General features: G+C 67.8%; 123 protein-coding genes, 2 tRNA genes and 4 pseudogenes (2 of these 129 only partly in view). 62 read left to right on the forward strand and 67 right to left on the reverse strand.

Annotation, left to right across the window (positions count from 1 at the left end; all coding sequences use genetic code 11):
• A protein-coding gene (trpB, locus tag MKK50_RS15390) for a tryptophan synthase subunit beta (RefSeq protein ID WP_253368104.1) crosses the window boundary here: on the forward strand, positions 1 to 1202 show its 3' portion. It extends 40 nt beyond the left edge of the window; 1202 of the gene's 1242 nt are visible here — the last part of the coding sequence; its start codon lies off the left edge, out of view; the stop codon is at positions 1200 to 1202.
• 103 nt (positions 1203 to 1305) lie between these two features.
• Positions 1306 to 1382: transfer RNA gene (locus MKK50_RS15395), tRNA-Met, on the forward strand.
• Between the two features lie 182 nt (positions 1383 to 1564).
• Here the strand turns inward: MKK50_RS15395 and MKK50_RS15400 are convergent.
• On the reverse strand, positions 1565 to 1762 hold the full coding sequence (locus MKK50_RS15400; RefSeq protein WP_056097086.1) for a hypothetical protein: 198 nt from the start codon (positions 1760 to 1762) through the stop codon (positions 1565 to 1567).
• A 61-nt stretch (positions 1763 to 1823) separates the two neighbouring features.
• On the opposite strand from MKK50_RS15400, the gene MKK50_RS15405 reads away from it, so the two are divergent.
• Both MKK50_RS15405 and MKK50_RS15410 read left to right on the forward strand, forming a co-directional pair.
• Entirely contained in the window at positions 1824 to 2090 is a 267-nt protein-coding gene (locus MKK50_RS15405) for a hypothetical protein (RefSeq protein ID WP_056097081.1), read from the forward strand.
• A 322-nt stretch (positions 2091 to 2412) separates the two neighbouring features.
• Positions 2413 to 2976, forward strand: a complete 564-nt coding sequence (locus tag MKK50_RS15410) for a metallophosphoesterase family protein (protein ID WP_056097078.1) — start codon at positions 2413 to 2415, stop codon at positions 2974 to 2976.
• Here MKK50_RS15410 and MKK50_RS15415 read toward each other — a convergent pair.
• From MKK50_RS15415 to MKK50_RS15455, 9 genes are all read right to left on the reverse strand, one after another.
• Positions 2973 to 3515, reverse strand: a complete 543-nt coding sequence (locus MKK50_RS15415) for a hypothetical protein (RefSeq protein ID WP_056097074.1) — start codon at positions 3513 to 3515, stop codon at positions 2973 to 2975. The genes MKK50_RS15410 and MKK50_RS15415 overlap by 4 nt on opposite strands.
• A 229-nt stretch (positions 3516 to 3744) precedes the next feature.
• Complete coding sequence (locus tag MKK50_RS15420) at positions 3745 to 3924, reverse strand: hypothetical protein (RefSeq protein WP_156384043.1); 180 nt, start codon at positions 3922 to 3924, stop codon at positions 3745 to 3747.
• 10 nt (positions 3925 to 3934) lie between these two features.
• Positions 3935 to 4129: a hypothetical protein gene (locus MKK50_RS15425; RefSeq protein ID WP_056500594.1), complete on the reverse strand. Its 195-nt coding sequence runs from the start codon at positions 4127 to 4129 to the stop codon at positions 3935 to 3937.
• The gene (locus MKK50_RS15430) at positions 4116 to 4373 is read right to left on the reverse strand and encodes a hypothetical protein (RefSeq protein WP_056246687.1); all 258 of its coding nucleotides are present in this window, start codon (positions 4371 to 4373) and stop codon (positions 4116 to 4118) included. The genes MKK50_RS15425 and MKK50_RS15430 overlap by 14 nt, the downstream gene beginning before the upstream one ends.
• The gene (locus MKK50_RS15435; protein ID WP_056097065.1) at positions 4373 to 5653 is read right to left on the reverse strand and encodes a hypothetical protein; all 1281 of its coding nucleotides are present in this window, start codon (positions 5651 to 5653) and stop codon (positions 4373 to 4375) included. The genes MKK50_RS15430 and MKK50_RS15435 overlap by 1 nt, the downstream gene beginning before the upstream one ends.
• Before the next feature lie 77 nt (positions 5654 to 5730).
• Positions 5731 to 6072, reverse strand: coding sequence for a hypothetical protein (locus tag MKK50_RS15440; RefSeq protein ID WP_056097062.1), 342 nt, complete (start codon positions 6070 to 6072; stop codon positions 5731 to 5733).
• Between the two features lie 66 nt (positions 6073 to 6138).
• Positions 6139 to 6360, reverse strand: a complete 222-nt coding sequence (locus MKK50_RS15445) for a hypothetical protein (protein ID WP_056097059.1) — start codon at positions 6358 to 6360, stop codon at positions 6139 to 6141.
• Positions 6357 to 6647, reverse strand: coding sequence for a hypothetical protein (locus MKK50_RS15450; protein WP_056097056.1), 291 nt, complete (start codon positions 6645 to 6647; stop codon positions 6357 to 6359). The genes MKK50_RS15445 and MKK50_RS15450 overlap by 4 nt, the downstream gene beginning before the upstream one ends.
• Positions 6644 to 7048: a hypothetical protein gene (locus tag MKK50_RS15455; RefSeq protein ID WP_056097054.1), complete on the reverse strand. Its 405-nt coding sequence runs from the start codon at positions 7046 to 7048 to the stop codon at positions 6644 to 6646. The genes MKK50_RS15450 and MKK50_RS15455 overlap by 4 nt, the downstream gene beginning before the upstream one ends.
• A gap of 427 nt (positions 7049 to 7475) precedes the next feature.
• On the opposite strand from MKK50_RS15455, the gene MKK50_RS15460 reads away from it, so the two are divergent.
• From MKK50_RS15460 to MKK50_RS15470, 3 genes are all read left to right on the forward strand, one after another.
• Positions 7476 to 8408, forward strand: a complete 933-nt coding sequence (locus MKK50_RS15460; protein WP_056097050.1) for a hypothetical protein — start codon at positions 7476 to 7478, stop codon at positions 8406 to 8408.
• The gene (locus MKK50_RS15465; RefSeq protein WP_056097047.1) at positions 8408 to 9217 is read left to right on the forward strand and encodes a hypothetical protein; all 810 of its coding nucleotides are present in this window, start codon (positions 8408 to 8410) and stop codon (positions 9215 to 9217) included. Before MKK50_RS15460 ends, MKK50_RS15465 begins: the two co-directional genes overlap by 1 nt.
• An 89-nt stretch (positions 9218 to 9306) precedes the next feature.
• On the forward strand, positions 9307 to 9936 hold the full coding sequence (locus MKK50_RS15470; protein WP_056097044.1) for a hypothetical protein: 630 nt from the start codon (positions 9307 to 9309) through the stop codon (positions 9934 to 9936).
• A gap of 210 nt (positions 9937 to 10146) precedes the next feature.
• Here MKK50_RS15470 and MKK50_RS15475 read toward each other — a convergent pair whose 3' ends face one another.
• A complete protein-coding gene (locus MKK50_RS15475) occupies positions 10147 to 10461 on the reverse strand; it encodes a hypothetical protein (protein WP_056097041.1) in 315 nt (104 codons plus the stop codon).
• A 233-nt stretch (positions 10462 to 10694) separates the two neighbouring features.
• Complete coding sequence (locus MKK50_RS15480) at positions 10695 to 10826, reverse strand: hypothetical protein (protein ID WP_265223593.1); 132 nt, start codon at positions 10824 to 10826, stop codon at positions 10695 to 10697.
• On the opposite strand from MKK50_RS15480, the gene MKK50_RS15485 reads away from it, so the two are divergent.
• The 5 genes from MKK50_RS15485 to qatD all read left to right on the forward strand — a co-directional run bounded on the left by MKK50_RS15485 (position 10825) and on the right by qatD (position 16462).
• Positions 10825 to 11229 (forward strand): hypothetical protein, encoded by a 405-nt coding sequence (locus MKK50_RS15485; protein ID WP_157085675.1) that lies wholly within the window; start codon positions 10825 to 10827, stop codon positions 11227 to 11229. The two genes, MKK50_RS15480 and MKK50_RS15485, sit on opposite strands and share 2 nt — an antisense overlap.
• A 232-nt stretch (positions 11230 to 11461) precedes the next feature.
• On the forward strand, positions 11462 to 13438 hold the full coding sequence (qatA, locus tag MKK50_RS15490) for a Qat anti-phage system ATPase QatA (protein WP_056097040.1): 1977 nt from the start codon (positions 11462 to 11464) through the stop codon (positions 13436 to 13438).
• A 98-nt stretch (positions 13439 to 13536) separates the two neighbouring features.
• Positions 13537 to 14358, forward strand: coding sequence for a Qat anti-phage system associated protein QatB (qatB, locus tag MKK50_RS15495; RefSeq protein WP_354465852.1), 822 nt, complete (start codon positions 13537 to 13539; stop codon positions 14356 to 14358).
• Between the two features lie 116 nt (positions 14359 to 14474).
• Positions 14475 to 15710, forward strand: coding sequence for a Qat anti-phage system QueC-like protein QatC (gene qatC, locus MKK50_RS15500; RefSeq protein WP_499023624.1), 1236 nt, complete (start codon positions 14475 to 14477; stop codon positions 15708 to 15710).
• A gap of 14 nt (positions 15711 to 15724) precedes the next feature.
• Entirely contained in the window at positions 15725 to 16462 is a 738-nt protein-coding gene (gene qatD, locus MKK50_RS15505) for a Qat anti-phage system TatD family nuclease QatD (protein ID WP_056097030.1), read from the forward strand.
• Between the two features lie 5 nt (positions 16463 to 16467).
• On the opposite strand, the pseudogene MKK50_RS15510 reads toward qatD, so the two are convergent.
• A pseudogene (locus MKK50_RS15510) lies at positions 16468 to 16812 on the reverse strand (LysR substrate-binding domain-containing protein); the annotation flags it as partial.
• Between MKK50_RS15510 and MKK50_RS15515 the strand changes: the two are divergent.
• Positions 16784 to 17329 (forward strand): annotated as a pseudogene (locus tag MKK50_RS15515) (aldo/keto reductase). The pseudogenes MKK50_RS15510 and MKK50_RS15515 sit on opposite strands and share 29 nt — an antisense overlap.
• Positions 17330 to 17481: 152 nt before the next feature.
• Here MKK50_RS15515 and arsH read toward each other — a convergent pair.
• Positions 17482 to 18234: an arsenical resistance protein ArsH gene (gene arsH / locus MKK50_RS15520; RefSeq protein ID WP_056097026.1), complete on the reverse strand. Its 753-nt coding sequence runs from the start codon at positions 18232 to 18234 to the stop codon at positions 17482 to 17484.
• Positions 18235 to 18281: 47 nt separating this feature from the next.
• On the opposite strand from arsH, the gene MKK50_RS15525 reads away from it, so the two are divergent.
• From MKK50_RS15525 to MKK50_RS15605, 17 genes and pseudogenes are all read left to right on the forward strand, one after another.
• On the forward strand, positions 18282 to 18629 hold the full coding sequence (locus tag MKK50_RS15525) for an ArsR/SmtB family transcription factor (protein ID WP_056097023.1): 348 nt from the start codon (positions 18282 to 18284) through the stop codon (positions 18627 to 18629).
• Entirely contained in the window at positions 18629 to 19054 is a 426-nt protein-coding gene (gene arsC, locus MKK50_RS15530; protein WP_056097020.1) for an arsenate reductase (glutaredoxin), read from the forward strand. Before MKK50_RS15525 ends, arsC begins: the two co-directional genes overlap by 1 nt.
• Before the next feature lie 35 nt (positions 19055 to 19089).
• Positions 19090 to 20385, forward strand: coding sequence for an arsenic transporter (locus tag MKK50_RS15535; RefSeq protein ID WP_056097017.1), 1296 nt, complete (start codon positions 19090 to 19092; stop codon positions 20383 to 20385).
• 7 nt (positions 20386 to 20392) lie between these two features.
• Positions 20393 to 21598 carry an MFS transporter gene (locus tag MKK50_RS15540; RefSeq protein WP_056097014.1) on the forward strand — a complete coding sequence of 402 codons (1206 nt, stop codon included), beginning with the start codon at positions 20393 to 20395 and terminating at the stop codon, positions 21596 to 21598.
• A 79-nt stretch (positions 21599 to 21677) separates the two neighbouring features.
• Positions 21678 to 22064 (forward strand): ArsR/SmtB family transcription factor, encoded by a 387-nt coding sequence (locus MKK50_RS15545; RefSeq protein WP_056097011.1) that lies wholly within the window; start codon positions 21678 to 21680, stop codon positions 22062 to 22064.
• Positions 22061 to 23041, forward strand: coding sequence for an arsenic resistance protein (locus tag MKK50_RS15550; RefSeq protein ID WP_056097008.1), 981 nt, complete (start codon positions 22061 to 22063; stop codon positions 23039 to 23041). Before MKK50_RS15545 ends, MKK50_RS15550 begins: the two co-directional genes overlap by 4 nt.
• Before the next feature lie 10 nt (positions 23042 to 23051).
• A pseudogene (locus MKK50_RS15555) lies at positions 23052 to 23276 on the forward strand (MFS transporter); the annotation flags it as partial.
• Between the two features lie 53 nt (positions 23277 to 23329).
• Positions 23330 to 23725 (forward strand): hypothetical protein, encoded by a 396-nt coding sequence (locus MKK50_RS15560; RefSeq protein ID WP_056097130.1) that lies wholly within the window; start codon positions 23330 to 23332, stop codon positions 23723 to 23725.
• Positions 23726 to 23807: 82 nt separating this feature from the next.
• A complete protein-coding gene (locus MKK50_RS15565) occupies positions 23808 to 24203 on the forward strand; it encodes a FixH family protein (protein WP_056097005.1) in 396 nt (131 codons plus the stop codon).
• Entirely contained in the window at positions 24200 to 25702 is a 1503-nt protein-coding gene (locus MKK50_RS15570) for an efflux RND transporter periplasmic adaptor subunit (protein WP_499023628.1), read from the forward strand. Before MKK50_RS15565 ends, MKK50_RS15570 begins: the two co-directional genes overlap by 4 nt.
• The gene (locus MKK50_RS15575; protein WP_499023629.1) at positions 25699 to 28857 is read left to right on the forward strand and encodes an efflux RND transporter permease subunit; all 3159 of its coding nucleotides are present in this window, start codon (positions 25699 to 25701) and stop codon (positions 28855 to 28857) included. Before MKK50_RS15570 ends, MKK50_RS15575 begins: the two co-directional genes overlap by 4 nt.
• Before the next feature lie 284 nt (positions 28858 to 29141).
• Positions 29142 to 29780, forward strand: coding sequence for a 2,3-bisphosphoglycerate-dependent phosphoglycerate mutase (locus MKK50_RS15580; RefSeq protein ID WP_055958948.1), 639 nt, complete (start codon positions 29142 to 29144; stop codon positions 29778 to 29780).
• Between the two features lie 182 nt (positions 29781 to 29962).
• Entirely contained in the window at positions 29963 to 31024 is a 1062-nt protein-coding gene (locus tag MKK50_RS15585; protein ID WP_055958946.1) for a YeiH family protein, read from the forward strand.
• Between the two features lie 244 nt (positions 31025 to 31268).
• A complete protein-coding gene (locus MKK50_RS15590) occupies positions 31269 to 32492 on the forward strand; it encodes a molybdopterin-dependent oxidoreductase (protein WP_055958942.1) in 1224 nt (407 codons plus the stop codon).
• An 11-nt stretch (positions 32493 to 32503) separates the two neighbouring features.
• Positions 32504 to 32842: a c-type cytochrome gene (locus MKK50_RS15595; RefSeq protein ID WP_055958939.1), complete on the forward strand. Its 339-nt coding sequence runs from the start codon at positions 32504 to 32506 to the stop codon at positions 32840 to 32842.
• A 185-nt stretch (positions 32843 to 33027) separates the two neighbouring features.
• The gene (locus MKK50_RS15600) at positions 33028 to 34011 is read left to right on the forward strand and encodes a beta-propeller fold lactonase family protein (RefSeq protein ID WP_055958936.1); all 984 of its coding nucleotides are present in this window, start codon (positions 33028 to 33030) and stop codon (positions 34009 to 34011) included.
• Positions 34012 to 34089: 78 nt separating this feature from the next.
• The gene (locus MKK50_RS15605) at positions 34090 to 35175 is read left to right on the forward strand and encodes a molybdopterin-dependent oxidoreductase (protein ID WP_056096995.1); all 1086 of its coding nucleotides are present in this window, start codon (positions 34090 to 34092) and stop codon (positions 35173 to 35175) included.
• 3 nt (positions 35176 to 35178) lie between these two features.
• Here MKK50_RS15605 and MKK50_RS15610 read toward each other — a convergent pair whose 3' ends face one another.
• Genes MKK50_RS15610 through MKK50_RS15630 form a run of 5 tightly spaced genes read right to left on the reverse strand, consistent with a single transcriptional unit; the run spans position 35179 to position 38146 of the window.
• Complete coding sequence (locus MKK50_RS15610; RefSeq protein WP_055958930.1) at positions 35179 to 35550, reverse strand: YidH family protein; 372 nt, start codon at positions 35548 to 35550, stop codon at positions 35179 to 35181.
• Positions 35547 to 36437: a LysR family transcriptional regulator gene (locus MKK50_RS15615; RefSeq protein ID WP_055958927.1), complete on the reverse strand. Its 891-nt coding sequence runs from the start codon at positions 36435 to 36437 to the stop codon at positions 35547 to 35549. The genes MKK50_RS15610 and MKK50_RS15615 overlap by 4 nt, the downstream gene beginning before the upstream one ends.
• On the reverse strand, positions 36434 to 37243 hold the full coding sequence (locus tag MKK50_RS15620; protein ID WP_055958925.1) for an anti-sigma factor family protein: 810 nt from the start codon (positions 37241 to 37243) through the stop codon (positions 36434 to 36436). The genes MKK50_RS15615 and MKK50_RS15620 overlap by 4 nt, the downstream gene beginning before the upstream one ends.
• The gene (locus tag MKK50_RS15625; protein ID WP_055958922.1) at positions 37240 to 37749 is read right to left on the reverse strand and encodes an RNA polymerase sigma factor; all 510 of its coding nucleotides are present in this window, start codon (positions 37747 to 37749) and stop codon (positions 37240 to 37242) included. Before MKK50_RS15625 ends, MKK50_RS15620 begins: the two co-directional genes overlap by 4 nt.
• Positions 37750 to 37762: 13 nt before the next feature.
• A complete protein-coding gene (locus tag MKK50_RS15630) occupies positions 37763 to 38146 on the reverse strand; it encodes a COG4315 family predicted lipoprotein (protein WP_055958920.1) in 384 nt (127 codons plus the stop codon).
• Positions 38147 to 38328: 182 nt separating this feature from the next.
• Between MKK50_RS15630 and copM the strand changes: the two genes are divergently transcribed.
• Both copM and MKK50_RS15640 read left to right on the forward strand, forming a co-directional pair.
• Entirely contained in the window at positions 38329 to 38784 is a 456-nt protein-coding gene (gene copM / locus MKK50_RS15635; RefSeq protein WP_055958917.1) for a CopM family metallochaperone, read from the forward strand.
• Entirely contained in the window at positions 38781 to 40217 is a 1437-nt protein-coding gene (locus MKK50_RS15640) for a YncE family protein (RefSeq protein WP_055958914.1), read from the forward strand. The genes copM and MKK50_RS15640 overlap by 4 nt, the downstream gene beginning before the upstream one ends.
• A gap of 404 nt (positions 40218 to 40621) precedes the next feature.
• Here the strand turns inward: MKK50_RS15640 and MKK50_RS15645 are convergent, their stop codons facing one another.
• From MKK50_RS15645 to MKK50_RS15720, 16 genes are all read right to left on the reverse strand, one after another.
• Complete coding sequence (locus MKK50_RS15645; protein WP_056096991.1) at positions 40622 to 40882, reverse strand: hypothetical protein; 261 nt, start codon at positions 40880 to 40882, stop codon at positions 40622 to 40624.
• A 189-nt stretch (positions 40883 to 41071) separates the two neighbouring features.
• Positions 41072 to 42397 carry an MFS transporter gene (locus MKK50_RS15650; RefSeq protein ID WP_056096988.1) on the reverse strand — a complete coding sequence of 442 codons (1326 nt, stop codon included), beginning with the start codon at positions 42395 to 42397 and terminating at the stop codon, positions 41072 to 41074.
• 7 nt (positions 42398 to 42404) lie between these two features.
• Positions 42405 to 42671: a metal-sensing transcriptional repressor gene (locus MKK50_RS15655; RefSeq protein WP_056096985.1), complete on the reverse strand. Its 267-nt coding sequence runs from the start codon at positions 42669 to 42671 to the stop codon at positions 42405 to 42407.
• 61 nt (positions 42672 to 42732) lie between these two features.
• The gene (locus tag MKK50_RS15660; protein WP_156384037.1) at positions 42733 to 42903 is read right to left on the reverse strand and encodes a hypothetical protein; all 171 of its coding nucleotides are present in this window, start codon (positions 42901 to 42903) and stop codon (positions 42733 to 42735) included.
• 73 nt (positions 42904 to 42976) lie between these two features.
• Positions 42977 to 43468: a threonyl-trna synthetase gene (locus MKK50_RS15665; protein WP_238282120.1), complete on the reverse strand. Its 492-nt coding sequence runs from the start codon at positions 43466 to 43468 to the stop codon at positions 42977 to 42979.
• Between the two features lie 347 nt (positions 43469 to 43815).
• The gene (locus tag MKK50_RS15670) at positions 43816 to 47064 is read right to left on the reverse strand and encodes an efflux RND transporter permease subunit (RefSeq protein WP_499023635.1); all 3249 of its coding nucleotides are present in this window, start codon (positions 47062 to 47064) and stop codon (positions 43816 to 43818) included.
• Positions 47065 to 47075: 11 nt separating this feature from the next.
• A complete protein-coding gene (locus tag MKK50_RS15675; protein ID WP_056096976.1) occupies positions 47076 to 48482 on the reverse strand; it encodes an efflux RND transporter periplasmic adaptor subunit in 1407 nt (468 codons plus the stop codon).
• 143 nt (positions 48483 to 48625) lie between these two features.
• A complete protein-coding gene (locus MKK50_RS15680; protein ID WP_238280003.1) occupies positions 48626 to 48988 on the reverse strand; it encodes a hypothetical protein in 363 nt (120 codons plus the stop codon).
• 64 nt (positions 48989 to 49052) lie between these two features.
• Entirely contained in the window at positions 49053 to 49301 is a 249-nt protein-coding gene (locus MKK50_RS15685) for a hypothetical protein (RefSeq protein WP_056096972.1), read from the reverse strand.
• Between the two features lie 137 nt (positions 49302 to 49438).
• Positions 49439 to 49696: a hypothetical protein gene (locus tag MKK50_RS15690; RefSeq protein ID WP_082476696.1), complete on the reverse strand. Its 258-nt coding sequence runs from the start codon at positions 49694 to 49696 to the stop codon at positions 49439 to 49441.
• A gap of 435 nt (positions 49697 to 50131) precedes the next feature.
• On the reverse strand, positions 50132 to 50389 hold the full coding sequence (locus tag MKK50_RS15695; protein WP_056096966.1) for a hypothetical protein: 258 nt from the start codon (positions 50387 to 50389) through the stop codon (positions 50132 to 50134).
• Between the two features lie 99 nt (positions 50390 to 50488).
• Positions 50489 to 51817: an ATP-binding protein gene (locus MKK50_RS15700; RefSeq protein WP_056096963.1), complete on the reverse strand. Its 1329-nt coding sequence runs from the start codon at positions 51815 to 51817 to the stop codon at positions 50489 to 50491.
• Entirely contained in the window at positions 51814 to 52563 is a 750-nt protein-coding gene (locus MKK50_RS15705) for a response regulator transcription factor (protein WP_056096961.1), read from the reverse strand. Before MKK50_RS15705 ends, MKK50_RS15700 begins: the two co-directional genes overlap by 4 nt.
• Positions 52564 to 52577: 14 nt before the next feature.
• Positions 52578 to 53264 (reverse strand): ZIP family metal transporter, encoded by a 687-nt coding sequence (locus MKK50_RS15710; RefSeq protein ID WP_056096959.1) that lies wholly within the window; start codon positions 53262 to 53264, stop codon positions 52578 to 52580.
• A gap of 7 nt (positions 53265 to 53271) precedes the next feature.
• Entirely contained in the window at positions 53272 to 54231 is a 960-nt protein-coding gene (locus MKK50_RS15715) for a cation diffusion facilitator family transporter (protein ID WP_056096956.1), read from the reverse strand.
• Positions 54232 to 54313: 82 nt separating this feature from the next.
• Positions 54314 to 54736, reverse strand: a complete 423-nt coding sequence (locus tag MKK50_RS15720) for a MerR family transcriptional regulator (protein ID WP_056096954.1) — start codon at positions 54734 to 54736, stop codon at positions 54314 to 54316.
• 62 nt (positions 54737 to 54798) lie between these two features.
• Between MKK50_RS15720 and MKK50_RS15725 the strand changes: the two genes are divergently transcribed.
• Complete coding sequence (locus MKK50_RS15725) at positions 54799 to 56937, forward strand: heavy metal translocating P-type ATPase (protein ID WP_056096951.1); 2139 nt, start codon at positions 54799 to 54801, stop codon at positions 56935 to 56937.
• Positions 56938 to 57354: 417 nt separating this feature from the next.
• On the opposite strand, the gene MKK50_RS15730 is transcribed toward MKK50_RS15725, so the two are convergent.
• Positions 57355 to 57693: a hypothetical protein gene (locus MKK50_RS15730; RefSeq protein ID WP_156384035.1), complete on the reverse strand. Its 339-nt coding sequence runs from the start codon at positions 57691 to 57693 to the stop codon at positions 57355 to 57357.
• Between the two features lie 480 nt (positions 57694 to 58173).
• On the opposite strand from MKK50_RS15730, the gene MKK50_RS15735 reads away from it, so the two are divergent.
• The 6 genes from MKK50_RS15735 to MKK50_RS15760 all read left to right on the forward strand — a co-directional run bounded on the left by MKK50_RS15735 (position 58174) and on the right by MKK50_RS15760 (position 62396).
• Positions 58174 to 59955, forward strand: coding sequence for a hypothetical protein (locus MKK50_RS15735; RefSeq protein ID WP_157085674.1), 1782 nt, complete (start codon positions 58174 to 58176; stop codon positions 59953 to 59955).
• A gap of 1 nt (position 59956) precedes the next feature.
• Positions 59957 to 60496 carry a hypothetical protein gene (locus MKK50_RS15740; protein ID WP_056096942.1) on the forward strand — a complete coding sequence of 180 codons (540 nt, stop codon included), beginning with the start codon at positions 59957 to 59959 and terminating at the stop codon, positions 60494 to 60496.
• Between the two features lie 127 nt (positions 60497 to 60623).
• On the forward strand, positions 60624 to 61001 hold the full coding sequence (locus MKK50_RS15745) for a hypothetical protein (RefSeq protein WP_056246680.1): 378 nt from the start codon (positions 60624 to 60626) through the stop codon (positions 60999 to 61001).
• Positions 61001 to 61267 (forward strand): hypothetical protein, encoded by a 267-nt coding sequence (locus MKK50_RS15750; RefSeq protein ID WP_056096937.1) that lies wholly within the window; start codon positions 61001 to 61003, stop codon positions 61265 to 61267. Before MKK50_RS15745 ends, MKK50_RS15750 begins: the two co-directional genes overlap by 1 nt.
• Positions 61268 to 61269: 2 nt before the next feature.
• Positions 61270 to 61539 carry a hypothetical protein gene (locus tag MKK50_RS15755; RefSeq protein ID WP_056096935.1) on the forward strand — a complete coding sequence of 90 codons (270 nt, stop codon included), beginning with the start codon at positions 61270 to 61272 and terminating at the stop codon, positions 61537 to 61539.
• A 32-nt stretch (positions 61540 to 61571) separates the two neighbouring features.
• Entirely contained in the window at positions 61572 to 62396 is an 825-nt protein-coding gene (locus MKK50_RS15760; RefSeq protein WP_444543512.1) for a glycoside hydrolase family 108 protein, read from the forward strand.
• On the opposite strand, the pseudogene MKK50_RS15765 reads toward MKK50_RS15760, so the two are convergent.
• The 6 genes and pseudogenes from MKK50_RS15765 to MKK50_RS15790 all read right to left on the reverse strand — a co-directional run.
• A pseudogene (locus tag MKK50_RS15765) lies at positions 62316 to 62531 on the reverse strand (L5-gp82 domain-containing phage-derived protein); the annotation flags it as partial. The gene MKK50_RS15760 and the pseudogene MKK50_RS15765 sit on opposite strands and share 81 nt — an antisense overlap.
• Positions 62528 to 62860, reverse strand: coding sequence for a hypothetical protein (locus MKK50_RS15770; protein ID WP_156384033.1), 333 nt, complete (start codon positions 62858 to 62860; stop codon positions 62528 to 62530). The gene MKK50_RS15770 and the pseudogene MKK50_RS15765, both read right to left, overlap by 4 nt.
• Positions 62861 to 62873: 13 nt before the next feature.
• Positions 62874 to 64499 (reverse strand): AAA family ATPase, encoded by a 1626-nt coding sequence (locus MKK50_RS15775; protein WP_056096926.1) that lies wholly within the window; start codon positions 64497 to 64499, stop codon positions 62874 to 62876.
• Between the two features lie 73 nt (positions 64500 to 64572).
• Complete coding sequence (locus tag MKK50_RS15780) at positions 64573 to 65112, reverse strand: hypothetical protein (protein WP_056096924.1); 540 nt, start codon at positions 65110 to 65112, stop codon at positions 64573 to 64575.
• A gap of 71 nt (positions 65113 to 65183) precedes the next feature.
• Entirely contained in the window at positions 65184 to 65459 is a 276-nt protein-coding gene (locus MKK50_RS15785; RefSeq protein WP_056096921.1) for a hypothetical protein, read from the reverse strand.
• A gap of 105 nt (positions 65460 to 65564) precedes the next feature.
• Positions 65565 to 65909 carry a hypothetical protein gene (locus MKK50_RS15790; protein ID WP_056096918.1) on the reverse strand — a complete coding sequence of 115 codons (345 nt, stop codon included), beginning with the start codon at positions 65907 to 65909 and terminating at the stop codon, positions 65565 to 65567.
• 963 nt (positions 65910 to 66872) lie between these two features.
• Between MKK50_RS15790 and MKK50_RS15795 the strand changes: the two genes are divergently transcribed.
• Genes MKK50_RS15795 through MKK50_RS15825 form a run of 7 tightly spaced genes read left to right on the forward strand, consistent with a single transcriptional unit; the run spans position 66873 to position 69436 of the window.
• Positions 66873 to 67103 carry a hypothetical protein gene (locus MKK50_RS15795; RefSeq protein WP_056096912.1) on the forward strand — a complete coding sequence of 77 codons (231 nt, stop codon included), beginning with the start codon at positions 66873 to 66875 and terminating at the stop codon, positions 67101 to 67103.
• On the forward strand, positions 67096 to 67413 hold the full coding sequence (locus tag MKK50_RS15800; RefSeq protein ID WP_056096909.1) for a hypothetical protein: 318 nt from the start codon (positions 67096 to 67098) through the stop codon (positions 67411 to 67413). Before MKK50_RS15795 ends, MKK50_RS15800 begins: the two co-directional genes overlap by 8 nt.
• Positions 67410 to 68060: an ACT domain-containing protein gene (locus tag MKK50_RS15805; protein WP_056096907.1), complete on the forward strand. Its 651-nt coding sequence runs from the start codon at positions 67410 to 67412 to the stop codon at positions 68058 to 68060. The genes MKK50_RS15800 and MKK50_RS15805 overlap by 4 nt, the downstream gene beginning before the upstream one ends.
• A gap of 11 nt (positions 68061 to 68071) precedes the next feature.
• Positions 68072 to 68500: a hypothetical protein gene (locus MKK50_RS15810; RefSeq protein WP_056096904.1), complete on the forward strand. Its 429-nt coding sequence runs from the start codon at positions 68072 to 68074 to the stop codon at positions 68498 to 68500.
• Positions 68497 to 68769, forward strand: a complete 273-nt coding sequence (locus MKK50_RS15815; RefSeq protein ID WP_056096901.1) for a hypothetical protein — start codon at positions 68497 to 68499, stop codon at positions 68767 to 68769. The genes MKK50_RS15810 and MKK50_RS15815 overlap by 4 nt, the downstream gene beginning before the upstream one ends.
• Complete coding sequence (locus tag MKK50_RS15820) at positions 68766 to 69176, forward strand: hypothetical protein (RefSeq protein WP_056096899.1); 411 nt, start codon at positions 68766 to 68768, stop codon at positions 69174 to 69176. The genes MKK50_RS15815 and MKK50_RS15820 overlap by 4 nt, the downstream gene beginning before the upstream one ends.
• Entirely contained in the window at positions 69173 to 69436 is a 264-nt protein-coding gene (locus tag MKK50_RS15825) for a hypothetical protein (RefSeq protein ID WP_056096896.1), read from the forward strand. Before MKK50_RS15820 ends, MKK50_RS15825 begins: the two co-directional genes overlap by 4 nt.
• Here MKK50_RS15825 and MKK50_RS15830 read toward each other — a convergent pair.
• Together MKK50_RS15830 and MKK50_RS15835 are read right to left on the reverse strand one after the other, a co-directional pair.
• Positions 69431 to 69784: a hypothetical protein gene (locus MKK50_RS15830; protein WP_056096895.1), complete on the reverse strand. Its 354-nt coding sequence runs from the start codon at positions 69782 to 69784 to the stop codon at positions 69431 to 69433. The genes MKK50_RS15825 and MKK50_RS15830 overlap by 6 nt on opposite strands.
• An 81-nt stretch (positions 69785 to 69865) precedes the next feature.
• Positions 69866 to 71221 carry a site-specific integrase gene (locus MKK50_RS15835; protein ID WP_499024076.1) on the reverse strand — a complete coding sequence of 452 codons (1356 nt, stop codon included), beginning with the start codon at positions 71219 to 71221 and terminating at the stop codon, positions 69866 to 69868.
• Between the two features lie 283 nt (positions 71222 to 71504).
• Between MKK50_RS15835 and MKK50_RS15840 the strand changes: the two genes are divergently transcribed.
• Both MKK50_RS15840 and MKK50_RS15845 read left to right on the forward strand, forming a co-directional pair.
• Positions 71505 to 71600 (forward strand) — tRNA-Met (locus tag MKK50_RS15840).
• 241 nt (positions 71601 to 71841) lie between these two features.
• Positions 71842 to 72645, forward strand: a complete 804-nt coding sequence (locus tag MKK50_RS15845; RefSeq protein ID WP_499023647.1) for a hypothetical protein — start codon at positions 71842 to 71844, stop codon at positions 72643 to 72645.
• Positions 72646 to 72660: 15 nt separating this feature from the next.
• Here the strand turns inward: MKK50_RS15845 and MKK50_RS15850 are convergent, their stop codons facing one another.
• From MKK50_RS15850 to mdcA, 8 genes are read right to left on the reverse strand one after another with little or no spacing between them, the layout of a single operon-like run.
• Positions 72661 to 72882 carry a hypothetical protein gene (locus MKK50_RS15850; protein ID WP_499023649.1) on the reverse strand — a complete coding sequence of 74 codons (222 nt, stop codon included), beginning with the start codon at positions 72880 to 72882 and terminating at the stop codon, positions 72661 to 72663.
• A 27-nt stretch (positions 72883 to 72909) separates the two neighbouring features.
• Positions 72910 to 73833: an acyltransferase domain-containing protein gene (locus tag MKK50_RS15855; protein WP_499023651.1), complete on the reverse strand. Its 924-nt coding sequence runs from the start codon at positions 73831 to 73833 to the stop codon at positions 72910 to 72912.
• The gene (mdcB, locus tag MKK50_RS15860) at positions 73830 to 74690 is read right to left on the reverse strand and encodes a triphosphoribosyl-dephospho-CoA synthase MdcB (RefSeq protein WP_499023653.1); all 861 of its coding nucleotides are present in this window, start codon (positions 74688 to 74690) and stop codon (positions 73830 to 73832) included. Before mdcB ends, MKK50_RS15855 begins: the two co-directional genes overlap by 4 nt.
• The gene (mdcG, locus tag MKK50_RS15865) at positions 74687 to 75346 is read right to left on the reverse strand and encodes a malonate decarboxylase holo-[acyl-carrier-protein] synthase (RefSeq protein WP_499023654.1); all 660 of its coding nucleotides are present in this window, start codon (positions 75344 to 75346) and stop codon (positions 74687 to 74689) included. The genes mdcB and mdcG overlap by 4 nt, the downstream gene beginning before the upstream one ends.
• On the reverse strand, positions 75339 to 76055 hold the full coding sequence (mdcE, locus tag MKK50_RS15870) for a biotin-independent malonate decarboxylase subunit gamma (protein WP_499023656.1): 717 nt from the start codon (positions 76053 to 76055) through the stop codon (positions 75339 to 75341). Before mdcE ends, mdcG begins: the two co-directional genes overlap by 8 nt.
• Positions 76042 to 76974, reverse strand: coding sequence for a biotin-independent malonate decarboxylase subunit beta (locus tag MKK50_RS15875; RefSeq protein WP_499023658.1), 933 nt, complete (start codon positions 76972 to 76974; stop codon positions 76042 to 76044). The genes mdcE and MKK50_RS15875 overlap by 14 nt, the downstream gene beginning before the upstream one ends.
• Positions 76975 to 76976: 2 nt before the next feature.
• On the reverse strand, positions 76977 to 77285 hold the full coding sequence (gene mdcC, locus MKK50_RS15880; RefSeq protein WP_253368113.1) for a malonate decarboxylase acyl carrier protein: 309 nt from the start codon (positions 77283 to 77285) through the stop codon (positions 76977 to 76979).
• Positions 77286 to 77292: 7 nt separating this feature from the next.
• Positions 77293 to 78939 (reverse strand): malonate decarboxylase subunit alpha, encoded by a 1647-nt coding sequence (gene mdcA, locus MKK50_RS15885; RefSeq protein WP_499023661.1) that lies wholly within the window; start codon positions 78937 to 78939, stop codon positions 77293 to 77295.
• 268 nt (positions 78940 to 79207) lie between these two features.
• Here mdcA and madL point away from each other — a divergent pair, with 268 nt between their 5' ends.
• The 4 genes from madL to MKK50_RS15905 all read left to right on the forward strand — a co-directional run bounded on the left by madL (position 79208) and on the right by MKK50_RS15905 (position 82240).
• On the forward strand, positions 79208 to 79657 hold the full coding sequence (gene madL, locus MKK50_RS15890) for a malonate transporter subunit MadL (RefSeq protein ID WP_499024078.1): 450 nt from the start codon (positions 79208 to 79210) through the stop codon (positions 79655 to 79657).
• 4 nt (positions 79658 to 79661) lie between these two features.
• Positions 79662 to 80426, forward strand: coding sequence for a malonate transporter subunit MadM (gene madM, locus MKK50_RS15895; protein WP_499023663.1), 765 nt, complete (start codon positions 79662 to 79664; stop codon positions 80424 to 80426).
• A 5-nt stretch (positions 80427 to 80431) separates the two neighbouring features.
• Positions 80432 to 81118, forward strand: a complete 687-nt coding sequence (locus tag MKK50_RS15900) for a GntR family transcriptional regulator (RefSeq protein ID WP_499023665.1) — start codon at positions 80432 to 80434, stop codon at positions 81116 to 81118.
• Positions 81119 to 81241: 123 nt separating this feature from the next.
• Positions 81242 to 82240: an SDR family oxidoreductase gene (locus MKK50_RS15905; RefSeq protein WP_499023666.1), complete on the forward strand. Its 999-nt coding sequence runs from the start codon at positions 81242 to 81244 to the stop codon at positions 82238 to 82240.
• A 29-nt stretch (positions 82241 to 82269) separates the two neighbouring features.
• Here MKK50_RS15905 and MKK50_RS15910 read toward each other — a convergent pair whose 3' ends face one another.
• Positions 82270 to 83475 (reverse strand): DUF2252 family protein, encoded by a 1206-nt coding sequence (locus MKK50_RS15910; RefSeq protein WP_499023668.1) that lies wholly within the window; start codon positions 83473 to 83475, stop codon positions 82270 to 82272.
• A gap of 376 nt (positions 83476 to 83851) precedes the next feature.
• On the opposite strand from MKK50_RS15910, the gene MKK50_RS15915 reads away from it, so the two are divergent.
• The gene (locus tag MKK50_RS15915) at positions 83852 to 85378 is read left to right on the forward strand and encodes an ATPase domain-containing protein (RefSeq protein ID WP_499024080.1); all 1527 of its coding nucleotides are present in this window, start codon (positions 83852 to 83854) and stop codon (positions 85376 to 85378) included.
• Positions 85378 to 87423, forward strand: a complete 2046-nt coding sequence (locus MKK50_RS15920) for an ATP-binding protein (protein WP_499024082.1) — start codon at positions 85378 to 85380, stop codon at positions 87421 to 87423. The genes MKK50_RS15915 and MKK50_RS15920 overlap by 1 nt, the downstream gene beginning before the upstream one ends.
• 120 nt (positions 87424 to 87543) lie before the next feature.
• Here MKK50_RS15920 and MKK50_RS15925 read toward each other — a convergent pair whose 3' ends face one another.
• The 3 genes from MKK50_RS15925 to MKK50_RS15935 form a co-directional block, all read right to left on the reverse strand.
• Entirely contained in the window at positions 87544 to 87879 is a 336-nt protein-coding gene (locus MKK50_RS15925; protein ID WP_499023670.1) for a hypothetical protein, read from the reverse strand.
• 55 nt (positions 87880 to 87934) lie between these two features.
• Positions 87935 to 88507 (reverse strand): hypothetical protein, encoded by a 573-nt coding sequence (locus tag MKK50_RS15930; protein WP_499023672.1) that lies wholly within the window; start codon positions 88505 to 88507, stop codon positions 87935 to 87937.
• A gap of 378 nt (positions 88508 to 88885) precedes the next feature.
• Positions 88886 to 89446: a helix-turn-helix transcriptional regulator gene (locus MKK50_RS15935; RefSeq protein WP_499023674.1), complete on the reverse strand. Its 561-nt coding sequence runs from the start codon at positions 89444 to 89446 to the stop codon at positions 88886 to 88888.
• Between the two features lie 683 nt (positions 89447 to 90129).
• Between MKK50_RS15935 and MKK50_RS15940 the strand changes: the two genes are divergently transcribed.
• From MKK50_RS15940 to MKK50_RS15965, 6 genes are all read left to right on the forward strand, one after another.
• The gene (locus MKK50_RS15940) at positions 90130 to 91266 is read left to right on the forward strand and encodes a hypothetical protein (RefSeq protein ID WP_499023676.1); all 1137 of its coding nucleotides are present in this window, start codon (positions 90130 to 90132) and stop codon (positions 91264 to 91266) included.
• 285 nt (positions 91267 to 91551) lie between these two features.
• Entirely contained in the window at positions 91552 to 91881 is a 330-nt protein-coding gene (gene csgH, locus MKK50_RS15945; RefSeq protein WP_499023678.1) for a curli-like amyloid fiber formation chaperone CsgH, read from the forward strand.
• 474 nt (positions 91882 to 92355) lie between these two features.
• The gene (locus MKK50_RS15950) at positions 92356 to 92859 is read left to right on the forward strand and encodes a curlin repeat-containing protein (protein WP_499023680.1); all 504 of its coding nucleotides are present in this window, start codon (positions 92356 to 92358) and stop codon (positions 92857 to 92859) included.
• 38 nt (positions 92860 to 92897) lie between these two features.
• Positions 92898 to 93341 carry a curli assembly protein CsgF gene (locus MKK50_RS15955; protein ID WP_499023682.1) on the forward strand — a complete coding sequence of 148 codons (444 nt, stop codon included), beginning with the start codon at positions 92898 to 92900 and terminating at the stop codon, positions 93339 to 93341.
• 135 nt (positions 93342 to 93476) lie between these two features.
• Positions 93477 to 94400 (forward strand): CsgG/HfaB family protein, encoded by a 924-nt coding sequence (locus tag MKK50_RS15960; RefSeq protein WP_499023684.1) that lies wholly within the window; start codon positions 93477 to 93479, stop codon positions 94398 to 94400.
• Between the two features lie 4 nt (positions 94401 to 94404).
• Positions 94405 to 95280: a lytic transglycosylase domain-containing protein gene (locus MKK50_RS15965; protein WP_499023686.1), complete on the forward strand. Its 876-nt coding sequence runs from the start codon at positions 94405 to 94407 to the stop codon at positions 95278 to 95280.
• Positions 95281 to 95363: 83 nt separating this feature from the next.
• On the opposite strand, the gene MKK50_RS15970 is transcribed toward MKK50_RS15965, so the two are convergent.
• Positions 95364 to 95681: a hypothetical protein gene (locus MKK50_RS15970; protein WP_499023689.1), complete on the reverse strand. Its 318-nt coding sequence runs from the start codon at positions 95679 to 95681 to the stop codon at positions 95364 to 95366.
• 562 nt (positions 95682 to 96243) lie between these two features.
• On the opposite strand from MKK50_RS15970, the gene MKK50_RS15975 reads away from it, so the two are divergent.
• Positions 96244 to 97077, forward strand: a complete 834-nt coding sequence (locus MKK50_RS15975) for a hypothetical protein (protein ID WP_499023690.1) — start codon at positions 96244 to 96246, stop codon at positions 97075 to 97077.
• A 25-nt stretch (positions 97078 to 97102) separates the two neighbouring features.
• Here MKK50_RS15975 and MKK50_RS15980 read toward each other — a convergent pair whose 3' ends face one another.
• The 9 genes from MKK50_RS15980 to MKK50_RS16020 form a co-directional block, all read right to left on the reverse strand.
• On the reverse strand, positions 97103 to 97315 hold the full coding sequence (locus tag MKK50_RS15980; RefSeq protein ID WP_499023691.1) for a hypothetical protein: 213 nt from the start codon (positions 97313 to 97315) through the stop codon (positions 97103 to 97105).
• 185 nt (positions 97316 to 97500) lie between these two features.
• Positions 97501 to 98385 (reverse strand): SMP-30/gluconolactonase/LRE family protein, encoded by an 885-nt coding sequence (locus MKK50_RS15985; protein WP_499024084.1) that lies wholly within the window; start codon positions 98383 to 98385, stop codon positions 97501 to 97503.
• Positions 98386 to 98495: 110 nt separating this feature from the next.
• Positions 98496 to 99398, reverse strand: coding sequence for an NAD(P)/FAD-dependent oxidoreductase (locus tag MKK50_RS15990; RefSeq protein WP_499023692.1), 903 nt, complete (start codon positions 99396 to 99398; stop codon positions 98496 to 98498).
• A gap of 72 nt (positions 99399 to 99470) precedes the next feature.
• Positions 99471 to 99806 (reverse strand): Grx4 family monothiol glutaredoxin, encoded by a 336-nt coding sequence (grxD, locus tag MKK50_RS15995; RefSeq protein ID WP_253368145.1) that lies wholly within the window; start codon positions 99804 to 99806, stop codon positions 99471 to 99473.
• Between the two features lie 73 nt (positions 99807 to 99879).
• Entirely contained in the window at positions 99880 to 100116 is a 237-nt protein-coding gene (locus MKK50_RS16000) for a BolA family protein (protein ID WP_253368146.1), read from the reverse strand.
• A 27-nt stretch (positions 100117 to 100143) separates the two neighbouring features.
• Positions 100144 to 102369 (reverse strand): phosphoribosylformylglycinamidine synthase subunit PurL, encoded by a 2226-nt coding sequence (purL, locus tag MKK50_RS16005; protein ID WP_499023696.1) that lies wholly within the window; start codon positions 102367 to 102369, stop codon positions 100144 to 100146.
• Between the two features lie 190 nt (positions 102370 to 102559).
• Positions 102560 to 103735 (reverse strand): hydrolase, encoded by a 1176-nt coding sequence (locus MKK50_RS16010; RefSeq protein ID WP_499023698.1) that lies wholly within the window; start codon positions 103733 to 103735, stop codon positions 102560 to 102562.
• 152 nt (positions 103736 to 103887) lie between these two features.
• The gene (recD2, locus tag MKK50_RS16015) at positions 103888 to 106071 is read right to left on the reverse strand and encodes an SF1B family DNA helicase RecD2 (RefSeq protein WP_499023699.1); all 2184 of its coding nucleotides are present in this window, start codon (positions 106069 to 106071) and stop codon (positions 103888 to 103890) included.
• 107 nt (positions 106072 to 106178) lie between these two features.
• Positions 106179 to 106865 (reverse strand): hypothetical protein, encoded by a 687-nt coding sequence (locus tag MKK50_RS16020; protein WP_003598308.1) that lies wholly within the window; start codon positions 106863 to 106865, stop codon positions 106179 to 106181.
• A gap of 507 nt (positions 106866 to 107372) precedes the next feature.
• Here MKK50_RS16020 and MKK50_RS16025 point away from each other — a divergent pair.
• Positions 107373 to 107516 carry a hypothetical protein gene (locus tag MKK50_RS16025; RefSeq protein ID WP_499023700.1) on the forward strand — a complete coding sequence of 48 codons (144 nt, stop codon included), beginning with the start codon at positions 107373 to 107375 and terminating at the stop codon, positions 107514 to 107516.
• A 45-nt stretch (positions 107517 to 107561) separates the two neighbouring features.
• On the opposite strand, the gene recQ is transcribed toward MKK50_RS16025, so the two are convergent.
• Positions 107562 to 108602, reverse strand: the 3' portion of a protein-coding gene (gene recQ, locus MKK50_RS16030) for a DNA helicase RecQ (protein ID WP_499023702.1). It continues 807 nt past the right edge of the window; 1041 of the gene's 1848 nt are visible here — the last part of the coding sequence; its start codon lies off the right edge, out of view; its stop codon occupies positions 107562 to 107564.

The raw sequence follows: 108602 nt of genomic DNA on the forward strand, positions 1-108602 counted from the left end.
CGGACGAGCGCGGTCGCTTCGGCATCTTCGGCGGCCGCTTCGTGGCCGAGACGCTGATGCCGCTGATCCTCGACCTTGAGAAGGCTTACGCCGACGCCAAGGCCGACCCGTCGTTCAAGGCGGATATGGAATCCTACGGCACTCACTATATCGGCCGGCCGAGCCCGCTCTATTACGCCGAGCGCCTCACCGAGCACCTGCGAGCCAAGGCCCCGGCGGGGCAGGGGGCGAAGGTCTTCTTCAAGCGCGAAGAGCTGAACCACACTGGCTCGCACAAGGTGAACAACGTTCTCGGCCAGATCCTGCTCGCCCGCCGCATGGGCAAGCCGCGGATCATCGCCGAGACCGGCGCAGGCCAGCACGGCGTCGCGACGGCGACGCTCTGCGCCCGCTTCGGCCTAAAATGCGTCGTCTACATGGGCGCCGTCGATGTCGAGCGGCAGGCCCCGAACGTGTTCCGCATGAAGATGCTCGGCGCCGAGGTGATCCCGGTGCAGTCCGGCACCCGCACCCTCAAGGACGCGATGAACGAGGCCCTGCGCGACTGGGTCACCAACGTCTCCGACACCTTCTACTGCATCGGTACCGTGGCCGGCCCCCATCCCTATCCGGCGATGGTGCGCGATTTCCAATCGGTGATCGGCATAGAGACGAAACAGCAGATGCTGGAGATGGAAGGCCGCTTGCCGGACTCGCTCATCGCCTGCATCGGCGGCGGCTCGAACGCCATGGGCCTGTTCCACCCCTTCCTCGATGACCGCGAGGTCGAAATCTACGGCGTCGAGGCGGCCGGGCACGGCGTGCAGAGCGGCCTCCATGCCGCGTCGCTCACGGGCGGGCGCCCAGGGGTGCTGCACGGCAACCGGACCTACCTGCTGATGAACGAGGACGGCCAGATCGCCGACGCACACTCGATCTCGGCGGGTCTCGATTATCCCGGTATCGGCCCCGAGCACGCATGGCTGCACGAAATGGGCCGGGTCACCTACCTGTCGGCGACCGATGCGGAGACGCTGGAGGCGTTCAAGCTCTGTTCGATGCTGGAGGGCATCATCCCGGCACTGGAGCCCGCGCACGCGCTGTCGAAGGTGATGGAACTCGCGCCGACCAAGCCGGCGGAGCACCTCATGGTGCTGAATCTCTCCGGCCGCGGCGACAAGGATATCCCGCAGGTGGCGCAGATCTTCGGTCAAACGCTCTGAGGGGGAGAACCTGCGCGGGGACCGCAACAGACCGTTGACACCCTCGCGCCCTTCTCCCTATATCCCGCCCATCGGACGCCGCGTCAGCGACGTTCGTCACAGTGGCGGGGTAGCTCAGCTGGTTAGAGCAGAGGAATCATAATCCTCGTGTCGGGGGTTCGAGTCCCTCTCCCGCTACCAAAGAATTCAACGACTTAGACGCGAAGCCCTGGCCTGGACGCCGGGGCTTTTTCGTTCCGGGGCGGATTTGGGGCGGGACCTCGCGATCCGCCCCCGTTCCGTCCCGCCCCCGTCCGCCCCCGTCGCGACGCCTGTGGATGATCCCACCCGGTATCACCGGCAGCCGGTGATCCCACCCGGGATCAGGATGCCAGCCGCACGGGACGCGCCCGCCGCCGGTCCCGCCCCAGCGCCCTCGCTAGGTCCGCCGGCCGCTCGGCCTTCACCAGCCCGGGCCGCCGCGTCGACCTCACCTCCAGCATGTCCTCCGCCAGGGCCCGCAGGATCGCGTCGCGTTCCTCGCCGGCCACTGCATCCAGGATGTCCGCGTAATCAGGCATTGCCAACCCTCCGTCGCAGGAACAGATAGAGAACAAACGCGGCGGAGCAAGGACTGGGGCGGTGATCCTTCGGCTGGGCGACTTCCCCTACCGGCGGGTCCGGGTGGCCTGCCTGTGGTGCCCGCGCCGGCGGGGGGACTACTGCACCGAGAGGATGATCGCGCGCCTCGGGCCGAACGCCTCGCTCGACGCGGTGCTGCTGGCCGTGACGGTCACGTGCCGGTGGCCGAAGGCGTGGGGGAAGCGCGGCCCGAACCAGTACGTGCCCTGGTGCCGGGCCTACCTCGTGGACCTCGGCACGGACCGGCCGCCCGACCGACAAAGCTAACGGCGGACCGACGGATCTAAAGCTGCGGGGGGCTCCAACGACAAATCTAACGCTCGGGCAACATGGCCGACGTTGATGGTCTAACCCGCTTCCGAAGCTGTCGAATCATCCTGTTGGGGACAGTTTCGTTGATGCCCCCAGGCCAGGCCCCGTTAACCCGGCCCGTGCTACGACACCGATTCCACCGCCAACCCTTTCCGTTTTGGAAACGGTTCGCCGCTCCGGAGAGACCCGTGAAACCGATACGCCGCCGTCCCCTCGCCGAGATCCCTAATCCCGGGGCGTGACCGCGTGCGCGGCAGCCCCCTTTGAGGCTGCCAAAATGACGACCTTTTTCACCGCCGACACCCATTTTTTCCACGCCGGCGTCCTGCGTATGAGCGACAGGCCGTTCGTCGATATCGCCGAGCACAACGAGCTCCTCGTGCAATCGTGGAACGCGGTCGTCGGCCCACGCGACGAGGTCTGGCACCTCGGCGACTTCGGCATGGGTGGCACGCCGGAGCAGTACGCGGCGCTCTTCAAGCGCCTCCGGGGCCGCAAGTACCTCGTTCGCGGGAATCACGACCGCACGAAGACGACCAGCCTCGGATGGCACGAGCAGCACGAGCTCGTCTCGCGCCGGATCGAGGGCCAGCGCGTCATCCTCTGCCACTACCCGATGAGGGCCTGGGTCGGCGCGTGGAGGGGGAGCATCCAGCTTTTCGGGCATACCCATGGCCTGCTCCCGGACACCTCGCAGTCCTGCGACGTCGGGGTCGACCGGTGGAGCTATAGGCCGGTCACCCTCGGGGAGATCCGGGAGCGCCTGGCGGCGACCACGGACCAGCCCGAGGAGAAGGTCCGTGGCGCCGCGCTGGAGGCCGAGGACGACGGCGAGGGCTAGAAGTTCACCTCGACTGTACGGTCGCAGACCTCGACATCCGAATGCTCCATGAAGATGTCGTGGTAGTGCTGAACGGCGGCGAGTTCCGGATGCTCGGAGTAGTCGCCGTTCAAGCTGATGCGCTGGGCCATGCCGGCCGGAGTGAGCCACTGCGTCAGGCGGTCGAAGGCGGCCTTGTCCTTGTCGACAAGGCACTTGCGGACGAACACGTCGTCCTCACTGTCTCCGTACGCCAGGCGCCACGCCGTATGCGTCCACTCGTCCGCGATGTAGGCCATGAACCAATCCTGAGGGATCGAGTCCGACCGTCCCTGGCCCTTCACGTAGAACATGCGCAGGTCGTCCCGGCCTTCCTCCTTCACGAGGTTCACGAGGACGTAGGCCCGGTACAGCGTCAGCAGCATGTAGTCGGCCTGCTTGACGCGGTCGCCGGGCCACTTGGCGTGCATGATCCTGGCGGCGTCGCACGCCCGATCCAGGATGACGCTCTTGGCTTCGTCTTCGGTCGTCGGCTCGTCGAATCCACAGATGATTGTCATGGGATGTGCTCCTCCCGCAGAGGCCGGCGGCCTCGATGCGCGAAGGAATCCCCAAGTCCCGGGCGGAGTCTATCGACACCTGGGAGCTTGGTTAAGACGGTTTGGGTAGGTTAACCCGATGCCAGACCTTCGCAGGGTCGCGGATCGCCTGCAACCCCTGGGGCGAATAGTGGTTAACAGGTGGTTACCAAGCGCAGATCCGGTGATTCCCGTTTTGGGAATGGGGCGCTCAGTCCGGCCCGTGCGCGGCGTGCCAGGACAGCAGCAGCAGGGCGCGCTCCCACACCCGGCGGTGGGCGCCGTCGTCGTCGGGGATGGCGCCCACCGCCTCGGCCTGGGCCCGCCCGTCGCGGGCGAGGAGCCCGTCCACGAGCCTGTCGACCGCGTCCGTCTCGGCTCTCCACGTCAACAGGTCGATCCTACCCACGCCCGATCACCTTCGGCTTGGGCCGGTCGAGGACGCCCGTCACGGCGTCGACGAGCTTCAGTGCCGCGTTGATGCCGGCCTCGCCCGACGCTTGCACGATGACCATGCGGAACGCCGTCCTTCCGGTATCGGCGTCCCGGGCGCCTTCCGTCACCGAGACGCTGAGCCGTGGTTCACGCTTCGCCATGATCGGCCTCCTTCGGCTGGGGCTTGGCGACCGCGCCCTCGACGTCGATCCCGCACGCCGCCGCCAGGAAGCACAGCGTCAGGAAGGCCAGGACGAACGCGGAGCCCCACACCGCGGTGACGAACACCGCCCGCAGCAGGGCGTCCCCGCGCCCGTCGAGGATGAAGCCGCAGGTCACGATTCCCGCGGCGGAGACGGCGACCCTGCCCGGGCCGCCGGCGATGAGGGTGAGGAAGGACCGCATCAGGATGCCCCCCTCACCAGATTGGCGTCCGCCTTGGCGAAGCGACCCATGTCCTTCAGGAGGAACTGCATCAGCTCCTTCCGGACCTCGGGTGTGCCCTGCAGGTAGAAGGTGTCCTCGCCGAGTGAGATGGAGATCTCGGGCTCTCGCTCCGCCTTCACCGCCGCCTCACCCTTCTCGATCAGGTCGAGGATGCGCTCCACGGACGAGGCGTCCCCGGAGATGGTCGTGAACGGATCGTCCTCGCCGAAGCTGTGGTGTTCCGTCCGGCGGAGGCTCTCGTCCGGAAGGCGGGACACGATGCCTGTCAGCGTGCGGACCTCCTCGACGATCTGGTCGATCTCGAACGAGTAGCTGGGCCCGTGCAGGATGGTGACGATGTTTCGGAGGCCGTTTTCCCACCGCGCCTGGTAGCGTTTGAGATCGGCGTCGGCGGCCTCCTTGGGCTGCTCAGGCGTACGGCATTCGCGCACCAGGGCCTCGTAGGGCCCCACGATCAGCGTTGACGGCGCCGGCTCGTCGGGTGCCAGGAAGCGACGTTGGGTCATGCTGAAGGCGACCCAACGCTCGCGGTCTACCTTGCTGCCATACCCGTTCAACGCATGAAGCTTCGCCGCTTTGGTCACGGTAGCGACGTCGGCTCCGTCCTCAACGAGGATGGTGCTCGACGTGAACTCCGGCCAGCCGATCCGGACGGCGAACACCTGCTGAAGAGGCCCCACGTCATCGACCAGGTCGAGGGGCACGTACCGGATCTCGAACCCGGCCTTGGCGAGGGACTGGGTGATCTCGTGGGCTAGCTCCTCGGCTCGGTGGGGGGCGCAGCCTTGCACTGCCGCCTTGATGTCTCGGACAATCACCATCTCGGCGTCCAGGACGGCGTGATCCCGGTCGGTGAGACCGTGCGGCCGCTCCGATGCGACGAGGATCTCCATGCCACGTGGGACGGGAGCTTCTGCCGCGGCCTTGATGGCTCGCTCACCCTCCTCATCGAGGACGATGTCGAGCCCCTGCACGGGGGCCTCACGCCATGCCAGGAGATCCTTCTCCGAGACGGCGGTCCAGTTGCCGGTGCGGACAGCCTCCCGAACGGCCTCGGCGTTGCCGGTCGGCTTCGGCACGATGATGAGGTCGGCCTTGGCCAGAGCGGCCAGGATGCGGTCGGTCCGCTCTATCGCAGACGATAAGCCACCATGGTCGGCGCGCACCGCCGCGTGGATGACGGCCCTCGTGCCGGTGACGTGGAACTTGGTCTGGATGTCCATGGTCTCGCGCCGCATGGGGACGCTCCTTCATGTGTGGGGTTGCTGGGGGAATCGAGGAGCGCCCCTGCCGCCGGGCGCGCGACGGGGCAGCCTCAGGCGGCTGCGGGCTGCCGGTAGTAGGAGGCGACTTGCTCGGCGATCTTCGGACCGTCGAGGACCTCCCGGACGGCGAGGCAAGCGACCGTGAGGGCCGTGGGGTCCTCGATCCCGATCTGCTCGGCGAGGACCTTCACGTCAGCCTCGTCGGTGGGGAAATCGAAGATGCAGTCGAGCTTCTTGAGGGCCTCGACCGCCTCGGTCTGGCTGGCATCGACGACGAACAGCCCCTCGCGCGCCAAGCGCTTCATGATGCGCTCGGCGACCTCGTGGGCGGCGACGTTGCCAGATGCGACGATCTCGCCGGCGATGATCCTGCGTGTGTTCTCAATGCTCATGGTGGTCTCCCAAGGAGTTGCGCTGATCTCGGTGGCCACTGTCGCCTGGCTCGTCGGCGGGGCGGATCAGGCGGCGATGGTGAGCCCGAGGGCCGGGACCGCCTTGGCGTGCCAGCCGGTGTCGTCGGCGTAGACCTCGGCCGCCCGCCACCGCGGGGGCTCCGTCCGGAGGATCAGGAGGTCGCCCTCGACCGGGACGGTGCCTTGGGCGAACACGGTGACCCTGCGGCCCGGCTCGACCTCGACGAGGCAATCGACGGTGAAGGCGGACCCTACGCGATGGATCACGGCTGGCTCCTTCTGGGTGGGACGCGGGGGAGAGTGGACGGCTGCGGCGGCTCGCCGTGGCTCTCGGCGAGCCCGTTCGCGAGGCGCTCGATGCTGATGCGCGACGTCTCCATGAGGAGGCGGTCGACCGAGTCCGAGACATCCATCAGCGCGCACTTCAGGGCCGGGTCAGTGAGCTCGTCGATCCGGCGGTGGACAGCCGCGCGGACCGTGATGAGCCGGGCCTTCGTCGCCGCCTTGTCGAGGCGCTGCAGGCCGGTGACGAACTCGCTACGGACGGACGTCATGCTGCACTCCTCTGGCGCCGGACCTCGGCGGCGCGCCGGGCGGCGGTGACCCGGTCCACGCGGGGGATCGGCAGGCCGCGCTGGCGGAGCACGCGGCGCACGCTGTCCTGCGACAGCCCGGTCTCGACGGCCGCGGCCGGCACGCTAGCGAGGCGCTCGACGGCAGCGACAACGGCGTCAGCGAGGCCGGGGGTCTTGAGCGGCCTGCTCCCCCGCGCAGGGCGGGGGAGCCCGAGCGTCTGGCGACCCTCGGCCGCCAACTCCAGAAGGACGTTCACGGAGCACCAGTGCCAGCGCTCGCGAGCCGCAATCATCCCGTCCTCGCGGGACAACAGCAGCGCGACGGTCTCGGGTTTGGGGCGAATCCAAACGTCCGTGGCGAGGCTCTTGCCGCGGCTCACGACACCACCTCGTCGACCGGGACGTAGGTGATCTCGCGTCGCAGACCGAGGCGGCGGAGAAGCCTGTCCCCGGGGACCCGGTGCCCCCTCAGGACGTCGCTCACGTACTGAGGCGAGACCCCGTTCGCGGACGCCCATTTCGCCTGGGTACCGGCAGCCCGGCACTCGGCCAGGAGCATGCGGACGATTGCTTCGTCTCCGAGGACTACTGGTCGTTCGAGGCTATCGTCAGCCACCATCGGGCCCTCCTGTCGACGTGACAAGAGAGAATGTACCCGCGATCCGCTGATCCGCTAGATGTGTAACGGATGATCAGGGACTATTTTGGCATTTCGATTTATTCCACAATCCATAATAAATCATCGGCCCTTGTCGGCCTTGGAATTCATGGCAATCTACTCTGATCTGCGGATCATCGGAGGTCGCCATGCTCACCCTCATCTTGCTCCTTGTCGCCGTCGGGGCCGTCTGCGCCTCGGCCTACGGGGCGGCCCAGCGCCCGCTCCCGCCCCTGACCGAGGCCCTGCCCGTCGGTGCCCTCGGCCTGGCATGGCGCCGCGTCGGGGAGCGCCAGACCAAGGGCGGCCTCAAGACCCTGTGGCTCGCCGATGCCGGTGACGAGAGCTCCTACAGCCGGCTCTACCGGGCGGATCGCGACGGGATGCGCGAGCTGGGCTTCTCCTGGGGTGGCGACCGCCAGGGCGAGTACGACAAGCCGGTCTGCTGGGAGCCGCAGCCCGCGCCGTCGAACGACCGATTCGAGGCGGCCTTCGCCCGGGCCGACGGGATCGCGCGCGAGGAAGAAGGACGCCGCGCAGCCGAGGAGGCCGAACGCCGGGCCCGGGTGGCCGAGAACATGGCTCGCCTGTGGGCGCAGGAGGGTGAGGAGCGCCTCGCCGCCGTCTCCCTCCTGCGCGACCGGATGAAGGCGCTGCCGTGGGCGTGGACGCGGTCGCAGCGGGACAAGGCGACCGCGATCTTCGCCGAGGGCGATCAGCCGTCAGCGTCGGCCGCCAAGATGGCCCGGCGCCTGGTCGAGACCTGCGACGAGATGGTCGCCCGGGTCACGGATCGGGCGCAGACGGAGAGGAAGGAGAAGTGGTGGGCGCTGGCCGCTGACCCGGCGATCCAACTCCTCGTCCACTCGGCCACGAAGCACCTGTCCGCCATGGACGACGACTGGGCGACGGTTTCTAACGATGCGGGCTGGTCGAAGGCTCACACCGCGTTGGGGCACGTCCTCTCCGGCCTGCCGCGGCTCGGTCAGTGCGAGGCGTCCCAGGCCCTGTGGGCCGTCCACGTCCACCGGCGGCAGATCCCCGACAACATGCGCCGCGAGCTCTTCGGGGAGGCCGCGTGATGGCCCGGCGACCGCATCCGAATCAACTCGACCTGTTCGCCAGCGTCACAGAGCCAACCCCGGAGCCGGCGGAGACCGTCGTCCGGCAACCGGATCGCCGCGACGACGAGATCACGCCGTTCGTCGACGCCTCGATCATGGGGGTCGTTCCGGGTCGTACCCCGATGGACGCCGCCCTGATCGAGGCCGGCCTCGCGAACCTCTACTCCCTCTCGATGGGGTACGCGCTGCGAGACATGACGGTGCCCTTCGCACCACGGAGCATCGCCTTCCCGGTGACGCTCCGGCGCGACCGGGGCGGTCGCCCATACCTTTTCCTATCGACGCCGGCCTGCGCCGACCTGCCGTACGTGCGCAGGGTCGAGGAGGTCACGGGGCTGAAGGCCGTGTGGGCGCCTTCAAACTGCGACGGGGGCATGTGGCACCACGCCATCGATCTCGCGACCGATGCCGGCTGGGAACGCCTAGCCGGGAGCATGGAGCACACGAAGATCAGCCACGTGCTCCACGCCGTCGGCCTCAATGTGTTCTGGGGGGAACTGTCGGTCGGCAACGCACGCGCCCTTCTCGAAAGGATCGGCGAGCCGGAGCCCGCCGACGCACGCCCGGCAATCCTCGGCTCGTGGGCGAAGCCGTTCGGCGCGTCGGTAACCAACAACTACCTGCACGGCTGGGGCTCCGTCCGCGCCATCGAGCTCGGCTGGGCAACCCCCAAGCGCATGAAGGGCAAGCGCGAGATCGAGGCGGCCTTCACCGAGGCCGGGCTCGCCGCAATCGCCGAGGCACGGGCATCGAAGATCGCCGCCTGAAGAAAAATCCGCATTTTTGCGGATTTCCCCGCTGTGCCTTTCGAGCCGGCGCGGCACGATTCCCTCACCACCAACCAAGGAGACAACCCGTGGCCCGTCAGCTTCTCGCCTACATCCTCGCCGCCATCGCCGCCGTCGCCGAGATGGCCGTCACCGCAACCCGCCTCGTCTGGAAGGCGGGCCGCTGGGTCGTCGAATCGATCACCCCCGCTCCCCGCCGCGCCGCCCCCGCCGGTGGTGGTTCCGCCGACATGGCCGCCGCGCTGGCCGAGGCCGCGACCGCCCCGGTCGGATCGCCTGCCGCCCTGACCGCCGCGCCGGCCCCCAAGAAGGCAATCACCCCCGACGAGGCCGCCAGGGAGTGGGGCTCCCTCGCCCAGCGTTTCGCCCTGTCCCAGGGGACGCTCACGGACGAGGAGCCCGATCTCCGCGCCCTCGACGAGGCGGCGCAGGCTTGGCTCCGGGGCCTCCCCTGGATGGACCTGATGAACGTCGCCAACGGGGACGCCTTGATGATCGGGCGCCACATGCTCGGCATGAAGCCGCTGGCGTCCCTGCCGCCGTGCCCGACGCTTGAGGAGTGGGAGCAGGGCAAGCGCGAGATGGCCCAGATGACCGCGGAGAAGCGCGAGCGCATGGCCGAGGGCCGCAAGGCCATCAGCGACGCGATCCAGGACCTGATCGACAGCCCCTCGTACGTGCCCTGCCAGGGCGTCTGATCACCCCGCATCCCTGACGCAACGAAGCCCGCCTCGGTCACCCCGGGGCGGGCTTTTTCAGGTCTGGATGCCATCGAAGAAAAATGCGTCCCCGTGCATTTTAGGGGTTGCGACTTTCCCTGTGCGCACGTGTGCACACGTCGTCAGCACGCGAAAGCATTCCGTCAGCACGTGGAGCCCCGTACGTACGCGGCCCCGGTGCCGCGTACGTCACGCGCGGCGGGCGTTCGTACGGCGGGCGGCGACCGCGACGGCCCGGACCGCATCAGCCCGGCGGCTGGTGGCGAGCTCGCCCTTCAGGCGGGCGTTCTCGGCCCGGAGCGCAGCGAGCTCCCGGCGCTGCTCCAGGAGGACCCGGGCGACGGTCGCCAGGTTCTCCGAGGTCACCGCCTCCTCCTCGGCAGCCCGGGCCTCGGCGACCAACCGGTCACCCCGGGCGAGGCCGGCAGCATGGGCGGCAGCGAGGCCGGCCGCGAGACCGTAGGCGCCGTTCTCGAAGCTGGAAACGAAACGGTCTGCGTTCATAGGGGCCTCCCCTGGTGCGTGAGACCAGGAGATCGCTACTCGGATTCACTTGTCGAGAGTCGGTCGCTTGTAGTGGTTACTGATCTCCTGGCCGCCTGTGGAGAACCCGTTACGTGCGGGCCAACTTTGGATCGGCCTGCAGGGCTGGGTTCGTACGGTAACAGAGCGCCCCGTTACACCTATGCTGTGTAACGAGTGCTCCGACTTGCGTAACGGATTGTCGAAGGTCTCCATTACCAGTGCCAGATGATGTGAGCGAAGTCGCTCAAGTGCCAGACGGTATCCGTCGGGTGCACGACCACGTTCCAGAGTGTCGTCGAGTCCGCGCAGGCGAGCCAGACGAAGCACTTCGAGGACGACTGCATGAAGCTGGAGGCCAGGCTCCGAGCCAATGACGAGATGCGCGACGACGCCCTGGCGGAATGCGATTACCTACGAGAGGAGAATGTCCGTCTGGCGCGGGAGGCCGCCGAGGTGCTGAAGCTGCGGGCCGAGAACGAGCAGATGCGGCGGCGCCTGGACAGGATACGCGCGGAGGAGTTCTGGGACCGGGTCATGGCCGAGGTGGCGGAGATGATGCCGGTCGGCGGGACGCGGCCGCTGGACGAGATCTTGGCGGGCCTGAAGGACTCGATCCACCGCGGGGCTCGGCTGCACAAGGAGCCGCTCGACGAGGACACGCTGAAGAAGAAGATGATCGGCCGGTGGGAGCACGGGAAGTATTTCGAGAAGGCTCCGGACGGCACCCTCGTGCGCAAGGCCGGATAAGCGGGGTTCCCGATCCGGGGGGCAAGCGGAACAACGGCATTCTTACCGGGACAACCAGTCGTGTGATGGCGTCGGAGAGCGCCGGACACCACTGTCGTTCTACTCGGCATCAGTCTCTCCCCATGAAAACCGCGCTACCGTCCCTTGAAACGAGTCGAATGTGCTGATGTAGAGTTGCGGCCGTCGCGGTAGGATACCATCTAGGCAGTAAGGTCCTGGGTGGAGCATTGCGATGGCCAGCAACGGAGTGGCGGCAGCTGCGCTTGTCGTTGTCCCCGACCACGAGACAGCGGTCGATCTCCTCTATTTCGAGGCCATCGCGCAAACGGTCGTCAACCTGATCGATGCGACACCCAACAAGCCACTCACCGTCGGCATTCACGGTGATTGGGGGGCCGGCAAGTCGAGCGTGCTGCGAATGGCCGAGGCTCGGCTCAAGAAGCGGGAGGGCGTTCTGTGCCTCCACTTCGACGGGTGGCGTTTCCAGGGGTTCGACGATGCCAAGACGGCATTACTGGAAACCATCGTCGAGGAGTTGCGCGACTCCGAGACCTTCGGTGCCAAGACGAAGAAGGCGGCCAAGGGCCTGCTCAAGCGCGTCCGCTGGATGAAGCTGGCCAAGCGAGGCGGCCAGTTGGCCTGGAACTATGCGAGCGGCCTGCCGAGCCCGGATCAGGTCACCGAGATCCTAGGTAAGCTTTCCGGCATTCTCAACGCGCCGGGGGAAGCCGTCGACGGCGAAGCGCTCAAGAAGGTCGTGGAGGAGGCGAAGGAATACCTCGCCGAACCCGAGGCGGCCGAGTCCGCGGTCACGCACATACGTGCGTTCCAGAAGGAGTTCGAAACGCTCCTGAAGGAGGCGGGCATCAAGAAGCTCGTCGTCCTGATCGACGACCTCGACCGTTGCCTGCCCAAGACCGCAATCGAGACCCTGGAGGCGATCCGCCTCTTCCTTTTCACTCCGCAGACGGCCTTCATCATCGCGACGGACGAGGCGATGATCGAGTATGCTGTCCGGCAGCACTTCCCCGACCTGCCGGCTGCGGCGGGGCCGACCTCCTATGCGCGGAACTACCTGGAGAAGTTGATCCAGGTGCCGTTCCGCATCCCTGCGCTCGGGATGGAGGAGGCCAAGGTCTACGTCACCCTGCTCCTCGCGCAGGCGATCCTGGGAGAGGAGGCCCGGGGTTTCGTGACGCTGGTCGAGAAGGCCCGGGCCGTCATCAAGACGCCCTGGATTTCGAATGCCCTCACGTTGGAGGACATCATCGCTGCCGGGCCCGACAAGCGAACGGAGCTGACGGCCGCCTACCGGCTTGCGCAGCAGCTAGGGCCGACGGTCGCGGAAGGGCTTGAGGGCAACCCCCGACAGATCAAGCGCTTCCTGAACGCCGTCGCGTTGCGGAAAGCCGTCGCCGACGCGCGCGGTCTCTCAAGCGAGGTCGAGATCTCCGTCCTAGGGCGCGTGATGCTGATCGAGCGCTTCAAACCGGATTTCTTCACGCAGGTCGCCAAGCAGGCGATGACGGTCGCGGGTGGCATCGTCGTGGAGTTGAAGCTGCTTGAAAGCGACGAGGCGACACCTCCGAGACCGGGTGGACCGTCCGCTGGATCGCCCCAAGCGGACGGCTCCAGGACACTGCCTGAGGCCGTGGCCGATTGGGCGGGGGACGCTTGGCTGCGCAACTGGGCACGGCTGGACCCCGACAAGCTCCTCAGTACCGTCGACCTACGCCCGTACGTGTTCGCGACCCGCGACCGCAAGAGCGCGTTCGGTCGTGCCTCGTCCAACGCCCTGCTCGACCGTATCCTGTCGTCCGTGGGTTCGGGTGCGCTCGGGGCGACGCAAGTGGACGGCGACATCCGAGCACTGGACGAAACCGGTGCCAACCTGCTTTTCAACACGTTGAAGGACCAGATCCTGGCCGTCGATCAGCTCTCGGCCTCGCCTCCGCACTTTGCCGGCCTGTGTGCGCTTGTGCGCCACCACCCCAGGTTCCAGGGTCGGCTCCTGGACTTCCTCGGCGAACTGCCAGCCGACGAGCTCGGCAGTTGGGCCGCTGCCGGTTGGTCCCCGCAGGCCTTCCAGGATGGGCCGAAGACGCGGGCGCGGGACATGTTGCGGTCCTGGTCAACCAGGGGAAGCCGTCAACTCCAGATCACCGCCAAGGCCACGTTGAGAAGTCTGGACGGACCGGAGCGCCGCTGATGGGAACGTCCGCACTGCCACGCGGGCAACGTCCGACGACCCCTCTGGTCCCGGGTTGGCTGGGCGGTCCGGCACCGCCGCCGGTCCCGCCGCCCGGCATGCCTCCGCCCCCCGTCGTCCCCCCCGGACCCGTGCCTCCTGTCCCGGTCCCAGGCCCTCCGACCCCGCCTGGCGCAACTCCCGCACTTCCCTTGGTCCCGGCCCCTCCGCCAGCCCCTCCGCCCGAACCCAACCGCTTCGGCCCGAGCAGGTCCAACTTCACCAGGTTCTCCCGGAGCGGCGGAACCGATGACCGTGCCCTGGGCAGGGCCGTCAGGGGGTACGCCCGCAACGCCGCCGGTGGGGCACGCAACGCGACGCGCCGGATGGGAGCGGCCCGTCAGGCTGCGGCGGGCGTGCTCGGCCTGTTCCGCGACTTCGACACGGTCGGCGTCCGCGAGACCTTCGAGCGCCTTGGGCTCGATGCGCTCCTCGACGGAGGGGTTGCGGAGGCATTCGCGGGGCTCACGGACGTGATCTGCGCCGACGGTGGCCTCGTGGACGAAGCCATCGCTCGTGACGCATGGGCCGAGACCGTCGACCAGCTCGGCGCCCTTGGGATCGAAAGCCTCGACGCGTTCGAGGCCGCCCAGAAGCAAGGCTTTTTCGCCGCCTTCCTCTCCAACAGCATCGTGGGGCGCATTTTCCACGATATCGCGGTTCGCGGTTTCAAGGTCGCCCCGGTCATAGCCGACTTCCGTACCGTCGAGCGCGAGTTGCGGGACTACGTGTCCGCCGCCACGCGCGACGGCATCATCGGCCTAACCCCGCAATCGTTCGGCGACCTCACCGGCCCGAGCCTGGGACGCATCGTGGACGAGATCTACGAGGTGGCGTGGTCCCTGTTGGAAACCTACGGCGATGAAGGCGAATCCTCATGAGATGCCACATCGTCGTTCGTCTCGGACCCTCCGACCGCGCATCCATCGCCGCCCCCGCCGGAGAGCCGCAGCGTACCCTCGACGTCCGTCCCGACGTAGCGGGCCTGAGGTTCGGCATGGGCCAGATCCTCGGCGAGATGGCCACACGCGGGTTGCGTCCGACCGAGGTAGGCGTCGACCTGCTGGTTCTTGCCGTAGCCGTGCAGGCGGCCGACACGCGGATCTCCAGGGTCCGTAACGCGGAGGACTCCTTCACGCGGGAGATCGCGCTTTGGGTCCCGGTCTCGGATCCCACGCTATGGTCCGGCGTGGCGGACCTGATCGAGCGGATGCTGGGCTTCCTGTCGGGGGACATCTGGCGCGTGTTCTTTCGATCCAGGCCCGACGACGGTCCGCTCGCGCCGGCTCCTCTGGGTCTACCGCTTCTCCCGTTCGACCGGGTGGCCTTGTTCTCCGGCGGGGTCGACAGCTTCGTCGGCGCGACAGATCTCCTCGCCAGCGGAAGCAAGACGTTGTTCGTCAGCCACTACTGGGATGCCGGCACGTCGAGCCAGGCGGCATGCGTCCGAATGCTCGATCAGCAGTTCGGAGCCTTCGGCACGCGCCACGTTCGTGCACGGGTCGGCGTCACGGCCGGCGACATGGCCTCCCTTGGCAGCGAGGACACGCAGCGTGCCAGGTCGTTCCTATTCCTCGCCCTCGCCGCCGCCGGAACCAGCGCGATGCCCCGTGGGTCCCGGGTGGTGGACGTTCCCGAGAACGGCCTCATCTCCCTCAACGTCCCGCTCGATCCGCTCCGAGTGGGAGCATGGAGTACACGCACGACACATCCGTTCTACCTGGCTCGCTGGCAGGAGTTGCTGAGGCGGCTGGACCTCGCGGAGAACGTCGAGAACCGTTATCGATTCAGGACGAAGGGACAGATGCTGGACGAGGTGGTCCGACGCAGCTTCGTCGAAGCCGCCATGCCGAGCACGATATCCTGCTCCTCGGTATCGAAGGCCCGGTGGGAGGGAAGGCCGCCCGGTCATTGCGGATATTGCGTACCGTGCCTCATACGGCGCGCCGCCGAGGTCCATGCCTACGGCTACGAACCCACGACGTATCTTGACCTTCCCGTGTTGGGCGGCACGGTCGATCCGCGGGGCGCCAAGGGAGAACACGTCAGGAGTTTCGAGTTCATGGCCCAACGTCTGCGGCGAAAGCCGGAAACCGCGGTCGCGCTCGTGCGAAAACCTGGGCCGCTCACTGACTACGCCCCCGGGGAGATACGCGACTACACCAAGGTCTTCGCGGAGGGTATAGACGAGGTGGGACGAGCTATCGGAAACCTGCAGTCCTTCGCTCCCTGAAGCTCCCGACGGCGGTGGCCTTGCACGATTTCCATTGCCACCTCGACCTGATGGCCGATCCGAAGGCGGAGTACGAAACGCGCGGTGCCTATCGGGTGACCACCGTCGCCGTCACGACGACCCCGCGCGCCTGGCAACAGAACCTTGCATGGTCCAAGGGAAACCCTTGGACGCGACCGGCGCTGGGGCTTCACCCGGAATTGGTCGGGCAGGCACAGGACGAGGTCGGCCTGATGCTGGACCTCATGCCCCAGGCGAGGCTCATCGGGGAGATCGGCCTCGACGGCAGTCCGCACCTGGCGGATGCCTTCGAGGCGCAACGACGCGTGTTCAGGGAGGTCCTGCACCGGGCAGGCTCGCTGGGTGGCCGGGTGCTGAGCATCCACAGCCGTCGCGCCGCCGGACAGGTCCTCGACGAGATCCGTGCCTGCCCGTCGAGGGGAGGCTTCCTGCCCGTCCTGCATTGGTTTTCCGGTACGGCCTCCGAACTCGGTCGGGCCATCGCAGCGGGCTGCTGGTTCTCCGTCAACGGCAGCATGTTGAAGGGGGCACGGGCATCTTCCCTCATGGCTGCAGTTCCCCTCGATGCGCTGCTGATCGAGAGCGATGCCCCTTTCCGGGGTGGCAAGGGCGACCTGAGGGCTACGGTGAACCGCCTTGCGGAGATGCTGGGAAAGGACACGGCGGACTTGGAAGCCATCACCGACGGCAATGCATCCCGCTTGCTTGGAAACTTCGATATCCCAGCCTAGTCGTCTCAGCCTCGGTAGCGCAGCGCCTCGACCACCAGGGCGAAGGCCGGGGCGTGCTGGTGCCGGCTCGGGTAGTACAGGTGGTAGCCGGCGAACGGGGGGCACCATTCGGCCAGGACCCGCTTGAGTCGGCCCTCCTCGACGTAAGGCCGCACCCGGTCCTCCGGCAGGTAGGCGAGGCCCAGCCCGCCGAGGGCGGCCTTCAGGATCAGCCCGGTGTTGTTGAACGCCATCTGGCCCTCGACCCGGACGTTGAGCTCGCGGCCGGCCTTCTCGAACTCCCAGGCGTAGATGTTCCCACGCGTCGGCAGGCGTAGGTTGATGCAGCGGTGGTGCATCAGGTCCTGCGGCTTCCCCATCGAGGAGGTCGCCGGCGCGGTGAAGGAGTTGATCGCCCAGGGCAAGGTCAAGCATTTCGGCTTGTCCGAGCCTGGAGCGCAGACCGTTCGTCGGGCGCACGCGGTCCAGCCCGTGGCCGCCATCCAAAGCGAGTATTCGCTTTGGACCCGCGACCCGGAACCGGAGATTGAACCGCCCCGGGATTTTCGGAGGCTCCAACTCTTGAGAGACTGGAGCCATGACGAAGCATATCCCACCCTTCTCCCCTGAGGTCCGCGAGCGGCCAACCAGGCGCTGGTCGAGCTCCTGCAACGCTTCGCCGAGGCCAAGGAGGCGACGGCGGCGCAGATCGCGTTGGCTTGGTTGCTCTCGCGAAAGCCATTCATCGTGCCCATCCCCGGCACGCGCCGGCTCGACCGGGTCGTGCTCACGCCCCAGGACATGGCCGAGATTGAGGCGTCCGCCTCCGCCATTCCTATCGAGGGAGAACGTTTGCCCGCTGCCGTCCTGCAGTTCTCCTACCGCTGACCCCATCCAAGGGGCGTCGGGATTCACGACTCCTAAGGCAGCGCATAGCGGGACGCGCGTCCCGTTGCCCGCTTCCGGAGTCAACGGCCCGTAAACTATGACCGTCTGGCCCGGGATCGTGCGTCACGATCCGCCGCCGGTCCCCGGGACGGTTACGAGGGTCTCCTGACGAACCCGATGTCGGCGGCGACGGCCTTGAGCCGATCCGGTTCCCGCTCCTTTCGTTCCGAGTAGCGGTCCACGAGGTAGTCGGATCGCTCGCGGGTCAGGAGCGTGAACTTCATCAGCTCCTCGCAGACATCGACGACCCGGTCGTAGAGCGGCCCGGGTTTCATCCGGCCGGTTTCGTCGAACTCCTTGTAGGCCATCGGCACCGAGGACTGGTTCGGGATGGTGACCATCCGCATCCAGCGCCCGAGCACGCGCAGGCCGTTGACGGCGTTGAAGGACTGCGAGCCGCCGGAGACCTGCATCACGGCCAGCGTCCGCCCTTGGGTCGGGCGCACCGACCCCTCGGACAGGGGCAGCCAGTCGATCTGGCTCTTCATCACCCCGGACATGGCCCCGTGTCGCTCCGGGCTGACCCAGACGTGCCCTTCCGACCAGATCGAGAGGTTCCGGAGTTCCTGGACCTTTGGGTGATCGGCGGTGGCGTCGTCGGGCAGAGGGAGGCCGTGCGCGTCGTAGATGCGGACCTCGCCGCCCATCGCCTCAAGCAGGCGCGCCGCCTCGTAGGCGAGGAAGCGGCTGAACGAGCGCTCCCGGAGCGACCCGTAGAGGATCAGGAAGCGCGGGGCGTGGGCGAACGGCGTCGCCACCTGCAGGTCGGCGCTCGCCGGAACGATGAAGTGTCCCTCGCTCAGGTTCGGCAGGCCGTCGGCGAAGGGCTGTCGAGGCTTGTCCAAGGAACGTCTATCCTCTACGTTTCAATGATGGTTGAGATATTGACATCATGATGGACGAACGGCAAGCTGTCGCTGCCTTCGCGGCCCTCGGCCAGGAGCATCGGCTGCGCATCGTGCGCCAGCTCGTCACAGCGGGGCCTGACGGGATGGCGGCCGGCATGCTGGCCGAGGCGGTCGGCGTGTCCGGCACCAACCTGTCGTTCCACCTGAAGGAACTCAGCCATTCCGGCCTGGTCACCTCCCGGCGCGAGGGGCGGTCGATCATCTACAGCGCCGCCTACCCGGACCTGTCCGAGCTCATCCAGTTCCTGATGCGCGATTGCTGCCAGGGCCGCCCCGAGGTCTGCGCCCCGGCCGTAGCCGCCCTATCCGCCTGCTGCGAGGAAACCGCCTGATGGACGTCGTGATTTACCACAACCCGGATTGCGGCACGTCCCGCAACACCCTGGCACTCATCCGCAACGCCGGCATCGAGCCGCACGTGATCGAGTACCTGAAGACGCCGCCGAGCCGGGTGATGGTCCGTCAACTCGCGGAGCGTGCCGGCCTCACCGTGCGCGACCTCCTGCGGGAGAAGGGCACGCCCTACGCCGATCTCGGCCTTGGGGACCCGAGCCTTACGGATGACCGGCTTCTCGATGCCATCGAGGCTCACCCGATCCTGTTGAACCGCCCCCTGGTCGTCACCCCTCAGGGCGTCGCCCTCTGCCGACCGTCCGAGGCGGTCCTCGACCTCCTGCCTGCCCAGCAGGGCGAGTTCGTCAAGGAGGACGGCGAGCGCGTCGTCGACGAGCACGGCCGGCGCATCGCCACCGCCTGATCGCTCCACATAATCAAGAACAAGAAACGGTCCCGATGCTCGCGCTCGCCATCTTCGTCGTCACCCTCGTGTTCGTCATCTGGCAGCCGAAGGGGTTCGGGATCGGATGGAGCGCCCTGATCGGAGCCGCGGTCGCGCTCGCCACCGGGGTCATCCACCCGGGCGACATCCCGGTCGTCTGGCACATCGTCTGGGACGCCACGTTCACCTTCGTCGCGCTGATCATCATCTCGCTGCTGCTCGACGAGGCCGGCTTCTTCCACTGGGCGGCGCTCCACATCGCCCGGTGGGGCGGCGGACGGGGGCGCCTGCTGTTCCCGTTGGTGATCCTGCTCGGCGCCGCCATCGCCGCGGTGTTCGCCAACGACGGCGCGGCCCTGCTGCTCACCCCCATCGTGCTGGCCATCCTGCTGCGCCTCGACTTCAAGCCGGCCGCGGCGCTGGCCTTCATCGTCGCCTGCGGGTTCGTTGCGGACTCCACCAGCTTGCCGCTGGTGATCTCGAACCTCGTCAACATCGTCTCGGCGAACTTCTTCGACATCTCCTTCAGCCGCTACGCGGCCGTGATGGTGCCGGTGAACCTCGTCTCGCTCGCGGCGACCCTGGTGGTGCTGTGGCTGTTCTACCGGCGCGACCTTCCGGCCACGTACCCCGTGGCCGAGCTCGAAGCGCCGCGCCACGCGATCATGGACGCGCTGGTGTTCAAGGCAGCCTTCCCGCTCCTCGGGCTGCTGCTGGTCGCCTACTTCGTGACGGCGCCGTTCGGCGTGCCCGTCTCGGTGGTCACCTGCGCCGGCGCCGTGATCCTGCTGGCGCTGGCGAACCGGAGCCGCGTCATTCCGATCCGCAAGGTGCTAGCGGGGGCCCCCTGGCAGATCGTCCTGTTCAGCCTCGGCATGTACCTCGTCGTCTACGGGCTGAAGAATGCCGGCCTGACCGACTACCTGGCGCAAGGCCTCGTCTGGCTCTCGGGCCATGGGCCGTTCGTCGCCACCATAGGCACGGGGGTCGCAGCCGCGATCCTGTCCTCGGTGATGAACAACATGCCGAGCGTGCTGGTTGGCGCGCTGTCGATCCAGCAGGCCCCGGACCTGTCGCCGCTGATGCGCGAGCTCATGGTCTACGCCAACGTCATCGGCTGCGACCTCGGCCCGAAGTTCACGCCCATCGGGAGTCTGGCGACCCTGCTGTGGCTGCATGTGCTCGACACCAAGGGCCAGCGCATCACCTGGGGCCAGTACATGCGGGTCGGCCTCGTCATCACGCCGCCGGTGCTACTCGTCACCCTGGCGGCCCTGGCGTTGTGGCTACCCATGATCGGGGCCCGGTAGCACGGCGATGACCCCGCCGCACCGCTGGCCCGTGACCTCGGCCCTGGGCGTGATCCAAATCCTGACCTGGGGCTCATCGTTCTACCTCCTGTCGGTTCTGGCCACCCCGATGTCGAGGGATACGGGATGGCCCCTCGGCTGGGTCATCGGGGGCCTATCCCTCGGCCTCCTCGTCGCGGGCCTCGTCTCGCCGCGGGTGGGAGCCTTCATCGGGGAGCATGGCGGCCGGCCGATGCTGGCCTTCGCCGCCATCGCCCTGGCGCTGGGCCTCACGGGCCTTGCCCTGGCCCCGTACGTTACGGCTTACTTGGCGGCTTGGCTCCTCATCGGCCTCGGCATGGGCACCGGACTGTACGATCCCGCCTTCGCCACCCTCGGCCGGCTCTACGGTGCCGAGGCGAGGTCCGCCATCACGACGCTGACCCTGTGGGGCGGCTTCGCCAGCACGGTGTGCTGGCCGCTTTCCGCCTTCCTGCTCGAGCAGGTCGGCTGGCGCGGCACCTGCCTCGCCTATGCGGCGCTCCACCTTACGGTCACACTCCCCCTCGTGCTCGTCGTGATCCCGTCCCCTCCGCCGCCTACGGCTCGACGGCTTAAGGGATCAAACGCAAGCGCTCGGCTGGATGGGCGGGAGCGACGCGCCTTCCTCCTCATGGCCGGGGTGCTGACCCTCGGCGGCACGGTGATGGCCATGGTCTCGGTGCACCTCATCACCCTGCTACAGGCCCGTGGCGTGGCTCTCACCTCGGCCGTGGCCTACGGGGCGCTGATCGGACCCTCCCAGGTCGGCGCCCGCATCATCGAGATGGCCGGCAAGGGACGGCATCACCCCCTCTGGACCCTGACCGCCGCCATGGTCCTGGTGATCCTGGGGATCGCGATGCTGACGGCCGGCCTACCCTTGGTCGGGCTGGCGCTGGTCCTCTACGGGGCCGGGAACGGGATCTACTCGATTGCACGTGGTACGGTGCCCCTGGCCCTGTTCGGTCCCGAACGATACGCCGCGCTCGTCGGTCGCCTCGCCCGTCCGGGGCTGGTGGCGCAGGCGCTTGCACCCTCCGTCGGAGCCGTGGTCCTGACCCACGCGGGCGCGGACGCGACCTACGCCCTGCTCAGCGTGCTCGCCGTGGCGAACGTCGCGCTCGCCCTATCGCTCTGGCGCGTCCGGCCGCGAAGCCAGGGAGCCGGCGGCCGCCTTCGACGGTCGCCGTGATCCAGTCCCGATCCGATCTTGCCTCCGACCCGTCGCGAGCCTACTGACGCTTAAACGATTCCATAACGGTTTAAGTGTCGTGCAAGAGAAACAAGCGCTCGACGGCTTCGCGGCCATCGCGCAGGAGACCCGCCTGCGCATCATCCGCCTGCTGGTCACGGCCGGGGCGAAGGGCATGGCGGCTGGTGCCATCACCGAGGCCATCGCAGGTGCCTCGGCGCCGCGCATCTCGTTCCACCTTAGCCACCTGGAGAACGCCGGCCTCGTCGAGAGCCGCCGCGAAGGTCGCTCGATCATCTACAGTGCGATCTTCCCGGCCCTGTCCGACCTCGTCGCCTTCCTCATGCGCGATTGCTGCGAGGGTCACTGCGAGGTCTGCGACCGCGCCATCGACCTGTTCGCCAAATGCACGGGCCGGCCCCAGCGGGTCGAGCAAGCCCCCAAGATCGCCTGCGAGGAAGCATGACCACCTTGCGCGACATCCTCGAAGGCCGGCAGATCCCGATCTACTTCGCCGCCATCGGCCTGGCCGTCGTCGTTGCGCTGATGGTCCCCGGAACCACGGCCCTGGACGTCGGGATCAACCCGGCCCTGGCGTTGATGCTGTTCGTCACCTTCCTCCAGGTACCCCTGCCCGAGTTGGGGAAAGCCTTTACGCGGGTCCGTTTCCTGGCGGCGCTCCTCGCCACGAACTTCGTCGCGCTGCCGATCCTGGTGGCCTGCCTGATCCAGTTCCTGCCCGCCAATCCGATGCTGCGGCTGGGCGTGCTCATGGTCCTGCTCACGCCGTGCATCGACTACGTCGTCACCTTCGCCCACCTCGGCCGCGCGGACGCCAAGGTGCTGCTGGCCTCCACCCCGGCGCTGCTGATCGCGCAGATGCTGCTGCTGCCGGTCTACCTCAACGTCTTCCTCGGCGAGGACGCCGCCAGGTTCGTCCAGGTCGGTCCGTTCGTGCACGCCTTCGTCTGGCTCATCGCGGTTCCCCTCGGACTTGCTGCGGCCGTGCAGATCTGGGCCGGACACAGCCGCGCCGGCCACCGGATCGCCACCGGGCTCGGACTTCTGCCGGTGCCGTCGACGGCCCTCGTCCTGTTCGTGGTGATCGCGTCCGTCCTGCCCCAACTCGGGCCGGCCCTAGACGACGCCCTGCGGGTGGTCCCCGTCTACGTCGCCTTCGCCGTGGCTGCCCCGCTGCTGGGTTGGGCGGTCGGGCGCGCGTTCCGCCTGGATGCCCCCACCGTCCGCACGCTGGCCTTCAGCGCCGCCACCCGAAACTCTATGGTGGTCCTGCCGCTGGCCTTCGCCGTTCCAGGCGCCGTCCCGCTCCTGCCCGCCGTCATCGTCACACAGACGCTGATCGAGCTCCTGAGCGAACTCGTTTACGTCCGCCTCGTGCCCAGGCTCGGCCCAACGGCGGCGTCGCCGGTCCCGGCCGTCTAAGTCGCCCCCGATGAGACGGCAGAGCGTACCCGTGATCCCGCATCGCCACCGTCTCGTGGTGATCTCGGCCCTTGGCTCGATCCAAATCCTGACCGGGGGGGCCTCGTTCTACCTGCTGTGTGTGCTCGCCAACCTGATATCGGAGTATACGGGGTGGCCTCTGAGATGGGTCATCGGGGGCCTGTCCCTCGGCTTCCTCGTCGCGGGTTTGCTATCTCCGCGGGTGGGGCTTTCGTCAGGTAGTGCCTATCCCTTCCGCGCCGACACGCGATGTGGCATCGTCCGTTCGTGACCTTTTGGCTCGCCCTTCGCAGGCTGCTCCCGCTCCTGGCGGTGATCGGCCTCGCCCTTGCGCCGGTGACCGCATCCGCGGCCGCCGCAGGCATGCGCGCGCCGACGGCCGTTCAGGGGCACGCCATGGCGATGCCCGACGAAGCCATGGCCGACATGGCCGGGATGGCCATGGACGAGATGCCGTGCTGTCCCAAGGAGCGGCCGGATATGCCCGACTGCTCCAAGGGCTGCCCCCTGATGGCGCTTTGCCTGGCGAAGGTCGCCACCGGGCTGCCGGTCGCCGTCGGACTTCCGGGCCGCGTCGGCGGCGTCGAGGGGCCGACCTGGGGCGTCACCGCCTCCTTCGACAGCCTGTCGCAAGGGCCGCCCACCGAGCCTCCCCGAGCCTGAACCCGATGCCGCCGGCGCCTGCGCCGGCAGATCCCGCGCGCCTGAAGGCCCGGGTCCCATCGTTTTCAGGAGATCATCGACCGTGTCCAACACATCGTTTTCGCGCGCGCTCACGGCTGCGCTGCTCGGCCTCGCCCTGACCGCCGCGGCCCGGGCCGACACCAAGGACTACGAGTTCCAACTGGTGAAGGACGAGGCCAAGCAGGGCGAGGCCATCCTCGACGTCCGCCTCGTTGACAAGCGCACGTCCAAGCCTGTGCCGAACGCCGTCATCTTCGCCAAGCGCATCGACATGGCGCCTGACAGCATGGAGGAGATGACCTCCAAGATCGAGCAGCTGCCGTCGCCGGAGCCGGGTCTCTACCGGTTCAAGGTGAAGCTGACGATGGCTGGCAGCTGGCGCCTCTCGCTCGGGGCCAAGGTCCAAGGCGAGACCGGCACCGTCGAGAACAAGCTGGTGTTCAAGGCCACCAAGTGAGCCGGAGAGCATGGCTGGCCGGGACCCTCGCCGCGCTCGCGGCGGGGGTTTTGGGGTATGGCGCGGGGCATGAGGGCAGCCCCGTGCCGGCGCTCGTCCAGCAGGCGCGGACCGGGTTCGTCCACTGGCTGCCGGGTGCCGAGACAAGGTCCGCTGTGCCCGCTCGGGTCCCGACCAAGGCGACCGGTCCCGTGGTCTACTACCGGGACCCGGACGGGAAGCCGGACTACTCCGCCGAGCCCAAGCGCACAGCGGACGGTCGAGACTATCGCGCCGTCCACGCAAGCGAGGACGTGCGCTTCGACGAACCCGACGAGCCCGAGGCGATTCCCGACCCCGGGCACGGCGACATGGCCAAGGGTCAGACCACGATGCCTGCGAGCGCCCGCAAGGTGCGCTTCTACCGCAACCCGATGGGCCTGCCGGACACCTCGCCGATTCCGAAGAAGGACGCGATGGGGATGGACTACCTCCCCGTCTACGAGGGCGAGGACACCGACGACGGCACCGTGAGGATCTCGCCGGGCAAGCTCCAGCGCACCGGGGTCCGGACGGCGGTGGCCGAGCGACGGGTCCTGTCGATGCCGGTGCGCGCGCCCGGCGCCATCGAGGAGGACGAGCGCCGGATCTCGGTGATCGCGATGCGCACCGACGCCTTCATCGAGAAGGTCGAGGCCGTCACCACCGGCGACCACGTCCACAAGGGCCAACCTCTCCTGCGCCTGTTCTCGCCGGAGATGAATGCGGCCGCCGCGCAGTACCTCACCGGCATCGGCTACGAGGGCGCCCGCCGTCGCCTGGAGAACCTCGGCATCCCGCCCGAGGTCATCGACGAGATCGAGCGATCCCGAAAAGTGCCTTCCACCATCACGTGGTCGGCGCCTCGCGACGGCGTCGTGGTCGAGCGCAACGTCTCGGACGGCATGCGCGCCAAGTCCGGCGACACCCTCTTCAAGCTCGTCGATCATTCCAGGGTCTGGGTCCTGGCCGACGTGACCGAACGCGACCTGGCCGCTGTGGCCGAAGGCCAGACGGCGACGGTGCGCGCCCGGACGTTCCCGGATCGCCTCTTCACCGGCACGGTGACCCGGATCTACCCGCACCTCGCCGTGGCGACCCGGACCGCCCGCCTGCGGATCGAGTTGCCGAACCCGAACGGCGACCTGCGCCCGGGGATGTTCGCCGACGTGACGATCGCCACCGGCAGCGACAAGCCGGTGGTGGCGGTGCCCGACGACGCGGTCATCGACACCGGCACGAAACAGGTCGTCCTGCTCGACAGGGGCGTGGGCCGCTTCGAACCGCGGCCGGTCCGGCTCGGCACCCGCGGCGACGGCTACGTCGAGATCCGCGACGGCATCGCCGCGGGCGACCGCGTGGTCACGTCAGCGAACTTCCTGATCGATGCCGAGAGCAACCTGAAGGCGGCGCTGCAGGGGCTGTCCGAGCCCAAACCCGATCCCGGCCCACAGGCCGCGGCCGAAGGGAAGGCGCCATGATCGCCCGTCTCATCGCCTGGTCGGCGAGGAATCTGATGCTGGTCCTGATCGGGACCGTTTTCGCGGTGGGAGCGGGGCTCTACGCCCTGAAAACCTTGCCGCTCGACGCGATCCCGGACCTCTCGGACGTGCAGACCATCGTCTACACCGAGTACCCCGGGCAGGCGCCCCAGGTCATCGAGGACCAGGTCACATACCCCCTGACCACCGCCATGCTGACGGTGCCGCGGTCGAAGGTCGTGCGCGGCTTCTCGTTCTTCGGGGTGTCGTTCGTCTACGTCATCTTCGAGGACGGCACCGACCCGTACTGGGCGCGCAGCCGGGTGCTCGAATACCTGAACACCGTGGCCAAGCGCCTGCCGGCCGGCGTCACCCCGACGCTGGGACCGGACGCGACCGGGGTGGGCTGGGTCTACCAGTACGTCGTGGTCGCCAAGGAGCGGTCGCTGGCCGAACTCCGCTCGCTCCAGGACTGGGTCGTCCGCTTCGGGGCGTCGCGTGCCGAGGGCGTGGCCGAGGTCGCCGGCGTCGGCGGCTTCGTGAAGCAGTACAACGTCGTGGTCGATCCCAACCGGTTGCGGGCGCAGGGCATCACCCTGTCCAAGCTCCGGGAGGCCATCCGGGCCAGCAACGCCGACGTCGGCGGCCGCACCGTTGAACTGTCCGAGTTCGAGTTCGTCGTCCGCGGGCGGGGGTACCTCAAGAGCGTCGCCGACATCGAGAGCATCGTCCTGAAGACCGAGGCGGGCACGCCCCTGCGGGTGAAGGACGTGGCTCGGGTCGAGCTCGGCCCGGACGAGCGCCGCGGCATCACCGAGATGAACGGGGACGGCGAGGTCGCCGGCGGGATCATCCTGCAGCGCTTCGGTGCCAACGCCCTGAACGTGATCGAGAACGTGAAGGCCCGACTTTCCGAGGTCGCCGCCAGTCTGCCCAAGGGCACGGAGATCCTGCCGGTCTACGACCGCTCGCACCTGATCGAGGCGGCCATCGAGACCCTCAAGGGCACGCTGATCGAGGAGAGCGTCATCGTCGCCCTCGTCTGCGTCGTGTTCCTCCTCCACGTCCGCAGCGCGCTGGTCGCGATCCTGATGCTGCCGGTCGGCATCCTCATGGCGTTCGCGGGCATGAAGGCTTTGGGGCTCGGGGCCAACATCATGAGCCTGGGCGGCATCGCCATCGCGGTGGGTGCCATGATCGACGCCGCCATAGTGATGATCGAGAACGCCCACAAGCACCTGGAACGGGCGCCGCCGGACAAACCCAGGGTCGAGATCCTGATCGAGGCGGCAAGTGAGGTCGGTCCGTCGCTGTTTTTCTCGCTGCTCATCATCACGGTCAGCTTCCTGCCGATCTTCACCCTGGAGAGCCAGGAGGGCCGCCTGTTCGGTCCGCTGGCCTTCACCAAGACCTTCGCGATGGCCGCGGCGGCAGTCCTGTCCCTGACACTCGTCCCGGCGCTGATGGTCCTGTTCGTCCGCGGCCGGATCATCCCCGAGCACCGCAACCCGGTGAACAGGCTCCTGATCTGGATCTACCGCCCTCTCATCGCCGGCGTCCTGCGGGCGCGTGTGCTGACGATCCTGCTGGCCTTGGTCGTCCTGGCGGTGACGGCGTGGCCGGCGAGCCGGCTCGGCTCGGAGTTCATGCCCGACCTCGACGAGGGGACTTTGATGTACATGCCCACCACCCTGCCGGGCATTTCGGTGACCAAGGCCGGCGACCTGCTGGCGACCCAGGACAGGATCATCAAGTCGTTCCCCGAGGTCGCCTCGGTCTACGGCAAGGCCGGACGGGCCAACACCGCGACCGATCCGGCGCCGAGCGAGATGTTCGAGACCATCGTCAACCTGAAGCCGAAGGTGGATTGGCGTCCCGGGGTCACGACGGCGAGCCTGAAGGCCGAGATGGACGCCGCGCTCCAGTTCCCCGGGGTCTCGAACGCCTGGACCCAGCCGATCCGCGCCCGCATCGACATGCTCTCCACCGGCATCCGCACGCCGGTCGGGATCAAGGTGCTCGGGACGGACCTGACCGAGATGGAAAAGGTCGCCCGCCAGGTCGAGGCGGTGGTGAAGGTGGTGCCGGGCACGTCGAGCGCCTACGCCGAGCGCGTCCAGGGCGGCTACTTCCTCGACATCACCCCCAACCGCGAGGCGCTTGGCCGGTACGGGCTGACGGTCGGGGACGTGCAGGACGTGATCGGGATGGCGCTCGGCGGCGAGAGCGTCACCAACACCGTCGAGGGCAGGGAGCGCTACACCGTCAACGTGCGCTACCCCCGGGCCTTTCGGTCCGATCCGCACTCCATCGCCTCCGAGGTCCAGGTGCCGATCCCGGGCGGGGGGACCGTGCCGCTCGGCGAGGTCGCCAAGGTGCAGTTGAACCGCGGCCCGACGCAGATCCGGACGGAGAACGGGCAACTCGCGGTCTTCATTTACGTCGACGTCGCCGGTCGCGACCTCGGGGGCTACGTTGCTGAGGCTAGAGCGGCGGTGACCAACGAGGTCAGGCTTCCCCAGGGTACCCTCGTGCAGTGGAGCGGGCAGGTGGAGTACCTCGACCGGGCGACCGCCCGGCTCAAGATCGTGGTGCCCCTGACGCTGCTGATCGTGTTCCTGCTGCTCTACCTGAACTTCCGTAGGCTGACCGAGACGCTCATCGTCATGCTGTCGTTGCCCTTCGCCCTCGTCGGCGGGGTCTGGCTGATGTGGTGGATGGGCTTCAATCTGTCGGTGGCCGTGGCGGTGGGCTTCATCGCGCTGGCAGGCGTGGCCGCCGAGACCGGGGTGATCATGCTGGTTTACCTCGACCACGCGCTGGCCGAGATCCGGGCCGAGCGCGATAGGGCCGGGCTGACGTTCACCAGGGCCGACCTGCGGCGGGCGATCATGGTCGGCGCGGTCGAGCGGGTGCGCCCGAAGATGATGACGGTGGTGGCGATCATGGCCGGGCTCCTGCCGATCCTGTGGAGCACCGGCTCGGGCTCCGAGGTCATGCAACGGATCGCCGTGCCGATGATCGGCGGCATGGTCTCCTCGACCCTGCTGACCCTCCTGGTGATCCCGGCGGTCTACGGCTTCGTGAAAGGGTGGGGGCTGCCGCGGTCCGAACCGAATACCATCGACCCCGAGGCCCGACTTGTAACGTTATGAACAATCTGACGGATTGAAACCATGCCCTGGGCCGACTCCCGGCCCCTTGCCGACACTCCGAAGGTCCGCTCCCAGGCTGTCGAGGCAGAGGCCAACGACCGGGTTGGGTGGCAAGCAGCTTGGCTGCTTTCAGTCGCAAGACGTTCTAAAGCGGACCAAGGATGAATCACCGTCTCCGGACGGTCGGTCCAACTCATCTCAGGGTCGAATTTTGTTAAAGCCGGATGCCGACTTCATCAGAGGCGATGCCACCGGCGCGAAAGTGCTCTGCCTCGGGAGACAGCGTGATTCACGATTGCAAAGCCCCGGTCACGCGACGTCTCGTGCTGGTCCGGCATGGCCAGAGCGTAGCCAACCGATCCGGCCTGTTCACGGGATTGCTGGACTCGCCCTTGACCGAGCAGGGCCGGATGGAAGCCGAGGCAGCCGGCCGGCGTTTGGCCGAGCGCCGCTGGCGCTTTTCTGTTGCCTTCACCTCGACGCTGACGCGGGCCGTCGTGAGCGGCCGGCTTATCCTCGATGCGCTCGGGCAACCCGGATTAATCCCCCAACGCTTCGCCGCGCTCGACGAGCGAGACTACGGCGACCTCAGCGGGCTCGACAAGACCACCGCCGATGCGCGCTGGGGGGCGGTGCGGATTGAGACCTGGCGCCGCTCCTACGCTGATGCGCCGCCGAATGGTGAGAGCCTGCGCGACACTGTCGCGCGCATCGTGCCCTGCTACCTCCGATCCATCCTACCGGCGGTCATGGGCGGGGACGTGCTGGTCGTCGCCCACGGTAATTGCCTGCGGGCGCTTGTGATGGCGCTCGAAGACCTCAACCCGGCGGAGGTCGAGCACCTCGAACTCGCGACGGGCTCCGTCAGGATCTATGAGTTTGCCGCGGACACGACGATCAAGGCACGCTGGATTGACGGGTGAATGCGCTTGTCGGCCCCCCAGAATGGATCTCCGCAAGCCGCGAAGGGGCCCCTTTTCATCTATTCCGTTGATGGGAAACATCTGATCATTCCGTTGGAGTGAATGAAAGGGACATGGGATTCTCTGGCATCACATCGGAGCCATCCATGTCCATGCCCAGACTTTTCTCCCACCCTCGATCGATGGGCGCCTTGGCCGGCACGAAAGCCATCCTTCCGGGACTGGGCCTCTGCGTGGCGGTCACCGCCGCAGCGGTCGGCTTCGAGGCCGTCGAGGCGCATCTGTTCGGTCGCGCCTGGCTCGAAGCCCTGGTGCTGGCGATCCTGCTCGGCAGCGCGATCCGCACGGCCTGGACCCCGTCGCAACGTTTCTTTCCCGGCATCGCCTTCGGGGCCAAGACCGTACTGGAGATCGCGGTTGTTCTTCTCGGGGCCTCGCTCAGCCTCGCGACGATCTTGGCGGCCGGTCCGGGTCTGCTCTTCGGCATCGCGGGCGTCGTCACGGTGGCGATCCTGTCGAGTTACGGCATCGGTCGGGCGCTCGGGCTGCACCCGCGCATGGCGATCCTCGTCGCCTGCGGTAACTCGATCTGCGGCAACTCGGCCATCGCCGCCACGGCGCCGGTGATTGGTGCCGACGGCGAGGACGTCGCCGCCTCCATCGCCTTCACCGCGGTTCTAGGCGTGCTGGTGGTGCTCGGGCTGCCGCTACTGGTGCCCCTGCTCGGTCTCTCGCCGATGCAGTACGGGGTGCTCGCCGGCCTCACCGTCTACGCTGTTCCGCAGGTTCTCGCCGCCACCGCGCCGGTCGCGGCACTCAGCGTCCAGGTCGGAACCCTGGTGAAGCTCGTCCGGGTGCTGATGCTCGGCCCGGTCGTCCTGGTGCTCTCGCTCGGCGCGAGCCGGCTGGGCGAGAAGACCGACGAGGCCGCCCCCGGCGTCACAGCCGGCGACCGCCCGGCCCGCGCCAGCCTCGCGATCCACCGCCTGGTGCCGTGGTTCATCCTCGCATTCCTCGCGCTCGCGGGACTTCGCTCGGCCGGGCTGATCCCGCAGGTCGCGCTCGCGCCGATGTCGGAGACCGCCAACGTGCTGACCGTGGTCTCGATGGCGGCGCTCGGCCTCGGGGTCGACGTGCGCAGCGTCGCCAAGGCCGGGGCGCGGGTGACGCTGGCGGTAGTCGCCTCGCTCCTCGCGCTCGGCGCCGTCAGCCTCGGCCTGATCCACGTGCTGGGCCTTGTCTGATCCGGGTGTGGATCCGGCTCCACCACCGATCCAGGTTTTTATCCGGCGCGATGCCCCGAAGAAATCCGGATTAAGCGGGAGATTGAAAATTCTCGAATCATCGCACCGGGAGATCGTTCGCATCGCGAAAGACCGTTGGAGGGAATAAATCGCTTTCCGTAGCATCTCCCTTGTCGCGAGGAATCGCCACGAGGCCCGATGCGCTCGAACGCATCGACGCCGACATTCTTCAAGGGGAGAGACCATGCACGGATTGGACAGACCGACGAACCGCCGCCTCGTCCTGGGTGGACTCGGGCTCGGCAGCCTCGGCGCCGCGTTGCCGGCCTGGGCCGCGGGCTCGGTGAAGCTGCCGCTGCCCGGCGGCCCGGACGAGCGGGCGCTGACCACCGCCTTTCCGGGCAAGGGCGAGATGATCCTCCAGCGCACCCATCCGCCGCTGCTGGAGACGCCGTTCTCGGTGTTCGACGCGGGCGTGTTCACCCCCAACGACCGCTTCTACGTGCGCTGGCACTGGGCCTCGATCCCGACCGAGGTCGATGCCGGCACCTTCCGGCTCAAGGTCCACGGCCATGTGGAGAAGGAACTCTCGCTCTCCCTCGATGCCATCGCCGGCCTGCCGCGCTTCGAGATCGCCGCGGTCAACCAGTGCTCGGGCAATTCACGCGGGCTGTTCGAGCCGCGGGTGCCCGGCGCGCAATGGGCCAACGGCTCAATGGGCAACGCCCGCTGGACCGGGGTGCGCCTCAAGGACGTGCTCGAAAAGGCCGGGGTGAAGGCCGGTGCCGTGCAGGTGCGCTTCAACGGCCTCGACGAGCCCGTGGTCGACGACGCGCCGGACTTCAAGAAGTCCCTCGATCTCGACCACGCCAACAATGGTGAGGTGATGATCGCCTACGCGATGAACGGCGAGCAGCTCCCGCTGCTCAACGGTTTCCCGCTCCGGCTCGTGGTGCCGGGCTGGTACTCAACCTACTGGGTCAAGATGCTGTCCGACATCGAGGTGCTGGACAAGCCCGACGAACAATATTGGATGAAGACCGCCTACCGTATTCCCGACGTGCCGGGTGCTAACATCAAGCCCGGGCAGACAGGGTTCAAGACAGTGCCGATTAACAGGATGGTGCCGCGCTCGTTCGTCACCAACCTGACCGACGGCGCCAAGGTGGCGGCCGGAACGCCGGTGGCCATCCGCGGCATCGCGTTCGGCGGCGATTGTGGGGTGAAGGCGGTCGAGTTCTCCGGCGACGGCGGGGCGACGTGGTTCCCGGCGCAACTCGGTGCCGACGAGGGCCCCTACAGCTTCCGCCGCTTCGACGGCAGCCTGCCGGCGCTGGCCGCCGGGACCCACACGGTCAGGGTCCGCTGCACCAATACCAAGGGCGTCGCGCAAGGCATGGACCGGGTCTGGAACGCCAACGGCTTCATGCAGAACGGCATCGAGACCGTGTCCTTCCAGGCCGCTTGAGGAGAACAGCCATGAACACAATTCGCCCTGCGGCCCTCATCGCCGCGCTCATCCTGTCTCCCCTGGTGGCGCTCGCGGCGCCTGCTCCCGAGCCGATGCGCTTCAGTTCGCAATCGATCGAATTTCCGACGTCCGACCGGATCTTTCCGGACGGGCCGGGAGCCGAGGCGGTCAATAACAATTGCCTCGCCTGCCACTCGGCCGGGATGGTGCTGACCCAGCCCAAGCTCACGAAGGCGCAGTGGACCGAGACCGTGAACAAGATGGTCCACGTCTACAAAGCGCCGGTCGATCAGGCCGATGTGCAGACCATCGTCGATTACCTCACGGCGTTGAAGCCCACGCCCTGAACCCTCGAATCCCGAGGCCGCCGTGCTTTTTTCGCCGGCCTCGGGGAATAGACCGCCCTCGCTGGCATCTCCCTAAGGCGATGCACGGCCTGACCGGTCCCGCACGACGCAATCCGATTTCGAACTCGCCCGCACGGCCGGCCCCAGGCCGTCGAACGAGGGCGCATGCCCGAGAGACACGCTTCATGACCCACGTCCGTACCAGCCTCCGCGCCCTCCTCGCCGGAGCTGCCTTGCTCCTCACCCAGAACCAACCTGGATTCGCCGCCGGCTTCGACGGCGCAATCAAGAACAACGCGCTCGCCCTGAACGCCGCCGGCACGGTCGCCGCGGTGTCGAACAGCGAGGAGAGCGCCGTCATCGTCTACGACGTCGCCAAGGGCACGGTGCTCCGCCGCCTCGACGGCTTCGTCACGCCGCGCAACATCGTGTTCGCGCCGGACGGCGCCCGCTTCTACGTCTCCGACAGCGGCACGGGCCGGATCACGGTCTACGAGACCGGCACCGGCAAAGAAGCCGGCGTTCTTGCCGCGGGCCCCGGTGCGTTCGGCACGGTGCTCTCGGCCGACGGGACAAAGCTCTACGTCAACAACGAGGCCGCGAGCACGCTGACCGTGTTCGACACCAAGACCATGCTCGCAGTCGCCGTGATCCCCGGCTTTGCGCAGCCGCGCCAAGGCGTGAAGCTGTCGCCGGACGGCAAGACCGTGTTCGTGACGAACTTCCTCGGCGACAAGATCACGTTGGTCGACACCGCCACCAACAAGATCACCAGCGAGATCGCCGGGTTCGACAAGCTGCGCGCCATCTCGATCACCAAGGACGGCAAGACGCTGTTTGCCGCCAACAGCGGCCGCAACACCGTCAGTGTGGTCGATGTCGCCGCCCGCAAGGTCACGTCAGAAGTCGCGGTGGGCAAGGACCCCTACGGTGCCGCGCTGACCCCGGACGGGCGCTTCGTCTATTCGGGCAACCTCAAGGACAACTCGCTCTCGGTGATCGACACCGACACGCTCAAGGTCGTCGCCACGGTGACCGGGCTGAACGAGCCGCGCCAGGCGATCGCATTCTCCAGTGACAACGCCCACGCGTACGTCCTCAACCGCGACCTCAGCGTGGCCGTGGTCGACCGCGCGAAGAACGCGGTGGTTTCGACGATGAAGCCGTGAAGCGTCGCGCGCCGGGTGCCTTTCGGCGCCCGGCGCGTTCTCGATCTCGACACGTCGCGAACGCAGGACAAAGACCCCATGCTCGGCCTGTTCCAGCGCAAGGACCGCCTCATCGTCCACGGAAAGACGCCCTACAACGCCGAGCCGCCGCTCGATCGCCTGCGGGCCGCCTTCCTGACTGATCAAGCCGACTTCTACGTCCGCAGCCACGGCGACATCCCGGACCTCGACGCCGACGGCTACCGCCTGACCGTCGACGGGATGGTCGCGACGCCCCTCGACCTCTCCCTCGCCGATCTCAAAGAACGCTTCGCGCCCGTCACCGTGACGGCGGTGATGCAATGCGCCGGCAACCGCCGGGCCGACATGCTGGCGGTGGCCCCGGTCTCCGGCGACCCGTGGGCGCCCGGCGCCATCGGTAATGCGGAATGGACCGGCGTGCGGCTCGCCGACGTGCTGCGCGCGGCCGGCATCAAAGCGGATGATGAGCGCCACGTCGCCTTCGAGAGCCACGACCGGATCGCGGACACGGACACGCGCTTCGGCGCCTCGATCCCGCTCGCCAAGGCGCTGGCGCCCGAGACGCTGCTTGCCTTCGCGATGAACGGCGAGCCTCTCGCCCCCGAGCACGGCCATCCGTTACGCGTGGTGGTGCCGGGCTTTGCCGGCATCCGCAGCCCGAAATGGCTCGCCCGGATCACGGTGCAGGACCGGCCCTCCGACAACCCGATGCAGGCCGACGACTACAAGCTGTTTCCGCCCGACGTGACGGCCGAGACCGCCGACCCGGCCCACGGCATCACCATCGAGGCGATGCCGTTGAACAGCGCGATCTGCGAGCCCGCCCGCGGCGCTGCGTTGAAGGCCGGCCGGCACGCGATCCGCGGCTACGCCATCGCCAGCGACCGCGCGGTCGCCCGCGTCGACGTCTCGACGGATGGCGGCCGCAGCTGGGCGCAAGCCCGGATCGAGCGCGATGCCGACGCGCCCTACGCCTGGACGTTCTGGGAGATCGAGCGCGAACTGACCGCGGGCGAGCACGAGCTCGCGGTGCGGGCCTGGGATTCCGCCGGCCAGACCCAGCCGGCCGCCCCCGACGACACCTGGAACTACAAGGGTTACCTCAGCGCCGCCTGGCACCGGGTGCGAGTGACGGTGGCCTGACCCTCACGCCCAGAGCAGGGCGGTGGCCGCGAGGCCGGAGATCGCGATGAGCAGGGCCGCAATCCCGACGGTGAGGAGGCGCGGCATCATCGGGATCTCGGAATGGGCGAGCCGTGCCCGGATCGCCCGGTCCCGCCACACGGCGCCGGCGAATGAGGCGAGCGCGCAGCCGATCAGCGTCAGCGACAATACCTTCAGCGGCCAGACCGCGAGCACCTCCCGCAGGAAGCGCTGCGCGGCGAGGCCGACGCCTAGGAACGCGAGCCCGGTGCGAAGCCACGCCACGAAGGTGCGTTCGGCCGCTAGAACCGTCCGATCCTCGGCGAGTCTCACCCGGGGATCGTCGGGGGGCACGGGTTTCGCGAGCTCGCTCATCCGGCATTCGCTGTCGCGATCAGGTCGAGAAGCGCGTCGGCGGCCCGGCTGCGGTAGCGCTCCTTGTGGCGCAGCACCCGGAACGGCCGGCTCGGTAAGTCGAACGCCGCCCGGACCAGGGTCCCGGCCCGAAGCGCGGCGGCGACCACGGTCTCGGACAGGACGGCGGCCCCGCCCCCGGCCTCGACGGCGGCGCGGACCGCCTCGTTAGAGGGCAGTTCGAGCGTGACCCGAAGCTGGGCGGCTGCGAGGCCGGCCGCACCCAGGGCCGCCTCGAAGGCCGAGCGGGTTCCCGATCCCGCCTCGCGCAGCACCCAATCGACCCCGGCGAGGTTTTCGGGTTCGAGGTGGGTCGCCTCGGCGAAGGCATGGCCAGGGGCGACCACGAGGACCAGTTGGTCCTGCGCGATGGTCGTGCTCGCGAGCGTCGGGTCGTCCAGCGCCCCCTCGACAAAGCCGAGTTCGGCCTGCCCCGCGCGCACCGCGTCGGCGGCGTCGGTGGTGTTGCCCACCGCCAACCGGATGGCGATCTCAGGGTAGGCCCGGCGGAAGGCGACGAGGTGGCGCGGCAGCCAGTCGCTGGCGATGGTCTGGCTGGCATAGAGGGCCAGCGTCCCGCGTCGCATGCCACTGAGGTCGGCGAGCACCAGTTCGGCGGCCTCGGCCCGGGCGAGTACGGCGCGGGCCTCGACGAGGAACACGCGTCCCGCCTCGGTCAGCTCGATCCCGCGGCCGACCCGGTGAAACAGCTTGGTGGCGTGCCGCCCCTCGATGTTGGCGATCGCCGTGCTGACTGCCGACTGGACGAGGTTCAGCGCCTCTGCAGCCCGGGTCACGTGCTGCCGCTCCGCCACGGCCACGAAGATGCGGAGTTGGTCGAGGGTCATGGTTGCCGCGGCGGAACCGGCAATCCACGGACCTGCGCGTCAACCGCCTGCGCGACGGTCAACAGCCGCGCCTCGTCGGTGCGACCCGTCACGACGTAGGACATGCCGCCATCGACCCAGGAGAAGGCAGCGACATCGCCCTCGCGGGCGAAGCGGAACACCGTGCGGCCATCCGCATCGCCCACGCGGCTGTAGAGCGTCAGCCGGGTGCCGTGATCGTCATCGTACATCAGCATCGCGGCGGATTCGGAACCCGCCGGCAGCAGCCGGCCGCCCATCAGGCGGAAGCCGTAGGCCGTGAGGTCGGGGGTGGTCACCGCCCGGCCGAGGCGCTTCGAGAGCCACGTCACGAGGTGCGGCTTCTCGTCGGCGCGCACCTCCACCGGATGCACCGCCTCGACCACGTAGGTGCGGAAGGCCGCCACTGCGTCGTCGGTCGCCGGCTCGGTTCGCGCGAGCGTGACCGTGGGTACCTGCCGCACGGCATGGCCGAACCAGCCGGCGGCACCGCCGACCGCGAGGCAGAGCACGGCCGCAGCCGCGACCGGAAGCCAGCGCCCGGTTATCGGGCGATGTCGCGAGCGGATATTGGCGACCCTGAGCCGCGCCGGGATCGCCTCCTCGGCGATCGGCGCGAGGCGGGCACGCAAGCGCTCGCGCAAGGCGCGATCCGCCGAGACCTCGGCCGCCCGCGCGGGATTTCCCCTGAGCCATGCCTCGACCAGCGCCTGCCGCTCCGGTTCCAGACGACCGTCGATCAGGCCGTGCAGGTCGTCCTCGCCGACCGGGCGCGGATCCCCGCTCATTTTACCCTCCTCAACAAGCCGGTTCGGCCGGTTTCCAGAAAACTTCGCATCCGCTCCCGGGCTCGGCTTAACCGCGACATCACCGTGCCGAGCGGTACTCCGAGCACCTGGGCCGCTTCCGCATAAGACAGATCCTCAACCGCGACGAGCAGCAGCACCGAGCGCTGCTCCTCGGGCAGCGCATCGAGCCCGGTGAGCACGTCACGGGCTCCCATAGCGGTCTCGGGGTCGGCACCCGGATCAGGCACCTGCTCCAAAGCCTCCGCGCCGAGATCGACGCCGCGCCGGCCCCGGCGTCGAACAGTGCCGAGGAACAGGTTGCGCTCGATCGTGAACAGCCAGGCCCGCAGGTCGCCGTCGCGGCGGCGTCCGGACCAGCCGGACAACGCCCGCTCCAAAGTGTCCTGGACGAGGTCGTCCGCCGCTTCGCGGTCCCGTAACAGCGCGACGGCGTAGCGCCGCAACGCTGGGATCTGCGGTTCGATGAGGGCAGCGATCTCGTCCACGAGGCTTTACCGATCAGGGCTTGGCGATGTGCCATGCACCGTTGAGGAATCCGTCGCCGGTGATGTCGCCGGGCTTCGTATCCTTGGCGAAGGTGTAGAGCGGCTTGCCCTTATAGGCCCACTGCATCGTGCCGTCGTCCCGCGTCACCATCGTCCAGTCGCCACTAGCAGCCGAGCCGGGCGCCGCCATCAGGGCGGGCCAGTTGGCGGCGCAGGGGCCGTTGCACATCGACTTGCCGCCCATGTCCTTGTCGAAGGTGTAGAGGGTCATGCTCTTGGCATCGACGAGCGCCGGCCCCTTGGCAGTCTCGGCCGTCATCGCAGGCGCAGCGGCCTGGGCGGCGACGGCGGAGAAGGCGAAGGCCGCAAAGGCGGCGCGGATCAGCATGGTGCGCATGAGTGAGGTCTCCGGCGGTCGACCATGACCGCATTGGGAGAGATGCCGAACGGGCGCGTCTATTCCACTGACATTTGGAAAAGATCGATCACATCGGCAGGGCCGCGAATTCGTCCCCGGCCAGGGAATAAAACCGTTTCCCCGGCATCTCTCCCCTCGACAACGAACAGGGAGGACGGCTCATGCGCGGAGCATTGGGATTTGCGCTCACGGCCGCCGTGATGGCCGGCGGCCTCGTCGGCGGCCGGATGATGATGCCCCCGACGCTGGCCGCTGCCGAGCCGCCGGCCGTCGTTTCCGCGTCCTTCGACGCGGTGATGGCGCAGTCGATGACGCGGATGCATGCCGACATGATGGTCCCGCCCTCGGGCGATCCGGACCGCGACTTCGCCGCGATGATGATCCCGCACCACGAGGGCGCGATCGCGATGGCCCAGGCGGAGCTGCTCTACGGCAAGGATCCGGTCCTGCGCCGCCTCGCGCAGGGGATCATCGTCGAACAGGGCCAGGAGATCGCGGTGATGCGCCGGGCGCTCGCCGATCTCCCTCCCGCGCCGGATTCGTCCGCCGCAGCCGCCCACCTTCACCACCATGGCACGGCCCCTGCCGCCGAGATGCCTTCGGAGATCTGCCGATGAAGACCGCCCTCACCCTCCTCGCGCTCGCGCTGCTCTCCGGCTCGGCTCTCGCCGGGCAGGCCCCGGGCGCAGCCTCCGCACCGGACGTGCCGGTCAGCGGCAGGGACCGGTTCTACACCTCGGACCAGTTCTCCAACACGGTCTCGGTGGTCGATCCCGCCGCCAACGTCCTGCTCGGCGTGATCCGGCTCGGCGACCCGACGCCGATGAACCTGAGCCCGCTCTATCGCGGCCAGCTCCTCGTCCACGGCATGGGCTTCTCGCCCGACCACAGGACGCTGCTCGCGGTCTCGATCGGTTCGAACTCCGTGAGCTTCATCGACACGGCGACCAACACGGTCCGCCACACGGCCTATGTCGGCCGCGCGCCGCACGAGGCCTTCTTCACGCCGGACGGCCGGGAGGCCTGGGTGAGCGTGCGCGGCGAGGACTACATCGCCGTACTCGATGCCGCGACCGCCAAGGAGACGCGCCGGATCACCGTGCCGAACGGGCCCGGCATGACGATCTTCTCGCCGGACGGCGCCTACGGCTATGTCTGCTCCAGCTTCAGCCCCGAGACGGTGGTGATCGACACGAAGACCCACACCATCGTCGGGCGCGTGAAGCAGGAGAGCCCGTTCTGCCCCGACATCGCCGCGACACCGGACGGCAAGCAGGTGTGGTTGACCCTCAAGGATGTCGGCCGGACCCAGGTGTTCTCTGCGACGCCGCCCTTCGCGCCGCTGAAGACCATCGAGACCGGGCCGATCACCAACCACGTCAACATCGTCTCGACCAAGGCCGGCCAGTTCGCCTACGTGACGATCGGCGGCCTGAACCAGGTCAAGGTGTTCCGCACCGACGACTTCACCCAGGTCGCCACCATCCCGACCGGCGCCCTGCCGCACGGGCTCTGGCCCTCGGGCGACGGCAGCCGCGTCTATGTCGGCCTAGAGAACGCCGACAAGGCGGCGGTGATCGACACCGCATCGAACACCGTGATCGCCGAGGTTCCGATCGGCCAGGGGCCGCAGGGCGTGGCCTACGTCCCGAACGCCGTGCCGGAGGGGGACGGAAAGCAGAACCTCCAGCCGCTGGGCGCAGCCGGCAAGACCAGCGCGCTGACGCTCGCAGGCACCGATGGCAAGCCGGCGACGCAGGTGACCCTGTTCGACCAGGGCGTGCTGCAGACCCTGCAGGCCGCGGTCACGGGACTGGCGCCGAAGACGCCGTTCGTCCTGGCGCTCGCCGCCGATCCGAAGGGGGCCGCCGGCCTGGAGCCGCTCGCCGCCTTCATGACCAACCCGGCCGGCGCGGCCATCGTCAACGCCATCGGCCCGATCCGCCAGATCACCCGCACGGATGCCGGCGCGAGCCGGCGCTACCTCGTGGTGGTCTCGGGCAAGCCCGGTGAACTCGGCGGCGTCGTCCAGATGCAGACTGTGGATTGAACGGGCGGCCTCACGAGCGCGGGAAGCGGGAATCCGAGAGCATGCGTTCGCAGCGCGCGTCCGACTGCAACGTCTGCTTTCGAGGCCGCCGTTAGATTGCTCCTATGACCTAGTTGGGTCGGATACGGCACGTCCGCTCCAGCGCGAAAAGCCAAGGTCCGCTCCCCCTTCATCCCGGACGTTTGTGGCGGTACACAGCGTCAGATTTTCAACACTAGCGCTGCAAAGCGGGATGACGCTGGTCAACCTGTTACGCCCTCTTCGCCTGATAAAAGTTGAGTTTTGGAAGTACGGACCGCGCTTGGACTGCGAGGGCTCCTGTGTCAGGTCCCCGCCATCACGTCGCGACACCTGAGCCCGGGTGTCGTCGGATACGATAAGGGGCCCCGAAGGGCCCCTGCAGATCACATGCGATGGTGGCGATGGCCATGCCCGTGGCGCATCATGTGGCCACGGTGGTGATGATGGTGCCGCAGCATGTGCCCACGATGATGGTGATGGCGCATGCCATGGCCGCGATGACCGTGCATACCGTCCATCCGGACCTCAGTCACGGCGGTCGGGGCATCGACGGCGCCGATCATGCCGGGGGCGGCCGAGGCGGGGGCGACCGCAGCCGCACCCAGGGTTGCCAGGATGGCGGCGGCGAAAAGGGACTTTCTCATGGGCTTCCTCACGTCGTTGTCGGCAATGCGTCGAAAACGACGGCACCCGAGCCTTGGGAACGGCTCCGCTTCCAAGACCGTTCCGCGGGGTACGTTCTCCTCCCGCTCGCGTGCCTAACGGTACATTCGAATTCCACTGCGCTGGCCGGCCCGACCTTCGACTCAGCTGGCAATATCACCGAACGGCCTTCACCCAGCCCTGACCGGCCAACGATGATGCAGGTCGTCGATGACGAAGGCGTGGGCGTGATGGTGGCCTCCATGCAGGTGCGGGTGCCGGACGTCGAGGTCCGCGTGGGCATGCTCGATCACGTCGGGATCGTCCACCGGCCATAGTCGGGCAGCCGCGGCGACGCCTACAAGCGTCACGCCCCCGAGGATCGCCAGCGTGGCGGGCATCCCCATGGACGGGCCCAGCCAGCCGGCCAACGGATAGGTGAGCAACCACGCGGCATGGGACAGGGCGAATTGGGCGGCGAAGACGGCCGGCCGGTTCTCCGGGGTCGCCGAGCGGCGCAGGAGTCTGCCGGTGGGGGTCTGCACGGCGGAGTAGGCGACGCCGAGCACCAACCAGGTCCCGAGGAAAAGCGGCCAGCCGATGGTCCCACCCCAGGTCATGGCGGCGACACCCAGGAGAACCGCGCCGAGCAGGGCTGCCGCCGGGATCATCACGGCCCGGTCGGAGAGCCGGTCGAGGAGGCGGGGCAGCGTCAGGGCGGCGATCATGGAGCCGCCCCCGAACAGCCCGAGGGCGAGGGCCACGTCGGTCTGGGGGCGTCCTAGAAGGCCCTGCACGATCACCACGGTGTTGACGATGACCATGGCGCCGGCCGCGGCGACCGCAAGGTTCAGGGCGAGCAACCCGCGCAGGCGCGGCGTCGCGAGGTAGATCCGAAGGCCGCGCGTCGTCCGGTCGTAGACGCCGCCATGCGGGTCGGACCGGGTGGCGGTCGGCAAGGTCACGGACACCACCAGAGCCGCCGAGCACAGGAAGCCGACGACCGTGCCGCCGAACAGCGCGTTGTAGGGCACCACGGTCAGGAGAAGGGCCGCCAAGGTCGGGCTGAGCAGGTTCTCCAGGTCGTAGGCGAGGCGCGAGAGCGAGAGGGCCCGGGTGTAGTTCCGTTCGTCCGGCAGGATGTCCGGGATGGTGGCCTGGAAGGTCGGGGTGAACGCCGCCGAAGCCGATTGCAGGACGAAGATCAGGGCGTAGACCTGCCAGACCTGATCGACGAAGGGCAGCGTCAGGGCGATGGCGGCGCGGACAAGGTCCGTGCCCGCCAGGAAGGCGCGTCGTGGCAACCGGCTCGTGAAAGCCTGGGCCACCGGGGCGACGAGGACATAGGCGATCATCTTGATGGCCAGCGCCGTGCCCAGCACCATGCCGGCGCGGTCACCGGCGATCCGGAATGCCAGTAGCCCGAGGGCGACCGTGAGCAGGCCCGTGCCGAGCAGGGCGATGACCTGGGCCGCGAACAGATGGCGATAGGTGCGATGGGTGAGGACGCTCAGCATCGGGTCCTCAAAGGTACTTCGCCAGCGCCTTGAACTCGGCCAATGCCTCGGTCGCCCCCTTCGCGCCGTTCTCCATCCCGTGCCCGAGGCAGTGCTCCATGTGGTCCTGGATCAGGATGCGCTTGGCGTTGGTGATCGCGCTCTCGACCGCATGGAGTTGCTGGGCGAGGTCCACGCAGGGTCGTCCCTCCTCGATCATGGAAATGACGCCGGCGAGGTGACCGTGGGCTCGCTTGAGGCGCTTGACGATATCCGGATGCGAGGCGTGTTCCATCCGACGATCCTGTCCCCCTGGAGGGGATATTCCAAACGTCCGGGCACGTCTGCCGGGGCCTTCATCGCATCGTGGCGAGCCAGCCGAACAGCACCAGGACCCCGGCGATCAGGATCGTGGCCATCAGGAACGCACGTCCGGCGGCCTTGCGGATATGCGGCCTCACCTTGCGCCGTCGTCCGCCTCCGCCTCCCCAGGTCTCCATCCGGCGACCAAGCTTCTTGCCCGTCACGGCACCGGAAACCGATTCCGACGGACACGGCGATGAACGGTGGACCGTTCCTCCCCTTGCATCGTCGGCATGCTCATTGGACGCCTGCGCCGATCAGGTCCGCCACATGGGCGTCGGCGGAATGGCCGGTGGCGGCGCGGTGGCTTTCCGAGCAGGCCGCATAGCCCGGGCCGGAGGCCGACATCACCAATTCCCGGGTACCGTCCGGCATCGCGCGCGTCGCCAGGACAGTTCGGCCCAAGGGCCATTCGAGTGACCCGGTGACGGGCCCCGGCCGCGGCTCGCCGTAGCGGCGAACCCCCTCGCGCCGGACGGCGTCGCGGGCGGTGGCGTGGGCCGCGTCGTCGAGCGGTCGCCCGACCCAGACGACCTGCTGGAGACCCTCATTCCGGCAGATTACCAGCACCACCTCGGCCGTATCGGGACCGGAGGCGAGGGGTCGGTCGTGCAAGTAGTACAGCCCGGTCAGGTTGGCCTCGCGGTCGACCATCGAGGGCTTGTCGATCCGGTCGACAGGACCCCACGCCAATCCGAATGGCCCCTCTCCGACGGATGGGTCAGCCATGGCCGCTCCGCTCCACGCCAGCAACGCCATCGCAAGCGGTGAACGGACGCGACGTCGCTTCATGTCGCCTGCCCGCCCATCAACGCCGACCCTTCGGACTGGTCGGGCCTTCATGAGGCGAGGGAACGCCCTGTCCCTCCTCGCAGTGGACGGCTTCGTCCTCCAGCGGATTACGCGGCTTGGACGTGGTCGCCGGCGTGATCGGCATGCGCCTGACCTGGAGAGGTTGGTGGTCGTGCACCATGCATCCGCTACGAGCCGCGTCGGGAGTTCCGACGAGGGAGATGGCGGAGGCCAGGACGAGGGTGGCGACGTTCATGTCACGTCTCCGGAAGATGCGAGGGGGCTCATTCGGCGGGAACCGCGACCGCGTGACCGGTTGCGTCCGACTTGGCGGATTTCGCAGGGAGGACGTCCCCGGCGAAGCGGGCGTAGAGCGCCGGCAGGATGACCAGCGTCAGCAGGGTTGCCGAGATGAGGCCGCCGATCACCACGGTTGCCAGGGGCCGTTGGATCTCGGCCCCGGTCTCGGTGGCCAGCGCCATCGGCACGAAGCCGAGCGACGCCACGAGCGCGGTCATCGCCACCGGCCGGAGCCGGGTCATCGCCCCTTCGAGGATGGCCTCGCGGCGGGGTTTCCCTTCGGCGATCAGCTGCTTGATGTAGGTCAGCATCACCAGGCCGTTGAGCACCGCCACCCCGGACAGGGCGATGAACCCGACCGCCGCGGGCACCGAGAACGGCATCCCCCGCAGCCACAGGGCGGCGATGCCGCCGGTGAGAGCCAGCGGGACCGCGCTGAACACCAGCAACGCGTCCTTGGCCGAGTTCAGGGCTGAGAACAGCAGCAGGAAGATCAGGAAGAAGCACACCGGGACGACGACCATCAGGCGCTGCCGGGCCGAGGCCAGGTTCTCGAACTGCCCGCCCCAGGTCACGTAGTACCCGGCCGGAAGCTGCACCCCGGACGCGACCTTGGCCTGGGCCTCGGCCACGAGCGAGCCGATGTCGCGGCCGCGCACGTTGGCGGTCACCACGACCCGACGGCGGCCGTTCTCGCGCGAGATCTGGTTCGGGCCCTCGGTGACCGAGAAGCTTGCGACCTGCTTCAGGAGTACCGACGACGCCCGCCCGTTGACGCCAGGGGGCAGCGGCACGGGGATGTTCTCCAGGGCCTCGCGGTCCTCGCGGACCTTGTCGTTCAGGCGCACGACGATGGGGAAGCGGCGATCGCCCTCGAACACCATGCCGGCCTCGCGGCCGCCGATGGCCGCGCCGATGACGTCCTGGATCGCGGAGGTGCTCAGGCCGAGGCGCGCCGCCTCCGTCTTGTTGATCTTGATCTCCAGGAAAGGCAGGCCCGCCGTCTGCTCGACCTTGACGTCGTCGGCCCCCTCGGTCCCGCGCAGGATCGTGGCGACCTGGTTGGCCGCCTTGAGCATCGGTTCGAACTCCTCGCCGAACACCTTCACGGCGAGGTCGCCGCGGGTGCCGGCCAGGAGCTCGTTGAAGCGAAGCTGGATCGGCTGCGAGAACTCGTAGACGTTGCCGGCGAGTGCCCCGACCGCCTTCTCGATCTCCTCCTGAAGGTCTGCCTTGGAAAGGCTCGGGTCGGGCCACTCCTCCTGCGGCTTCAGGATGACGAAGGTGTCGGACGAGCTCGGCGGCATCGGGTCGGAAGCGACCTCCGCGGTGCCGGTCTTCGAAAAGACGTAGGCGACCTGGGGGAATCTGCTGATCGCCTGCTCGACCTTCAGCTGCATCGCCTGCGACTGGGTCAGGGACGTCGACGGGATGCGCTGCGCGTTCAGCGCGATGCTCTTCTCGTCGAGCTGGGGGATGAACTCCTGCCCGAGCTTGGTGAACAGGAACCCGGCGCCGACGAGCAGCACGAGGGCGACGGCGACGAAGGTCATCGGAACCCGCAGGGCGGCCCCGAGGACCGGGCGGTAGGCCGCCTTGATCCCGCGGATGAGGATGTTGTCGGTCTCGGTGACCTTGCCGGTGATGACGATGGCGATCATCGCCGGCACGAAGGTCAGCGATAGGACGAACGCCGAGACGAGGGCGATGATGACGGTGAGCGCCATCGGCTCGAACATCTTGCCCTCGACCCCGGTGAAGGTGAGGAGCGGCACGTAGACGAGGATGATGATGGCCTGCCCGTAGAGGCTGGGCTTGATCATCTCCTCGGCCGAGGCCCGCACGGTGACGAGGCGCTCCTCCAGGTCGAGCTTGCGCCCGAGTTCGGCCTGACGCTCGGCGAGGTGGCGCAGGGCGTTCTCGGTGATGATGACGGCCCCGTCGACGATGAGGCCGAAGTCGAGGGCGCCGAGGCTCATGAGGTTGGCGCTGATGCGGCCCTGGACCATGCCGGTCATGGTCATCAGCATCGCCACCGGGATGACGAGCGCGGTGACGATGGCCGCCCGGATGTTGCCCAGCAGCAGGAACAGGATGACGATGACGAGGGCGGCGCCCTCGGCCAGGTTCTTGGCCACCGTCCTGATGGTGGCCTCGACCAGCACCGTGCGGTTGAGGACGGTCTGCACCTCGACGCCCGGGGGTAGCGAGCGGCGGATCTCGGTCATCTTGTTGTCGACTGTGGCCGAGACCGTGCGGCTGTTCTCGCCGATCAGCATCAGGGCGGTGCCGATGACGACCTCGCGCCCGTCCTCGCTGCCCGACCCGGTGCGCAGGTCGCGCCCGATCCGCACCTCGGAAATGTCGGAGATGCGGACCGGCACGCCGCCACGCGTGGTGACGACGACGTTGCCGATGTCCTCCATGGTCTCCAGGCGGCCGGCGGCACGGACGACGTAGCCCTCGCCGTTGTCCTCCAGGTAGCGGGCGCCCTGGTTGGCGTTGTTGGCCTCCAGCGCCCGTCCGATGTCGGCGAAGGACAGGTCGAGGGCGGTGAGCTTCATCGGGTCCGGCTGGACGTGGTACTGCTTGTCAAAGCCGCCGATGCTGTCGACGCCGGCGACCCCCGGCACGGTCTTCACCTGGGGTCGGATGATCCAATCCTGGACCGTGCGCAGGTAGGCGGTGCGTTCGAGCTCGGTCGTGAGCCGCTGGCCCTCGGGAGTCAGGTAGCTCCCGTCCGATTGCCATCCGGCCTTGCCGTCCGGGGAGACCTTGCGATCCTTCGGTTGGGCGTAGTGGATCGACCACATGTAGATCTCGCCCAGGCCCGTCGAGATCGGGCCCATGTGCGGCTCGGCCCCCGGCGGCAGGGTCGACTTCGCCTCGCCGATGCGCTCGGCAACCTGCTGGCGGGCAAAATAGATGTCCAACTTTTCGGAAAAGACCGCCGTGACCTGGGAGAAGCCGTTACGCGAGAGCGAGCGCGTGTATTCCAGGCCCTTGATCCCGGCGAGCGCGGTCTCGACCGGGTAGGTGACCTGCTTCTCGATATCGACCGGGGAGAGCGACGGCGCCGTGGTGTTGATCTGCACCTGGTTGTTGGTGATGTCCGGCACCGCGTCGATGGGGAGCTTGGTCAGCGAGAACACGCCGAAGCCCGCCGCGAGCAGCGACAGGAGCACCACGAGCCAGCGCTGGTGGACGGAGAAGTCGAGGATCTTGGAGATCATGATGGCCGCCCTCAGTGCGCGTGGTCGGCTTCGGCCTTGCCGAGCTCGGCCTTCAGGACGAAGGAGTTGGCCACCGCGACCTCGTCCCCGGGCTTGAGGCCGGACAGGATCTCGAAGGCGTCGTCGTCGGCCTTGCCGATGGTCACGTCCCGGCGCTCGAAGCCCTCCTGGGTGCGTACGAAAGCCACCTTCTCTCCGCCGATGGTCTGGATCGCGGACTTCGGCAACCGGACCCCGACCTTGTCCTGGGCGATCTCGACCTCGGTGGTCACGAAGGTGCCGGGCCGCCAGGCCATGTCCTTGTTCGGCAGGGAGACGATGACCCGGGCCGAGCGGGTCTCCGGGTTGAGGATCGGGCTGACGAACACGACCTTGCCCTCGGCGCGGGAGGCGTCGTCGCCGCCGACGATGGTCACCTTGGCGCCCTCGCGGACCTTCGACAGCTCGGTGGTCGGGACGGAAAGCTCGATCCACACCGAGGACAGGTCGGCGACGGTGTAGACGTCGGCCGGATCGCCTTCCTTGCCGACGGCGGTGCCGACGTCGACCTTGCGCTCGACCACCCGACCGGCCAGCGGCGACCGCAGTTCGTAGCGGCGCAGGCTCGACAGGTTCGGGGTGGTCTCGTCCTTCTTGGCGGAGGTGGCGACCTCGGCCGCGTTCAGCCCCAGGGCCGACAGCTTCTGCCGGGCGAGGTCGACGCGCAGGGTCGCCTCCGAGTAGGCGGCCTTGGCGTTCAGGAATGCCGACTCGGCCGAGATACGCTTGTCCCAGAGGGCCTGCTGGCGGTCGAAGTTCGTCTTCTCCAGGTCCGCCTTCACCGTCGCGGTGAGGAAGTCGCTCTTCGCCTCGGCGACCTCGCGGCTGTCGAGGACGGCGACGACCTCGCCCTTGGCCACCGCCTCGCCGAGGCGTTTGCGCATTTCGGACACGGTGCCGATCACCCGCACGGGCACCCGGGCGATCCGGTCGGCGTCCTGGGTGATGGTGCCCGGCACCAGCAGGTGGCGCGAGAGGATGCCGCCCTCGACCGTCGCCAGCTTGATGTCCTGCTCGGCGGCCTGCTCGGCCGTCATCTTGATCTTGCCCTCGCCCTCCTCGTCGTGGCCGTGCGCCTCGCCCTCGGCGTGTTTGTGGCCTCCGGCCTCCGGCTTGGCCTCGCCATCCGAATGCTTGTGCTCCCCGGCAGGCTTGGGCTCGCCTTCGGCATGCTCGTGGCCATGCTCGCCATGACCGTGGCCATCGTCGGCTGCGGGTGTCGCCGGCTTGGTCATGGCGGCGTTGGTCGGTGGCGCCGCCCGGGCGTTCGTGAGGCCGGCGGCGGCGAGCGCGCCTTGCACGACCTCGGACACGCGGGGGAAGGCACCGCCGATGGCGATGCCGATGGCCAGGAAGGCCACGGAGAGGAATGCACGCATGGGAATGGGCCGGGTCCGCCAGGGACGTCGCACCTCCGCTCATGCGGCAGGGGACGGTCCCGTACTGGGTATTTCGCGATGACGAGGCGGCCGCGACCCGTGAGGGGCCGACCGGGACGCGCCACGGACGTGGCGACGTCGCCTCAGGCGCGAGGCGGCCTGGGAAGGCGGTCGGGCGAAACCGAACCGACGGGGGTAATCTCGGTCGCGTAGGAGGCGCGCGCTGTCCCGCGGGATGGCAAGGCGGGCGTCCCGTCCACGTTCAGGGCCTGGTGGCACCCGCAATTGGCATGGCAGGCCGGGCAGGCATCGGCGTGATCGGCGCCGGCCGCCTGCGTCGGCGCGGACACGGACAGTTCGTGACCGGCCGGACGATGGGCCTCGGCGGAGTGGATCGCGCCGGGGACGACGAGCGCCAGGACAAGGACGAGCGAGAGCACGCGGACGGTGGTCGCCCACCAGCCGCGCATTGTCTCGCAGGCCCTGATCCGGGGTCCCTTTGTCATGGTCGCCTTATGAACGATTCAGGGCCGCCCGTACATGCCGGATGGCCGAAGACGAGGGCCGAGCCTAGTCATCGTCGTGATGGTGATGGTGGTGCCTGCGCTCGCCGTAGAACCGACGTTCCCCGTAGAACGCCCGGTCGCCGTAATCCCGATGCGGACGGTGGATGACGACGTCGTCGTGGTCGCCATGGTGGTACCGGTCGACGTGGACGTCGCCGCGCCGGTCGAAGTCGCCGCCGTAGTATTGGGCGGACGCGGCGGCCGGCGCCAGGATCAGGCTGACGGCGACCAGGGCCGGAATGCGAACTCGCATGGCTCGTTCCTCAAGGGGGTATGGCGACAGGATGGGCCCCTTGAGTTGAACGGACCCTGAAACCCCCGTTCATCGAAATGCGGATGGAGATCCGGGACCCCGTGATAGCGGTTCACAAGGTCCCGGACCGCAAGGGCTCAGTTACGTTCGATGATCGTCGTGCGACGCTCGCCGCCATGATGATCGTCATGGTGGTCGTCATGGTGGTGATGCTCGCGAACGACCTCATGGTGGTCGTCGTGGCGATCCCGGTGACCCTCGCCATGGCGCTCGCCGTGGCTGTCGCCGTGGACGCCCACGCCGCCCGGGCCGACGTCGATATGCTGGGCCAGGGCCGCGACCGGCGAAAGGGCCAGGGAGACGATGGCGGCGATGGCTGCGAACTTGGTCTTCATGTTGAGGTCCCCTCTATCGATTACGACGCAGGAACGTACCGATAGGGGAAACCGATCCGAATATTCCCGGTGGAACCCGGGAATATTCGGCAATGGGCATTCGTGCGTCGCCGGATCGTCCGCGATGCTTGCTTGGGCGATGATCCTCGATGGCGCCCCGGCATGCGGAACGCGGCATGACCGTGCAGCCGGCCCGCATCGACCGTGTAAGCCCGGGGGGATCGCGGGGTGCCCGCCCCGGCACGGGGCCGAGGCGGGCGGTTCACGGGACCGAGGGGGGCACGACGGTCCCATGAAGGTGTCGGGCGGGAGCGGACAGGTCATCCCCCCGCCAGGGCGTAGCCGATGCCGACGGCAAGGAAGGCGAAGGCGACCAGGAGGGGAAGCATACGCATCGGTGCATCCTCCCGGCCGCCCGAGGTCGGCGACGTCCGCTCACTTCTTGTCGTGGGAGTGACCGTGGGCATGCCCATCCTTGTCGGAATGGATCGGCTTGCCGTCCTTGCCGACCTCGCGGGCCTCGCTCTTGCGCGGGTCGTCGCGATGGGCCGGGCCACCCGCGACGCCGCCGGTGTTCGGGACGGAGCGCTCGGGATTGTTCGCGTTCCCATGCCCGTCCTCGGCGGCGAGGGCGGGAGCCCAGAGGCTCGCCAGCAGGCCAGCGGCGAGAAGGGCGGCGACGGTACGCTTCATGATGATGGTCTCCAGGGCTCGGCGGCCGCTGCGGCCGCCTCGACACCTGAGATAGCGACCCTGTTTGACACCCGGACGCCCGGTTCGTGACGAAGTGTGTCAGCGACCGGCGCGCGGCAGGGAGATCAGCACCCGCAGGCCGCCTTCCGGGCGACTGGATAGGACGATGTCCCCGCGCTCCGCCTCGACGCTCCGACGCGCGATGGTCAGGCCGAGGCCGGTGCCGCCGGTGTTTCGGTTCCGCGACGCTTCCAGGCGGGTGAACGGCTCGAAGGCGCGGGAGACCTCGTCGGGCGCGATGCCGGGACCGTCGTCCTCGATGGAGAGCAGCAGTTCCTCCGGCTCCACCGCGAGCGAGATGCGGGCGCGGGTCCCGTAACGCACGGCGTTGTCGACGACGTTGTCGAGCGCGCGTCTCAGGGCCACCGGGCGCACCGTCGCGAGGGCGCGACCGGGCCCCGCATAGGAAACGTCGCGGCCCGCGTCCGAGGACGCGTCGGCGATGCTCATGAGGACGCTCGCGACGTTCGTGACCTGGCGCGGTTCGGGATCGGCGTCGCCCCTGAGGTACGCCAGGGTCGAATCGACCATGGCCTGCATGTCGTCGAGGTCAGAGCCCATCGCCCAGGTCTCGTCGCCCTCGGGCAGGCCGTCGAGGCGCAGGCGTAGCCGCGCGATGGGGGTGCGCAGGTCGTGCGAGACGGCCGCCAGGGCTTGGGTCCGCTCCATCACCAGCCGATGGATGCGGTCCTGCATCGCGTTGAGGGCCCGGGCGATCCCTCGGGTCTCGTCCGGGCCGGCTTCCCGCACAGGAACGACCTTGCCGTGCCCGATCTCCCCCGTGGCTCGGGTGAGGTCGCGCAGCGGTCCCGCGATCCGGTGCATCAGGATGACGGCCGCGACGCCGACGAGGATGGCCATCGCGGTGGCGAGGTAGGCCCACGATCCAAGCCTGGCGAGGCCGGGCGCGTGCGCCGAGCGGAAGGTCAGGAAGCTTCCGTCGGCCAGGGCGAGCGCGCCGCCGAGGTCGTCCTGGTGAAGGACCTCGTCCCCGCCGTCCATCGCCAGTGCGAGACCGGGCCCGAGGCTCGGCTCGGATGCGATCATCCGGGACCTGAGCGACCACATCGCCGGATCGCCGGCCTCGTCCTGGCGCAGGGGCGAGGTCGCGGACCACCCCAACTCGAAATGCGCGGACGACAGGGCCTTCGCCTCCGCGTCGCGCTCGGTCCGGGGGCGTCGGAGCACCGCCTCGCGCGCCAGGGTAAGCTGGTTGGCGACCTGTCGCGCGAACGCATCGTCCGCCGCGGCGGTCGCGGATTGCCGATAGAGAAGCAGGGCCCCGCCGTGGACGGCGAGGATGGCGAGGAGCAGGACGGCGACCGTGCGGGCTTCGAGGCTGCGGGCCAAGGGTGCGAGGCGCCTCACGCGTGCTCGACCTTCGAGGCGAGCATGTAGCCGGCTCCGCGCACGGTCTTGATGACCGGGGGCAGGCCCTCGGGCGGTTCGAGCTTACGTCTAAGGCGGCTCACCAGGGTATCGACGCTTCGGTCCGTAGGCGACCCGAGCCTGGCACGGGACAGTTCGAGGATCGTCTCCCGGCCGAGCACGCGCCCCGGGTGTTCGAGGAAGACGAGAAGGAGGTCGTACTCGGCGCCGGACAGGTCGACGGCCGCCCCCTCTGGATCGACGAGCGACCGGCTGCGCATGTCGAGCCCCCACCCCGAGAACGTGAGGACCTCCGATGCCGGGTTCGAGGGCGACAACGCTGCCATGGAGGCGCGGCGGAGCACGGCACGGACCCGGGCCAGGAGTTCGGGACGGCCGAACGGCTTGGCGACGTAGTCGTCGGCGCCGAGTTCGAGCCCGAGCACCCGGTCTGCCTCCTCGTTTCTGGCGCTGACCATGATCACCGGTACCGTGCTCCTGGCCCGCAACGCCCGGAGCAGGTCGAGACCTGAGGTTCCGGGCAGCATCACGTCGAGCAGGACGAGGTCGACGCCACCGGCAGGCAGGTGCCGCCAGAACTCGATGGCATTCCTGCAGCCGGTGACGCGGTAGCCGCTTTCCCCGAGGAGACGCGTGACGAGCATGCGCAGGCCGTCGTCGTCCTCGACGAGCACGATGTGGCCCCCGTCGACGGCCGGTGGGCTCTGAGGGTCTTGCGAAGCCATCGATTCCCCCCCGCTCAGGCGATGGCCTGGTCGAGCATGAGCAGCAGCAGGAAGCCGGCGAAGAACATCGCCGTCACCCAGGGACGGTCCTCGGTCTCGTGCGCCTCGACCAGGAGTTCCTCGGTGACGAGGTACAGCAGGGCGATCAGGCCGAAGGAGAGGAAGGCGGCCTGGATCGGCGCAGACAGGGTGGCGACGGGCCCTCCCAGCAACGCCCCCAGCGGCAACAGGACGACGAGGCCGGCGGTCATGCCGACGACCTTGCGCTTCGATGTCCCGCCTTCCCCGAGCTCGTTCGCGACCGTCAGGCCGAGGAACAGCACCTCGATGGTGAGGGCGACCGTGAGCAGGATTCCGGCCTTGGCGCCGGCGGCGAAGGCGATGCCGAGCACGAGCCCGTCGACGAGGATGTCGATGCCCGTGACAGCCATCAGCCCGACGGGGCCGCTCGCCCGCTTCCCCAGCGTCTTCACCAGCAGCATCGCCGCGACGCCGAGCGCGCCGCCTGCCAGCATGGCCAAGGGCGAGCCGGCATGCTTGAGGTCCGGCAGGATCTCGCCGGCCGCCGCGGCGAAGACCACGCCCGCCGCGAAGTGCTGGATGGCGCTGACCAGGATGGGTCCGGGTCGAAGGTTGACCGCGACCGCGGCGCCGATGACGGCCGCCGCCGCGGGGATCAGTGTGTAGGCCCAGGCTTGCATCACGCTCTCAGACGACGTGGTCGGGCGCGAGGGCGCAGGCGTTGTCCGCGCTCGTCTCCACCTGCAGGGTGGTGTGGCCGATGCCGAACCGTTTCTTGATCCCGCCTGCCGCGTCCATCAGGAAGGCGTCGTCGGGACGGCCGCCCGGCATGATGAGGTGGGCGGTCAGGCATGTCTCCGTGGTGCTCATCGCCCAGATGTGCAGGTCGTGGAGGGCGGTGACGCCCGGCAGTCCTTCGAGGTGGCTTCGGACGGCGGCCGGGTCGATGCCCGGCGGGACGGCGGCGAGGGACAGCGTGAGGCTGTCGCGCAGGAGGCCCCAGGTGCTCCAGACGATGACCGCCACGATGGCGAGGCTGACGACGGGATCGAGCCAGGTCCACCCGGTGTAGAGGATGACGAGGCCGGCGATGACCACGCCCGCCGAGACGGCGGCGTCGGCGGCCATGTGCAGGAAGGCGCCCTTGATGTTGATGTCGCCCTTGGCGCCCGAGGCGAACAGCCAGGCGGTGATGCCGTTCACCAGGATGCCGACCGCGGCCACGACCATCACGGTCTTGCCGGCGACCGGGGCTGGCTCGCCGAAGCGCTGGATCGCCTCCCAGGCGATGGCGCCGACGGCGACCAGCAGGAACACCGCGTTGAACAGGGCCGCCAGGATCGACGAGCCCTTCATCCCGTAGGTGTAGCGCGCGCTCGGGGCGCGCTTCGCCAGCACCATGGCGACCCAGGCCACCACCAGTCCGAGGACGTCCGAGAGGTTGTGCCCGGCATCGGCCAGCAGGGCCATCGAGTTCGCCAGCACCCCGTAGGTGGCTTCCACGACGACGAAGCCGACGTTGAGGGCGATGCCGATGGCGAACGCCTTCCCGAAGCTCGCCGGTGCGTGGCTGTGCCCGGGGCCGTGGGCGTGCCCGGCGTGGGCTTGGGAATGGTCGTGTCCGGCGTGGTCGTGGTGGTCCGTCATCTCGGCTTCCGGTCTGAGGATGCAAGCATTGATGCCTAACTCCTCTACCCACTAGAGGAGCAAGCGCCCGTTTCGGCCTCGGTCAGTGCCGGTCGCTGAGACACTCGCCGTGGTCGGCCAGCACCTCGATGATCCGGCATTCCCCGACGTCGCCGCCCGAGCACTGCTCGACCATGGCCTGCATCTCCCGCCGGAGGCCGGTCAGCCGGGCGATCCGGTCGTCGATGTCGGCGAGATGTTTCCGGGCGATGGCGTCGGCCTCCCCACAAGGCCGGTCGGGATGTCCGGCCAGGTCGAGAAGGGTTCGGATATCCTCGATCTCGAAGCCGAGCTCGCGGGCGTGCCGGATGAACCGCAGCGTCCGGACGTCGCCCTCTCCGTAGGTGCGGCGATTGCCCTCCGTACGCACCGGCGTCGGCAGCAATCCGCGTTCCTCGTAGAACCGAATGGTGGGGACCTTCACCGCGGCGCGGCGCGACAACTCCCCGATGGCGATGGACTTCATGCCGCTTGCTCCTCTAGTCGCTGGAGGAAGTAGGGTGCCTGGGGAATTGCGGAAGGCACCTCATGAAAGACGCGACGACCTTGGACCGAACCGATAGCCCCCCGACGCGCCTGCGCGTGTCCGGGATGGATTGCGCCTCGTGCGCCGCCAAGGTCGAGAACGCCGTTCGGCGCCTACCCGGCATCGAGGACATCTCGGTCTCGGTGGCGACCGAGACGCTGACGGTGCGGCATGGACCCGCCACCGACGCCCGGGCCATCGCGGCGACGGTCCGCAGCCTGGGCTACGGCGCGGACGACACTTCCGCCGACGCGGTGTCGGATGCCGAACGACCTGAGCCGGTCTGGTGGCAGTCTCCGAAGGCGCTGCTGGCGTTCGCCTGCGCGGCGGCCCTGGTGCTGGCTTACGCGGTCGGCCAAGCCGCGCCGGCGATGGAGCGCTGGGCCTTTTTGGCGGCGATGGCGGTCGGACTGGTGCCGATTGCACGACGTGCCGTCGCGGCCGCCCGGCACGGGACGCCGTTCTCCATCGAGACCCTGATGTCCGTAGCCGCCATCGGCGCGACCGCCATCGGGGCGACCGAGGAAGCGGCCACGGTCGTCTTCCTGTTCCTGGTTGGCGAGGTGCTGGAAGGGGTGGCCGCAGGCCGGGCCAGGGCGAGCATCCGCGGCCTCACCGGCCTGGTGCCGGACACGGCCCTGCTGGAGGGCGACGGATCGACGGAGCGGGTGCCCGCGGCGAGCCTGCGGGTCGGGGCGACCGTCCTGGTGAGGCCGGGTGACCGGGTCCCGGCGGACGGGACCGTCCTCGACGGGGAGAGCGCGGTGGACGAGGCGCCGGTCACCGGCGAGAGCGTGCCGCGGCGCAAGGCACCGGGCGATGCGGTGTTCGCCGGGACCGTGAACGGGGACGGCGCGCTTCGGGTGCGGGTGACCGCGGCGGCGCGGGACAACACCATCGCCCGGGTCGTGCGGCTGGTGGAGGATGCCCAGGAGGCGAAGGCCCCGACCGAGCGCCTGATCGACCGATTCTCACGGGTCTACACACCGGCCGTGGTCGCGGTGGCCACGCTCGTCGCGATCCTGCCGCCGCTGCTGTTCGGGTGCTCGTGGAACGAGTGGGTCTACAAGGGGCTCGCCATCCTGCTGATCGGCTGCCCCTGCGCCCTGGTCATCTCGACGCCCGCCGCCATCGCGGCCGGGCTCTCGGCCGGCGCCCGCCGGGGCCTGCTCATCAAGGGCGGCGCCGTCCTGGAGCGGCTGGCCGCCGTTACCATGGTGGCCTTCGACAAGACCGGCACCCTGACCGAGGGCAAGCCCGTGGTCACCGACGTCCTAGCGTTCGGCCGGTCCGAACGGGAGGTCCTCTCCTTGGCTGCCGCGCTTGAGGCAGGCTCCTCGCATCCGCTCGCCAAGGCGGTGCTTGCCAAGGCCGCGGAAGCCGGCGCACCGATGCCTCCGGCATTCGGGTCGAAGGCGCTCGGCGGCAAGGGGATCACCGGCAATGTCGGCGGCCTCGACCTGTTCCTCGGATCGCCGCGGGAGGCGGCAGCGCGCGTGACCCTCGAGGCGGAGCAGGAGGCGCGGATCTCCACCCTGCAGGGCGAGGGTAAAACGGTCGCCGCCCTGCTGGCGAACGGGGCGTTGGCCGGGCTGTTGGGCATGCGCGACGAGCCCCGGTCCGACGCCAAGGCCGGGATCGACCGCCTCGCGGCGGAGGGCATCGGGTCGCTCATGCTGACCGGGGACAACGCCCGCACGGCCCAGGCGGTGGCGGGGATGCTCGGCATCGAGGCACGGGCGGGACTGCTGCCCGAGGACAAGCAGCGGATCGTACTTGAGCTCCAGGCCGCCGGGGCCGTCGTGGCGAAGGTCGGGGACGGCATCAACGACGCCCCGGCGCTCGCGGCCGCAGACGTCGGCATCGCGATGGGTGGCGGCACCGACGTCGCGCTGGAGACAGCCGATGCAGCGGTGCTACACGGGCGCGTCGCCGACGTGGCGCGGATGGTGGAACTGTCCCGCAGGACGCTGGCGAACATCCGCACGAACATCGGTGTGGCACTCGGCCTGAAGGCGGTGTTCCTTGTCACGACCATCGCCGGCATCACCGGCCTATGGCCGGCCATCCTCGCCGATACGGGGGCGACGGTCCTGGTAACGGCCAACGCCCTGAGGCTGCTGGGGGTCAGGCTGCGCTAGGACCGGTTGTCCCTGACCTTGCCGGGTGGCTGATCGGCCACTTGGATGGGGATGGCGCGGCGATGCGGCCCATTCCGAACGTACGCGCCACCCGGAGCCCGTCCGTTCTTGACGCGTCCCTGGTTCCTGGATCGTGCCGGGGCGATGTTACGGGTGGCGGATGACTCCCGCGTCGTGATGCAGGTCCGACTTGGTGCCGGGACGCGACCCGCCGTTCGACCATGATGCGAGGGACCCGTCGGGGGTGCCCTCCCAAGTGCGGGAGGAGTCCCCGGGGCATCCACCTAGGATCCACATCCCGGACGTTAAAGTCGAAGCTCAGTCCGGACACGGGGGCGCTCCTGGGTGGTCGGGCCCTTCGCCGTTTGTGGTGGCGCCCGATCACACCAGCCTAACAGACGCCGTCGATTCGTTCAGTCAGGCGTGGTGCTTGGGGGCAGGTGAGAGCTCCTGCAGCCTGTCGAAGACCCTCTTCTTGGCCTCCTTGAAGCGCTCCCTGCCACCGAGCTCGTAGGCGGCCCGGCCTACGACGAAGGCGATGTCCACCCGCTCGTTCCTGGCCATGAGACGGTGCTCGGGGGTGATGTAGGCGTCGACGTCCGCGAGCATGGCCTTCACGATTGCCGCATCGGTCTCGGCGGTCTCGCGCTGGGTCTCGCGCCAGCGTCGGGCGCGGTCGGCGGCATCGCGACGGACGCGGGCGGACCGGGCGGCGGGGTGCTCCTCGGGGAGCGCGGAGGCGGTTGCGGTGCTCATGACGGTAGAGTGCCAGGCCGTCCAGAAAGCCACCATGGGGGATCGCGCACGGTGTGAAGGACGGTCGATCCGGTCCTTCCGGTGGCGTTCCGATCACGCACGTTCCGTTACGGGGTATGGGGCCTTGGCTACGCCAATGTCGGGAAGCGGAAAAAAGATCTGGACCGTTCCCGCGTCAGTTCTCCTCGTCGGACGGCCACCACCGCCAGGGAAGGCCACCAGGGCATCGTGCCTGGCAGGATGTGTCCTTACCCACGCCACCCCCGACTGACCGCCACAGCCTACCTCCCTGTGCCTCACCGGCGGCCGATACCCCCTCGTCCCCGCGATTTTCCGATCCCCTTCCGCAAGTATTGCCCCGCGTAACGGAAGGTCAGGCCCCCGATTGACCTTATCCTCGGCGTACGTATCCTCGTCATGTTGATCCCGGCCTGAGTTGCGGACGTGCTGCCCCGCGACAGGCCCCAGTAGAGGACCGTCGTGACAACCTCCCTCATCTCCCCGACCGCCACGCGTTGGCCCCAGGCTGCTTCCCTGGTCCGTCCAGCCCCCGCCTACTGCTCCGAGCTCCGCCCCCTCGACTACGCCCGTCTCGTCCACCCCAAAGGCGGTGTCGGGTCCGCGATGTTCGGCGACCGCGTCCCTCCCAGGAAGCCCAGGAAGGACGGCAGCACCGAGCCGCGATGGTCCGACCTGCGGTACTCCTCCCACGCCCTCGCGAGCCGCGACGTCGATCTGCAGGGCCGGCGCTTCATGTCGTTCGCATCGTACCCGTACTCCAAGCCGGGCGAGCCCCGCGTCGCCAAGGACGCGATCAACATCGTGTCCCTCGGCGCCTCGTGGCTCGACCTCGACTACTACAACAAGCCGGACTGGAAGGACGTCCCCCCGCGCAAGGTCCTGGAAGCCGTCCGCAACATCTGCGAGGACCGCGGCTGGCCGTCGCCGTCCTACGCCACGTTCTCGGGGCGCGGGATTTTGGTGGTCTGGCTCTACACCGCCTCCCAGCCGGCCCAGCGTGTCATGGCCCGCCACCGTGCCTTGCAGCAGATCCTCCACGAGGAGTTCCTGCCGTTCGGGTCCGACTACACGGCCAAGGCTGCGACGAAGCAGTTTCGGATGCCGGGCACCTACAACGAAAAGAGCGGCCTCCCGGTGGTGGTGATCTTTCCCGACCTGACCGCCGAGATCGCCCGGATCGACTTCGACGAGCTCTGCCGCGTGGTCCTGCCGTTCCAGCGCCAGACCAAGGCCCAGCGGGAGGCCGCCAAGGCCGAGGCGAAGGCCAAGCGGACCGCCGCCCAACTCGCCAACCGGACCCCGCGGGAAGGCCACCACGGCGCCAAGCTGACCGGCTCGTCGTACTGGGACACCATCGCCGCGGACCTCGACCGGCTGTATGCCCTCCGGCACGGCAAGGCCGGCATCAAGGACACCGCGGCCCGCGAGGACACGGGAGCCGGCCGCAACTCCTGGCTTGTCGCCTTCGTCTACGTGGCCTCGTGGCGCCTCCCGGCCTCCGACCTCGACGCGTACGTCATCGAGACCGCCGACCGCCTCGGGCTCGACCACGCCTCCGCCAAGTCGAAGGCTTGCTCCATCGTCGGCAGGGCGAAGGAATCCGCCCGGGGCGTCCGCCGGACGTACCGCGGATTCACGGTCGACCCCCGCTACAAGCCGTCCCCCGCCCACCTCCGGGACCTGCTGGTCATCACCCCGAGGGAGATGCGCCGGGCCGACCTGCGCATCCTGATCGACCAGGCGCGCCGGTCCGAGAACGCCGTCTCGCGCGTCGTCGCCTCTCGCCGGGCCGCGGGCGTCAGGGACCGCTCGGTCCAACAGCAGCACCGCCTCGAAGTCGGGCAGCAGGCCGTCGAGTTCCTCGCCGAGGGCCTGACCGTGAAGGCGGTGGCCGAGCTCTACGGTGTCTCGCCGCGGTGGCTGGACAACGCCCTCCGGGACGCCCGCGCCGTCGCCGGCATCACCACCGCCAAGGCCGAGCCGGTGGTGGCTCCCGTGGTCACCGTCGACGACGTCGGCGACACCCTCGACCTGCCCGTCGGCACCCCCGCCGTGATCGCGCACGAAGTGTTACGGGATATCAGAGAGACCGCGCGCGAGGCTGTTGTCGCAGGCCGCCGTACGCAGTATGTTCCTCGGGTCACGACGAAGGGCAGCACTCTTCTAGGACAGACGCCCGCTGCGCGCCCCACGGCCCGGCGGGCGTCGACGTGTCCGGCCTCCGAGATGGAGGTGGCGTGACATGAAGTGGCGCCTCACACCCGAAGAGCAGCAACTTCAGGACACCTTGCGGGCCGCCGCGGCGAGGCTGCACGCCGTCTGGTACCGCTACCCGGTCGGCGACAAGGAAGCGGCCCGCCGGGCCGAGCGCGAGCCGGTGGGCCGACGTCGGTACGTGGGTGGCGGGATCTGGCACAGCATTTCGGGAGCGGCCCCGATCCCCGTGCCCCCGCGCCACGACGTCGGCCAAGCCCTGCTTCGCGAGGTGCTTCAGGCGTGGCGGACGCCGGCATGGTCGGACATCTCCGTCTGGGACGACTCGCGCCGTGGGCCGATCCGACGACTCCTCAAGGCCGCCGGCCTCGCCCTGCAGGACCCGGACGAGGATGGGGTCGAGCGCGCCGACCTCCTCGTCCGGGTGGCCATCTCGGCGATCCGCTCCCAGTCAGAAAATCCTGACGGGCGCATCGAGCGGTTGGCGGCCCTGCCCAAGGGCGTCTGGCGCGTCGACCTGTCGGGCCTCATGGGCCTGCGCGAAGACCCGCCCGTCAGAAAAGTCTGACACCTGCAAGAACGGCTTGGCCCATCCTTGTCAGCGCCGGGAAAATGACCGGCTAAGCGACGTCAAAATCGCTTAGCCCCCTGATTACCCTTGTCGAATCCAGGTGCGAGGCATTCCATCCTTTTCGATGGAACCAAACCTCGCCCCGCGCGTTTCGGACGCCCCCAACTCGACGCTGGTCCATGCGTCCGGAGCCAGCCGGCAGTGCCGCGGCTCCTACCGGGTCTCGCCCCAAGGGGCGGCGCTCAACTCCTCCCTGATGAAGGGCCTCGCCGCGGTCATCAAGGACCGCCGGCTGACGGCCCCCCAGCTTCGGGTGTTGCTCGGGCAGCTCGAGAGCCGGGACAGCGACCTCCGCGACGAGCTCGCGGCGATCCGGTCCCACGACGGCGACCGCATCACCTGGAAGCGCCTGCTGGTGTTCTGCGACGCCATGAAGGTCGAGGCCGGCGAGCTCATCGCCTCAGTCTACCTCGCCCGCACCGCCGGCCCGAGGGTCCACTGATGGGCACCCGGCTCGACTTCTCCATGGTCCGCATCCTCGGCGAGGATTGCCGGGCCGTCGACGGCGGGCACGAGCTCGCGCTGACCGCCTACGTGGCCCAGGTCGACGGCGACCGTCTCGTCGAGCACGCCGCGGTCGCCCGGGTCACCGAGACCTTCGCCGGCTGGGACCCCCAGGACTACCAGCGCGCCAACCTGAAGCTCCACCGGGCCCTGGCTGCCCGCGTCGCCGAGCTCGCCCTCGCCGCCCGCCGGGAAGAGGGCTGACCATGTCCCGCAGGCGCAACCCCATCGCCATGGCCGCCGGCCTCGCCGCGGTCGCCGCCGCCATGGCCCTCGTCATCCGCGAGGCTCAGCCCTCGTCGCCGCCGGCACCACCACCGCCCCCCCGGAAGCGCCGGTCGAAGCGCATCCCCCGCGAGGTCGTCATCGAGGGCCTGATCGGGACCTACCCCGGCCTGTCCGTCGAGGACGCCGCGCGGATCGCGACGGCGTGGCCGGGCAACTTCATCGACGCACCCGCAAGGAGAGACCAGTGAGCGCCGACCGCTATCAGGACGCGATCACCCGCGTGCTCGTCCACGAGGGGGGCTACGTCAACGACCCGCGCGATCCGGGCGGCGCCACCATGAAGGGTGTCACCCAGCGCACGTTCGACGGCTACCTCAAGCGGAACGGCAAGCCGTCCCGCCCGGTCCGCTCGATCACCCAGGCCGAGCTCGGGGCCGTCTACCGCCGCCAGTATTGGGATGCCGTGAAGGGCGACGAGCTCCCCGAGGGGATCGACTACGTCCTGTTCGACGGCGCCGTGAACTCGGGCCCGGGCCAGTCCATCAAGTGGCTGCAGCGCGCCCTCGGCGTCCGCGTCGACGGTGTGATCGGCGAGGCGACCGTCCAAGCCGCGGAAGCCTACCCCGACCACGACGCCCTGGTCGCCGCGATCCTGGAGCGGCGCCTCGCGTTCCTCAAGTCGCTCCGGACCTGGAAGGCGTTCGGCAAGGGCTGGGGCCGCCGCGTCGTCGAGGTCCGCCAGATCGGGCAGGCGTGGGCCTCCGGTTCGGTCGGGCCCCAGCCGACCTACTTCGCCGGCATGGAGCGCCGCGGCCTCCTGTCCGACGCCAAGGGCGCGCCGTCCCCGGCCATCGCCGACGCGCTCACCGGTGGTGGAATCGTCGGCACGGTCGTCGACCAGACCGTCTCGGCGCTGACCCCGCTCCAGGATGCCCTGCCGTCCATCGGCAAGGTCGAGCGACGCCTCGCGGATCGGCCAGTCATCGATCATGAAGGACGGCCCGGCGAAGGGGTCGAACGAGACCCTCATCGAGGACGCCTGCAGGGGCGCGTCGATCAAGCGGCCGCGGGCCCACGCCATCACGGCGCGCTGTCCCTTGCGTAGCGCCCGCTGCCGGGCGGCCTCGCTGACGACGAACGTCACGTCGTAGAGGGCGACTGCGTGCACGTGCGCGACGACGATCCCGGATTCCCGCACACTCCAGACCCGGCGAACTCTGTTGCGGTAGACGTCTGTCACTGCTGCCTCCTCTGGACGGCGTCGCGGATTGCCTGGCAGGGCATCAGCCGCCCGGGCGCCGCGAGGACGGCTCTGAGGGCTAGGTCGACGAGGAGCCCCTGCACGGGCCCGGGGCGCCGGCCGGGAACGGGGGCAAACGAGAAGCTCACCGCCTCGGCCTCGGCCGCGAGAGCCGCTGCCCGGTCGAGGGGAAGCTGCCCCGCCTGCCACGCCCGCTCGGCCTCGGAGACCCGGGCGGCGAGACCGCGGGACACGAGGCGGCAAGTCCGGCCGGCCTGCCAGCCGGACTTGATGCGCCTGCGGGAGGCGGCGAAATCAAACGTCGTCATGATCACCCCTCCCTCAGTTCCGCGTCGCCAGGTGCTCGCGCGAGGCGAGTACGGTTTCGATCAGCCGGCGCAGGACGCGGACGGACCCGCCGGGCCAGTTCTCCGCCAGGACGCCGGCTTCCTCCTCGTCGAGGTCCGGGAGCCACGTCGCATCGAGGCCGCGCTCGCGGCGAACGTCGGCAAGGATGCCCTTCGTCAGCGAAGGCAGCGACGCCGCCGTCCGGGGGCCCAGCGTCAGGACGCGGAACCGGGACAGCAGGGCCGGATCGAGGCCGGCGACGCTGTTCGCCGTGGCGAGCCAGCTCACCGCCGAGAGGTCGGTCGGGCACTCCAGGAAGGGATCCTGGTACCGCCTCGACGTCTCCGCCTCCGTGAGGGCCAGGACGCCGTCGACGAGCCTGCCGTTGTCCGCCCTGGTCCCCGCGCGGGAGAGCTCATCGAGGACGACGAGCACGCTCGCCGCGCCGGCCTGCTTGATCGCCTGCAGGGGCACCGTCGCCCGGCCGGTGCTCCACTGGCGGGACGTCCCGATCAGGCTGGAATCCGCGACGCCCCCGCACGAGTAGACCGTCACGGCCAGCCCCAGGATCTCGCCCAACCGCCGCGTCAGGCGCGACTTGCCCGTGCCCGGGGGGCCGAGCAGGAGGGTCGGTGGCAGGTGCACGAAGCTCCGCCCGGCCAGCGGGACGAGGATCGCGTCGATGACCGCGGCGTCGTCCGGGAACTCGGACACGAGCACCCGCCGCGCCTCGGCCAGGTCGGGGACGACGGCCAGCGGCAACGCCTTTCCGGCGAGGGGCGCCCACTCCGTCCGGGCAGTGCTGCCCGTGCTCCTACCGGCGCGCGCGCCGTTCTCGGCGCTGCCGGGCAGGTGCTCGACGGACGCCAAGACGACCAGGCTCGGCCCTGCGGCACGCTCCCGATCCGCCTTCTCGCGGGCCGCCTTCGCCCGGGCCTCGGCGGCCCACGACGGCTCGGGCTCTTCATCCTCGGGCGCGGCCGCCCGGGTTGCATCGTGGATCGTGGCGTCCCCGGATTGCAGGGCGCTCGCCAAGGCGCCAAGGCCGGGATTCCCCGGACGCCAGGCGTACCGCACGTCCGCCGACAGCCCGACCAACGCCGAGGCGTACTTGTGCCCCTCCTGGCCGTGCTCGACCAACCAGGCAGCCCTCTCCCGGCAGTAATCTCGGCCGGCGCGGTCGCCACACTCGGCGAGGCAGCCGGCCGCCGCTCCGGCAAGCTGCTCCAACTCGACGCGAAGGACGACTGCATCGTCGAGGTCCTCGGGGTCGAGGTCGAGCCGCTCGTCGAGCTCCTGCAACCTGCGCTCGCACGTCTCCAGGAGGGCGAGGAGGCGGACGTAGCCCGTGTGGGCGCGCCTGGGATCAGTCCAGCCCTTGTCGCGGACGTCCTCGGCTGTGCTCCACGCGGCCTGCCAAAGCCCCAGCACGCCGTCATCGTCGCCGAAGCGCAGCAAGTCGCGGCGCCGCGGCCGGTCCCGCGGGCAGCGGACGGTCAGGAGGAGTTCCAACAGCCGGAACGGCGAGTCGTGTCGGAAGGGAGGAGGCAGGGTGCCGTTCAGGACGGCGTCGAGCGTCACAGCGGACGCGGCCTCGCGCGAGGTGCGATTGTTCTGCATGTTCGGTTTCCTTCGACCAAGAGCTCGGGTGAAAACCGCAAGCTCACGTGAGTTTGACTATAGGAGGAAGGTGTTACTGATCTCCTTCCTGGGTCTTCAAAAAACGGAAATGTTCACGCTCGGCGCGGGCATGATCTATTTCCGCATAGGCTTTCTCCATCTCGACGCGGGCCATCCCGCCGAGATACGCACGCTCCCGCATGCTGGGGCCCTGGTCGACGCCCTTTCCTTTGGAGTAAGGCCCCCGGTCGCAGAGCTCGGCCGAGGCCAGCAGCATGTACCCAAACGCCCTTGGGCAACTGGACGTCGCGGCCCGACCGAGGAGCGTGTAGACCCACGCCGCCACGCCGAAGCGTTCGATCCTGTCGCGGGTCACCGTGCGCCGGTTTAGGCCCGTCACCCGCCCCAAATCGGTGCTCCACTCGTTGCCGAAAATGACCACGGCGGCCTCCTCGACGGCATCGGACAGGTCGCGTCCGATCTCATCGAACGGAACGGCCTCGCCGTCGATGTGCGGGGTCTTGTCGACGAAGGAGAGGACCTGCCCGTCGATTGTGCCGACGGGGACGCCAACGTCGGCCTTGGCTCCGGGGTGGAGGATGATGCGCGCCATGGGGGGAGGCCCTCGAATCAATAGGGCGGCCCCTTCTGGACCGCCCTTGGACAACGTGGATGGGTGGGGTTTTAGGCGCGGTTCTTGTTGAAATGCGCCACAGCTTCGAACAGGCGCTTCTTCGAGTAAGCCGCGTACTGCTGCGCCTGCTCCAGCGACAGCTGCGAGGTCGCGAGCGCGAGCTCCTCCTTCCCCTTCTCAAGCTTCCACACGACCCGGATCGCATGGGGGAAGAGCTTGCTCGCGGGGACTTGGACGAGGCTCTCGACGTACCGGGCGTACTCCCAGGCAGTCCTGAAGAGGACGGGGCGGTCGTAGCGCTTCTGCTTGTTGGATTCCGTTGTCATTACTTCCCTCCAGGGAGTCTCTAAGCGGCGGAGTAGATCTCACCGCGGGGCGGCCGGTCGGCGCTCCCCGATCCCCCAGCACGCCGGGGGAGAAGGGAGGGCCGCTCAGGCGGCTAGGGGCTGGGTGTGCCGGACCTCTTCCGCCAGGGCGGTGGCGAGGGCGGCCTGGAGGACCTGCTGCTGCTCCTGCAGTTTGAGCCAGATCTGGGCCAAGGCGAACCCGTTCTTGCTGCGCCCGGTGAGGATGATCTCGCGGATGTCGGCGAGGGCCTCATCAGTGCGGGCGAGGTTCGCGCGGATGCCCTCGATGCTCGTGGGGATCGGATCGGGGCGGCGCTGGAGGTACCGATCCTCGAACGTCCACACGAACAGCACGGGCCACACGAGGACGCGCCACGCGAAGCGGAGGATGATGGACAGACGGATTCTGGCAGTGGACTTGAGCTTCATTTCTGGTCGGCCTCTAGAGATGAGGAGTTCGAAAGCTGGGCGGGCATCGGCCACACCGCACTGGGAAGAATACGGACGGCGGGATCGCCGTCAAGCTGCGAGGTGCACTATCCACAACGAGAAAGGGCCCCCGGTGAAGGGAGCCCTGCTCGTAGTCCGCACCCCAGATGGAGTGAACCGTGGTCGAATGACCAGCGGGGGTCTTCGTAGGGTCTGTCCTCCCTAGACTGGGAGGGATCGTGAACCAGAGGCTAAGAAAGTCGCGTTGGTTGGTTTGCCCGACAACGTGCCGGCTGACCTCAAGATAGCCAGCCCGCCGCCCCCGTCAATCGCCTCGTGCCGCCTCGGTTAACGCCGGGCTGGATCATCGCCTGGTCGCTGCGGAGACTTCTCGAAGGATCGATTCGAGGGGACCCCAGTGGGCACAGGTTGGCACGTACCGGAGCAAGGCGGCCCGCCCGGGATCGAGCCCGGCTTCTACGCCGAGGATCAGGCGGCCCTCGACGCGCTGCTGGCCGATCCGACGACCGAGCACGCCTTGGTCGCCCCGGGCGCGCCGTCGCCGCTCGTCCACGGGCAGCGCGCCCGCGTGGCGACGCCCGAGCAGGCTGAGGTCCTCCGGGCGCACGAATCGCGGCCTGCGCCCGCCGGCATCCATCCTGCCCGTACGATCCCGTTCAACGACCTGATCAGGGGTCTGGAGCGCGCTCGGTCCGCCGGCCTCGTCAGTCGGAAGACCTGCCAGGACACGGGGCTGATCCTCTACTGCTACACGCAGCGCTGCGTGTACGACCACGGCTGGGATGCCTTCACGCTGCTGGCCCGCGGGCTGATCATCGACCCATTCCGTGGCGCCGTGGTTGCGACGCCCTTCCCGAAATTCTTCAATCAGGCCGACGAACAACCTGCTCGACGGCTACGGCTCGTCCGCCGCCCTCGGCCGCGTGATGGAGGCCGCCTGATATGGCCGACCTGTCGATCTTCAAGCCGGACCTCAAGGGCCTGCTCTCCCTCGAAAAGCGCGAGCTCGCCCGCCGCGTCCTGGAGCTCCACGACGAGCTCGTCCGGGAGCGCGCCCGGCGGGAGGAGGCGGAAGCTCAGATCCGCGTGCCCTCATGGGAGAGGGGCTTCGTCAAGGACACCGGCCGCGCCCGGGACGCCGACCTGCCGGCCGTGGGGTCCTTCCATGGCTGAGAAGCACACCACAACGTCCGGCATCATCATCGGAAGCGCGACCTGGGAGGCGTTCGTCGTCGGCCCCATGGCGCGCGATGCCCTCGGCGCCATCGGTCATCGGTCCGACGTGGAGGCGATCCGCATCGAGGCGGCGGGCGGCGAGTACACGCTCAATCGGGAGCCAGTCTCCAAGTCCGACGCGGACCTCGTCTTCAACGCCTGGCGCTGCGACCCGAAGCGGTTCTCCGAGGACGCGAGCGAGAAGCTGATCGAGCACATGCGCAGGGCCATCACGGTCAGGCGGTTGCTGGGAGGGACGGCGGCATGACCGAGGCTTGGGCTGGGCGCACCTTCCGCAACGCGGCGCCCCTGACGCTGCGAGGGGACAACCCCGTCGACGGCTACTCCGCGGAGGACCTGCGTGGGCATGGGTGGGCGCCGGGCGGGTACATGGGCACCTGCCAGGACTGTGTGGAAGTCCACGTCGGTGGCGACAAGCGGTGCCGGCGATGCCGGGCGTGCGCGATCAAGGCCCTGGAGGCTTCCCGCAACCGTCCGAGATGGCAGAGCGGGCACAAGGGGATCCCGACCGACCGTCCGGTGTGGGCGTACTTCTACTGGAGCGGCAGCAGCGAAGACGAGGACATCATGCTGCTGCACGGCATCTCGGACGAGGGCGGTGAGGTGTTCACCGTCCAGCACGAGAGGGTCCGCGACTGGGACCGGTACGGCCACGTCATCTGCTGGATCGACGTCGAGGAGCGCCCGGCGCTCTCCGTCGAGGCGGTCGACGCCATCGTGGCTGCCTTGGCCGACCAGCGGAGCATCCACTGGTCCTGCGCCGACCACATCGTCGAAGACTGGCTGCACCAGACGGCCCTGCAGGCGGTCGTCGACGGGCACCGGGACGCCACGCGAATCGCGGCGGCCGCGCTCAAGAGCCGCGAGCTCGACTTCTCCCGGTACTACGGCTGAGGGCGACGACCATGTTCTCATCGAAGCTCGAAACCGCCGCGGTCGCTTGGCGCGAGGCCCGCATGAAGGCATGCGCGGCGCCCGTCGAAGGGTTCGTGAAGGACAAGAAGGGCGACAGCATCGCGGTGCCGAACCTGCAGGTCTGGACCGACCTCGGCGCCGCGGAGACCACCCTGAGCGAGGCGGTGGTGGCCCATTTGGCGAAGGAGGCCGAGTTCGCCCGGCTGGAAGCGCGCCCCAAGCTGTTCGTCATCCATGGCTGGATGCATCACGCCCCGCACGAGGAGGAGGCGTGCACCCTGGAGGAGGCAGTCCAAAGCGCCAAGGCGGCGAACGACTGGGGGTATTGGTTCCCGGAGAAGATCTGCACGGTCGCCGGCGAACTCGTGCTTGCCGAGGCAGAGCTCTACGAGCGCATCTGGGCTGAGGACGCGGCATGACCGAGTGTGGGTTCTGGTGGGCCTCGGTCGAGAGACGCGAGCCGCAGGTCGTCGAGGTCTCGGAGAGCCACGGCATCAAGTTCGTGTTCGCGACCGGGAACGACGTCGACCTCAGCGAGGCTGACGTGCGCCTGATCGAGCGGGTGCTCCCGGCCGGGCGCGCTGCGGCCGCCGTCGATAGGCTGGACGAGATCGCCGGCGAGTTGTGGCCATGGCGCGTGGTGGAGGAGATCTCCGCCATCCTGCTGATCGAGGAGAGTGGGGCATGACGACCGATGCGGCCGCGCTGGCCAAGATCGAGGGATGGACGTCCATCTGTGGCGACAAGCCGGAGGTCCTCGTCCATGAGCTCGCTGAACTCGGGTTCGTGATCATGCGCCGGTCCGAGATCGATGCCCTGGCTGATGCCATGTGGCAGTGCCTCGACGACATGGGCGCACAAGGCCAGGGCGTGTGCCTCGCCTCGAAGGCCAAGGCCCGGGTCGCCTACGAGCCATTCCGGGTCGACGCCGATGGCGAGGAGGCGCCCGTCGACTACCCGCTTGAGGAGGCCGAGCGCACCCTGGAGTGGATACGGGATGGACTTCGGCACGAGCTCATCCGGCCCGTGACGGTCCTGCCGTGGTCGGACGAGGCCGTCTCGCCGCTGATCAAGATCGATGGAGGCAAGGCATGACCAAGTCATCCGACGTCGCCGACTGGATCTCGGAGAACGTGGCGCTGTCCCCGCCGGGCGCCTCGGTGCGCCTGTCCGGCTACCAGCGCGCCATCGTCGAGGCCATAGCGGACCCGGCGGTGAAGGTGCGATTCCCGACGCCGGCGGAGATGTGGCGGGCAGGCCAGCGCACGGAGGCGGCCCACCTTATGCTGTGGGCGGCCCTGCAAGGGCGAGGACGTCTTGCTCTGCGAGCGGACGCCGGTTGCCTCGGCCTATGAGTGGAGGGTTCGGCCTTCGCCGAACACCTGCCATGCCGCATGCGCCTCGGCCTTCTCGCGGAACATGACCGGGACGCTCACGAGATCGATTTCCTCGCCGGGCTCCCTGCGCTTGTCGAGGATCGCCTGACCCTTCAGGACGGCCACGCCGTAGCCGCCGATGTTGTGCTTGGTCGGGTCCGGTTCGGGCCAGTAGCCGTACACGACGTCCCCGTTGGCCATGAGGATGTTCAGCGCGTCGGCCGGGATGGGCTCCTGGGCGATCATGCCGATGTTCGCCTTGGCCGGCTCGATCATCTCGGCGAGGTACGAGATGAGCTCGGGGCTCTCAGGGGTATAGCGCTTCATGATGGTGTCCTCCGGTGATGGGGACACCATGCAGGCCGACCCGTCGCCTTTGATTGAATCCAATCGATCAAATACGACGCATCAGGCCGCTTTTGCCTCGCGTTCGGCGGCGGCCTTGGCCTTCTCCTCGGCTTCCTTCGCAGCCTTCAGCGCAGCCGTTTTGGCCTTGCCGGCGGCCTCGTTCTCGCGGCGCCGGCGCGTGATGTCCGCCCGGAGCGTCGACAGGTCCGGGAGCACCGTCGCCGCGACCTGCTCGTCGACCCAGGCGCACCACTGCTCCATCACGGGCGCCTTCTGGTCGAGGCGGTCGTCAGCCGTGTAGTGCCGCTCCAAGACGTCGTCGCTCCTGATGCCCTCGTTGTGATCGAGCACGAGTTTCACCGTGTCGCGGGACACCCGGAACTCGTGCTGCAGGGTCGTTGACAGGCAACGCCGCAGGTCGTGCGGGGACGCCTTGATCCCCAGGTCGATGAGCCTGTGGTTGATGGCGGCGTCGGACATGTGGCCGAACGCATCGCCGCCCGCCTTCTTCGGGCGGATCTGGGGGAACAGGTACGGCGAGCCGCCGGTCCGGCGTAGCTGCTCCTGGATGCGGGCCCACAGCGCCGGCGGAAGCGGAACGACGTGCCGGTGCTTGTCCTGGCGCTTCGCCGCGGTCTTGCGGTGGCTCGGGCCCATCGACCACACGCCCCAGCCCGGCATCTCGATCCAGTCGACGAAATCGACGGTCAGGGCGCCGGCGACGGGACGACGGCGCTGGCCGGTCGCGATGAGGAGCTCCAGCGACATCGAGACCGAGCGGTCGAGGATGCCGGATCGCGCGACCGCGACCGCGGTCCCGACCTCGGCCGGCGTCGCGATGTAGGTCCCCGGCTCCTTTCCGTTCGAGCGGACCTTGGCCTCGGTCGAGCGCTCGGGCGCCTTCAGGCCCGCCATCGTCGTCGTGACGCCGGAGAGGTGCTGCCGCCGGTCCTCGGCCATGTACCCCCAGAAGGGGCGCAGGACGCTGGCCAGGTGCTCGGCATGCCGCTCCCGACCGCTCGCGTGGATCTTGTCGACGATGACCGCGAGCTCCGACCGGGTGATGCCGCGGACCTGGCGATTGGCGAGGACCGCGAGCTCGGGTTGCCCGAGCATCACCCGGTAGTCGTTCCAGGTGTCGTGGCGGCGGATGCGCTTCACCTCCGCGAGGTACGATTCCCGCGCCTCCTCCCAGCGCCAGTTCAACAGGTGCGGGATCTCGGCCTCGAACGCCGCGACCAGGGCGGGGTCGCGCTGCGGCCGGGCATGCGCCATGCCGAGACCGACGTACTGGTCACGGAGCCACTCCTCACCGAGCTCGGCATGGGGCGAGTTGAGGGCCTTGCGCGCCGCCCCGGCGATGCTCCGGGCCTGCTCCAGATCGAGGATCCCCGGCACGCCGATCTTCAACCGCATCGTCCGGTCGCCCCTCTCGAACTTGAGGCCCCAGCTTGGGCCCCGCGGCTTGATGCGGAGGATGAGGCCGGGCGCCCCCTTGTCGATGACGTCGTAGGGGGTCACGCCCGCCTTCGCCTTCGCCACGTGCTTGTCGACGGATTGCTGGGTGAGGGTGACGGCCACGGGCTACTCCGACGAACAGGGGCGGAACTGGGGCGGGGACTCTGGGGCGGGGTTCGGCCTGGTCGCAAGAGGGGAAACGGTGTCATGGTGAAGACCGGCAGCGCCATCAGGGGGTTATGGCGGGGTCGTCAGGGCCTGAAAACGGGGGCGGAGTGCCTAGACACTTGGAATCATAATCCTTGTGTCGGGGGTTCAAATCCCTCCCTCGCTACCACTTCTTTCGCCCGCTAGGTCAATGGCTTAGCGGGTTTTCCATAGAGCGAAACGTGTTCCGTGGGGCTTGCAACACGCTGCAACACGCTCTGTGGTTTTACAACGGGTTACGACCAAGCGTAGGCTGATCCGTGCAACACGGACGGAACACGTTGAGCACGGAATTTACGCCCGAAACGTCCCGGCTGGCGCATGCGGAGAATGGGTTGGCGAGGTCCGATAGGCTGGGACCTTGGTATGGGGTGACCGTTGCATATCTTCTGGTCTCGGCAGTCCTCCTTTTTCTCCGACGCAGCGAGTTCGGCTTAGGCTGCGAAGCCGGCGACCCAAATTGTGGGAGCCTGCAGCTCAACGATATCGGCGATGTTGCTGCCGGCATTTTTGCACCTCTCGCATTTCTGTGGCTCTTCGTGGCTACCCAATTGCAGCGCAGAGAACTTTCACTCCAGAGGGCAGAGCTAGCTGAGACAAGAGCCGTCCTTGCCGACCAACAACGCGAGCTCGAGATTTCTGCAAAAGAGAGCGCGCATCAAACTGAAATTATGCGACGCACTTTAGACGCAACGATGTCCAGGAGTGTCTACGACGATTTCAATTTACAGCTATATTTTATTTCAAAGATTTGGATCAAGGCTCACGGCACAGAAATATTTTATGAGTCGCGCGATGGAAAGGATGTTGGGCAAGTATTATTTTTAAACGTTTCAGAGATTGCTTTTCCCTCGCAAGATCAGTTTTCAGCAATCGATAGTTTTTATGAAGAGCTATATAACGATATGGATAGACTTGTAATAAGAGTTTCAAACGGGGAAAAGCTCACAATCAGCGGAGAAAGGGGCTATACTATATGGCGGGCGTTCCAAGATGGAATTGAGCCACTCGAAATTTTGCTAAATAATGTGAATGAATCTCGTAATAAATTGGTAATTACACGAGTAGAAGGCTTATCATTGCATGTACTTCTGCAAGATTTAAAATATTTACATGAGCACATACAGAAAAATTCGATTGAAGAAATCAGGCGAATGTATCCGGATCCAGTCTAGTCATATCGATTGTAGTCATTGGCTGAGTTGCATGTCGAATTGCAGCGCCCGGCGGTAACGCTTCGGGTCGTCCACCGTGCCGCTCACGCCGACGCCTTCCGAGCAGATCACCACCCGCGTCCCCTCGATCATCTTCCGCATATCCACCAGGGCGGTTTCGATCGCGTCGGCGACCTTGTCGCCGGCGGCGAACGTCGGCGCGTCGACGATCACCGTCAAGCGGGCGAACTGGTGCACCGAATGCGCCCACGGACCACATAGCTCTCATCGCCCCTCGATCCATTCGGCGACGCCGGAAGCCGAGCGGAATTCGTCGAGGGCGTGGACCCGCGCCTCGGGGATCGCATTGCGGGCCATGGTCGCGAGGGCGTGGCCGGGGCCGAGTTCGAGGATGGTGTCGCAGCCGTATTCCCGGCAGGCTTCCAGGCAGGCCGCCCAATCGATCGTGTGCGAGATCTGATGCGCGAGCTTCGAGAGCCCTGCTCGTGCGTCGAAGACGGGCGCGCCGTCGAGGCCGCTGATGAGCCGGGGCGCGCCCGGCGGGGGACGCACAGGATGCGTCTCAGCAAGGGCGCCTTCGAAGCGGCGGCTGGCCTCGCGCAGCAAGGGCGTATGCGAAGGGGTGCGCACCGGTAGAACGACGGCGCGCAGCGCACCGGCCGCCAGCGCCTCAGCGCAGAGTGCTTCGAGCGCCGGGCTCGGACCGCCAATGACGGCGCTGTCGCTGGCGTTGCGGATGGCGAGCGCGCAGCCATGCGCCGCAGCCAGGGTCTCGATCGCCGCAATCGGCAAACCGCGAATGCCGGCGAGACCGGCGCCATCACCGGCAGCTGCATCCATGGCCTCGGCGCGTGTGGCGGCAAGGCGCAGGATCGTCTCGGCGTCGAAGCAGCCGACGCAGCCCCAGGCGGCCAGATCGCCGATGCTGTAGCCGGCAACGATCGTGCGGGCGGGGTGCGCCGCCTGCACGAGGGTCCAGCCCGCCAGCGCGGCGACGCAGCAAAGGATTTGCCCGGTGCGGTTGCCGTGCAGGTCCGCCTCCGGAGCGTGGACGAAGGCCCGCGGATCGTGACCCAGGACGCGTTCGGCTGCCGCAAAGACCGGCGCGGCGGGGGGCCAATCCGCGGTGAGGTCGAACATTCCCGGATGTTGGCCGCCCTGGCCGGAGAGGAGCACCCCGAGCGTCACGCGGACGCCTCGACGCTGTCCACGAACAGGGTCATCGCGAGCAGGTCGGCTGCGCCGCCGGGGCTGAGGTTGCGGGCGACGAAGGCGCGGTGCAGCGCCTCGGCCCGCGCACGCCAGCGGGGCTGCGCCACGCCGCCCTCGGCCATGAACCGTGCGGCCCCGCGGCGCGCGAAGGCAAAACCCTCGGCCCCGCCGCGATGCAGGAGGTTCGTGTCCTCGACATGCGCGATCAGGGCGAGGCAGGCTTCGACGCGTGCAGCCTCTTCATCGCCGGGACGGATCTGCCGGCCGCGGCGCAGGGCCGGCAGGGCGACCCGGTAGAGGCTCGAAAAACCGGCGGCGGCCTCGGCCGGCGCACCGCCGACGCCGTGGCGGCGGCGTGCCCGCGCGCCGGGCGCGTGGAGCAGCACTGGGCCGTCGAGGATCGCTGAGCCATAATGGTCGCGAACCCGTGCGCCGAGGGCTCCGGCCAGAGGCCGCGGCAGGGCGCCGGCTGCGGCGCAGAGCAGGCCGAGCCCGAAGATGGCGCCGCGATGCGTGTTCACGCCGCCGGTCGCCGCCCGCATCGCCGCCTCGGCCTCGAGGCCGATGCAACGCAGGGCCGGCATCGGCGCGCCCGCCGCTCCGGCGAGAGCAAGGGCGCGGAAGAAGGGTGTGATCGCCGCCGTGCTCGCGCGGAAGGTGTCCGCATCCATGTCGGCATGGCTGCCGCGATCGACGTGGCTGACGAGGCCCGGCTTCGGGTAGGTTTCGAGTTCGAGCCGCAACGACGTCGCCGCGGACTGCGCGATCGCGTCCGCCTCCGGGCAGCGTTCATCCTCGGTGGAAAACGCTCGCAGCGGGGAGAGCGGGCTCATTCGGGATCTCCCGCGAGAAGGGCAGCGGCCTCGCGGAGGGCAAGACGGTCATGGTGCTTGACCAGTACCGTTCCGCTGGCACCGGTGCTGTGCAGTTCGCGCCAGTTCACGCCGCCCCCGTCGGACAGAAGGATCTCTCCATCTAGGCGCATCGGCGCCCGCGCTTCGATTGCGGCGATGCCGTCCATGAGCCGAGCAGGAACCGCGCCGGGCACCGACCAGAGCAGATCGAGATCCGACCGCTCGGACAGGTAGGGGAGACCGGTCAAGCTCTGCCAGAGCAGGCTTCCGAAGGGACGCGGCGCGAGGCCGTGGCGCTCGCCGAGGGCGATCAGCGCGTCGAGCGTCGCCGTCCAGGAAGGCGGGCACGCAGCGCGCGCCTCCGAGAGCAGGAAGGACGCGCGCGGGCGGACCGCGTCCCGCGGAAGGGCGAGGCCGATACGGCGCTTACCGTCCCGTGGCGGCAGCGGCAGGCCGACCGGCACGAGGCCTTCGTCCTCTCCTGGATGCGCGCGGCGCAGGATCACCGGCCTCCCGTCGTCCACCCAGGCCGCGACGTGCGGCACACCCGTCAGATCCGCGCGTCCGGCCAAGGCGGCGGCCCAGGCTCCGGGTTCGACGTCGAGGAGGTCGTGGCGCCGGTGCGCCTCAGCCAAGGGCCGCCTCCCGCACCACCTGCGCGGCGATCGCTTCCGCCACCGGCCGGCCGCCGCGCTCGCGCCCGGCGCGATCACGGGTATCCTCGGCGGGCAGCGCGTCGATCACGGCGGCGATTTGCTCTGCCAGCGGCTGCTCGGGGTCGAGCACCGCCTGCACCGCACCGGTGCGCACCATGTTGTCGAGGCCGGGCGCGAAGACCGGCGTGTCCTTGGCCATCGCTTCCAGCCGGTCGAGGGGGAGCTTCGTGACGCGGGCGACGGAGGGCAGGTCCATCACGCTCGGATTCGCCCCCGGCAGGCCGACGAGGACGCGGGTGGCAAGCGCCGTGGCGATGAAGGCGCCCGCCGCCGAATGCCCGTAGATGAGTCCGACGGTCGGGTGGCCGTGCGCGTCGGCGAGCAGCAGCGTCTTGGCGAGGTGGGCGAGGTACTCGTTGAGGCCGAGCAGTTCGTCGCGCCGGCTCATCCGCTGGCTGTCGGAATCGATGGCGACGAGGAGCGGCGTGGCGTCGCCCCGGCGCACCACGTCGAGGACGTAGCCTGCGAGCCGGCAGGCGCCGTCGACGCCGAGCGCCGTGTCGCCGTCGATGCCGATCACCGCGAGCCGACCGCCCCGGAACGGGCCCTCACCGTTCACGAGCCCGTCCGTGACGGTCACGGAATGACTCTCCGGGAACAGCGAGGCGAGGATCTCAGCGAGCGTCATGGGTCGTCTCTCCCAGGCTGGCGAGTAGGGTGTCGAACGCAGCCGTGGTCAGGGCCGGGACCGCCTCCGGATCGTTCACCCCGAGCCGCGCCCAGATCTCGGTCGCGTCGCGGCAATCGCCGAAGTGCGTGAGGCGTTGTTCCAACCGCGCCTGCTCCGCCTCCAGCGTGGCGAGGTCGAAGGCCGGGGCGCGCTCGATCATGTCCAGAGCCGCTCGGCGGAAGGCCACGAGCGTGTCGTCGGCATAGGCGTCGGCGCCGCCGGTGAGGCGTCGGTGCTTGCCGCCCATGGTACGCCAGACCAGGGCACGGTCGCGGGAATCGAACTCTTCGGCGCCCTTGTTGGTCTCGATCACCTCAGGCCCCGAGACCGAGATGCGACCGCCCTCGGAGACGACGAGCCGCGAGCAGGTGCCTGCGATTAACCCGCCGCCACCGTAGGCCCCGGCCCGGCCGCCGATCAGGCCGATTACAGGCATGCCGGCCTCGCGAACCTGGGTGATCGCCCGCATCACCTCGGCGATGGCGGTCTCGCCGGCATTGGCCTCCTGCAGGCGCACGCCGCCCGTATCGAACAGGATCAGCACGGCCGCCGGCTTCAGCGCCAGGGCGGCGCGGAGCAGGCCGACAAGCTTGGCGCCGTGCACCTCGCCGAAGGCTCCGCCCATGAAGCGGCCCTCCTGCGCGGCGACGAGGACGTGTTTGCCGTCGAGCCGGCCCGGGCCGACGATCATGCCGTCGTCGAAGGCGCGCGGCAGGTCGAACAGCGGTAGGTGCGGACTCATCCGGCGCTGCTCGGGGCCGACGACCTCACGAAAACTGCCCGCGTCCAGCAGTCCGTCGATGCGGGCGCGGGCGCTCGCTTCGTACCAGCTCGTGGCCCAGCCCTTGGCGGCCGGGTCGATGATCCGTTCGCTCATCGTCAGACCTCCATCAACCGGGCGCCCTGGAGCAGGCGCAGGGACACGGTGTCGGGGCGCGCGCCGCCGTCATTGATCGTGATGCGCAGGCCGCCGGGCTGAGCGCGGGCGACGAAGTCGGCGACCACCGCCTCCCAGACCTCGCCGTAGCCGCGGATCGGCGTCTCGATCTCGACGGTGCACTCGGTCGCGGGCAGGGCGCGCTCCAGCAGCACTTCGAGATTGCCGGAGGCGACGACGCCGGTGATGGCCTGTGCCTTCGCGCCGGCCAGGGCCCTCTGCGTCGTGTGTCGGAAGGTCAGCTTTTCCATCGCGGCCTCACCAATTCCGGAACTTGGCCGGCGGCTCGTAGAGCCCGCCCGACCAGTGCACGAGATCCTTGATCGAGCGCGCCGCGAGCAGGGAGCGGTCGGCGTCGAGGGGTTCGATGCCGAGATCCTCCGGGCGGCGGACGATGCCGCGCTGGCGCAGCCGCTCGACCATGGCCCGGTCACGTCCGCGGCCGATTTCGGTGTAGCCGGCGACCCCGCGGATCGCCTGCTCGCGCTCGTCCGCGGTACGGCAGAGCAGGAGGTTGGCGATGCCTTCCTCGGTGACGATGTGGGTGACGTCGTCGGCGTAGACCATCACCGGAGCCAGCTCCAAGCCGATCTTACGCGCCAGTTCCAGGGCATCGAGCCGTTCGACGAAGGCTGGCACCAGCCCCTCGCCGAAGGTCTCGACGATCTGCACCACGAGCTTGCGCCCGCGCATCAGCGCCGGATCGCCGGTCACCTGCGCCTCGCGCCCCGCCTTCATCCAGGTGTCGGAGGGGTGGCGCCGTCCGTGCGGGTCCGAGCCCATGTTCGGCGCGCCGCCGAAGCCCGCGACGCGGTTCTGCGTCACCGTCGAGGAATGGCCGGCAAGGTCGATCTGCAGGGTCGAGCCAATGAACAGGTCGCAGGCGTAGAGCCCGGCGGTCTGGCAGAAGGCGCGATTGGAGCGGAGCGAACCGTCCGCACCGGTGAAGAAGATGTCGGAGCGCTCGCGGATGTAGCGGTCCATGCCGACTTCCGAGCCGAAGCAGTGCACCTGCTTCACCCAGCCCGACTCGATCGCCGGGATCAGAGTCGGATGCGGGTTGAGCGCCCAGTGTGTGGCGATCTGACCTTTCAGCCCCAGGCGCTCGGCATAGGTCGGCAACAGGAGCTCAATCGCCGCCGTGCCGAAGCCGATGCCGTGATTGAGCCGTCGGATGCCGTATTCGGCGTAAATCCCCTTGATCGCCATCATGGCCATCAGGATCTGGGTTTCGGTCATCGCCGCCGGATCGCGGGTGAACAGCGGCTCGACGTAGAACGGCCTGTCAGCCTCGACCACGAAGTCGATCCGGTCACCGGGGATGTCGACACGGGGCACCCGCTCGACGATCTCGTTGACCTGCGCCACCACGATGCCGTTCTTGAAGGCGGTCGCCTCCACTACGGTCGGCGTGTCCTCGGTGTTCGGCCCGGTATAGAGGTTGCCGTCCAGGTCGGCCGAAACGCCCGCGATCAGCGCCACGTTCGGGGTGAGATCGACGAAGTAGCGGGCGAACAGTTCGAGATAGGTGTGCACCGCCCCGAGTTCGATCTGCCCGCCGTAGAGCATGCGGGCGATGCGCCCGCCCTGCGGCCCCGAATAGGAATAGTCGAGCCGCTTCGCGATCCCCTGCTCGAAGATGTCCAGATGTTCGGGCAGGACGATGCCGGACTGGACCATGTGAAGGTCGTGCACGCGGGTGGGGTCGCACTGGCTCAGGCCCCGCGCGAGGCAGTCCGCCTGCTTCTGGTTGTCGCCCTCCAGACAGACCCGGTCGCCGGGCTGAAGGATCGCCTCAAGGAGAGCGACCACGCCGGCAGCGGTCACGACCTTGCCCGCGGCATGGGCTCGGCCCGCCTCGATCCGCGCATCGCGGGCCGCCCGTTCTCGATGCCAACCGCTCATCCGGTCCGCTCCCTGTCATCGCCGCGCTGCGTATACGCTGACCGACGAAACGTCGTTGTCGGTACATTCAGCGGTGCCATAGCATCATTTTTGTATTCTCACTTGCGCCAATGTCAATATCTTGCATACGATGCGGGAACAAAAACGAATCGTTGAATACGGGAAGGAGGCGCCGGATGATCGCTGCATGCAATGGGCCCACGGTAGCCCGGATGTGGACGTCGAAGCCGATCGAACGATCTGCGGTTCCACGCGGGGAGGGGGCACGGTGACGATCCTCGGCGTCGCGCTCCTCGCGCTCTGTACCCTGATCGGCGTGTTCCTGGGCGACCTGCTCGGGATCCTGCTCGGCGTTAAGGCCAATGTCGGCGGCGTCGGCATCGCCATGATGCTGCTGATCGCCGCTCGGATCTGGCTTTTGCGCCACGACCGGCTCGGCCACGCGACCAAGCTCGGGGTCGAGTTCTGGGCCAGCATGTACATCCCGATCGTGGTGGCCATGGCCGCCCAGCAGAACGTTGTCGCCGCGGTGAGCGGCGGCCCGATCGTGATCATCGCCGCCGTCGGCAGCGTGTTGCTGTGCTTCGCCGCCACCGCCCTGCTCGGTCGGATCGGCGGGCACCCGCCCCGCGACGACGCCGAGGGCGAGGAGGCGGGCGCTGTGATCGGCGGCGAGGCGAACATGTCCATGCAGCCTTCCACGGCGGCCCGGAGGTAGACCCATGCTGCACATGCTGGAACACGTCTTCATCGAGCAGAGCTTGGTCGCCGCCTTCGCGGTTATCGGCGGCTTGATGCTCGTGTCGAACTTCCTCGGGAAGCGCCTGACGCGCGGCCGGGTCCACGGTTCGGCCATCGCCATCGTGCTCGGACTCGTGCTGGCCTATTTCGGCGGCCTCGCCACCGGCGGGAAACGCGGACTGGCCGACATCCCGGCGCTCGCCGGCATCGGCCTGATGGGCGGCGCGATGCTGCGCGACTTCGCCATCGTCGCCACCGCCTTCGAGGTGGACGTCGTCGAGGCGCGCCGCGCGGGCCTCCTCGGCGTCGTGGCGCTGGCGCTCGGTACAGTGCTGCCCTTTCTCGTCGGCACCCTGACGGCGGTGGCCTTCGGTTATCACGACGCGGTGTCGATCACGACGATCGGCGCGGGCGCCATCACCTACATCGTCGGCCCGGTGACCGGCGCGGCGCTCGGCGCCGACTCGACCGTGATGGCGCTCTCGATCGCCACGGGCGTGACCAAGGCGGTGATGGTGATGGTGGGGACACCCCTGGTGGCGCGGCTGATCGGCCTCGACAACCCGCGCTCGGCGATGGCCTATGGCGGGCTGATGGGCACGGTCAGCGGCGTCGCGGGCGGGCTCGCCGCCACCGATCCGAAGCTCGTGCCCTACGGGGCGTTGACCGCGACCTTCCACACCGGCATCGGCTGCCTCGTCGGCCCGTCGCTGCTGTTCCTGATCGTGCGGGCTCTGGTGGGATGATGCGGATGGAGGAGGGCGGCGCGATGGACGGCATGGCCGAGGGGCGCGGCCTCCTCTCCGACCAGATCCGCAACGCGCTGACGGATGAGATCGCCTCCGGTGTCCTCGCGGCGGGCATTGCGCTGGACGAACAGGATCTGGCCGACCGCTTCGGCGCCTCGCGCACCCCCGTTCGCGAGGCCCTGCGCCAACTCGCCTCCAGCGGTCTGGTCGAGATGCGCCCACGGCGCGGCGTCGTCGTCACCCGCATGACGCCGGAGCGGATCATGGAGATGTTCGAGACGACCGCCGAGTTCGAGGCCCTGTGCGTTCGGCTCGCCACCTACCGGATGACGCCGCTCGAACTCAGCGCGCTGATGGACCTGCACGAGCAATCGGCCGAGCCGGTCGCGGCGCAGGACTACGACACCTACGATGCGCTCAACCGCGCCTTCCACGAGGCGCTGTACCGCGCGACCCACAACGGCTTCATGGCCGAGCAGGCGCTGGCGATCCGCTCGCGCCTGTCCGCCTTCCGCCGGACGCAGTTGCGCCAGGGCGAGCGTATCTTGCGCTCACGCGCCGAGCACGGGGAGATCCTTCAAGCCATTGCCGAAGGCGACGGCGACGCCGCAGCACGACGGATGCGGGCCCACATGCTCAACGCGGCGAGCGCCCTCGGCCGCTACGTCGCCGACCATGCGAGCGAGTAAGCGCCGGGAGGTTTCCTGACGACTCCGGCCTGCGCGGTTTGCGCGCGGGCCGAAACAGTTGGTCCCGTCGCGCGTACCCCCATCGCTGCCGCATCGAAGCGGCAGCGATGGGAGTCCTTCGGAATGGGTCACAAGTCGCTGAACGAACAGGTCATCGTGATCACCGGCGCGTCCAGCGGCATCGGTCTCGCGACGGCGCGCATGGCCGCGCGGCGCGGGGCCCGCGTCGTGCTCGCCGCCCGCAGCGAGGATGTCCTGGCGGACATCGCCGCGGAATTCGGGACACGCGCCACTTACGTGGTCGCCGATGTCGGCCGGCGGGAGGATGTCCAGGCCATCGCCGACCACGCCGTCGCCACGTTCGGCGGCTTCGACACCTGGGTCAACGTGGCAGGGCTCACCGTCTACGGACCGCTTCGCAAGATCGCCCTCGAGGACCACGAGCGGTTGATCCAAACCAACCTCTGGGGGACGGTGTACGGCTCGCTGATCGCCGCCGAGCATCTGCGCGGCCGCGGTGGAGCCATCATCAATGTCGGCAGCATCGCCTCCGACCTCGCCTTCCCGTTCCAGGGCCTCTACGCCACGTCGAAACACGCGGTGAAGGGCTTCACCGACACGCTCCGCATGGAGCTGGGCGCGGAGGGCGCGCCGGTCTCGGTGACGCTGGTGAAGCCCGCCTCCATCGACACGCCGCTGCCGAACCGGGCCCGCAACTACATGGATCGCGAGCCGACGCTGCCGCCGCCGATCTATCCGCCCAACGAGGTGGCCAACGCGATCCTGCACGCCGCGGTCCATCCGCAGCGAGACATCATCGTGGGCGGCGGCGGCAAGCTCTTCGTCATGGGCAAGGAGTTCGCGCCGGGCGCCTTTGACGAACTCGCGCCGGCCATCATCGCTCTGCAGAAGCGGGCGGAACCGCCGAGGAACCCGAAGGGCGCGCTGCACGCGCCGCAGGGGGCCGGCCGCGAGCGGGGCGACCCACCGGTCTACGTCATGCGCACCAGCGTCTACACCCGCGCGAGCCTGCATCCGCTCGCGACGGCCGGGATCGCCGCCGGCTTGGCAGCGACAGCAGCCCTCGTTCTGGGAGGGCAGCGCGCCCGGCGCCGACCCTAAGGCCGGGATGCCGGGGAGTCGTCCCGGCTTCAGGCCGCCTCCTGACCGGCGTACCGACGGCAATGTTGCAGGTAGCCGACCTCGTGACGGCCGGCGAGTTCGACCACGCTGGACCAGAGCCAGGACGGCGCCCCTTCGTCCGCGCTCCCACCACGCGTGATCTCGGACCGCCAAGCCGCGCGCGTCTCGGTGTCCATCTGGCGGCCATGCGCCTTCCCGACGACATGGGCGAGGTAATGCGCCGCGCGGACCGCCTCCTCGCGGCCGAACTGATCGACGTCGAGCTTCAGGTCTTGCGGCGCGAGTTCGCGCATCACGGCCGACTTGCCGAGAAGCCGGACCGGCAGCATGCGTTCGCCCAGATTCGGCGACAGGGCCCGCGCGCCGGCGACCACCCGTTCGGCAGGTTCGGAAGGCATCTCCACGCCGGGAGCGGCTGGTGCGGCCGGCTCGACCGCCTCCTTCAGGTCCACGAGCGCGAGCCGACGCTTGTTCTCAGGCTCGGTGATGCCGACGAGCGCGGCATAGCGCAGGAAGCCGAGCGAGCTGCAGCCCTTCATCCAGTAGGCGGCGTCGACCAAGCGAATGTCGGCCTCCTCGCTGCGTCCGTTCAGGGTCAGCACGAGGTGGCGCACCGCGTTTTCCTGAAACAGCCTATCGAGGGCGTCACGCTCCTGCTTGTCGAGCTTCCAGAACTTGCGCCCGAGCGGGATCGCCGGCTCCACGCCCTTCAGGCGCTCGCGCGCGAGGTGCTTCCAGTGCCGACCGAGGGCCCGGCGGCGGACCGAGCGCACAGCGTCCGGCTCGGACGGCCCCCGGTTCGTCTCGCTCTGTTCCAGCCCTGCGGCGTAGCCCAGAAGCATCTCCTCCAGCATCCGTGCCGTCACGACGCCGGGCAGGTCGGAGCCGCGCGCCGCGCTGGCGAGCGACAGCCCAAGGCGGACGAGGTCGTGCGTCGGGTTGCCGATGACGGTCTGGTCGAGATCGCGGATCTGGATGTCGACGTGACCGTCGGCATCGGCCAGGGGCCCGAGATTCCCCAGATGGCAATCGCCGCAGATCCAGACTGGCGGGCCCTCCGGCAGGGTGCCGCGGGTGAGGCCATCGAGCCACTCGTAGAACTTTAGAGTATTGCCTCGGACGTAGGCGTGGGCCGATTGGGCCATCTTAAGGGTGCGTTGCCGCTCAAGCACCGAAGCACGCTCCTCAGGACCATAGGCTCCGTTCACGGGCATCAAACACCTTCATTCAATCGTCGGGCGCCCAGCGCCCGCTTTCCGCATCAACGCCCATCCGGCGGTGAGCGGAGCGCGGCTCATCGTCTCCGCTGTGGATTGCGGAGACAATGAAAACGTGAAGCGGAGCGTGGACGGGGCCGGTCGGCTCTCTGGGAAAATTCGTCTCGGTCGCTTCCGTTGGGGAGCCGCCAACGGACAAACGGGTTTGAACAACCGCGACGCGTGTCGTTGGAAGAGTAGCGCCCCGCTTACTAATGAAGTGATCGGAACGCGCCGCCCATGCGTTATACCCGGCGCTGACGCAGGTTTGCAGGGCGCTCCGTCAGCGCCCATGCGTGATGGGCGAAACAGTACAGGAGCGGCGTCCGAGCCGATGGAAGAGGCGATGAGCACGACAGGCACTCGATCCGGTTCCGAGGCCAGGATCTCGACCGGCATATCGGGCTTGGACGAGGTTCTCTGTGGCGGCCTGACCCAGGATCGGCTCTACCTTCTGGAAGGTACGCCCGGCACCGGCAAGACGACGCTCGCGCTGCAATTCCTTCTCGAAGGCGTGGCCCGAAAGGGACGCAGCCTCTACGTGACGCTGTCGGAAACGGCAGACGAGCTGCAGGCCGCAGCCACGAGCCACGGCTGGTCGCTCGACGGCATCGAACTGTACGAACTCGTCAGCGAGATGGGCCTCGACCCCGACAGCGAGCAATCGATCCTACACCCGTCCGAGATCGAACTCGGCGAGACGGTCAGGGAGGTCATGGCACGGGTCGAGAGCCTCAAGCCCGAGCGCGTGGTCTTCGACAGCCTCTCGGAGTTGCGCCTGCTGGCACAGAACACGTTGCGCTACCGGCGCCAGATCCTTGCGCTGAAGCAGTTCTTCGCCAAGCGGGCCTGCACCGTGCTGATGCTCGATGACCGGACTTCGGAGGCGGGCGACCTTCAGCTCCACAGTATCGCGCACGGGGTAATCTCCCTCGACCAGACCCCGCGCCAGTTCGGCTCCGAGCGGCGACGCCTGCGGATCGTCAAGATGCGCGGCATCAAGTTCCGGGGCGGCTACCACGACTTCGTGGTGGAGACCGGCGGCGTTCAAGTCTTTCCCCGGCTCATCGCTGCCGAGCACCGCGCGACCTTCGATATGACAGCGCAATCGACGGGATCGGACGAACTCGACCTGCTGCTTGGCGGCGGTCTCGTGCCCGGCACCAATACGCTCCTGCTCGGCCCCTCCGGCGTGGGCAAGACGACGACCGGATTGCGCTGCATGCTGGCTGCGCTGGAACGGGGTGAGACGGCAACGTACTACCTGTTCGATGAAGGGCTCGCGACGATGCTCGCCCGAGCCGTCAGGCTCGGCATGGACCTGGGGCCGCATCTCGAAACCGGCCGGCTAACCATCCTGCAGATCGACCCGGCGGAACTCTCTCCAGGAGAGTTCGCCTCGATCGTCCGACAGGCCGTCGAGGAGCGCGGCTCCACCTTCGTCGCCGTCGATAGCTTGAACGCCTACTTGCACGCGATGCCGGGTGAAGAGCACCTCATCCTGCAAATGCACGAACTTCTGAGTTACCTGAACCAGAAGGGTGTCACCACGCTCCTCGTGCTCGGGCAGCACGGTGTGATCGGCGAGGTTCGGACCGATATCGACCTGAGTTACTTAAGCGACTGCATCCTGTTGTTCCGGTTCTTCGAGGCGAACGGCGAGATCCGCACGGCGCTGTCGGTAGTCAAGAGTCGCGTCAATCCGCACGAGCGGGCGATTCGTGAGTTGAGGTTCTCGACCGACGGGCTTCGGGTCGGCGAGGCGCTAAGCGATTTCGAGGGCGTGCTCACCGGTCTGCCGGCCTATCGCGGGCGGGTCGAGATGCTGAAGGAGCCCAGTGAGTCCGGGGACGGCGCATGATGTCGTCAACTGAGGAACGCGCCCTGATTCTGGCACCACGTGGGCGCGATGCTGCGGTGATCGAGGGGGTGCTGGACCGCTCGAACATTCACGCTGCGGTCTGCGCGAACGTCGCGGCTTGGTTGACGGGGCTGCGTGAGGGGGCCGGAACCGCGCTCGTGACCGAGGAGGCCTTGGCCGACGGCGACACGGCGGACGTGTTCGCCTGGCTCGATGCGCAGCAACCCTGGTCGGATTTCCCCTTCGTCGTACTGGCGACGCGCCAAGCTGGCCGTCGGACCCAGAGCGCGGCAGAATTGCTGCGGCGGCTCGGCAACGTTGTTCTGCTGGAACGTCCGATCAATGCCGAGACGTTGACCAGCGCCGTCGTCTCGTCCCTGCGCGCGCGGCGCCGCCAGTACCAAGCCCGGCAGCATTTGCTGGAGCGGGAGCGTGCGCAGGAGCAACTGCGGCTGGCGAACGAGGAGTTGGAGCGGCGTGTCGCCGAACGGACGAGGGAGGTCGAGACCGCCCACGAGACCCTCGCCTTCGCGCTCGACGCGGCCGGCATGAGTTCGTGGGACATCGACTACATCGCCGGAACCCATCGCCGCTCGCCCCGATTCGACGCCGTTTTCGGCTACGCGGGCACAGGACGCTCCTGGGACCGTGAGACATTCCTTGCCCATGTCGTCGAGGAAGACCGCGAGACGGCCGAGGAGGCGTTCGCCGGTGTCCCCAAGACAGGTAGGCTCGATCTCGAATGCCGCATCCGGCGCGCGGACGGAGTGGTGCGCTGGATTGCGATGCGGGGGCGGGTCAAATCCGGCGAAGCCGACAGGCCGGAGCGGATCGCCGGCATCCTGATGGATCGCACGGATCAGCACGTCACGGAGGAGGCGCTGCGCCAGGCTCAGAAGATGGAGGCGATCGGCCAGCTTACGGGCGGTGTAGCGCACGATTTCAACAATCTGCTCACCGTCATCGTCGGCGGCCTCGACATGATGCTGCGCCGTCCCGATCAACCCGACCGCGTCAAGCGGTTGGCGGAGGCGGCGATGGGGGCAGCGCGGCGCGGCGAGCAACTGACCCAGCAGCTCCTCGCCTTCTCGCGCCGCCAGATGCTGCGGCCGCAGACGCTCAACCCGAACCGGCTCCTGCTGGACTTCCGGCCGCTTGCCGAGCGTGCGGCGACCGGCGCCGTCGAGTTGGCGTTCGATCTCGACCCGGCCCTCGACCCGATCCGCATCGATCCGGCACAGTTCGAGTCGGCCGTGCTGAACTTGATCGTGAACGCGCGCGACGCTCTGGAGGGCAGGGCAGGCCACGCGCGCATCGCAGTCACGAGCCGCAACGTCCGGCTCGGCACGGCGGCAGTCGCGGACCGGGGCGTACCACCTGGCCCCTACATCGTCATCTCGGTGACGGATACCGGCAGCGGCATCCCTCCCGACAAGCTTCAACGGGTCTTCGAGCCCTTCTTCACCACCAAGGAGGTCGGCAAGGGCACCGGCCTCGGGCTCAGTCAGGTCTACGGCTTCACCCGCAGCGCGAAGGGATTCGCGCAGATTGAATCGGAGGTCGGCAGAGGCACGACGGTCAGCCTGTACTTCCCGCGCTCGACGGACCCGGCCGGCGAGGAGATCGGGCCTGGACTGGTCGGTGCCATCCCGCTGCGCCGGGCCGGGGAGGGCGAGACGGTGCTGCTGGTTGAGGACGATGAACAGGTGCTCGGTATGGCCGTCGAGAGCCTGGAGGAGCTTCGTTACCGGGTCATCGTGACCCGTAATGCGGCCGAGGCGCTGGAACATCTGCACGGCGTCGAGCGCATCGACATCCTGTTCTCGGACGTCGTCATGCCCGGTGGGATGAACGGCTCGCAACTCGCGGTCGAGGCGCGGCGGGTGCGCCCGGACATCAAGATCCTGCTGACCTCAGGCTACGTGGCGAATCTCGACGAAGGGCAGGTGATCGGCCAGGGCGAGCTTCCGGTGCTCAACAAGCCCTACCGGCGCGACGAACTCGCCCGGTCGCTCCGCCTCGTGCTCGGCGGTGAACGAGCCTGATCTCTTTGGGAAAGCGAACATGCGCTTCGGCGAAATCCCTTCGCGCCGGCACGGTGGTTCGCCGCAAGCGTCGCGCGGGTAGAGCGATCGGGCACTCGCTCCAACCGCGCAGAGCCCATGTCACTGGCTCAGATCGATGACCTTCCGCTTCGAGGCGGGGCGGTTCGACGCCTTCTTGTCACCGTCATCCAACCACCCGGACACGTCATCATCATTCGCCTTCGGCGGCGTCTTGCTATTGAGTTGGTTGCGCTCCGCCTGAGCCGGCGTTTCGATCGGCGGGATCGGGGCCGATTGCGGATACTGCGCTGCCGGTCCGCGGAGCTGAAACCCGTCGATGCAGCGTCTGAGTGCGATCGGATCGGTGATGAACGTACACTCGTTCACATTGGTAATCGCCTGAGCCACCGCCGCACCGGGATGACCCGCGCAAATGAGGGCGAGAGCAAGAAACATCCGTTGCATCGATGGCCTCTCGATCCAGGTACCGATTCGACCGAGCCGGGCTGCCTCAGCGCCCTGCCGCAGGCGCGACTTGGCGGATCTCGACATCGCTCGGCTCGCTCGGCCGCAGCCGTTTGACCTGTGTCTGCGGCGATGCCGTCGCGGTCGAGGCAGCTGGAGCACGCCCCGCCCCGGCCGAACCGGCGGGAAGTGCGGCCGCCGTCGTGTTGGCGCCCTTTCCGTCGATGCGTCCGAGCCGAACCTTGACTCCGCGGGCGGACTTCGCCGCTGTATCGTAATCGCACTCGTAGGTGATGCGGACCCACTGGCCCTGCGGATTGAGGAACCGTACCGAATCGCCGCGGAACTTGACGACGGTATCCGTCCCGGCCGGCGGCTCGGCCTCTTGGAAGATGGTTCCGGTCGGCCGGTTCATCCACTCGAAATCCGTCGGGGCTTGGCGCTCGATGCCCGGCACGCAGGCCTGCACGGCTGCGGGAATGGCCTGCCGCGCACAGGCCGCATCACATCCCGCTCTGGCGGCCTCGGACGGACCCGGCTTCGCGTCCTGCGCGGTCGCGGCGGAGAGGCAGAGCCCGGCCAGGCCGACACCCATCAGGGTGCGGAGAACCGACGTCAAGGGGAAGGCCCGGCGTGCCACCAGTCCAGCCACGATCCGAGTCATCCGTCGATTTCTCCAATATCCACCCAGGCGCGGCAGCACCCGTACGGCACCTTTGTCAAGATGCGGGCGGAAGACATAGCGGGGTTTTGCGGCGTCAACCACTATCCAACAGACGCGCCGCGGCCGTTTTCCGGCACGGAGCCGATCATTTCCGAAGTCCGTTGCCGAAATGTAAAGGGTGCGGCATCGATCGACGCATCGCGCAAGACTCACCGATGGATATCATCAGCGATTAGGTTTCGAATGCGATCCAACGGCGGACGCTTCGAATGGCAACAGACAATGATGCAATAATCTCGCGCGTTGTCGGAGCGAACATCTGAAGTCACGGCATCAACGTGCCGCGTCCGCCATCGGCGAGAATTGGCAGACGCGGGCGAGCAGTGCCACAAGCTCGGGCTGTCGCGAGGTTCCGGTCTTGGCGAAGATCGAGGCCAGTTGCGTGCGGAGCGTCGCGATACTCACATTGCGGCTCTGCGCAATGGTCGCCAGCGGAACGCCTCGACTGAGTTCCGCAGCCAAACGCCCCTCGGCGGCAGTGAGACCGAAAATCTTTTCCAGCGCCGGGGCACACACTTGGGTCCGAACCGTGAGGTCGATCAGGATGAGCAGGCGATGGGCCTCTCCCATCGCCGTGATATCCATCGCCTGAAACACCAGACGCTGATCGCTACGCGGGCGCTCCAGTTCGACCGTACCGAACGGCTCGGTCAGCGCATTATGGATCATCCGGTTCGTGAACGGCTCGTTCGCCGCAGCAGTGTCGTGGTCGCTATCGAGAACAATTTTTCGCGCTGAAACATTGAAATCAAAGGTTTTTTCGCGACAATTGATCAAAACAGCAGCCGATCCGACTTTATCTAGAACATCGAGCAGAGCGTATTTATCCGGCATCGTAGTTTTTCTTTGTTCTTCTGCTTCAGCATACAATTATGAAATCAACTGTTCTCGTCGTACGGGCAGCTCCTGTATCTACAGGGAGCGACGGGCGCGGCGTAAACGATATATAACAGGTGATGCTTTCGCGTCCCTAACGGTCTCCAGGCATTTATTGCTGTTTCTCACAGCGGCAAACTACGCATGAGTCGACCTCACCTGCGCGAAGATTATGCGAAAAAAGGATCTAGAGACCTGTTCGCCGAGTTATTTCAGAACGGCAGGATCGATTACGATAGATTGAGCGTGACCAATTTTGAACCAAGGTGAGCAAATCCTAAGCAATTGCAGCCTAGTTTTCCGTCCGCATCGGCGGAGTTTGTTACGGAAAGTGTCTGCCGGCGGTGAAATATCTTACCAGATTAGCCACAGACAACGTAGAATGTAGATTGAATACTTGGAAATCGGCTGTGTGATATTACGGCCTCTACAGTTAGAAAATTAAGGTAAACAGTTCGTTTGCATCTGAAACTGCAATTTATCCTTCAAATGAATGATGCGGCTGCTCCCGACCTCTCGTATTTAACACCTCGTTAACAACTGCACGAAGCAGCCGACCCACTCGGTAGACTGGTCAACAGCCAGTTAATACCGGGCAAGCGCCTGCGGGATGACAGAATTCAACACGCAGGGGATCAGTCATGAAGCACTTCACCATCGCCGCCATCAGCACGCTTGCCCTCCTCGCCGGCGCACCTGTTCTCGCCGCCAGCTTGAACGATGCGACGACTTTGCAGGACGGAACCAGCAACAAGCTCGATCTGACGCAGACCGGCACCAGCGGCACCGCCTCGATTGAGCAGGTGGGCAACAACAACGGCAACACCGCTTCGGGCGCCACGAGCACGCAGTCTGGCCGGAACAACGGTGTCGAGATTCTGCAGTCCGGCAACAGGAACTCGTTCGTCACCAATCAGGACGGCGGCAACGGCAACGTCATCGACCTGACGCAGCGCAGCCGTAACAACTACGCGAATATTCAGCAGAATGGTGGCCGGAACGCCACCACGACCGTCGAGCAGAGCGCCGGTCGCGGCGGCTCCGCTGCACACAACGCCTTCACGGAACAGACCGACGTTCGCAACTCGCAGATCGAGCTGGGGCAGACCGGCTCCAGCCAGTTCGCCTACGCTTCGCAGACCGACGATACGCGTGGTGACTCGAACATCTTCATCGATCAGTCGGTCTCAGGCAACGTGGCTCTCGCTGGCCAGTCGAACGTGGTCGGCTCTACGCTGAATATCGGTCAAATCGGCTTCGGTAACGTGGCAATCGCCGGTCAGGTTGGTTCCAGGGACACGACCGGTACCGTCAACCAGTGGGGCATCGGTCAGGTCGCGGTCGTCGCCCAGAGCGGAAACGTGGACTCAACGGCGCAAATCTTGCAGATCGGTTTCTCGAACTTCGCCAATGCTCAGCAGACAAATTCGACGGGAAGCGATATCTTCGCGAACCAGTCCGGCGACAACAACGTCCTTTTCGTGAACCAGAACAATTCAGATGCTGCACAGATCATGTCTGTGCAGTCCGGGTCCGGCAACGGCGCCATCATCACGCAGGCGAATTCGAACAATTCCGGTATCGACCTCCTTCAGGCCGGAAACCTGAACGTTGCGACTCTCGAGCAGTTCAATTCCGCTGCTAGCACGATCACCGGCGTCCAGATCGGAAATTCCAACACCCTGACCGCCTCTCAGCTCAACAGCGCAAACAGCACCATCCTGAGCGCGCAGCTCGGGAACGGAAACATCGCGACCGTTACGCAGGGCCGCCGCTAATCGACTGCGAGCCATCATGAGACGTGGCCACTCTTAGAACGGGGTGGCCACGCCTTTGGCGAGCGCATCATAGCCATCGACCTGTCCTTATCAGGCCGGTGGCCGCTCTCTTTTGGACTTCGCTTCAGCCTTGACGACCGGAAAGCCTTCTACGCCGGTAAGACCCATTACGGATCAACGATCATATCCCTCGGCAGGGCAGCCGTATCCAACACTCGCGAGCGTGCGATCCGTCAGAAATGGCACTTGAGCGTACGCCTTTTATACCGAGGCGCGGAGTTGACCATGGACCGCAACGTCTCGCCCCCGCCCATCGTCTGTGTGCTGTCCGAGCACCGCCAAGGTTCGCAAGTGCGGGTCGAGGCAGACGTCCATTCGAACCGGCGGCAATCCGGCCGCTACCGTCTTTCGGTGGTGAAGCAGGGGCCATCCGGCAGCGCGCAAATCAGCCAGCAGTCGGAATTCCTCCTGGTGCCGGGCTCGCCTGTACGGGTTCAGGGATTGAGCTTCTCCCTGGAACCATACGGGCGCTATCGCGCCCGTCTCACTCTTCGTACCGGCGACGCCGAGTATGCCTGTGAGCGGGAGGGGCCGGATGGATCTGATGTGATGTAACCGCACTTTGGGGCTGCGCGGGTGATCGCGTTCTCATCACCTGAGCCGGGGGTTCGGAAGAACTGCGACGGGATCGGCGAACGGCTCGGCTCTGTGGCGCGCGGGTCACGGCGAACCGACGGAAAGCCCAAGGCCAGGGCACGGGGCTGGTTCCGCGTTGACTTCAATCTATGCGTACCACAATACAATGCAAACGAAGCGGCGGTACGCCTTCCCCGAAATGCGTTCTTAATCCATCTCATTATCGCAAAATTAAAACTCAGTGTGCTCTCTCGACTGCGTAGAAGCACCAATGGATCGTAGGACGGCAACGGACGGCATGACAAGATGAACAGCTCAGTCCAGAGAACCACGCACCGCTCGACGGTCGTTTGTCTTACGGCTCTGGGCGTTCTGGTGTCCTTCTCCACGGTCTCAACGGCTCAGCAATCGAGCGCTGCTTCAGGGTCTGTCGGCCGGCCAATCCCAACCGAGGTGGCCGTCGAGTACGCGACGATCGGTTCGACCACCCTTCCAATCCGGATCCTGGGTCTCAACGGTGGCGGATCCGGAGGCACCGGCCAGACGGCGTCCAATCAGCAGGTGGGCAACGCCAACCGCACCGACATCCGTCAGAGCGGCGGCGGTAACGCGGCAGCGGTTCAGATCTTCGGCGACGGCAACACCGCAGCGATCACGCAGCAGGGCTTAAACAACACCGGACAGGGTGCCCTGACCGGTTCGAGCATCCGCTTCGACCTCCAGCAGAACGGGCTCGGCAACAGTGCCAATTTGAGCGTCAACGCGCCCATGGGCGCGAACCTCACTGCAGGCGCGAACGTCCAGGTCCGTCAGGACGGCAGCGGCAACAGCCTGACGGGGTCTGTCCCGGGCGCTGCCGAGGTCGTCGTCAATCAAATCGGCAACAGCCTTTCAGCCGATGTGAGCCAAGTCGGTGCCGCCAAGAGCATCAACGTCTTGCAAGTCCGCACCCGCTGAGGCGGGGACGCAGGCAGCTTGAGAAAGTGAGACTCACCGTGAAGACGTCTTTCCTGGCGGCAAGTGCTGTGCTGGCGCTCTCGGCTGGTCCGGTGCTGGCGGGCAATCTCACCTACCAGCCGATCAACCCGGCCTTTGGTGGGAGCCCGCTTAACGGAGGCTGGCTGCAGAGCGAAGCCAATGCTCAGAACATTCCGCAAGCCCGTGATCAGCGTCTGAATCAGATCTTCACCAGCCAGACCGGCCGTGCCGGCCAAACGCTGACACAAGGGCAGATTTTTGCCCAGCAATTGCAGTCACAGCTCTTCAGCTCGCTGGCCAATCAGATCACGCGGGCGATCTTTGGCGAAAATGCCCAGCAGAGTGGAACGTTCGAATTCCAGGGCACGACCATCAATTTTGCACGACAGGGTGCAAACGTCCGAGTCGACATCTTCGATGGCACGACGACCAGTACGGTCGTCGTACCTGCTGGCCCTTGAACATCGCTGAGACCAATCTCGCCGAGTCCGCACGAGCGTCAGGATCGAATCGGACGCAAGAGTTTCGGTGTTTGCGCCACGATAATCCGAAGGTTGCGACAAGCAGCCCGATCATGATTGGGATTCTAGATCCTTATGTGGGCTGAAAAACTCTCGATCCGACGTCTTATCGTCGGTGGCCTCGTCGGCGCCGCGCTTGGCTTGGGCGGATGCGTCCCCGTCGGCGGCCGCGAGCCGCTCAACGAGGCGCCGACCATCACCGAGACGTCGCCGACCGGGCTCGACCTCGCTCTGCTGCCGCCGCCGTTGAAAGCGGTCGATCTGGCGGTCTACAGCTTCCCGGACCTGACCGGGCAGAACAAGCCCAGCGACAACTTCGCGGAGTTCTCCCGCGCCGTCACACAGGGTGGCGCGGCCTTCCTCGTGGATGCCCTGCGCCGCACCGGCGGTGGCCGCTGGTTCCGGGTCGTGGAGCGCGGGAGCCTCGCCAACATCCTTCAGGAACGGCAGCTCATCCGCGCCACCCGCCAGGAGTTCGACCAGGATAACGCCAAGCCCCTCCCGCCGATCCGCTTCGCCGGTCTGCTGGTCGAGGGTGGAATCCTCGCCTACGACGCGAACTTCGTCACGGGTGGGATCGGCGCCCGCTACCTCGGTATCGGCGGCGATATCCGCTATCGGCGCGACGTCGTAACGGTCGGCATGCGCATCGTATCCGTCCAAACCGGCGAGGTGCTCACCAGCGTCACAACGACGAAGACGATCTACTCGATCGGGCTCGCGACCAACACGTTCCGCTACGTCGCCGTCAACAAGCTCTTCGAGTTCGATGCCGGTGTGACGCGCAACGAGCCGACGCAATTCGCCGTCCGCGAGTCCATTGAGCTGGCCGTCTATTCGACGCTGATGGAGGGCGTGCGAAAGGGGCTCTGGAAGTTCCGCGATCAGGACGTCGGTCAGCGCCTGCTCCAGCAATACATCGAGCGCGACAAGCCCCTTCCTGCCGTGAGCGCGAGCGTCGAGGTCGTTCCGGAAGCCGTCGTGGTGGCAAAGAACTGAGACGATGTGCAGCCAGCACCGGTGGGTGGGGCCGGCCCTCGTCACGGCCATCCTGATTGCGTCGCAGGCGCAGGCCGATGTGCGTGGCCGCCTTCCGGTGCTGGATTTGACGGCAACGGTGCAGGTCGCGGCCGTGATTGAGCCTCCGGCCACAGCGACCGTCGCGATCGTCCAGAGCGTCACGCCGGAGGTGCCGGTTACGGCGATCTCGACGCTCATTGCCCAAGCCGCCTTCAGCTCCGGCGTTCCGTCCGACTTCCTCTTGCGGCTGCTGAAGCGGGAGAGCGGACTGAACCCGATGGCCGTGAGCCCGAAAGGCGCGCTCGGCATCGCGCAATTCATGCCGGCAACCGCGGCCGAGCGCGGTCTCGGCGATCCCTTCGATCCGGCTCAGGCGATTCCGAAGGCCGCCGAACTGCTGCGAGATCTCCGGTCTCGATACGGGAATTGGGCCTTGGCGGCAGCCGCCTACAATGCCGGCCCCGGACGGGTCGACGCGTGGCTGAGCGGCCGCCTGAACCTCCCGAAGGAGACGGTGGACTACGTTGCCAACATCACCGGCGTGAACACGCCGGGTTGGACCGAAGCCTATCGTCCGTCCGGCACCGGCTGGCCGCTTCAGATCGCTTCTTTCACGGCACCGCCTTCTCCGTTCGGCTCAGCGGTCGGGTTCGCTGCGGTCCGGATATCGGGTCGCCAGGAGCCATCGGCCGAGGGAAAGAAAGCTGCGGGCCCCGCGGGCAGCTCGAACGCACCACTCTCGTCGGCTCAGCTCCGCGCCGCCGCCGGTGGTGTTCTGCGATCGTCGGGTGGAGCAAGCGGCCCCTGTGCCGCCCTGCTCAGCCCCGGCGCGCAATGTTTGAATTTTAGCCGGTACTGATCAACCGTCGAAGCCCGGCCGTGGGGAGCCGCCCGGTAGGGCAAAAGCCGCGAGCGATCCGCCTGCCGGCGAGGCGTCCGGCCTTAGCGGCCCTGTCTGAGAATGATCTGGTTGAACGATCCGGACTGCGCGATGACCGCCGCGTTCCCGTAACCGGTCTGCGTCGCGCGGATGAGGTTGCCCGTACCGGTCTGCATCGCATCGATGCGATTGTACTGGCCATCCTGCACGCCATAGAAGGCGTTGCCCTGCACACCGCTTCCGGTCGAAGCCTCGAGGCTGGCCGACACCCGATTCATCGTGTTGCGCAAGGCACCGTTCTCGATGTCCTGCATCGTGGTATCGGATCGCGCCACGAAAGCCGAAAGATCCTGTGCTTGCGCTGCTTCCGTGATCTGCATGACGGCAGCGCAAAGGGCGACGGTCGCAACGATTTTGCGCATTGAAAACGATCCTCACGTTCGTTCGAGGATCCTTTGCGCGCGTTAAGAAATGCTGAATCCACCGGACCCGCCCAGGATCAGCGATCGCCGCAAGGCCGTGCGTCAAATCCGTTCAGGTTGCCGTCCGGTCGTCGGATATCAGGCGCTTGGACCCATGCACGACGCGGTCCGACTCGATTTCCAGCGAGAGGCCGCCGCGATCCGAAGGGCGCACCGCTCCACGATTGGTGCTCAATTCGCGAACGAAGAGAGAATGCAAACTTGCGTCACCTTCCCAGGCTTGAGCCGATGCGCGTCGGTAACCTTTCAGTAAACAAACATCGTTAACAGAATTCCGAACGTCCGACTGAATGTGTTGAGAGCGCTTTTCATCGCCTCGCGTCATGTCCAGCGGTGCGCTCCTCACGCGAGCCCACTGAACTGGCGGCGAAGTCTGAGCGAAATCGATCGTCGTCGGGCAGGCGCCCCTCATGGATCACCGTTCGAGGTCTGCCGACCTCATCATTGGAAAGCCTATGCCATGTCGGAGACGATCGAGCCGGGCAAAGGTGCAACCGGCAAGACGATGGCGCAGCCATCGCCCGTCGAGATGCTGAAACAGGCGGTTACCGGTGGCGCGAAGGTCGGTGCAGACGCCACGGCGCCCGCATCCGCCCCGACGCGCAAGTCGTTCCTGGTAGCCAACGGTCGGTTGGCCGCAGCGAGCGCGGCCGCCTTGGTTGGCGGCGTGTGCCTCGGCTTCCTGGCAACCCCTCGCGAGCGATCCGGCGCGGAACTCGCGCAGGTCCAGGCCGAGCTATCGGCCGGGCGCTCGGACGCGGCTCGTTTCGCTCAGGAGATCGACCGGCTCGCTCGCACGGTGACGGCTTTGCGCGAGGCGAGCGAAGCTGCTCGCAGTGAGACCAAGGCGCTCGGCCATACCCTCACGGAACGGCTTGGCCGCACCGAGCAAGCGCTCGACAAGCGATTGGCGAGCCTGTCCGAGACGGTGGCCCGCGTCGATCGTGACCAAGCTGAGCGTATGACGGGCGCATTGGCGCAGTGGGAGAAGAAGCTGCAACCGGTCGCGGCCGCCGCGCCCGCCAAATCTGAGGCTAAGCCCGAGGCGCGTACGCCAGAGCCGACTCAGACCGGGAGTCTTCCGGACAAGCCGAAGATCAACACCCTCGAAGGCTGGGCGCTGCGCGATGTCTATGATGGCGTCGCGATCCTGGAAGACCGTCGCCGTCAGCTCGTCGAAGTGGGACGGGGTGATGCCGTACCCGGTATCGGCCGGGTCGAGGCGATTGAACGCCGGGGTCGGCAGTGGGTCGTGGTCACACGCCAGGGCGTCATCACGCCCCAAGCGTGGTAGATTCGATAGTAGTACGAACCGGCGATCAGGTGACCGGCAGAACGTCGGCGGGGGTGAGTGCCGCGAGCGTCGTGCCCGGTACGGCTGGCGCCAACTCGGCCAACATGGTCGCCTGCTCGATGCGCATCCGCCCACGCTCGCGTGCCTCTTCCCGAGCCTTCGCCGTCGGGCGAAGGATCATGGCGAGAGCCTCGGTTTCACCGCGCTCGCTCAGATACTTCCCATCGAAGATTGGCATGTCCCGCTCCCACCCCCGGCGAGGGCACGCGGTTTACGAGCGAAAGCTCGACCGTGTGTGAAGAACAAACAAAACGGGGATAAGTTCCGCCTGTTCTTCGATCTTGACCGTTTCTTCATATTTGCGTCGCAACAGAACTTACTGCGGTGCGAAGCCGCACACCGTGCCAGTAACAGCCGTGCGACTCAGGTTTGCGGCAGTGTCAAAAGATTGGCTGGGATGCCGCGAAAGTCTGTCTCGACTTTGTAGAGATGACCTGCCATCGGCTCGATCGTCGGATCACGTCCCCGAAGACAGGTCGTGACATACAGCGTCGAGAAATCATCACCGCCGAAAGCGCATTTCGTCACGAGCGGCGTCGGCATTGGCACGACATACTCGACGCCGCCGTCAGGATCGAAACGGGTGATGCGCCCTGCGCCGTAATGGCAGATCCAGAGGTGACCCTCGGCATCGAGCGTCAGGCCGTCGGGCTTGCCCCAGCCCTCCTCGAACCGGATCAAAGGTCGGGCTTCGAAGATCCGCCCGTCGTCGACAGCGTGAACCCAGACGATGCCGTTCGCCGTATCGATCGTGTAGACGCGCCGGCCATCCGGGCTGACGACCGGACCGTTGGTGACGGCGGCATGACCGCCGAAGGTCTCGAGCCGCGCTCCGTCCCAGCGGTGGAAGCCACCGGTCTCCGCCTCCTCCCCGTCGTCCATGCTCCCGAAATAGAGCCAGCCATCCGGCCCGGCATTGCCGCTGTTGAGCCGATTGCCCGCGGGGTAGTCATCCGGTCGCACCAGCGGCGTCCGTGATCCGTCCGAGAGCCGCAAGGCGGCGACCCCGGACTTGAATCCCGCGACGACGCGATCCGGATCCGGCGTCGGAACGGCGAAACCGATCTTTTCGTCGAGCGCGATCCGCACGGTCTCGTCCGTCGCGGGCCAATGCCGCCAGATCGCCGGATTCTCGATATCCACCCACAGCAACGATCCATCGCGGGCATCCCAGACAACCTCCTCGCCGAGGGTGCAGCCGCAGGCGACCGCAACGCGCGGCGTGTGGGGATGGACGGGTGGGGTCATTGAGGCTCCGGCACGTTCAAGGGTGGGGTGCTTCAAACCCCGCTTCGATCAACGCACCGCGCTTGCGCTTTTTCCTTCATCGGAAGACGGCCGGATCGAAACCTGCGGTTCTACCGGGTCGCCTCCGCGACGAACTCGGCATTGATGGCGAAAGCGGCCATCGCGCCCTCCGCGGCGGCCACGACGGCGAATTGCACGCGGCGCGACGCATCGCCCGCGACGTAGAGACCGGGCACGTTGGTTTTCTCGTATTCGCGGGTCGGAACCACGCTGCGGGTCTCATCGAGTTCGCAGCCGAGTTGGGTAATGAGCGGGGAGGGGCTGCAGGCGAACGGCATCAGGAAGAGTGCGGTGCAAGCGGTCTGGCTTCCGTCACGGAAGCGGAGGCAGGTGGGCCGCGATCCGTCCCCTTCCAGCCGTTCGATCTCCGCCTCGATCACCCGCACGCCGTTGCGGGCGAGCCGATCCCGATCCTTCTCGGACAAATCGCCGTCGTGACCGCTCGTGCACAGGGTGACGTCCTGGCTCCAGCCGGTCAGTTCCAGCGCGAGACCGCAGCCGCCATGCCCGCGGCCGTAGACGACGAGGGGGCGGTCGCGAACCTCGAAGCCGTCGCAATAGGGGCAGGAATGCACCCCCGTGCCCCAATAGGTGTCGAAGCCCTCGATTTCAGGGATATCCTGCGCCAAGCCGGTCGCAAGGATCAGGCGGCGCGCCCGCTCACGGGTGCCGTCGGCCTGTAGGATGGTGAAACCGTCGGCATCACGCGCGGCTTCCGTGACCGCAACGTCGCGGCACTCGACGGTCTCGTAGCGGTCGAGGTCGGCCCGGCCCTGCGCGCGGAGATCGAAGGGCGGGGTGCCATCGCGGGTGAACAGGCCCCAGGTGCGGGGCGTCGCGGCATTTCGCGGCTGGCTCGCATCGCAAAGCAGAACCTTGCGACGGGCCCGACCGAGGATCAGGGCGGCGTTGAGCCCGGCCGGGCCGCCGCCCACGATGATGACGTCGTGCATGATGATCTCCCGGCGAACCCGCCGGGGATCAAGCTTCGTTATCGCGAAAGAGTTTCCCGAAAGAGGCGCCGCTCAGGCGGCGCTCTTCACCGGCACGCCCTTCTCGGAAAGGAACTGCTGCAGCTCACCCGACTGGAACATCTCGCGGGCGATATCGCATCCGCCGACGAATTCGCCCTTCACGTAGATCTGCGGGATCGTCGGCCAGTTCGAGAAGGCCTTGATGCCATCGCGTACCGCCATGTCGTCGAGGACGTTCACGCCCTTGAAGGGCACGCCGAGGTAATTGAGGATCTGGACGACCTGACCCGAGAAGCCGCACATCGGGAATTGCGGCGTGCCCTTCATGAACACGACCACGTCCTGCGAATCGATCTCGTTCTTGATGGTGGAGTTGACGTCGGTCATCGCACGGTCCTCGTTGTCTCTTCGTCTCGTTCGGGTGTGAGATCAGACCAGACCGTCTGATTTCAAGGTCGGCTCAATCCTGCGGGACGCCCGTGGTGAGCGCAAGGGCGTGGAGCACGCCCCCCATCCGTCCCTGGAGCGCGCCGTAGACCATCTGGTGCTGGGCGACGCGGGTCTTGCCCCTGAAGGCGGAGGAAATGACGGTCGCCGCATAGTGGTCGCCGTCGCCCGCCAGATCCTTGATCTCGACGTGCGCGTCGGGCAGCGCCTCGCGGATCATCGACTCGATCTCGCGCGCATCCATCGGCATGGGGGCTCTCCGCTCGCTTTCGTCTCGTTACGCCGCAGGTGCGGCCGGCTGGCTCGCCATGTAGGCGGGGAACCAGCCCTCATGCGCGGCCTTCAGCTCGGCCACGGATATGGTCTCTTCGCCCGGCAGCACCAAGCTGTCGCCGCCGACGATGCCGACGGTCGCCGCGTCGATACCCTGCGCCGAGGCGCTGTAGAGAAGGTCGGCGGCCGCCTCCGCCGGCACGGCGATCAGGTAGCGGCCCTGATCCTCGCCGAACAAGTAGGCATGAACCGGTACGCCTTCCGGCGCTGCGGGCAGGGCCGCGCCGATCCCGCCGGCCATCGCCATCTCGGCCAGAGCCACGGCGAGGCCACCGTCGGAGAGATCGTGCACCGTGTCGGCGATCCCGGAGACGATGAGACTGCGCACGAAGTCGCCGTTGCGGCGCTCGATCGCCAGATCGACCGGCGGCGGTGCGCCCTCTTCGCGGGCCGCGATCTCGGAGAGGTAGAGCGACTGGCCGAGCCAGCCCTCGGTGCACCCGATCAGCACCAGCACATCACCCTCTCGCTTGAGCGCGACCGTGGCGTGCCGCTCGACATCATCGATGACGCCGACGCCGCCGATGGTCGGGGTCGGAAGGATGCCGACGCCATTGGTCTCGTTGTAGAGCGAGACGTTGCCGGACACGACGGGGAAGTCGAGGGCGAGGCAGGCCTCGCCGATGCCCTTCAGGCAGCCGACGAGCTGGCCCATCACCTCGGGCTTCTCCGGGTTGCCGAAGTTGAGGTTGTCGGTGATCGCGAGCGGGCGCGCGCCGACGGCCGTGATGTTGCGCCACGCTTCCGCGACCGCCTGCCGCCCCCCCTCGACCGGATCGGCCTCGCAGTAGCGCGGCGTCACGTCGGTGGAGATCGCGAGACCCTTCGGCCCGTCCTCGACCCGGACGATGGCGGCGTCGCCGCCGGGCTTCTGCACGGTGTTGCCGAGGATGAAATGATCGTACTGCTCGTAGACCCAGCGCTTCGAGGCGAGTTCGGGCGAGCCGACCAGACGCTTGAGCGCTTCGGCGTTCGGCACGCTGGCTTCGACGCTTGCCGCGTCAATGACAGGCTGATGCGTGTTGGCGATGTGCGGGCGGTCGTAGAGGGGCGCCTCGTCGCCGAGCTCCTTGATCGGCAGGTCGGCGACGGTCTCGCCGTTGTGCTTGATGACGAAGCGCAGCGTATCGGTGGTGTGGCCGATGACGGCGAAGTCGAGGCCCCACTTCACGAAGATCGCCTGCGCCTCGGCTTCCATGCCGGGCTTGAGCACCATGAGCATACGCTCCTGGCTCTCCGACAGCATCATCTCATAGGGGGTCATGCCCTCTTCGCGGGTCGGCACCTTTTCGAGGTGCAGCTCCACGCCGAGATCGCCCTTGGCGCCCATCTCGACCGCTGAGCAGGTGAGGCCGGCCGCGCCCATGTCCTGAATTGCGATGACGGCGCCCGACGCCATCAGTTCCAGACAGGCTTCGAGCAGGAGCTTTTCGGCGAAGGGGTCGCCGACCTGCACGGTCGGCCGCTTCGACTCGCTCGACTCGTCGAATTCGGCCGAGGCCATGGTCGCACCGTGGATGCCGTCGCGGCCGGTCTTCGAGCCGAGATAGACGATCGGGTTTCCGACGCCGGTGGCGGCGGCGTAGAAGATCGCGTCGGTGCGGGCGAGGCCGACCGCCATGGCATTGACGAGGATGTTGCCGTCGTAGCGCCGATGGAAGCCGACGAGGCCGCCCACCGTCGGCACCCCGAAGGAGTTGCCGTAGCCGCCCACGCCCGCGACGACACCGGAGACGAGGTGACGGGTACGCGGATGGTCCGGTGAGCCGAAGCGCAGGGCATTCAAGGCGGCGATGGGCCGTGCCCCCATCGTGAAGACGTCTCGCAAGATGCCGCCGACGCCGGTCGCCGCGCCCTGATAGGGCTCGATGAAGCTCGGGTGGTTGTGGCTTTCCATCTTGAAGACGCAGGCGAGGCCGTCGCCGATATCGATCACGCCGGCATTCTCGCCGGGCCCCTGAATCACGTGCGGACCCGAGGTCGGCAGGCCGCGCAGATGCTTGCGCGAGGACTTGTACGAGCAGTGCTCGTTCCACATCGCGGAGACGATGCCGAGTTCGGTCAACGTCGGCTCGCGGCCGACGAGGGCGCGGAAGCGCTCGTACTCGTCGGGTGTCAGGCCGTGCTGGCGCACCAGCTCGGGTGTGATCGGAACATCGTTGCGAAACATCCGAAGGCCCTGTCCCAAACCTTTGCCGCAGACCGATCCGATCCCTCAACCGGAACCGGTCGATGGTGAGCCGAACGGGCTCGCTGCGACACAAATGACTTTGCGCATCGCTCTAGAGCGGATCAGTACCGGCTGCAAAGGGCGCACACCCCCGCGATCGGATTGCGCACAAGCTGGCCGCGCATTTTTCCTACGCCAATTCTGCGCTGGCCATCGCAGGTCGCTGCGCACGGCACCGCTCCACCGCCGCGTGGACGGGCTCCGGTCCGGCGACGAAGGCGACGTAATCGAAGGCGTCCCGCTCCCGGCTCGACATCAAGAGCTGGAAATGCATGCGGAACAGGTTCCACCGCCGCCGCGCCACGAGAGCCGGCTCGATCAGATCCTCGATCTCGACGCGCATCACCGCGAAGCGGCCGGAGGGCGGCGCGGGCAGGCCGGAAGCGCTGACCGGATCGCGCAAGTGGATCGAGAGCCAGTCCCAGCTCGCCCGGATGTCGAGCCAACCGATCGCAGTGTCGCGGCCGATCCGGCCGAGCGAGCCACGCGCCTCCTCGGCCAGCGGGTCGAGGGTGAGCCAGGGAATGACGCTGCCGATGGTCACGAGCGTCACCGGCGTGCCGCGCCGGCCGAACTCGGGATCGGCCTTCACGATGCGGTCGAGGCATTCGAAGGCGAGGAAGCTCGACGAGGAATGGCCGATCACCACGATCTCGGAGGCCCGTCCCTCCGCCGCGCGGATGCGCTCCGCCCAGGGACCCAGGCGCTCGCGCATCGCCGTTTCGCGCCCCGAGGCGTGATCGTGGGTGAAGGCGGTGTCATCGACAAGATGCGTGACGTAGAGCGGCTTTCCCCGCGTGAGATGGGTCACCAATGCCAGGATCACGTAGGCGAGCAGCGGGACAAGGGCCATACCGGCGAGCGGCGGCAGCGCCGCGAGCGGGGTCAGCGTCACCGCTGCGACGGCGAGCGCGAGGCTCGCCAGAACGAAGACCAGATAGAACTGGTGGACGCTGACGATCACCCGATAGAAGCGCCGCGCCTCGCGCTGGAACCTCCGCAGGTAACCGGAGCGCCACAGCCGCCACCACAAACCCGGCAGGCTCGCGAGCCGGCGCAGGTTGGAGCGGGGAAAGCGGTCGCGGACGATGTCGTCCCAGCGCAGGAGGCTGTAGCGCACCCGCGTCGCGTCCCCCTCGGCCTCGCTCTCCACGTCCCAATCGAGACTGATGCCGTCGGCGGACCGGACCGGGTCGCCGACCGTGATCGCCATGCGGCGCCGTTCGGCCATGATGCGGCTCTCGCGGCGAAACAGACCCCAATAGGTCTCGGGTTCGCGGGGATCGAAGCCCGGCAGGTAGAACACCTGACGTACCGGATGCGCGTCTTCGGACTCAGGAATGGCGGACCGCCGTTTGTCTCGACTGAAGGCGGGGCGTGCGGACGACGCGCCCCTTCGCCCGCTGCCTACACGAAGCAGCGGGGCCGGGGCGAGGGCAAAACGCCGATGCCCCGGCCTCAGGCGGCGACCAGCCATTCCCGCAGTTTGGTCCAGCGGCGCCGCGAGGCCCCTTCGCGGATCGCCATCGCGAGGGCCCGGCGCTGGCCGATCAGCACGACGAGGCGGCGCCCGCGGGTGACGCCGGTATAGAGCAGATTGCGCGCCAGCATCGTGCGGTGCTGCGTCACCACCGGGATCACCACGGCCGGATACTCCGAGCCCTGCGCCTTGTGGATCGTCGTGGCGAAGGCCGGCACCAGCGTGTCGAGTTCGTTGAACGGGTAGATCACCGCGCGACCATCGAAATCGACTACGAGCGCTTCGTCTTCCGCCTCGATGGCGCTGATCGTGCCGAGGTCGCCGTTGAACACGTCGCGGTCGTAGTCGTTGCGGGTCTCCATCACCCGGTCGCCGGGCGCGAAGCGCCAGCCGAAGCGCTCCACCTCCGCCGGGGGCGAGGGGTTCAGCACGCGCTGCAGAGCATGGTTGAGATTGCGGCTGCCGAGCGAGCCGCGGATCATCGGCGTCAGCACTTGGATATCGCGGGTGGGATCGAGGCCGAAGCGGCGAGGGATGCGGCGGGTGACGAGTTCGATCAAGCAATCGACGCCTTCGTCCGCCTCCTCGATCTCGACGAGGTAGAAATCGCTCTCTTCGCCCTTGGTGGGCGCTGGCGGCATCCGCCCCGTGTTGATGCCGTGGGCGGCGACGACGATGCGGCTCTGCGCCGCCTGGCGGAAGATCTCGGTGAGGCGCGCCACCGGTACGACCCCGGAGGCGATGACATCGGCCAGCACCTGTCCAGGCCCGACCGAGGGAAGCTGATCGACATCACCGACGAGGATCAGGCCGGCATGCTCCGGCACGGCCTTGAGGAGGGCATGCATCAGCGGCACGTCCACCATCGAGGTCTCGTCGATGACGAGGAGATCGCAATCGAGCGGGTTGTCCTCGTTGCGCTGAAAGCCGCCGTTGCGCGGATCGATCTCCAGCAGGCGATGGAGGGTGCGTGCCTCCAGCCCGGTCTGCTCGGCCATGCGCTTGGCCGCCCGGCCGGTGGGGGCGGCGAGCCCCACCCGCACGCCCTTGGCGGTGAGGATGCGCAGGATCGCGTCGAGGGTGCTGGTCTTGCCGACGCCGGGGCCGCCGGTGAGCACGCAGAGCTTCGAACGGAGCACCAACTCGACCGCTTCAGCCTGCGAGGCGGAGAGGGTCTTGCCGGTCTTCGCCTCGACCCAGGGGCGGGCCAGAGCGAAATCGATCGCCGGCCAGGGTGGCGGGCCGGCAGCGCGCTCGGCCAGCCGCATCGCGATGGCGCGCTCGGCGACGTGCAGGCCCTTCAGGAACAGGCAAGGCTCGCCGCGGAGGGTATCGGCGACGACCTCGCGGCCCTCGCGCAGGGCAAGCGCCGCCGCGAGCCGGACGAGATCGGACGCGACGTCGAGGAGGGCGGCGGCGAGGCGCACCAGCCGCTCGACGGGCAGGCCGCAATGGCCCTCGTCTATCGCCGTCTGCAACGCGTAGGACACACCGGCCGCGAGCCGCTGCGGCGCGTCCGGGGCGAGGCCGAGGCGCAGCGCGATGGCATCGGCGGTGCGAAAGCCGATGCCGCGGATATCGCGGGCGAGCCGATAGGGGTCTTCGGCCATCACCTTCAGCGAATCCCCGCCATAGGTGCGGAAGATGCGGGTCGCCCGCGCGGTGCCGACGCCGTGAGCGTGCAGGAAGATCATGATCTCCCGCACCGCCTTCTGCTCGGCCCAGCCCTTGACGATGCGCGCGGCGCGCTTGCGGCCGATGCCCTCGACCTCGGTGAGGCGGGCCGGCTCGGCCTCGATGATCTCGAACACCGCCTCGCCGAAGGCGGCGACGATGCGCTTGGCCATCATCGGGCCGATGCCGCGCATCTGGCCAGAGGCGAGATAGCGCGCGATGCCCTCGATTCCCGTGGGCGGCGTCACCTGGAGCGTGTCGGCGCGGAACTGGAGGCCGTGCTCGCGATCCGTGGTCCAGCGGCCCGAGGCCGTCAGCCACTCGCCCGCAGCGATGGCGGGGGCATGGCCCACCACCGGCACGAGGTCGCGCCGGCCGCGAGCATGGACCTTGAGGACGCAGAACCCCGTCTCGGCGCTGTGGAACGTCACCCGCTCGACCGAACCGGCGAGCACGTCGAGATCGGGAGGCCGGACCGGCGCGTTCATCGGCTCACCCCGTCAAGGTTTCGAAAGGACAAGTCCTTTCGCGGGTCCAGGGCAGAGCCCTGCGAGACCGCTGGGGCTATGCCGAAGGGCTCGTCCTTCGGGATCCCCTATGCAGCCCGGCTGCCGCGTCCGCCCTTCTTGGCCGGTGGCCAACCGAGGGCTCGTAAGCGGGCCTTCGCGTAGTCGCGCACTTCCTCGCGGGTGCCGTGCGGCATGGCGTTGAGGATGCCCTGCGTGCGCTCGTCGAGCATCAGGTCGGTCACCGCATTGATCGATTCCGCCTCGTCGATCAGGCGCTTGAGGTCGGCTTCCTGCTCGGTCACCTCGTCGAAGGCCGGCGGCGCATCGAAATCCTCGTCCACCGCGCGGATCGCCATCGGCTGGTTCTGGCGGAACTCGTCGGCTTCCTCCTCGGAATAGACGAGGCCGTGCAGCTCGATCAGCTTGAGGATCACCCGGTCCTTCGCCCGCTTCTCGGCCATGGCGTAGACGTAGGCCGCCTGCCGGCCGGAGACGCGATAGTTCACGTTGACCAGCGCCTCGCCGATCGACCACTCGACCCGCTCCTCGCCAGCCTTCTCGCCGGGCATGTGGCCGGTGACGAGGATCACCGCCTCGTCGCGCTCGCTGCGCAGAAGCGTCGGCGGATCGAAGCGGATCTTTGTGTGGGCGGCGATCCGCTCCAGGGTCTTGTGATAGATCACCGCCGTGCCCTGCACGCGCCAGACGTTGCCCGCGAAGGGCTCGCCGAAGCGCACGAGGATGTCGGCAATCTGCTTGTCGGCTGTTCTCATGGTGCGTCCCCAGACTGTGGACATGGCCCGTGAGTGGGAGCACGCCGTCTTCGGCGACGGCGAAAGTTCGCTATATGTTCTGTGTGTGGATAATATGTGGATAACTTTTGCCGACGCAAACCGCGGGGCCTGCGGCGGGAGGTCGCGATGCCCCGTGGCGGCTCACCCGTCGGCCTTCGGGATCGGTGAAAGCGCCTGTGCGGCGAGCCCGATCAAATTTTGGGACGCTTCGTCAATCCACGTTGGGTTCACTAATTTACGGCTGAATATGGACGTAGCTTTATCGTCTAATCGAGTTTCGATATCGGATTTTGCATGCTAATTTATATAATTATATTGTTTATCAGGGTTAATTTCTCTTAGATCAACAGAAATCGGCAGCAATTATGCGTTCAGACCGCATAATAGCGCTGAATGTTATGCGATACCGATTTATATGCGTATCGGAATGGCCGTTGGAGCCGTAACTGGATCGGCGGATTGATCAATCCCGGCCAGTCCGCGTCCTTGGATTGGAACAGCAACGACGGCGATTGCGTCGTGCCGTTCCGCGTGAAGTGGCGTGACTACGGCTCGGACGATTTCAAGCTTGATTGGTGCAACGGCGTGTCCAACGTCTACATGAAGGACGAGGGCTTCACCTACGATTGATCGCCCACTCGCACGGGGGCAACGCGCCATTGCGCTGCCCCCGAGTCAGCCGGCCTGCTTCGCGTCGGCCAGGAATTCGCGGATCGCGTCCGTGAAGCGCTCGCCATAGGCCTCGCGCTTGCGCTCGCCGACGCCATGGACGGTCCGGAGCGCCCAGAGATCGACGGGTTTTGCGCGCGCCATCTCGATCAGGGTCCGGTCGGGGAACACCATGAAGGCGGCGATGCCTTCCGCCCGCGCAATGGTGGCGCGAAGCCCCCGCAGGTGCTGGAACAGCGCCTCGTCCGCCTCGCTCAGCGCATTCGCCTCGTCGTCGCGCGGCGTGGCGCGGCGGCTCCTCGGCTCGGCCTTCTTCGGCTCCGGATCGGGTCTGACCTCGATCGTCTCGCGGCCGAACAGGATGGCCTCGCCCTTCTCGGTCATCACGAGGCCGCCATAGCCGTCGGTGTTCTCGGCCACCGCTCCCGCGGCGAAGAGCTGGCGCAGGAGGGCACGCCACGCCGCCACCGGCTTGTCGTTGCCGACGCCGAAGGTCTTGAGCGCGGCGTGGCCGTTGCGGCGGATCGAGTCGCTTTCCTTGCCGTGCACGACGTCGCAGACATAGGCTGCGCCGAAGCGCTGCCCGGTGCGGACGATGGCGGAGAGCAGCTTCTGGGCCGCCACCGTCCCGTCGATGAGCGAGATGCCGCCGCGGCAGAGATCGCAGCGCCCGCAGCGCTCGCTTGCCTCGCCGAAATAGCCGAGCAGCGATTGGCGGCGGCAGGCGGCGCCCTCGCACAGCGCGATCATCGCCTCGAGCTTGCGCCGCTCGACTCGGCGGCGCTCTTCCGAGATCTCCTTCTCGTCGATCTGGCGGCGGCGCAGCGCCATGTCGTCGAGGCCGTAGAGGGTCAGGGTGTCCGACGGCAGCCCGTCGCGGCCGGCGCGGCCGATCTCTTGGTAATAGCCCTCGATGTTGGTCGGCATGTCGGCGTGGCAGACGTACCGGACGTCCGGCTTGTTGATGCCCATGCCGAAGGCGATCGTGGCGGTCATCACCACGCCGTCCTCTTGCAGGAAGGTGTCTTGGTTCCGCGCCCGCGTGCC

Origin of the sequence: Methylobacterium sp. J-043 (assembly GCF_022829505.1) — a bacterium.
Taxonomy (GTDB): domain Bacteria; phylum Pseudomonadota; class Alphaproteobacteria; order Rhizobiales; family Beijerinckiaceae; genus Methylobacterium; species Methylobacterium extorquens_A.

Coding starts and splice junctions, on each gene's coding strand:
- MKK50_RS15400 (WP_056097086.1), bottom strand. CDS start 1,762: ATGCCTGATTACGCGGACATCCTGGATGCAGTGGCCGGCGAGGAACGC.
- MKK50_RS15410 (WP_056097078.1), top strand. CDS start 2,413: ATGACGACCTTTTTCACCGCCGACACCCATTTTTTCCACGCCGGCGTC.
- MKK50_RS15415 (WP_056097074.1), bottom strand. CDS start 3,515: ATGACAATCATCTGTGGATTCGACGAGCCGACGACCGAAGACGAAGCC.
- MKK50_RS15425 (WP_056500594.1), bottom strand. CDS start 4,129: ATGGCGAAGCGTGAACCACGGCTCAGCGTCTCGGTGACGGAAGGCGCC.
- MKK50_RS15430 (WP_056246687.1), bottom strand. CDS start 4,373: ATGCGGTCCTTCCTCACCCTCATCGCCGGCGGCCCGGGCAGGGTCGCC.
- MKK50_RS15435 (WP_056097065.1), bottom strand. CDS start 5,653: ATGCGGCGCGAGACCATGGACATCCAGACCAAGTTCCACGTCACCGGC.
- MKK50_RS15440 (WP_056097062.1), bottom strand. CDS start 6,072: ATGAGCATTGAGAACACACGCAGGATCATCGCCGGCGAGATCGTCGCA.
- MKK50_RS15450 (WP_056097056.1), bottom strand. CDS start 6,647: ATGACGTCCGTCCGTAGCGAGTTCGTCACCGGCCTGCAGCGCCTCGAC.
- MKK50_RS15460 (WP_056097050.1), top strand. CDS start 7,476: ATGCTCACCCTCATCTTGCTCCTTGTCGCCGTCGGGGCCGTCTGCGCC.
- MKK50_RS15465 (WP_056097047.1), top strand. CDS start 8,408: ATGGCCCGGCGACCGCATCCGAATCAACTCGACCTGTTCGCCAGCGTC.
- MKK50_RS15475 (WP_056097041.1), bottom strand. CDS start 10,461: ATGAACGCAGACCGTTTCGTTTCCAGCTTCGAGAACGGCGCCTACGGT.
- MKK50_RS15485 (WP_157085675.1), top strand. CDS start 10,825: ATGAAGCTGGAGGCCAGGCTCCGAGCCAATGACGAGATGCGCGACGAC.
- MKK50_RS15480 (WP_265223593.1), bottom strand. CDS start 10,826: ATGCAGTCGTCCTCGAAGTGCTTCGTCTGGCTCGCCTGCGCGGACTCG.
- qatA (WP_056097040.1), top strand. CDS start 11,462: ATGGCCAGCAACGGAGTGGCGGCAGCTGCGCTTGTCGTTGTCCCCGAC.
- qatB (WP_354465852.1), top strand. CDS start 13,537: ATGCCTCCGCCCCCCGTCGTCCCCCCCGGACCCGTGCCTCCTGTCCCG.
- qatC (WP_499023624.1), top strand. CDS start 14,475: ATGGGCCAGATCCTCGGCGAGATGGCCACACGCGGGTTGCGTCCGACC.
- MKK50_RS15525 (WP_056097023.1), top strand. CDS start 18,282: ATGATGGACGAACGGCAAGCTGTCGCTGCCTTCGCGGCCCTCGGCCAG.
- arsC (WP_056097020.1), top strand. CDS start 18,629: ATGGACGTCGTGATTTACCACAACCCGGATTGCGGCACGTCCCGCAAC.
- MKK50_RS15535 (WP_056097017.1), top strand. CDS start 19,090: ATGCTCGCGCTCGCCATCTTCGTCGTCACCCTCGTGTTCGTCATCTGG.
- MKK50_RS15540 (WP_056097014.1), top strand. CDS start 20,393: ATGACCCCGCCGCACCGCTGGCCCGTGACCTCGGCCCTGGGCGTGATC.
- MKK50_RS15550 (WP_056097008.1), top strand. CDS start 22,061: ATGACCACCTTGCGCGACATCCTCGAAGGCCGGCAGATCCCGATCTAC.
- MKK50_RS15575 (WP_499023629.1), top strand. CDS start 25,699: ATGATCGCCCGTCTCATCGCCTGGTCGGCGAGGAATCTGATGCTGGTC.
- MKK50_RS15585 (WP_055958946.1), top strand. CDS start 29,963: ATGGGCGCCTTGGCCGGCACGAAAGCCATCCTTCCGGGACTGGGCCTC.
- MKK50_RS15590 (WP_055958942.1), top strand. CDS start 31,269: ATGCACGGATTGGACAGACCGACGAACCGCCGCCTCGTCCTGGGTGGA.
- MKK50_RS15595 (WP_055958939.1), top strand. CDS start 32,504: ATGAACACAATTCGCCCTGCGGCCCTCATCGCCGCGCTCATCCTGTCT.
- MKK50_RS15600 (WP_055958936.1), top strand. CDS start 33,028: ATGACCCACGTCCGTACCAGCCTCCGCGCCCTCCTCGCCGGAGCTGCC.
- MKK50_RS15605 (WP_056096995.1), top strand. CDS start 34,090: ATGCTCGGCCTGTTCCAGCGCAAGGACCGCCTCATCGTCCACGGAAAG.
- MKK50_RS15610 (WP_055958930.1), bottom strand. CDS start 35,550: ATGAGCGAGCTCGCGAAACCCGTGCCCCCCGACGATCCCCGGGTGAGA.
- MKK50_RS15615 (WP_055958927.1), bottom strand. CDS start 36,437: ATGACCCTCGACCAACTCCGCATCTTCGTGGCCGTGGCGGAGCGGCAG.
- MKK50_RS15620 (WP_055958925.1), bottom strand. CDS start 37,243: ATGAGCGGGGATCCGCGCCCGGTCGGCGAGGACGACCTGCACGGCCTG.
- MKK50_RS15630 (WP_055958920.1), bottom strand. CDS start 38,146: ATGCGCACCATGCTGATCCGCGCCGCCTTTGCGGCCTTCGCCTTCTCC.
- copM (WP_055958917.1), top strand. CDS start 38,329: ATGCGCGGAGCATTGGGATTTGCGCTCACGGCCGCCGTGATGGCCGGC.
- MKK50_RS15640 (WP_055958914.1), top strand. CDS start 38,781: ATGAAGACCGCCCTCACCCTCCTCGCGCTCGCGCTGCTCTCCGGCTCG.
- MKK50_RS15645 (WP_056096991.1), bottom strand. CDS start 40,882: ATGAGAAAGTCCCTTTTCGCCGCCGCCATCCTGGCAACCCTGGGTGCG.
- MKK50_RS15650 (WP_056096988.1), bottom strand. CDS start 42,397: ATGCTGAGCGTCCTCACCCATCGCACCTATCGCCATCTGTTCGCGGCC.
- MKK50_RS15655 (WP_056096985.1), bottom strand. CDS start 42,671: ATGGAACACGCCTCGCATCCGGATATCGTCAAGCGCCTCAAGCGAGCC.
- MKK50_RS15665 (WP_238282120.1), bottom strand. CDS start 43,468: ATGGCTGACCCATCCGTCGGAGAGGGGCCATTCGGATTGGCGTGGGGT.
- MKK50_RS15670 (WP_499023635.1), bottom strand. CDS start 47,064: ATGATCTCCAAGATCCTCGACTTCTCCGTCCACCAGCGCTGGCTCGTG.
- MKK50_RS15675 (WP_056096976.1), bottom strand. CDS start 48,482: ATGCGTGCATTCCTCTCCGTGGCCTTCCTGGCCATCGGCATCGCCATC.
- MKK50_RS15680 (WP_238280003.1), bottom strand. CDS start 48,988: ATGACAAAGGGACCCCGGATCAGGGCCTGCGAGACAATGCGCGGCTGG.
- MKK50_RS15685 (WP_056096972.1), bottom strand. CDS start 49,301: ATGCGAGTTCGCATTCCGGCCCTGGTCGCCGTCAGCCTGATCCTGGCG.
- MKK50_RS15690 (WP_082476696.1), bottom strand. CDS start 49,696: ATGAAGACCAAGTTCGCAGCCATCGCCGCCATCGTCTCCCTGGCCCTT.
- MKK50_RS15695 (WP_056096966.1), bottom strand. CDS start 50,389: ATGAAGCGTACCGTCGCCGCCCTTCTCGCCGCTGGCCTGCTGGCGAGC.
- MKK50_RS15705 (WP_056096961.1), bottom strand. CDS start 52,563: ATGGCTTCGCAAGACCCTCAGAGCCCACCGGCCGTCGACGGGGGCCAC.
- MKK50_RS15710 (WP_056096959.1), bottom strand. CDS start 53,264: ATGCAAGCCTGGGCCTACACACTGATCCCCGCGGCGGCGGCCGTCATC.
- MKK50_RS15715 (WP_056096956.1), bottom strand. CDS start 54,231: ATGACGGACCACCACGACCACGCCGGACACGACCATTCCCAAGCCCAC.
- MKK50_RS15720 (WP_056096954.1), bottom strand. CDS start 54,736: ATGAAGTCCATCGCCATCGGGGAGTTGTCGCGCCGCGCCGCGGTGAAG.
- MKK50_RS15725 (WP_056096951.1), top strand. CDS start 54,799: ATGAAAGACGCGACGACCTTGGACCGAACCGATAGCCCCCCGACGCGC.
- MKK50_RS15730 (WP_156384035.1), bottom strand. CDS start 57,693: ATGAGCACCGCAACCGCCTCCGCGCTCCCCGAGGAGCACCCCGCCGCC.
- MKK50_RS15740 (WP_056096942.1), top strand. CDS start 59,957: ATGAAGTGGCGCCTCACACCCGAAGAGCAGCAACTTCAGGACACCTTG.
- MKK50_RS15745 (WP_056246680.1), top strand. CDS start 60,624: ATGGAACCAAACCTCGCCCCGCGCGTTTCGGACGCCCCCAACTCGACG.
- MKK50_RS15750 (WP_056096937.1), top strand. CDS start 61,001: ATGGGCACCCGGCTCGACTTCTCCATGGTCCGCATCCTCGGCGAGGAT.
- MKK50_RS15755 (WP_056096935.1), top strand. CDS start 61,270: ATGTCCCGCAGGCGCAACCCCATCGCCATGGCCGCCGGCCTCGCCGCG.
- MKK50_RS15770 (WP_156384033.1), bottom strand. CDS start 62,860: ATGACGACGTTTGATTTCGCCGCCTCCCGCAGGCGCATCAAGTCCGGC.
- MKK50_RS15775 (WP_056096926.1), bottom strand. CDS start 64,499: ATGCAGAACAATCGCACCTCGCGCGAGGCCGCGTCCGCTGTGACGCTC.
- MKK50_RS15780 (WP_056096924.1), bottom strand. CDS start 65,112: ATGGCGCGCATCATCCTCCACCCCGGAGCCAAGGCCGACGTTGGCGTC.
- MKK50_RS15785 (WP_056096921.1), bottom strand. CDS start 65,459: ATGACAACGGAATCCAACAAGCAGAAGCGCTACGACCGCCCCGTCCTC.
- MKK50_RS15790 (WP_056096918.1), bottom strand. CDS start 65,909: ATGAAGCTCAAGTCCACTGCCAGAATCCGTCTGTCCATCATCCTCCGC.
- MKK50_RS15795 (WP_056096912.1), top strand. CDS start 66,873: ATGGCCGACCTGTCGATCTTCAAGCCGGACCTCAAGGGCCTGCTCTCC.
- MKK50_RS15800 (WP_056096909.1), top strand. CDS start 67,096: ATGGCTGAGAAGCACACCACAACGTCCGGCATCATCATCGGAAGCGCG.
- MKK50_RS15805 (WP_056096907.1), top strand. CDS start 67,410: ATGACCGAGGCTTGGGCTGGGCGCACCTTCCGCAACGCGGCGCCCCTG.
- MKK50_RS15810 (WP_056096904.1), top strand. CDS start 68,072: ATGTTCTCATCGAAGCTCGAAACCGCCGCGGTCGCTTGGCGCGAGGCC.
- MKK50_RS15815 (WP_056096901.1), top strand. CDS start 68,497: ATGACCGAGTGTGGGTTCTGGTGGGCCTCGGTCGAGAGACGCGAGCCG.
- MKK50_RS15820 (WP_056096899.1), top strand. CDS start 68,766: ATGACGACCGATGCGGCCGCGCTGGCCAAGATCGAGGGATGGACGTCC.
- MKK50_RS15825 (WP_056096896.1), top strand. CDS start 69,173: ATGACCAAGTCATCCGACGTCGCCGACTGGATCTCGGAGAACGTGGCG.
- MKK50_RS15830 (WP_056096895.1), bottom strand. CDS start 69,784: ATGAAGCGCTATACCCCTGAGAGCCCCGAGCTCATCTCGTACCTCGCC.
- MKK50_RS15835 (WP_499024076.1), bottom strand. CDS start 71,221: ATGCGGTTGAAGATCGGCGTGCCGGGGATCCTCGATCTGGAGCAGGCC.
- mdcB (WP_499023653.1), bottom strand. CDS start 74,690: ATGAGCCCGCTCTCCCCGCTGCGAGCGTTTTCCACCGAGGATGAACGC.
- mdcE (WP_499023656.1), bottom strand. CDS start 76,055: ATGACGCTCGCTGAGATCCTCGCCTCGCTGTTCCCGGAGAGTCATTCC.
- MKK50_RS15875 (WP_499023658.1), bottom strand. CDS start 76,974: ATGAGCGAACGGATCATCGACCCGGCCGCCAAGGGCTGGGCCACGAGC.
- mdcC (WP_253368113.1), bottom strand. CDS start 77,285: ATGGAAAAGCTGACCTTCCGACACACGACGCAGAGGGCCCTGGCCGGC.
- mdcA (WP_499023661.1), bottom strand. CDS start 78,939: ATGAGCGGTTGGCATCGAGAACGGGCGGCCCGCGATGCGCGGATCGAG.
- madM (WP_499023663.1), top strand. CDS start 79,662: ATGCTGCACATGCTGGAACACGTCTTCATCGAGCAGAGCTTGGTCGCC.
- MKK50_RS15900 (WP_499023665.1), top strand. CDS start 80,432: ATGGAGGAGGGCGGCGCGATGGACGGCATGGCCGAGGGGCGCGGCCTC.
- MKK50_RS15905 (WP_499023666.1), top strand. CDS start 81,242: ATGGGTCACAAGTCGCTGAACGAACAGGTCATCGTGATCACCGGCGCG.
- MKK50_RS15910 (WP_499023668.1), bottom strand. CDS start 83,475: ATGCCCGTGAACGGAGCCTATGGTCCTGAGGAGCGTGCTTCGGTGCTT.
- MKK50_RS15915 (WP_499024080.1), top strand. CDS start 83,852: ATGGAAGAGGCGATGAGCACGACAGGCACTCGATCCGGTTCCGAGGCC.
- MKK50_RS15920 (WP_499024082.1), top strand. CDS start 85,378: ATGTCGTCAACTGAGGAACGCGCCCTGATTCTGGCACCACGTGGGCGC.
- MKK50_RS15925 (WP_499023670.1), bottom strand. CDS start 87,879: ATGTTTCTTGCTCTCGCCCTCATTTGCGCGGGTCATCCCGGTGCGGCG.
- MKK50_RS15935 (WP_499023674.1), bottom strand. CDS start 89,446: ATGCCGGATAAATACGCTCTGCTCGATGTTCTAGATAAAGTCGGATCG.
- MKK50_RS15940 (WP_499023676.1), top strand. CDS start 90,130: ATGAAGCACTTCACCATCGCCGCCATCAGCACGCTTGCCCTCCTCGCC.
- csgH (WP_499023678.1), top strand. CDS start 91,552: ATGGACCGCAACGTCTCGCCCCCGCCCATCGTCTGTGTGCTGTCCGAG.
- MKK50_RS15960 (WP_499023684.1), top strand. CDS start 93,477: ATGTGGGCTGAAAAACTCTCGATCCGACGTCTTATCGTCGGTGGCCTC.
- MKK50_RS15965 (WP_499023686.1), top strand. CDS start 94,405: ATGTGCAGCCAGCACCGGTGGGTGGGGCCGGCCCTCGTCACGGCCATC.
- MKK50_RS15970 (WP_499023689.1), bottom strand. CDS start 95,681: ATGCAGATCACGGAAGCAGCGCAAGCACAGGATCTTTCGGCTTTCGTG.
- MKK50_RS15975 (WP_499023690.1), top strand. CDS start 96,244: ATGTCGGAGACGATCGAGCCGGGCAAAGGTGCAACCGGCAAGACGATG.
- MKK50_RS15980 (WP_499023691.1), bottom strand. CDS start 97,315: ATGCCAATCTTCGATGGGAAGTATCTGAGCGAGCGCGGTGAAACCGAG.
- MKK50_RS15985 (WP_499024084.1), bottom strand. CDS start 98,385: ATGACCCCACCCGTCCATCCCCACACGCCGCGCGTTGCGGTCGCCTGC.
- MKK50_RS15990 (WP_499023692.1), bottom strand. CDS start 99,398: ATGCACGACGTCATCATCGTGGGCGGCGGCCCGGCCGGGCTCAACGCC.
- grxD (WP_253368145.1), bottom strand. CDS start 99,806: ATGACCGACGTCAACTCCACCATCAAGAACGAGATCGATTCGCAGGAC.
- MKK50_RS16000 (WP_253368146.1), bottom strand. CDS start 100,116: ATGCCGATGGATGCGCGCGAGATCGAGTCGATGATCCGCGAGGCGCTG.
- purL (WP_499023696.1), bottom strand. CDS start 102,369: ATGTTTCGCAACGATGTTCCGATCACACCCGAGCTGGTGCGCCAGCAC.
- recD2 (WP_499023699.1), bottom strand. CDS start 106,071: ATGAACGCGCCGGTCCGGCCTCCCGATCTCGACGTGCTCGCCGGTTCG.
- MKK50_RS16020 (WP_003598308.1), bottom strand. CDS start 106,865: ATGAGAACAGCCGACAAGCAGATTGCCGACATCCTCGTGCGCTTCGGC.